Source organism: Nitrosospira sp. TNL300 (assembly GCF_055385915.1).
In genome coordinates this window covers 1,325,651-1,440,993 of record NZ_AP041005.1, presented here as the reverse complement: position 1 = coordinate 1,440,993, position 115,343 = coordinate 1,325,651, and the positions used below count along the sequence as shown (strand labels likewise).

At 53.4% G+C, this 115,343-nt stretch carries 105 protein-coding genes (2 of these 105 running past the window's edge); 42 read left to right on the top strand and 63 right to left on the bottom strand.

Annotated elements, in window-relative coordinates:
• The 3 genes from ACZ5BW_RS06565 to ACZ5BW_RS06555 all read left to right on the top strand — a co-directional run.
• Positions 1 to 425, top strand: the 3' end of a protein-coding gene (locus ACZ5BW_RS06565; RefSeq protein WP_464543463.1) for an amino acid permease. The gene continues 1,021 nt to the left of window position 1, outside the view; only the last 425 of its 1,446 coding nucleotides appear in the window; the start codon falls outside the window, past its left edge; it ends in the stop codon at positions 423 to 425.
• 15 nt (positions 426 to 440) lie between these two features.
• Complete coding sequence (locus tag ACZ5BW_RS06560) at positions 441 to 2,156, top strand: glycoside hydrolase family 13 protein (RefSeq protein ID WP_464543462.1); 1,716 nt, start codon at positions 441 to 443, stop codon at positions 2,154 to 2,156.
• A gap of 104 nt (positions 2,157 to 2,260) precedes the next feature.
• Positions 2,261 to 2,758 carry a hypothetical protein gene (locus ACZ5BW_RS06555; protein ID WP_464543461.1) on the top strand — a complete coding sequence of 166 codons (498 nt, stop codon included), beginning with the start codon at positions 2,261 to 2,263 and terminating at the stop codon, positions 2,756 to 2,758.
• A gap of 152 nt (positions 2,759 to 2,910) precedes the next feature.
• On the opposite strand, the gene ACZ5BW_RS06550 is transcribed toward ACZ5BW_RS06555, so the two are convergent.
• From ACZ5BW_RS06550 to ACZ5BW_RS06540, 3 genes are all read right to left on the bottom strand, one after another.
• Positions 2,911 to 3,585 (bottom strand): PEP-CTERM sorting domain-containing protein, encoded by a 675-nt coding sequence (locus ACZ5BW_RS06550; protein WP_464543460.1) that lies wholly within the window; start codon positions 3,583 to 3,585, stop codon positions 2,911 to 2,913.
• A gap of 398 nt (positions 3,586 to 3,983) precedes the next feature.
• The gene (locus ACZ5BW_RS06545) at positions 3,984 to 4,490 is read right to left on the bottom strand and encodes a hypothetical protein (RefSeq protein ID WP_464543458.1); all 507 of its coding nucleotides are present in this window, start codon (positions 4,488 to 4,490) and stop codon (positions 3,984 to 3,986) included.
• A gap of 114 nt (positions 4,491 to 4,604) precedes the next feature.
• Positions 4,605 to 4,757 (bottom strand): hypothetical protein, encoded by a 153-nt coding sequence (locus tag ACZ5BW_RS06540; RefSeq protein WP_464574205.1) that lies wholly within the window; start codon positions 4,755 to 4,757, stop codon positions 4,605 to 4,607.
• Between the two features lie 144 nt (positions 4,758 to 4,901).
• Between ACZ5BW_RS06540 and ACZ5BW_RS06535 the strand changes: the two genes are divergently transcribed.
• Complete coding sequence (locus ACZ5BW_RS06535) at positions 4,902 to 7,973, top strand: AAA family ATPase (RefSeq protein ID WP_464543456.1); 3,072 nt, start codon at positions 4,902 to 4,904, stop codon at positions 7,971 to 7,973.
• A 178-nt stretch (positions 7,974 to 8,151) separates the two neighbouring features.
• On the opposite strand, the gene yut is transcribed toward ACZ5BW_RS06535, so the two are convergent.
• The 9 genes from yut to ACZ5BW_RS06490 all read right to left on the bottom strand — a co-directional run bounded on the left by yut (position 8,152) and on the right by ACZ5BW_RS06490 (position 15,844).
• Positions 8,152 to 9,117, bottom strand: a complete 966-nt coding sequence (yut, locus tag ACZ5BW_RS06530; RefSeq protein ID WP_464543455.1) for an urea transporter — start codon at positions 9,115 to 9,117, stop codon at positions 8,152 to 8,154.
• A gap of 75 nt (positions 9,118 to 9,192) precedes the next feature.
• Positions 9,193 to 9,834: an urease accessory protein UreG gene (gene ureG, locus ACZ5BW_RS06525; protein WP_464543454.1), complete on the bottom strand. Its 642-nt coding sequence runs from the start codon at positions 9,832 to 9,834 to the stop codon at positions 9,193 to 9,195.
• Between the two features lie 20 nt (positions 9,835 to 9,854).
• Complete coding sequence (locus ACZ5BW_RS06520) at positions 9,855 to 10,535, bottom strand: urease accessory protein UreF (protein WP_464543452.1); 681 nt, start codon at positions 10,533 to 10,535, stop codon at positions 9,855 to 9,857.
• A complete protein-coding gene (ureE, locus tag ACZ5BW_RS06515) occupies positions 10,532 to 11,065 on the bottom strand; it encodes an urease accessory protein UreE (RefSeq protein WP_464543451.1) in 534 nt (177 codons plus the stop codon). Before ureE ends, ACZ5BW_RS06520 begins: the two co-directional genes overlap by 4 nt.
• 9 nt (positions 11,066 to 11,074) lie before the next feature.
• The gene (gene ureC / locus ACZ5BW_RS06510; protein WP_464543450.1) at positions 11,075 to 12,781 is read right to left on the bottom strand and encodes an urease subunit alpha; all 1,707 of its coding nucleotides are present in this window, start codon (positions 12,779 to 12,781) and stop codon (positions 11,075 to 11,077) included.
• 35 nt (positions 12,782 to 12,816) lie between these two features.
• A complete protein-coding gene (locus ACZ5BW_RS06505) occupies positions 12,817 to 13,125 on the bottom strand; it encodes an urease subunit beta (protein WP_464543666.1) in 309 nt (102 codons plus the stop codon).
• Positions 13,126 to 13,160: 35 nt separating this feature from the next.
• The gene (gene ureA, locus ACZ5BW_RS06500) at positions 13,161 to 13,463 is read right to left on the bottom strand and encodes an urease subunit gamma (protein WP_011380583.1); all 303 of its coding nucleotides are present in this window, start codon (positions 13,461 to 13,463) and stop codon (positions 13,161 to 13,163) included.
• Positions 13,464 to 13,563: 100 nt separating this feature from the next.
• Positions 13,564 to 14,526 carry an urease accessory protein UreD gene (locus ACZ5BW_RS06495; protein ID WP_464543449.1) on the bottom strand — a complete coding sequence of 321 codons (963 nt, stop codon included), beginning with the start codon at positions 14,524 to 14,526 and terminating at the stop codon, positions 13,564 to 13,566.
• 103 nt (positions 14,527 to 14,629) lie between these two features.
• The gene (locus ACZ5BW_RS06490; protein WP_464574204.1) at positions 14,630 to 15,844 is read right to left on the bottom strand and encodes a hypothetical protein; all 1,215 of its coding nucleotides are present in this window, start codon (positions 15,842 to 15,844) and stop codon (positions 14,630 to 14,632) included.
• Between the two features lie 391 nt (positions 15,845 to 16,235).
• Here ACZ5BW_RS06490 and ACZ5BW_RS06485 point away from each other — a divergent pair, with 391 nt between their 5' ends.
• From ACZ5BW_RS06485 to ACZ5BW_RS06475, 3 genes are all read left to right on the top strand, one after another.
• A complete protein-coding gene (locus ACZ5BW_RS06485) occupies positions 16,236 to 18,326 on the top strand; it encodes a sensor histidine kinase (protein ID WP_464543447.1) in 2,091 nt (696 codons plus the stop codon).
• Positions 18,323 to 18,958 carry a response regulator gene (locus tag ACZ5BW_RS06480; RefSeq protein ID WP_464543446.1) on the top strand — a complete coding sequence of 212 codons (636 nt, stop codon included), beginning with the start codon at positions 18,323 to 18,325 and terminating at the stop codon, positions 18,956 to 18,958. Before ACZ5BW_RS06485 ends, ACZ5BW_RS06480 begins: the two co-directional genes overlap by 4 nt.
• A 699-nt stretch (positions 18,959 to 19,657) precedes the next feature.
• On the top strand, positions 19,658 to 21,715 hold the full coding sequence (locus ACZ5BW_RS06475; protein ID WP_464543445.1) for a TonB-dependent receptor: 2,058 nt from the start codon (positions 19,658 to 19,660) through the stop codon (positions 21,713 to 21,715).
• Positions 21,716 to 21,845: 130 nt separating this feature from the next.
• Here ACZ5BW_RS06475 and nikR read toward each other — a convergent pair whose 3' ends face one another.
• Together nikR and ACZ5BW_RS06465 are read right to left on the bottom strand one after the other, a co-directional pair.
• Positions 21,846 to 22,307, bottom strand: coding sequence for a nickel-responsive transcriptional regulator NikR (gene nikR, locus ACZ5BW_RS06470; RefSeq protein ID WP_464543444.1), 462 nt, complete (start codon positions 22,305 to 22,307; stop codon positions 21,846 to 21,848).
• Positions 22,308 to 22,382: 75 nt separating this feature from the next.
• Positions 22,383 to 22,613, bottom strand: coding sequence for a hypothetical protein (locus tag ACZ5BW_RS06465; RefSeq protein ID WP_464543443.1), 231 nt, complete (start codon positions 22,611 to 22,613; stop codon positions 22,383 to 22,385).
• Between the two features lie 279 nt (positions 22,614 to 22,892).
• Here ACZ5BW_RS06465 and ACZ5BW_RS06460 point away from each other — a divergent pair, with 279 nt between their 5' ends.
• From ACZ5BW_RS06460 to ACZ5BW_RS06450, 3 genes are read left to right on the top strand one after another with little or no spacing between them, the layout of a single operon-like run.
• Positions 22,893 to 23,852 carry a metal ABC transporter substrate-binding protein gene (locus ACZ5BW_RS06460; protein ID WP_464574202.1) on the top strand — a complete coding sequence of 320 codons (960 nt, stop codon included), beginning with the start codon at positions 22,893 to 22,895 and terminating at the stop codon, positions 23,850 to 23,852.
• Positions 23,824 to 24,666, top strand: coding sequence for a metal ABC transporter ATP-binding protein (locus ACZ5BW_RS06455; protein WP_464543440.1), 843 nt, complete (start codon positions 23,824 to 23,826; stop codon positions 24,664 to 24,666). Before ACZ5BW_RS06460 ends, ACZ5BW_RS06455 begins: the two co-directional genes overlap by 29 nt.
• Entirely contained in the window at positions 24,647 to 25,564 is a 918-nt protein-coding gene (locus tag ACZ5BW_RS06450) for a metal ABC transporter permease (protein WP_464543439.1), read from the top strand. The genes ACZ5BW_RS06455 and ACZ5BW_RS06450 overlap by 20 nt, the downstream gene beginning before the upstream one ends.
• A gap of 59 nt (positions 25,565 to 25,623) precedes the next feature.
• On the opposite strand, the gene ftsB is transcribed toward ACZ5BW_RS06450, so the two are convergent.
• The 5 genes from ftsB to tadA form a co-directional block, all read right to left on the bottom strand.
• Positions 25,624 to 25,905 carry a cell division protein FtsB gene (gene ftsB, locus ACZ5BW_RS06445; RefSeq protein WP_464543438.1) on the bottom strand — a complete coding sequence of 94 codons (282 nt, stop codon included), beginning with the start codon at positions 25,903 to 25,905 and terminating at the stop codon, positions 25,624 to 25,626.
• Positions 25,906 to 25,971: 66 nt separating this feature from the next.
• A complete protein-coding gene (gene eno, locus ACZ5BW_RS06440; protein ID WP_464543437.1) occupies positions 25,972 to 27,255 on the bottom strand; it encodes a phosphopyruvate hydratase in 1,284 nt (427 codons plus the stop codon).
• A 148-nt stretch (positions 27,256 to 27,403) separates the two neighbouring features.
• Positions 27,404 to 29,110, bottom strand: a complete 1,707-nt coding sequence (locus ACZ5BW_RS06435) for a CTP synthase (RefSeq protein WP_464543436.1) — start codon at positions 29,108 to 29,110, stop codon at positions 27,404 to 27,406.
• Between the two features lie 233 nt (positions 29,111 to 29,343).
• Positions 29,344 to 29,823: a L,D-transpeptidase family protein gene (locus ACZ5BW_RS06430; protein WP_464543435.1), complete on the bottom strand. Its 480-nt coding sequence runs from the start codon at positions 29,821 to 29,823 to the stop codon at positions 29,344 to 29,346.
• Entirely contained in the window at positions 29,813 to 30,280 is a 468-nt protein-coding gene (tadA, locus tag ACZ5BW_RS06425) for a tRNA adenosine(34) deaminase TadA (RefSeq protein ID WP_464543665.1), read from the bottom strand. The genes ACZ5BW_RS06430 and tadA overlap by 11 nt, the downstream gene beginning before the upstream one ends.
• A gap of 286 nt (positions 30,281 to 30,566) precedes the next feature.
• Here tadA and ACZ5BW_RS06420 point away from each other — a divergent pair, with 286 nt between their 5' ends.
• From ACZ5BW_RS06420 to ccmB, 7 genes are all read left to right on the top strand, one after another.
• Positions 30,567 to 30,887 (top strand): hypothetical protein, encoded by a 321-nt coding sequence (locus ACZ5BW_RS06420; protein WP_464543434.1) that lies wholly within the window; start codon positions 30,567 to 30,569, stop codon positions 30,885 to 30,887.
• A gap of 124 nt (positions 30,888 to 31,011) precedes the next feature.
• Positions 31,012 to 31,953: a DUF5996 family protein gene (locus tag ACZ5BW_RS06415; protein ID WP_464543433.1), complete on the top strand. Its 942-nt coding sequence runs from the start codon at positions 31,012 to 31,014 to the stop codon at positions 31,951 to 31,953.
• Between the two features lie 147 nt (positions 31,954 to 32,100).
• A complete protein-coding gene (locus ACZ5BW_RS06410; protein WP_464543432.1) occupies positions 32,101 to 32,571 on the top strand; it encodes a hypothetical protein in 471 nt (156 codons plus the stop codon).
• A complete protein-coding gene (locus ACZ5BW_RS06405; RefSeq protein WP_464543431.1) occupies positions 32,568 to 35,222 on the top strand; it encodes a M64 family metallopeptidase in 2,655 nt (884 codons plus the stop codon). Before ACZ5BW_RS06410 ends, ACZ5BW_RS06405 begins: the two co-directional genes overlap by 4 nt.
• A 188-nt stretch (positions 35,223 to 35,410) precedes the next feature.
• On the top strand, positions 35,411 to 35,875 hold the full coding sequence (locus ACZ5BW_RS06400) for a VOC family protein (protein WP_464543430.1): 465 nt from the start codon (positions 35,411 to 35,413) through the stop codon (positions 35,873 to 35,875).
• A gap of 113 nt (positions 35,876 to 35,988) precedes the next feature.
• Positions 35,989 to 36,609, top strand: a complete 621-nt coding sequence (gene ccmA, locus ACZ5BW_RS06395) for a cytochrome c biogenesis heme-transporting ATPase CcmA (protein WP_464543429.1) — start codon at positions 35,989 to 35,991, stop codon at positions 36,607 to 36,609.
• 1 nt (position 36,610) lies between these two features.
• The gene (gene ccmB / locus ACZ5BW_RS06390; protein WP_464543428.1) at positions 36,611 to 37,270 is read left to right on the top strand and encodes a heme exporter protein CcmB; all 660 of its coding nucleotides are present in this window, start codon (positions 36,611 to 36,613) and stop codon (positions 37,268 to 37,270) included.
• Positions 37,271 to 37,675: 405 nt separating this feature from the next.
• Here ccmB and ACZ5BW_RS06385 read toward each other — a convergent pair whose 3' ends face one another.
• Positions 37,676 to 38,080 (bottom strand): hypothetical protein, encoded by a 405-nt coding sequence (locus ACZ5BW_RS06385; RefSeq protein WP_464543426.1) that lies wholly within the window; start codon positions 38,078 to 38,080, stop codon positions 37,676 to 37,678.
• Positions 38,081 to 38,268: 188 nt separating this feature from the next.
• Positions 38,269 to 39,162: a 3-methyladenine DNA glycosylase 2 gene (locus ACZ5BW_RS06380; RefSeq protein ID WP_464543425.1), complete on the bottom strand. Its 894-nt coding sequence runs from the start codon at positions 39,160 to 39,162 to the stop codon at positions 38,269 to 38,271.
• Between the two features lie 409 nt (positions 39,163 to 39,571).
• Between ACZ5BW_RS06380 and ccmC the strand changes: the two genes are divergently transcribed.
• The 7 genes from ccmC (at position 39,572) to ccmI (ending at position 45,489) form a co-directional block, all read left to right on the top strand.
• Positions 39,572 to 40,312, top strand: a complete 741-nt coding sequence (gene ccmC / locus ACZ5BW_RS06375) for a heme ABC transporter permease CcmC (protein ID WP_464543664.1) — start codon at positions 39,572 to 39,574, stop codon at positions 40,310 to 40,312.
• Positions 40,309 to 40,506, top strand: coding sequence for a heme exporter protein CcmD (gene ccmD, locus ACZ5BW_RS06370; protein WP_074708549.1), 198 nt, complete (start codon positions 40,309 to 40,311; stop codon positions 40,504 to 40,506). Before ccmC ends, ccmD begins: the two co-directional genes overlap by 4 nt.
• On the top strand, positions 40,490 to 40,936 hold the full coding sequence (gene ccmE / locus ACZ5BW_RS06365) for a cytochrome c maturation protein CcmE (RefSeq protein ID WP_464543424.1): 447 nt from the start codon (positions 40,490 to 40,492) through the stop codon (positions 40,934 to 40,936). Before ccmD ends, ccmE begins: the two co-directional genes overlap by 17 nt.
• A gap of 96 nt (positions 40,937 to 41,032) precedes the next feature.
• Positions 41,033 to 43,072, top strand: a complete 2,040-nt coding sequence (locus tag ACZ5BW_RS06360) for a heme lyase CcmF/NrfE family subunit (protein WP_464543423.1) — start codon at positions 41,033 to 41,035, stop codon at positions 43,070 to 43,072.
• Positions 43,069 to 43,593, top strand: a complete 525-nt coding sequence (locus ACZ5BW_RS06355; RefSeq protein WP_011380552.1) for a DsbE family thiol:disulfide interchange protein — start codon at positions 43,069 to 43,071, stop codon at positions 43,591 to 43,593. The genes ACZ5BW_RS06360 and ACZ5BW_RS06355 overlap by 4 nt, the downstream gene beginning before the upstream one ends.
• Positions 43,590 to 44,171, top strand: a complete 582-nt coding sequence (locus ACZ5BW_RS06350; protein WP_464543422.1) for a cytochrome c-type biogenesis protein — start codon at positions 43,590 to 43,592, stop codon at positions 44,169 to 44,171. Before ACZ5BW_RS06355 ends, ACZ5BW_RS06350 begins: the two co-directional genes overlap by 4 nt.
• A 7-nt stretch (positions 44,172 to 44,178) precedes the next feature.
• Positions 44,179 to 45,489 (top strand): c-type cytochrome biogenesis protein CcmI, encoded by a 1,311-nt coding sequence (gene ccmI, locus ACZ5BW_RS06345; protein ID WP_464543421.1) that lies wholly within the window; start codon positions 44,179 to 44,181, stop codon positions 45,487 to 45,489.
• Between the two features lie 304 nt (positions 45,490 to 45,793).
• On the opposite strand, the gene ACZ5BW_RS06340 is transcribed toward ccmI, so the two are convergent.
• Positions 45,794 to 46,876: a COX15/CtaA family protein gene (locus ACZ5BW_RS06340; protein ID WP_464543420.1), complete on the bottom strand. Its 1,083-nt coding sequence runs from the start codon at positions 46,874 to 46,876 to the stop codon at positions 45,794 to 45,796.
• Positions 46,877 to 46,913: 37 nt separating this feature from the next.
• Positions 46,914 to 47,357, bottom strand: coding sequence for an SsrA-binding protein SmpB (smpB, locus tag ACZ5BW_RS06335; protein WP_464543419.1), 444 nt, complete (start codon positions 47,355 to 47,357; stop codon positions 46,914 to 46,916).
• A gap of 375 nt (positions 47,358 to 47,732) precedes the next feature.
• Here smpB and ACZ5BW_RS06330 point away from each other — a divergent pair, with 375 nt between their 5' ends.
• The 4 genes from ACZ5BW_RS06330 to guaA all read left to right on the top strand — a co-directional run bounded on the left by ACZ5BW_RS06330 (position 47,733) and on the right by guaA (position 51,868).
• Positions 47,733 to 48,170, top strand: a complete 438-nt coding sequence (locus ACZ5BW_RS06330) for a type II toxin-antitoxin system RatA family toxin (RefSeq protein WP_464543418.1) — start codon at positions 47,733 to 47,735, stop codon at positions 48,168 to 48,170.
• A gap of 24 nt (positions 48,171 to 48,194) precedes the next feature.
• Positions 48,195 to 48,485 carry an RnfH family protein gene (locus ACZ5BW_RS06325; protein WP_464543417.1) on the top strand — a complete coding sequence of 97 codons (291 nt, stop codon included), beginning with the start codon at positions 48,195 to 48,197 and terminating at the stop codon, positions 48,483 to 48,485.
• Positions 48,486 to 48,676: 191 nt separating this feature from the next.
• Complete coding sequence (guaB, locus tag ACZ5BW_RS06320) at positions 48,677 to 50,137, top strand: IMP dehydrogenase (protein ID WP_464543416.1); 1,461 nt, start codon at positions 48,677 to 48,679, stop codon at positions 50,135 to 50,137.
• Positions 50,138 to 50,305: 168 nt separating this feature from the next.
• Positions 50,306 to 51,868, top strand: coding sequence for a glutamine-hydrolyzing GMP synthase (guaA, locus tag ACZ5BW_RS06315; RefSeq protein WP_464543415.1), 1,563 nt, complete (start codon positions 50,306 to 50,308; stop codon positions 51,866 to 51,868).
• Between the two features lie 40 nt (positions 51,869 to 51,908).
• On the opposite strand, the gene ACZ5BW_RS06310 is transcribed toward guaA, so the two are convergent.
• The 8 genes from ACZ5BW_RS06310 to ACZ5BW_RS06275 form a co-directional block, all read right to left on the bottom strand.
• Positions 51,909 to 52,328, bottom strand: a complete 420-nt coding sequence (locus tag ACZ5BW_RS06310) for a CBS domain-containing protein (protein WP_464543414.1) — start codon at positions 52,326 to 52,328, stop codon at positions 51,909 to 51,911.
• 45 nt (positions 52,329 to 52,373) lie between these two features.
• Positions 52,374 to 52,523 (bottom strand): lmo0937 family membrane protein, encoded by a 150-nt coding sequence (locus ACZ5BW_RS06305; protein ID WP_107761494.1) that lies wholly within the window; start codon positions 52,521 to 52,523, stop codon positions 52,374 to 52,376.
• A 191-nt stretch (positions 52,524 to 52,714) separates the two neighbouring features.
• Positions 52,715 to 53,131 (bottom strand): hypothetical protein, encoded by a 417-nt coding sequence (locus ACZ5BW_RS06300; protein ID WP_464543413.1) that lies wholly within the window; start codon positions 53,129 to 53,131, stop codon positions 52,715 to 52,717.
• A gap of 72 nt (positions 53,132 to 53,203) precedes the next feature.
• On the bottom strand, positions 53,204 to 53,422 hold the full coding sequence (locus tag ACZ5BW_RS06295) for a CsbD family protein (RefSeq protein WP_464543412.1): 219 nt from the start codon (positions 53,420 to 53,422) through the stop codon (positions 53,204 to 53,206).
• A gap of 92 nt (positions 53,423 to 53,514) precedes the next feature.
• Positions 53,515 to 54,084 (bottom strand): BON domain-containing protein, encoded by a 570-nt coding sequence (locus ACZ5BW_RS06290; protein ID WP_464543411.1) that lies wholly within the window; start codon positions 54,082 to 54,084, stop codon positions 53,515 to 53,517.
• A 73-nt stretch (positions 54,085 to 54,157) separates the two neighbouring features.
• Positions 54,158 to 54,376 (bottom strand): CsbD family protein, encoded by a 219-nt coding sequence (locus ACZ5BW_RS06285; RefSeq protein WP_464543410.1) that lies wholly within the window; start codon positions 54,374 to 54,376, stop codon positions 54,158 to 54,160.
• Between the two features lie 73 nt (positions 54,377 to 54,449).
• A complete protein-coding gene (locus ACZ5BW_RS06280) occupies positions 54,450 to 55,049 on the bottom strand; it encodes a BON domain-containing protein (protein ID WP_464543409.1) in 600 nt (199 codons plus the stop codon).
• 488 nt (positions 55,050 to 55,537) lie between these two features.
• Complete coding sequence (locus ACZ5BW_RS06275; RefSeq protein WP_464543408.1) at positions 55,538 to 56,554, bottom strand: sulfate ABC transporter substrate-binding protein; 1,017 nt, start codon at positions 56,552 to 56,554, stop codon at positions 55,538 to 55,540.
• A 261-nt stretch (positions 56,555 to 56,815) separates the two neighbouring features.
• Here ACZ5BW_RS06275 and ACZ5BW_RS06270 point away from each other — a divergent pair, with 261 nt between their 5' ends.
• Positions 56,816 to 58,909: an ATP-binding response regulator gene (locus ACZ5BW_RS06270; RefSeq protein WP_464543407.1), complete on the top strand. Its 2,094-nt coding sequence runs from the start codon at positions 56,816 to 56,818 to the stop codon at positions 58,907 to 58,909.
• A gap of 358 nt (positions 58,910 to 59,267) precedes the next feature.
• Positions 59,268 to 60,074 (top strand): PEP-CTERM sorting domain-containing protein, encoded by an 807-nt coding sequence (locus ACZ5BW_RS06265; protein ID WP_464543406.1) that lies wholly within the window; start codon positions 59,268 to 59,270, stop codon positions 60,072 to 60,074.
• Positions 60,075 to 60,169: 95 nt separating this feature from the next.
• On the opposite strand, the gene ACZ5BW_RS06260 is transcribed toward ACZ5BW_RS06265, so the two are convergent.
• From ACZ5BW_RS06260 to ACZ5BW_RS06250, 3 genes are all read right to left on the bottom strand, one after another.
• On the bottom strand, positions 60,170 to 60,484 hold the full coding sequence (locus tag ACZ5BW_RS06260) for a DUF1840 domain-containing protein (protein WP_464543405.1): 315 nt from the start codon (positions 60,482 to 60,484) through the stop codon (positions 60,170 to 60,172).
• 46 nt (positions 60,485 to 60,530) lie between these two features.
• Positions 60,531 to 61,565 (bottom strand): SGNH/GDSL hydrolase family protein, encoded by a 1,035-nt coding sequence (locus ACZ5BW_RS06255; RefSeq protein ID WP_464543404.1) that lies wholly within the window; start codon positions 61,563 to 61,565, stop codon positions 60,531 to 60,533.
• A gap of 144 nt (positions 61,566 to 61,709) precedes the next feature.
• Positions 61,710 to 61,946 (bottom strand): ElaB/YgaM/YqjD family protein, encoded by a 237-nt coding sequence (locus ACZ5BW_RS06250; protein ID WP_464574200.1) that lies wholly within the window; start codon positions 61,944 to 61,946, stop codon positions 61,710 to 61,712.
• Between the two features lie 378 nt (positions 61,947 to 62,324).
• Between ACZ5BW_RS06250 and ACZ5BW_RS06245 the strand changes: the two genes are divergently transcribed.
• The 3 genes from ACZ5BW_RS06245 (at position 62,325) to ACZ5BW_RS06235 (ending at position 65,037) form a co-directional block, all read left to right on the top strand.
• Entirely contained in the window at positions 62,325 to 62,834 is a 510-nt protein-coding gene (locus ACZ5BW_RS06245; protein WP_464543402.1) for a cyclic nucleotide-binding domain-containing protein, read from the top strand.
• Between the two features lie 528 nt (positions 62,835 to 63,362).
• A protein-coding gene (locus ACZ5BW_RS06240) for an IS5 family transposase (RefSeq protein ID WP_464538886.1) occupies positions 63,363 to 64,120 on the top strand; the annotation gives its coding sequence in 2 pieces (ribosomal slippage) (positions 63,363 to 63,696 and positions 63,696 to 64,120; 759 coding nt in all).
• A complete protein-coding gene (locus ACZ5BW_RS06235) occupies positions 64,120 to 65,037 on the top strand; it encodes a PEP-CTERM sorting domain-containing protein (RefSeq protein WP_464543401.1) in 918 nt (305 codons plus the stop codon). The genes ACZ5BW_RS06240 and ACZ5BW_RS06235 overlap by 1 nt, the downstream gene beginning before the upstream one ends.
• A gap of 233 nt (positions 65,038 to 65,270) precedes the next feature.
• On the opposite strand, the gene ACZ5BW_RS06230 is transcribed toward ACZ5BW_RS06235, so the two are convergent.
• The gene (locus ACZ5BW_RS06230; RefSeq protein ID WP_464543400.1) at positions 65,271 to 73,973 is read right to left on the bottom strand and encodes a glycoside hydrolase family 94 protein; all 8,703 of its coding nucleotides are present in this window, start codon (positions 73,971 to 73,973) and stop codon (positions 65,271 to 65,273) included.
• Between the two features lie 689 nt (positions 73,974 to 74,662).
• Here ACZ5BW_RS06230 and ACZ5BW_RS06225 point away from each other — a divergent pair.
• The 5 genes from ACZ5BW_RS06225 (at position 74,663) to ACZ5BW_RS06205 (ending at position 80,443) form a co-directional block, all read left to right on the top strand.
• A complete protein-coding gene (locus ACZ5BW_RS06225; protein WP_464543399.1) occupies positions 74,663 to 75,385 on the top strand; it encodes a Crp/Fnr family transcriptional regulator in 723 nt (240 codons plus the stop codon).
• A gap of 214 nt (positions 75,386 to 75,599) precedes the next feature.
• A complete protein-coding gene (locus ACZ5BW_RS06220; RefSeq protein ID WP_464543398.1) occupies positions 75,600 to 77,591 on the top strand; it encodes an AsmA family protein in 1,992 nt (663 codons plus the stop codon).
• Between the two features lie 251 nt (positions 77,592 to 77,842).
• Entirely contained in the window at positions 77,843 to 78,763 is a 921-nt protein-coding gene (locus tag ACZ5BW_RS06215) for an SDR family oxidoreductase (protein ID WP_464574198.1), read from the top strand.
• Positions 78,764 to 78,874: 111 nt separating this feature from the next.
• The gene (locus tag ACZ5BW_RS06210) at positions 78,875 to 79,369 is read left to right on the top strand and encodes an SRPBCC family protein (RefSeq protein WP_464543396.1); all 495 of its coding nucleotides are present in this window, start codon (positions 78,875 to 78,877) and stop codon (positions 79,367 to 79,369) included.
• Positions 79,370 to 79,408: 39 nt separating this feature from the next.
• Entirely contained in the window at positions 79,409 to 80,443 is a 1,035-nt protein-coding gene (locus ACZ5BW_RS06205) for a methyltransferase (protein ID WP_464543395.1), read from the top strand.
• 21 nt (positions 80,444 to 80,464) lie between these two features.
• On the opposite strand, the gene ligD is transcribed toward ACZ5BW_RS06205, so the two are convergent.
• Positions 80,465 to 83,017, bottom strand: a complete 2,553-nt coding sequence (ligD, locus tag ACZ5BW_RS06200) for a DNA ligase D (RefSeq protein WP_464543394.1) — start codon at positions 83,015 to 83,017, stop codon at positions 80,465 to 80,467.
• A 15-nt stretch (positions 83,018 to 83,032) separates the two neighbouring features.
• Positions 83,033 to 83,947: a non-homologous end joining protein Ku gene (gene ku / locus ACZ5BW_RS06195; protein ID WP_464543393.1), complete on the bottom strand. Its 915-nt coding sequence runs from the start codon at positions 83,945 to 83,947 to the stop codon at positions 83,033 to 83,035.
• Positions 83,948 to 84,367: 420 nt separating this feature from the next.
• Between ku and ACZ5BW_RS06190 the strand changes: the two genes are divergently transcribed.
• Positions 84,368 to 84,595 (top strand): hypothetical protein, encoded by a 228-nt coding sequence (locus ACZ5BW_RS06190; protein WP_464543392.1) that lies wholly within the window; start codon positions 84,368 to 84,370, stop codon positions 84,593 to 84,595.
• A gap of 229 nt (positions 84,596 to 84,824) precedes the next feature.
• A complete protein-coding gene (locus tag ACZ5BW_RS06185; protein ID WP_464543391.1) occupies positions 84,825 to 86,588 on the top strand; it encodes an ABC transporter ATP-binding protein in 1,764 nt (587 codons plus the stop codon).
• Positions 86,589 to 86,813: 225 nt separating this feature from the next.
• On the opposite strand, the gene ACZ5BW_RS06180 is transcribed toward ACZ5BW_RS06185, so the two are convergent.
• The gene (locus tag ACZ5BW_RS06180; RefSeq protein ID WP_464543390.1) at positions 86,814 to 87,581 is read right to left on the bottom strand and encodes an FkbM family methyltransferase; all 768 of its coding nucleotides are present in this window, start codon (positions 87,579 to 87,581) and stop codon (positions 86,814 to 86,816) included.
• Positions 87,582 to 87,742: 161 nt separating this feature from the next.
• Here ACZ5BW_RS06180 and ACZ5BW_RS06175 point away from each other — a divergent pair.
• Positions 87,743 to 88,854 (top strand): IS3 family transposase gene (locus tag ACZ5BW_RS06175; RefSeq protein ID WP_464538878.1). Its coding sequence is split into 2 segments (ribosomal slippage): positions 87,743 to 87,998 and positions 87,998 to 88,854, totalling 1,113 coding nucleotides; the frame shifts between segments, so codons are not numbered across the junction.
• A 222-nt stretch (positions 88,855 to 89,076) separates the two neighbouring features.
• Here ACZ5BW_RS06175 and ACZ5BW_RS06170 read toward each other — a convergent pair.
• The 13 genes from ACZ5BW_RS06170 to ACZ5BW_RS06110 form a co-directional block, all read right to left on the bottom strand.
• A complete protein-coding gene (locus tag ACZ5BW_RS06170; RefSeq protein ID WP_464543389.1) occupies positions 89,077 to 90,054 on the bottom strand; it encodes a rhamnan synthesis F family protein in 978 nt (325 codons plus the stop codon).
• A 92-nt stretch (positions 90,055 to 90,146) separates the two neighbouring features.
• Positions 90,147 to 90,620 (bottom strand): YbhB/YbcL family Raf kinase inhibitor-like protein, encoded by a 474-nt coding sequence (locus ACZ5BW_RS06165; protein ID WP_464543388.1) that lies wholly within the window; start codon positions 90,618 to 90,620, stop codon positions 90,147 to 90,149.
• Positions 90,621 to 90,790: 170 nt separating this feature from the next.
• On the bottom strand, positions 90,791 to 91,303 hold the full coding sequence (locus ACZ5BW_RS06160; protein ID WP_464543387.1) for an Hsp20/alpha crystallin family protein: 513 nt from the start codon (positions 91,301 to 91,303) through the stop codon (positions 90,791 to 90,793).
• Between the two features lie 98 nt (positions 91,304 to 91,401).
• Positions 91,402 to 91,851, bottom strand: coding sequence for a CBS domain-containing protein (locus tag ACZ5BW_RS06155; protein ID WP_464543386.1), 450 nt, complete (start codon positions 91,849 to 91,851; stop codon positions 91,402 to 91,404).
• Positions 91,852 to 91,954: 103 nt separating this feature from the next.
• Positions 91,955 to 92,455: a BCAM0308 family protein gene (locus ACZ5BW_RS06150; protein WP_464543385.1), complete on the bottom strand. Its 501-nt coding sequence runs from the start codon at positions 92,453 to 92,455 to the stop codon at positions 91,955 to 91,957.
• 63 nt (positions 92,456 to 92,518) lie between these two features.
• Positions 92,519 to 92,968, bottom strand: coding sequence for an Hsp20/alpha crystallin family protein (locus ACZ5BW_RS06145; RefSeq protein ID WP_464543384.1), 450 nt, complete (start codon positions 92,966 to 92,968; stop codon positions 92,519 to 92,521).
• Between the two features lie 187 nt (positions 92,969 to 93,155).
• Complete coding sequence (locus ACZ5BW_RS06140; protein ID WP_464543383.1) at positions 93,156 to 93,419, bottom strand: hypothetical protein; 264 nt, start codon at positions 93,417 to 93,419, stop codon at positions 93,156 to 93,158.
• A 259-nt stretch (positions 93,420 to 93,678) separates the two neighbouring features.
• Positions 93,679 to 94,470: a Kazal-type serine protease inhibitor family protein gene (locus ACZ5BW_RS06135; protein ID WP_464543382.1), complete on the bottom strand. Its 792-nt coding sequence runs from the start codon at positions 94,468 to 94,470 to the stop codon at positions 93,679 to 93,681.
• A 149-nt stretch (positions 94,471 to 94,619) separates the two neighbouring features.
• The gene (locus ACZ5BW_RS06130) at positions 94,620 to 97,607 is read right to left on the bottom strand and encodes a beta strand repeat-containing protein (RefSeq protein ID WP_464543381.1); all 2,988 of its coding nucleotides are present in this window, start codon (positions 97,605 to 97,607) and stop codon (positions 94,620 to 94,622) included.
• Between the two features lie 419 nt (positions 97,608 to 98,026).
• A complete protein-coding gene (locus tag ACZ5BW_RS06125; RefSeq protein WP_464543380.1) occupies positions 98,027 to 99,097 on the bottom strand; it encodes a hypothetical protein in 1,071 nt (356 codons plus the stop codon).
• A 96-nt stretch (positions 99,098 to 99,193) separates the two neighbouring features.
• The gene (locus ACZ5BW_RS06120) at positions 99,194 to 100,576 is read right to left on the bottom strand and encodes an erythromycin esterase family protein (protein ID WP_464543379.1); all 1,383 of its coding nucleotides are present in this window, start codon (positions 100,574 to 100,576) and stop codon (positions 99,194 to 99,196) included.
• A 68-nt stretch (positions 100,577 to 100,644) separates the two neighbouring features.
• Positions 100,645 to 101,334: a phosphoribosyltransferase gene (locus ACZ5BW_RS06115; RefSeq protein ID WP_464543378.1), complete on the bottom strand. Its 690-nt coding sequence runs from the start codon at positions 101,332 to 101,334 to the stop codon at positions 100,645 to 100,647.
• A gap of 26 nt (positions 101,335 to 101,360) precedes the next feature.
• Entirely contained in the window at positions 101,361 to 102,026 is a 666-nt protein-coding gene (locus ACZ5BW_RS06110; protein ID WP_464543377.1) for a dienelactone hydrolase family protein, read from the bottom strand.
• Between the two features lie 275 nt (positions 102,027 to 102,301).
• Here ACZ5BW_RS06110 and ACZ5BW_RS06105 point away from each other — a divergent pair, with 275 nt between their 5' ends.
• A complete protein-coding gene (locus tag ACZ5BW_RS06105) occupies positions 102,302 to 103,858 on the top strand; it encodes a LodA/GoxA family CTQ-dependent oxidase (protein ID WP_464543376.1) in 1,557 nt (518 codons plus the stop codon).
• A 68-nt stretch (positions 103,859 to 103,926) separates the two neighbouring features.
• Here the strand turns inward: ACZ5BW_RS06105 and ACZ5BW_RS06100 are convergent, their stop codons facing one another.
• From ACZ5BW_RS06100 to ACZ5BW_RS06045, 12 genes are all read right to left on the bottom strand, one after another.
• Complete coding sequence (locus tag ACZ5BW_RS06100; protein ID WP_464543375.1) at positions 103,927 to 105,288, bottom strand: sigma 54-interacting transcriptional regulator; 1,362 nt, start codon at positions 105,286 to 105,288, stop codon at positions 103,927 to 103,929.
• A 14-nt stretch (positions 105,289 to 105,302) separates the two neighbouring features.
• Positions 105,303 to 105,848 (bottom strand): dihydrolipoamide acyltransferase, encoded by a 546-nt coding sequence (locus tag ACZ5BW_RS06095; protein ID WP_464543374.1) that lies wholly within the window; start codon positions 105,846 to 105,848, stop codon positions 105,303 to 105,305.
• The gene (locus ACZ5BW_RS06090; protein ID WP_464543373.1) at positions 105,845 to 107,347 is read right to left on the bottom strand and encodes a HAMP domain-containing sensor histidine kinase; all 1,503 of its coding nucleotides are present in this window, start codon (positions 107,345 to 107,347) and stop codon (positions 105,845 to 105,847) included. The genes ACZ5BW_RS06095 and ACZ5BW_RS06090 overlap by 4 nt, the downstream gene beginning before the upstream one ends.
• Before the next feature lie 200 nt (positions 107,348 to 107,547).
• Positions 107,548 to 107,973, bottom strand: a complete 426-nt coding sequence (locus ACZ5BW_RS06085) for a hypothetical protein (protein WP_464543372.1) — start codon at positions 107,971 to 107,973, stop codon at positions 107,548 to 107,550.
• A 121-nt stretch (positions 107,974 to 108,094) separates the two neighbouring features.
• Positions 108,095 to 108,460 (bottom strand): arsenate reductase family protein, encoded by a 366-nt coding sequence (locus ACZ5BW_RS06080; RefSeq protein WP_464543371.1) that lies wholly within the window; start codon positions 108,458 to 108,460, stop codon positions 108,095 to 108,097.
• 107 nt (positions 108,461 to 108,567) lie between these two features.
• The gene (locus tag ACZ5BW_RS06075; RefSeq protein ID WP_464543370.1) at positions 108,568 to 110,328 is read right to left on the bottom strand and encodes a cation:proton antiporter domain-containing protein; all 1,761 of its coding nucleotides are present in this window, start codon (positions 110,326 to 110,328) and stop codon (positions 108,568 to 108,570) included.
• A 378-nt stretch (positions 110,329 to 110,706) separates the two neighbouring features.
• A complete protein-coding gene (gene ald, locus ACZ5BW_RS06070; protein ID WP_464543369.1) occupies positions 110,707 to 111,828 on the bottom strand; it encodes an alanine dehydrogenase in 1,122 nt (373 codons plus the stop codon).
• Positions 111,829 to 112,232: 404 nt separating this feature from the next.
• On the bottom strand, positions 112,233 to 112,625 hold the full coding sequence (locus ACZ5BW_RS06065) for a hypothetical protein (RefSeq protein ID WP_464543368.1): 393 nt from the start codon (positions 112,623 to 112,625) through the stop codon (positions 112,233 to 112,235).
• Complete coding sequence (locus ACZ5BW_RS06060) at positions 112,622 to 113,017, bottom strand: dienelactone hydrolase family protein (protein ID WP_464543367.1); 396 nt, start codon at positions 113,015 to 113,017, stop codon at positions 112,622 to 112,624. The genes ACZ5BW_RS06065 and ACZ5BW_RS06060 overlap by 4 nt, the downstream gene beginning before the upstream one ends.
• Before the next feature lie 48 nt (positions 113,018 to 113,065).
• On the bottom strand, positions 113,066 to 114,445 hold the full coding sequence (locus tag ACZ5BW_RS06055; protein ID WP_464543366.1) for an NAD(P)(+) transhydrogenase (Re/Si-specific) subunit beta: 1,380 nt from the start codon (positions 114,443 to 114,445) through the stop codon (positions 113,066 to 113,068).
• Positions 114,446 to 114,448: 3 nt separating this feature from the next.
• Entirely contained in the window at positions 114,449 to 114,754 is a 306-nt protein-coding gene (locus ACZ5BW_RS06050) for an NAD(P) transhydrogenase subunit alpha part 2 (RefSeq protein WP_011380496.1), read from the bottom strand.
• A gap of 105 nt (positions 114,755 to 114,859) precedes the next feature.
• Positions 114,860 to 115,343: the end of a Re/Si-specific NAD(P)(+) transhydrogenase subunit alpha gene (locus ACZ5BW_RS06045; RefSeq protein WP_464543365.1), read on the bottom strand. Its footprint extends 644 nt past the window's final position; the window shows 484 of its 1,128 coding nt (coding positions 645-1,128); the start codon falls outside the window, past its right edge; its stop codon occupies positions 114,860 to 114,862.

Below are 115,343 nucleotides of genomic sequence, written 5' to 3'. Positions count from 1 at the left end.
CCCGCGTCCTCTTCACCATGTCTCATGACGGATTGATGCCCGGCATTTTTTCTCATGTACACGAACGCTTTCACACCCCCCATATTGTCACCCTGGTCACCGGAACGGCTGTCGCGCTGTTCGCTGCCATGTTCCCGGTAGGCATGCTGGCCGATATTTCCAATTCCGGGACACTCTTCGCTTTCTTCATGGTTGCTCTGGGCGTGATGGTCCTGCGACGCCGTGCACCCGATCTCCATCGGCCTTTCAAGACCCCTATGCTGTGGATGGTGGGTCCCTTAGCGATGGGTGGCTGCGGTCTGCTGTTCGTGAGCCTGGGGTGGGAGACAATCAGGCTATTCCTTGCATGGGCAGGTATCGGCCTGATTATCTATTTCGCTTATGCCCGCAAGCATAGCCACCTTGGAAAACAGCAGTCAAATTAATGCTTTCAGATTAAAATGACCAGCATGCGTTTCAAGCCCGCTACCACAATTTCCGGTCCACCCGCCAATTCCATGAGTCGCCCTGCCCTTGACAATTTGAATGCCGAAGGCGAATGGTGGAAGAAAACCACCGTTTACCATGTCTATGTGCGTTCTTTTTACGACTCCAATGGCGATGGAATCGGAGATATCCAGGGCCTCATCGAAAAACTGGATTATCTGGATGATCTCGGATATGAAACAATCTGGGTGTCGCCCTTCACACAAAGCCCACAAAAAGACTACGGCTACGACACCAGCGATTACCTCTCCATCTCTCCCGAATATGGCGATATGCCGCTCTTTGAGAAACTGGTTGAAGAGGTGCACCGCCGCAACATGAAACTGGTATTCGACCTGGTGCTGAATCACACTTCGAGCGAGCATTCCTGGTTCACCGAATCCGCAAGCTCGCACGACAACCCTAAAGCCGACTGGTACGTCTGGAAAGATGGGAAAGGCAGAAAGGGTTTGAGGCCCCCGAATAACTGGCGCGCCATGGCGGGTAACAAAGCCTGGACTTACCACCCGCAACGGAAGCAATTCTATTACACCGCTTTCCTCCCTTTTCAGCCCGACCTGAACTACCACAATCCGGAAGTCAAACAGGCGATGTTCGACGTCATCAGATTCTGGCTGAACAAAGGGGTGGATGGATTTCGTCTCGATATCATCAGCGCGATCTACGAGGACTCCGAGTTGCGCAGCAACCCTCCCAGTCCCCGTTTGACCCCATCGGATAAATCGCTGTCCATCTTTTTCCAGAACCTGAAAAACAATTTTCTCCACGAAAAGAGCTTTGAATTCGCTATCGAGTTGCGGCGCGTTGTGGATGAGTTCGATAATCCCAAAAGGGTGCTTATCGGGGAATCGCATGGAGATGAAGCGCTGATCCATCGCTTCTGTCAAAACGACGGACAGCATGGGTTGCACGCTGTTTTCCTTTTCAAGGCCATTTCCACACCTTTCAAGGCGGAAAAATACCGTGAAATGCTGATGACATTCGAGAAGCATTTTCCCGAACCGCTGATACCTACTCTCGTCTTTGCCAACCACGACCGTAACCGTGTCATCAGCCGCCTGGGAGGGAGTATAGAAAAGGCAAAACTGCTGGCGCTGTTCCAGTTTACCTGCCGGGGGATTCCCTTCACCTATTTCGGTGATGAGATTGGCATACCTCGGGTAAGAATTCCCCTGAAAGACGGAAAAGATGCGATTGCCATCCAGCATAAATGGGTACCGCAGTTTTTGGTGGATCGCAGCAGTGAGATTCTCAATCGCGACGAGTGCCGTACTCCGATGCTATGGAATGAAAGGGCCAGGGCAGGCTTTTGTGAGAGCTCAGCAGAGCCATGGTTGCCGGTAGCAGACAGCTTCAGGGAAATAAATGTGGAAAAACAGATTTCGGAACCGCATTCCCTTCTCAATTTTTACAGGAAAATCATCCGACTCCGCAACAGGACACCAAGCTTGCATGCCGGAAGCCTCGAAATCCTGCACGACCTCTGCGACCGGAAAATTCTCGCTTACCGCCGGATATTCAATGAAGAGAAGCACACGGTGCTCCTCAACATGTCCCGCCAGCAGGTTAAAGCTCCCTTGAATAAACCAGTGTTGCTTTCCACGCATCCGCAAAGCCCCGTGCATCAATTACAACCTTTCGAAGGACGCATCATCAACGAATCGCATTGACAACACGCAGGAATCTTTCTTTCTCGCTGAGAAGGATGCGGACGAGTCCTGTCGATTCCATTTGAATGATTATTTTCAATATCTACCAGGAAGGAGTATGACTTGTGGTAACTTTTCAAGCTTTAACGCGCAACATCATTTCTGCAATCCTGCCTGCAATCCTCATGCTGCCGGCAGTGCTGCTGGCCGATGCAACCAGCAGGCCCCTCAAGGCAAGTGTCGAGACTCACGAACAACCGGGATTCAGGGCGGATTGTCCTTCCAAATTCGGCGGTACTACTACGGGTACCGGCAAAAGTACTCACATGGGCAAGGTTTCGCTCAAGGCCGATGATTGCATTACTCCGATGGAGGATCATTTTATTTTTGAAGGCGCATTCACCCTGACAGCGGCAAACGGCGATACCGTTACCGGCCTCTATAAAGGTGCATTTGTACCGGCCGATGATCAATCCAGGTACAACCTGACGGATGCGAAATTTGAAATAAGCGGCGGAACGGGGCGTTTTCGCGGGGCAAAGGGAATTGCGGAATTGAAAGGAGATCAGGATATCGCGACCGGCAAAGGAAAAATTGAAGTTGAGGGAACGATTTCATACTGAACCGGGATAACGGTGAAGGAGGAATCCTGCCCAAGTTCCCGGCGGCGGATGAATACTTACCATATGTCCCGAGATTCAGAAAATCCTCGCTGCCCCTCGTCGAAGGTTTTGGAATATAAAAAAACCCGCGTAGTGCGGGTTTCTTCGCTACTTCACGCTGATTGTTTTTGTTTTCGGCGTGCCATAAAGCCCATCAGGCCAAGGCCTGCCAGGAACATTGCATATGTTTCAGGTTCCGGGACTACTCCAGCCACAGGGGTCTGGGTCAGGGAAAACGTATAAGAATTCCCCGCGCCAGGGTCGAAAATGCTCAGATTGAAATATCCAGATTCTGTTGTTGCCCCTGCTGCTAAATTCCCAGTGAAATTTAAGCTTTGTGAGCCCGTCGGCTCGAAGGGAACAGGCTGACTAAAAGAGGGTGAATCCAACGTAAATTCAGGAGAGAATTCTGGCCCAATATCCTCGTTAGATGCGTCAAAGCTAGTAAACACAATCCCGTTAGCAGGGGCATTCTCTGGTCCTGCTAACTGCAAATGAAGGCCAGTAAATGGTGTATTTGTCCCATTTTTTATATCCTCCACTACGTTATAGGAGGAAAAACCGTTATCGGAGTATCCTACCGTAAACGTGTATGTTATGGCGCCAGCATTAGCAAATGTTGAAGAAAAATCAATTAGTTCAAAACTATCATCTATACTATTGAAAGAAAATGACCCAAGACCTGGGCCACTTGCCGTGACATCGGTAATGACAGGAGCAGCAGTTACGGTGGCAACTGATCCTCCAAAAATCATAGCAGTGATTAGAGATTTTGTTGTTACATTCATTATCTTCCTCCTAAAAATTAAACTTCCCTTCTTCTCTTGTTACTTACGCCGATCGTTAAATGCTAAAGCCTATTCGTCGACGTCCGAATGGCATCTTAGATAATCTGCATATATATTGAGAAAAGCAGGCGATGAGGCCACTTACAGCTCCTCGTTCTGTCGCTGTTCTCTCATGCACAAAATTTGTCGGTACAGCCTGAAATCGGACTGATTAATCCGCAAATCTTTTGCGTTCTGCTCGCTACTCCTGGCTTTAACGTATGGCGGAATCAACAAAATGAACGCCTATCCCGCCATGGTTGAGCTCATTGTCCGACCGATTATTTTCCTGGTTTTAATTTACGGCAATCATCAGACAGGATAATGATTGCCGGGATTTCTATCTTCTCCGCAACTTATTATTGAGAGACTTTGACCATCCTGCTGCGCAAGGAGGGGGGGACATCTTCTAAAAGAACAATGCGAGTTGTATTTTCTACTGCTTCACCGTGCCTTGGAGACTGCAATTTGACATCTATTTCATTTGTATCCAGTTTCCACATGGCTCCCGTTGCAGGATCAACGATGAGCCAGCCGATAACTCCTCCAAATACCAGATTGCCTGCCACATACCAGCCATTAACTTTTGTATCCACGGTAATGTTTTGTTCTGCAAAACCTTCTTTTTTGATGTTTACCGAGTACTTTTTACCGCTGAAATAACCCTTTTTCTTCTCGAGGGGCAAGGAGGTAGGCGTTTTGCCCTCGAATATTTTGGTGCCGGATTCATCCACAATCACGACAGTCGCCCGGTCAGGTGCGCTTCGAACATTCAGGGTTTCATGAGCACTGTTCCCCATGATGGTGGCGCAACCAGCCAGTACAGTCGAAGCGAATAAAACCGGTATTCCTTTCCACATCTTCATATTTCCCTCTTCTTCCTAACAATTGGTAAAATGTAATGCTTGAGCATGAGTTTGAGAATGTCATCCCATCCCGATAGAAAAGCAGGCAACATTCTCGGCTCTGCTCTGAGGCAGTTATTGATTATGGATAACAAGACAAGCAACGCTGCAACCTGCAGCAGACGTATCGAACTCGTCTGACGCAAGGTGAAAAGACAGCTTCTCCAGCTGATCCTCTTCCGAGGACCCGCTCACGCCGAACATGTCTATCAGATTTGCTTTCTTCATCACCGCTTCTCTTGATTATCCGAACTAGGATCGTGGAATTGAAAGGAAAAATCATAAAAATTCGGTTAAATATCGGTTAAATATTGCTCAGCTTATTTTTCTCAACCTCCTCCATAAGGCTTAAGATGTGCCAGGAGCAATGGAATGCAGACAACTTCCCTGGAATTCCATCCTTTCAGGCTGGATAAGACCAACGCGATCCTATGGCGCAACGATCAGGTAGTGCCGTTACGTCCGAAAAATTTCGCCATGTTGTGTTATCTGGCGGAGCGGACCGGCACCCTGGTGACCAAGGATGAGTTGCTTGACGCGGTATGGCAGCGCCGCTTCGTTGGAGAAGCAGTGCTGAAAGTATGTATCAACGAAGTGCGCCGGGCTCTCGGGGACAATGTTTCCGCTCCACGCTACCTTTTAACCGTCCCCAGGTGGGGCTATCGTTTCATTGCACCGGTTACTGAAGTCAAGTCGCAAGAGAAAGCGGAAGAAGTAATCTGCGCTGTTTTCCCCAAAAACCAGCGATCTGACAAGGCCACATACTGGATAGATCGCGCGTCTCCACAAGCTCGTTTGCTGGCAATCTGGCAGAAATCACTGGAGGGTTCGCGCCAGGTCGTTTTTGTCACCGGGGAAAGTGGAATCGGCAAGAGCACGCTGATCGAGATATTTCTCTCCGCAATATCCAATCAAAACCCGGGAGTCTTGCGCATGCGTTGCATAGAGCGCTTTGGCCAGGGTGAAGCTCTGCTCCCGATGATCGAGGCAATTGAAAAACGTTGCAATGCACCAGAGGGAAGAAAACTGGTTGAACTGTTATATCGTCACGCACCGGTTTGGCTTGCGCAATTGCCGTCCGTGCTTCGACCTGAGGAGCGTGTGGCGCTCCAGCAGGAGATTTTTGGCGCAAGCCGGGAACGCATGGTGCGGGAAGGTTGTGAACTGCTGGAAACCTTGAGCAAAGCACCCCTGATTCTCGTGCTTGAGGATCTCCATTGGAGTGATCATGCGACTCTTGATTTTTTAAGCTTGCTTGCGCAGCGCCATGTGACGGCATACCTGATGGTGCTCGCCACCTATCGCCCCGTCGATGCAAGCCAGCAGGTGCACCCGGTTACAGAAGTCCATCGGGATTTGCAGTTGAGGGGATTCTGTTCTGAAGTCGCCCTTGAACCGTTTTCCCGCAATGAAGTCAAGCATTACCTCACTCGACGTTCTCCAGGCATAAACATTCCCGATTCGATCAGCCAGTCACTTTTCATAAGAACCGGTGGACATCCCTTGTTCATATCCAATCTGATCGAATATTTGATAGACCAGCATCAATGGTCACCGTTATCACAGCAGATCGTGATCGATACAGCGCTGCCGGAAACGATTCGCCGCGTCATCGAACGTGAAATCGAACGGCTCAGTCCTGATGAACAGCGGGTGCTGACCGTGGCAAGTGTGGCGGGAATGCGGTTTAGTGTGAACCTGCTTTGCAATGTTCTGGGTATGGAAATCGCTGAAGCAGACCGTTGCTGTAACGGCCTGGCTAGACGAGGCCAGATATTGGTGTTCGATGGAATGGAGCAAAGCGCGAAAGGAGTTGTCGGAGGCTACTATGCATTCCGCCATGCCTTGTACCTCGAAGTCTTTTACCAACGGCTTTCTCCCTCTGAAACGATACGAATGCACCTTCGCATTGGAGAATGCCTTGAAGAAGCATACGGCGAGCAAAACGTGGAGCATGCAGGGGAACTTGCCCTGCACTTTGAAAACGGATGGGATTGGCTTCGCGCCATCCGCTATCTCGTGCAGGCCGCTGACAACAGCACCAGGCGCTTTGCCAATCGGCAGGCGCATGACTATCTGGTGCGCGCCGTTCGGATGATAGAACGCTTGCCTGATGAGCAACAGGCGAAAACAAGCATAAGCCTCCTCAAGCAATCAGCGGCTGTAAGGCGCTCAATGGGGGATATGGCGGGAGCAAAAACTGATCTGGAGAAAATGCTGGCGGTTGCCAAGGCTCTGGGAGACGGCCGGGAACAGGCTGTGGGACTCCTCGAATTAAGCCGCGTCCTTGTTTTGTTGAACCGTCTTGAATGTCTCGAGTTCGCGGAGCAGGCGGTCTCTGCTTCCACAGCGCTTGAAGACAAGGTTTTTCATTCAATTGTCAAGGGCATGTGGGGTGGCCTGAATCTGTTGCTCCGGCCATGGCGGGAGGATTATTCTGCCGCCTGTCACGAGTCTATGGATGTGGTGCGCGCAACGGGAAACCCCCTGGCTCTTCACTCGCGTTTGACTCAGCATATTTACGTTGAACTGCTCGCCTCGAATTACCAGGCTGCTGCGACGACAGCAGTCGAAGCTCTGGCGCTATCACGCGTAATGGGAGATGGCTACATGTTCATCGCGGGCCATTATTACTATGGCCTGACGCTGCTGCATAAGGGTGAATGGGGCAGATTGCGCGAGACCGCAGAGCAAAGCAGGCGCGCATTCGAAGGGCATGACGCTGGCTTGCTGCTTCGGTTGCATCGTCACATCCTGATGGGATGGTTGCATGTGGTAAGTGGTGATTTTTCGCGTGCTAAAGCGTATTGCGAGGAAGCGCTGTCAGAAGGCGTTGGTGCCTGGGCTGACTTTGTTTCGGTTCATTGTTCCGCAATCCTGGGAAAGGCCTTGTACGGACTGAAAGATTATGCTGGGGCCATTCGATGCTTCGACGCTTTTTTTCAGGCGGAAAAGAACAATGCTCTCCCGATATTCTCCAATTATTTCTTCCCTGCCTGCTTTGGAGTGGGAGAAACATGGCTTGCGCTGGGAAAATTGGATAAGGCGCGTCGCTATGCGCAGCGCTTATATGATCTTTCCAGTCGTCCGTCTGAACGCACCTATCTTGCACTCAGCCATCGCCTGTTTGCCGAGATTGCGATAGTGGAAGAGAGCTGGGACGAAGCGCATTCGCATATCACGGAGGCGCTCGAAATCGTGGAAAATGCGGAAATTCCCCTTGCCGCCTGGAGAGTGTACGCGACTGGAGAAAAACTGCATTATCGGCGGGATGACGTGAAAAGGATGGGTTACTACCGATCAAAAAAACAGGATGAAATCGATCAACTTCTCAACTCTCTTCAACCATCGGATCCTTTACGGAAACATTTGCTGAATCTTGCTGGAACCGATGGATCAGATTCTCTTTCATCGGTCAGATACAGCCCGCTCCAGGGAACCTAAGGTCCCTCACGGCCTCCGGCTTCCCATGTTCACAGCAAACCGATTGCCAATGGGCAATGGGCAATGGCGACAATCCGAGTCAATTCGGAACAGCAACGGCAGAAGCGGGCAAAAGTTTATTTTTCCGGACTATCAACTCCGGACTGTCAACTATAAGCGGGCCGACACTCTCCTCCGCTCACTCTTCTTCAGCATCCGGGTCGATCCAGTATTTCGACATTCCCGCGGCGAACAGGAACATCCACATGACCAGAACAAACGGAAACGTGAGAGTCGGCAGGCCTATGGGGGTAAGGAAGCTGGCAAGGCCTGCCTGGCATACAACCGTCATCACACCCGCCAGCACCGCGAGAGCGGCACTTTTCCCGCTGGGCTTGAGAAATACCCAGCCAATGGCCATCATCGTCAAAACCGGATTGAATGCGTACAGGCCCATTTCGATCGCATTCGGGTTTGCGTTCAGAAGGGTCGGGAAGATGATCCCGACGAAGGCGCCGCTTATTGCCATGAGGGCACCGCGCAGGGAAACAATGGCGATGCCAGCCAGAAACAGAATGCCGACTGTCACGCTGTCCGCGAACATGACTTCGCCCACTCCCTTGAACAGCGCGACGGGCCAGTTTTCGACGGACAGGCCGTCCGCGCCCGGAACAGCAGCAGGAATACCGGCAGCCGGCAAAACGGGACTGCGGGTGAAGCTTTCAAAACCATAGACCGCGACCAGGAACATCCACGAGGTCAGGACAAACGGGGCGGTCGAGGCTGGAACCTGGTAGGGGCGAAGGATTCGCATGAGAGCGGCCAGCACGACGCTCGATAATATCGATGCGAGGATGACGTACAACCATAACTGCGGAGAATGCTCCAGAAACAGGAACAGACAGGGGCCTACCAGCGTCCCATTGAAACCATACAGGCCGGCGTCGATATCCTTTTTCGAGAATCCCAGCAGATGGGCAGTCACCGTACTCGTGACTACTCCTGCGGTTGCCGCTGCCCCGGCAACCACTCCGCCGATGAAGAGAGCTATCAGGAAAATAAGGCCTGTCAAGGCGTTGCAGCAAAAAAATACCTGTCCAACACCTCTCAGAATCACCTGCAGGGGCTGTGGGAACGCGCTGTCGACACGGGATGCCCAAGTCATGATATGTGAAACCCTTGCAAAACTCTGGATGAAAGATGCAGTAACGCGCTTTTGCCGAGCCGCCGTAAGAGGGAATCAGGCGCGGTGCTGCTGCGACCGGACCTCATCCAGCAACCCCTGTTTCACGATGAAGTCGATTACCTGATCCACCCCCTCTCCCGTATGCAGATTGGTAAACACGAAAGGGCGGTCTCCGCGCATTCTCCTGGCGTCACGCGCCATGATCTCCAGATTTGCGCCGACATGAGGAGCGAGATCGATCTTGTTGATGATGAGCAATGCAGCGCGGGTAATGCCGGGGCCGCCCTTGCGCGGCACTTTTTCGCCTCCGGCCACGTCGATGACATAGATCGTGAGATCGGAGAGCTCGGGACTGAAAGTGGAAGCGAGATTATCACCACCTGATTCGATGAGAATAAGATCGAGTTCCGGGAAGTCGGCAGTCATGCGCGCTACGGCCTCGAGGTTGATGGAAGCATCCTCCCTGATGGCTGTATGGGGGCATCCGCCCGTTTCTACCCCCATCAGGCGCTCTGGAGGCAGCGCATCGGCGCGCAGGAGGATTTCCATGTCTTCCTTGGTATAGATGTCATTGGTGATGACAGCCATTTCATAATGATCGCGCATTCTCTTGCTGAGCGCTTCGCATAAGGCGGTTTTTCCGGAACCCACGGGACCGCCGATTCCGACACGAAGAGGATTAGGTTGTTCGTTCATTTTTCTGTTCCCATCAAGAACTATGATCGGTAGATGCGGCTGTATTGCACCTCGTGCTGCATCGACAGCAGCGACAAACCGGGTGACCAGCTGGATAATTCATCGTCCGCCAGCTCACGACTGCGGTGTGAGGCGGTCTCGATAGCGCCATGGAGCGACAGGAGCAGGCGCTGTCCGGAAAGCTGGCCGAGCGGAACGGACTTGACGCATACCAGCACCTGATTTTCGACCATGGAAAACAGCATCCCCAGCAAGGCATCGTCGTGCGTCACAGCCAGTGCTTCTGCTGCGCAGGCAAATGCGGTAGGAAGCGGTATCTCCGGCTGGCTCTCCAGTATCGCGCGCAGCGAAGAGTCCCCGATCTTGAGATCAGCAACGAGCTTTGCCAGCGAATAACCCATTTGAATCGTTTCCGCACGGAACTCCGCAGTATCGCGTGAAGCAATGAAACGTTCGGTCCAGTCAGCCACCTCGATTCCGTCCCTCGCCGAAAATGCCTTCAGCAAGCGCCACAGGATCGGCAATTCGAAGTCTGCAACGATACCGATCGCCTCGAGGATCCACTCGCGTGCGGAAGCCTCGTCCCGAACCAGACCTTGCTCGATGGCCGATTCCAGTCCCTGGGAATATGTATAAGCTCCGATCGGAAGCGAAGGGCTGGCGAGTTGCAGCAGGGACAGCAGAGCGCGGTATTCCTTCATCGCTGGGAAGGAGTATCGGAGGGACGATGGATCTTCTGGTGCACAGGGATCGGAGCGAGAGGACCATGAGCATGCCCATGGCCCGACTCCCCATGCTGGTGGTGCCCTCCGCTGCTATAGGCCCCCGCCTCCGGCTCGAACTGCGCGTCTTCCTCGACGACTGTCGCCCCGAGCCCCTCCAGCATTTCCTTCAGCACCTTATCCCGGGCAATGCGCAGAAATCCTTCACCCACTTGAGTCTGGGTATGGCGATTGCCCAGATGGAAGGCGCAGCGAAGCAGGTCATGCGGGTTCGTGCACGTGATACAGTAGGTGGCTTCCCGTGCGGCCACGATCTGGACCACGCGCCCGTCATCACCGGTGAGCAAATCGTTGTTCCGTAGCACTGTACCCCGCGGCGTGAAAATGGCCACTTCCTCTCCTGAGGCAAGCGTGGTGCGCAGACGGCTGTTCTCGCGCAACTCGTACGGTAACACGAGCTGCGCGGAAATCTTGTCCGCGGTGCTTATCCTGGTGTTCAAGGTGAGCATGTGTGACCCCTAAAAAAGGAAATACCGTTGCGCCATGGGCAGAACATCCTCCGCCCCGCAAGTCAGCAGTTGTCCATCAGCACGCACTTCGTAGGTTTCCGGATCGACTTCCATTTTAGGTGTCGCCGAGTTATGGATCATGTCCTTCTTGCGCAGGTTGCGCGTGTCTTTGACTCCGATCAGGTTCTTGTCCAGCTTCAGTTGATCGACCAGGCCTGCAGCCAGCGCTGCCTGTGAGACAAAGGTAAAGCACGAGGTCTTGATACCGCCGCCATATCCTCCGAACATGTAACGGTAATGGACAGGTTGCGGGGTGGGAATGGAGGCGTTCGGATCGCCCATTAAAGATGCCGCAATCATTCCACCTTTCAGAATCACTGATGGCTTGACACCGAAGAAAGCAGGCCGCCACAACACCAGGTCTGCATATTTGCCCACCTCTACTGAACCAAGGACATGCGAGATGCCATGTGTGATCGCCGGATTGATAGTGTATTTGGCGATGTAGCGTTTGACGCGGAAATTATCATTCTTCGATGTATCTTCCTGCAAAGTCCCGCGTTGTATTTTCATCTTGTGCGCGGTTTGCCAAGTACGCAGAACCACCTCTCCAACCCGCCCCATCGCCTGTGAATCAGAGGACATCATGGAGATTGCGCCCATATCCTGCAGTATATCCTCCGCAGCTATGGTCTCCTTACGAATGCGCGACTCAGCAAACGCGAGATCTTCCGGGATGTTGGCATGGAGGTGATGGCATACCATAAGCATGTCGAGGTGTTCGTCCAGGGTGTTGATCGTATAGGGCCGGGTAGGATTGGTGGATGAGGGCAATACGTTTTCCTGGCCCACCACGGCGATGATGTCGGGCGCGTGCCCGCCTCCAGCCCCTTCCGTGTGGAAAGTGTGTATGGTCCGGTCCTTCATGGCAGCAATGGTATTTTCCAGATACCCACCCTCATTGATGGTATCGGTATGAATTGCAACCTGGACGTCATACTTGTCCGCCACGTTCAGGCAGTTGTCGATGGCTGCATAGGTCGAGCCCCAGTCTTCATGCAGCTTCATGCCGCATGCGCCAGCAAGAACCTGCTCCTCGAGCGGGGTCGGAAGACTTACATTCCCCTTGCCATAAAAACCGGTATTCATCACCAGGCCGTCCGACGCCCGCAGCATTGAATGGATGTGCCATGGACCGGGCGTGCAGGTCGTAGCTGCTGTTCCCGCCGCCGGGCCAGTGCCTCCTCCCAGCATCGTAGTGATGCCATTCATCATCGCATCTTCCGCCTGCTGCGGTGAAATGAAGTGGATATGGGCATCGATTCCGCCCGCAGTCAGAATCATATTCTCACCGGCTATGATTTCCGTCGCCGCACCGATCGACATCGTGACATTTGGCTGGATGTCGGGATTGCCTGCTTTGCCGATCTCGGCGATCTTCCCATCCTTTAAACCAACGTCAGCCTTGACGATACCCCAGTAGTCGACGATTACCGCGTTGGTGATGACCGTATCCATCACCTGATCGTGATTGTGCTGCGACTGCCCCATGCCGTCACGTATCACCTTGCCGCCCCCGAATTTCACTTCCTCGCCATAAGTGGTGAAATCCTTCTCGATTTCGATCATCAATTCCGTGTCGGCCAGGCGAATACGGTCCCCGGTGGTGGGGCCTATCAATTCGGCGTAAGTCTGGCGGGAAACCTTTAAACTCATTCTTTAGCTCCTTTCTTGTTCGATCCGGAGGGTCTCTATTTAAGCTTGCCCATCACTTTCTGATTGAACCCATACACAGTCCGATTGCCGGCCAGCTCCACCAGTTCGACCGTCCGTTCCTGCCCTGGCTCGAAGCGCACCGCTGTGCCGGCCATGATGTTCAAGCGCATGCCGTAAGCCGCTTCGCGATCGAACTTCATCGCGGAATTCACCTCGTAAAAATGAAAATGGGAACCGATTTGAATCGGGCGGTCTCCCCCATTTGCAACCTTCAACGTTGTCGTTCTTCTGCCGGCATTGAGCTCGATCTCGCCAGGTTGTACAAACACTTCACCTGGCACCATAGGTGTTCTTGCCATCATTGATCTCCCATATTCTTTCAGACAATCGGATTATGGACGGTCACGAGCTTGGTGCCATCCGGAAAAGTCGCCTCAACCTGAATATCGGGAATCATTTCCGGCACGCCTTCCATCACATCGGCACGTGTTAGAACCTTGCGGCCCTCTGACATCAGTTCCGCCACCGTATTGCCGTCGCGCGCGCCCTCCAGGATCGCACAGGTAATCAGGGCAACCGCTTCGGGATAATTGAGCCGCAGACCTCGCGCCTTGCGTCGTTCCGCGAGCAATCCAGCAGTGAATATCTGGAGTTTGTCTTTCTCTCTCGGTGTCAGATCCATTATGTCTCCTCAATAAAAAATCCAGTCCGTTGCCCCAAAATGAATTTGGCGATCCTTCTTTCAAATCCTTTTCCCAAAAATCTTACGGGATAAGACGACATCAAGTATTCCAGCTGCGCGGCACGATCGCAGGCCTACCGAGCATGGCCGGACGAACAGTACGCCAGACGGAAAGCATCACATGTCTCGCCACTTCGCTCGAATCCCCCAGAAAACGTGCTACCAACAGCGATTTGAATTGGGAAATACCCACCTGGCCCGATTCTCCGCCGATGCGCACCGCCTCTTCCCGTACAAGATCGATCGTCTGCGCTGGAAGGGGCTTGCCACTCATGATAAAAGTGGCGCAAACGGTACGGCCGGCAAGCGCAAGTCTCCCATTCATCGCCCTGCTTCCGCCCGCCAGGCGGAGCTGCTCAAACCACGCCAGCTTCCCTTCGCGGCGGATACTCGTGCGCTGCCTCACCTCGCCGCTATCGAACGATTCCCCGAATGCCGTACGGCCAAAGCATAAAATCTCGCAGCCCATGTAAACCGAATCCTTCTCCAGCACGACCTGATGGTCGAGCATGACTTTTGCATTATTGAAAAAAATCGTTTCCTGCGGCATCCACTCCAGCGCGCCGCCCGCTTCCACATGCAGATGAACGTCCTGGCGCGCAGTACGACCGGTGGACTTGTACCATTTTGTCGCGCCAGGAGAGGTGATCTGGCCATGAGCAGACGGACCGGCATGCACTCGTATTTCCAGCTCATCCCCTGCGACCACGCCCCCCGGCGGATGCATGACAACAGCCTGGCATACCCCATGCCCCTCGGGATAAAGAGGTTTTTGCACCACCAGGGGGCCATGATGATCCCGCTCCACCATGCGCGTGGTTCCGGAATTCTCCGCAAACTTCAGCCACAGACGCGCCCTCGATGCGGAATCGGGAGCCTGATTCATCTTCAGATCCAGCGGGTTGTCAGGAGCGGATAGCCGGTGGAGGGCAGCGATACTGGCAGGCGAAGATATCGAATCCTCGTCACATGCGCCCGGATGCGTTTTTGCACCTGATTTCAAAGCTGGGCTCCCGGAATAATCCAAACGGGTCTCCTCCCCCTTACCTCAAGCCTCATCCTGGAAAAACCGAATACAGCCGATTGCCTGAACCAACCTGCAATGCCTACATTTGCAACTGGAACGACAGCTTGAACACATCGACCTTCTCCCCACTTGCGTCAGGCGCATAATTCAGCCGTTTAGTGAAAAGATCGCCGTGCTGGTAGTATGCGGAGATTCGAGCGTTGAAACCGTCGATGATATAGTTGACGCCCGCCTCGATCTCTTCCCGATTGCTGCTGTTGTTTGGCTGAACACTCGTAAATCGGCCATACGGTTGAAACTGCCCGATCCCGATCCTCATGGGCAAAAGATAAAGTCCGGTAATAGTCCATGATTTGCCATCGAACATACAGAAACAGTCCGGATCACGAAATGCTGCGGGCGAATAATTGGCATAAAACTGTTTGTATTCGCCATTTGCGGTAAGGACGCCCATGTTTCGCGGTAGCACTTTTTCAAAAAGTGCATCACCGACCAGCCCCAGGAAATCACTTCGGTGAGCAAAGGAGCCGGCGCCATTCTTCTGATACGAAGCGCCAAAAGCAAGCGCGAGAATATCCCCTGCCTTGCCAAAATATGTGCTGCTGGTATAGTAACCTGGATTCTTTTCTGGATTCAGGAAGTTATAAGTGAAGCGGCCGGCCCATAACACGTCGTCGCCCTGGTTGGGGCCGGCGCTACGGGACGACTGGACTCCGCGGTAGACACCGACGGCATATCCCAGGGTACCCCTGATGAAGCCCGGTTCAAGGCTTCCCCAGAATGTACCTCCATCGTCGCGTCCATAGCGCCCAGCTCCACCGCTGCCGAATTTGGTGCTGAAATCCTGGGAAAAAAACGGTGTCTTGAAAGCGTCATGTGTTGATTGAAAAAAAGGACCGCTCAGTTCGCCCCGTTCGGTCGGCACCAGCATACGGCCACCCCAGATGTTGAAATAACGGTTGAGCTCAAATTTCCCAATCGCATCGAGTATGTTGTACGACATCTTCGGATTATCGCTGGGATGGGTGTTGTTGCAGAAAAAACATTCCGTATTGACTTCGAACTTGAGGTACTGATGTATCTGCCCATTCAAGTAGAAACGAGCATTATCGATGCTGAAATCGCCGCTCCTGAGATTACCCGTGGCGGGATTTTCCACCCATAGGCCGGTTCCGCGGAACCCCATTCCAAGTGTCACCCATCTGGTTTCATCGATTGCATACTTTGGCCCTTTTGGAAGCGTGACTTCTGCTGCCTGCGCCAACGAGGATAGAAACAGGAAATCTGTAATCAATACCGATGCTGCAAGCAATACCCCACAAGCAAGAATGAAAAACTTCCGTTGCTTGCGGGGGGTTTTGCCCGAGCACTCCCTGACGGACGCCGATTCATCGCTCCGTACCCTGTCTGTTCTTTCCTTCAAGTTCCCCATTACCAAAAATTTCTTTTTATGATCTTCACTCGATAAGAATCGAGTTGCACAATCATGCGCGAATTTTTAGTATTGATCATTAGAAAATATCCACAGTTCTCCAATTTCGTGTATGAAGATTTCCTGATATTTATTACAGCCCGAAGCTGGCTGCAAGCGCAGCAGTGCGGGCAGGCTTCGAAGCAGATCAGGACTGACGAGAGGTGAGAGAGGAAAAAACTCGATTTGATAAGCCAGGACATATAGAAAAAACATGAGGATCGGCCTTTTCACGAATTTTTATCTCGCCTCCATCCTGTTCGTGCTCACCGTCCTCATACTTCTTTCTTCTCGGGCGTTAAACACGCTGGATGACGTTACCGAGGCAGAGCGCCAGAAGCACCGGTCGCTACAACTGGCAAATGAGCTGTTTCGAAGTTCCGAGGATTTGACCAGGATGGCTCGCACCTACGCGGTAACGGGTGATCCCGCCTACGAACACAATTTTTTTGCAATACTCGACATCCGGAATGGCATACGACCGCGCCCCCGGGATTACCCGATCGCCTATGCGCATCTGGAAAATGCCGATGCCACGGGTGCAAAGGGAAATAAGGGAAATGCGATTTCCCTCATGGAACTGATGCGCCGCGAAGGTTTCAGTGAACGGGAACTCAATCTGCTGCGGCAGTCCCAGGAAAGCTCGGACAACCTCGTCAACCTGGAAAAACAGGCATTCGCTGCCGTGAAAGGGCTGTGCGAAGATCAGCAGGGGAATTTCAATGTGCCATGTCCTCCCCGGCGCAATTTTGCAATCGATCTCTTGTTCGGCAAGCGTTATGAGGCTGAGAAAATCAGAATCATGGCGCCCATCAACCAGTTCATGCTCGAACTGGACACGCGCACCCGTGCCACGCTCAGCAATCTGCAGCTCAGGTTCGAGCAGCAAATCCTGCTGATACTGGTCGTACTATGCATTGCGCTGTTCTTTGCGGCTCTTGCAACTTTTTATACACGCCGCAATATTCTGCGCCCGCTCGATTCTCTCAGGTGCCAGGTAAGCGGCATTGCGCAAGGCAATTATTCAACCCGTTGTGATATTTCCACCCACAACGAAATCGCCGAGCTGGGGACGGGCTTCAATTCCATGGCAGAAGCCATTGAACACGAGGTTACCAAGCTCAGACAAGTCGAGGGATCGCTGCGCGAGCGTCTGAAGGAAATAAACTGCTTTTATTCGATCAGGCGAGGTATGGAATCCTCATCGGTGAAGGAAGTATGCAGCACAATCTCGACTGAACTCATCACGGCAATGCAGTTTCCGCATCTTGCCAGCGTCAAGATCGAACTGGATGGCAAGGAATTTATATCCGATCCATGCCCCGGAAGTCACAAGCATGAATTGCAGAAGGAGATCACAGTCTACGGTGAGGGACGCGGCTGGATAAAACTGTTTTATCGCGAGGACCGTTTTTTTCTGCTGCCGGAGGAACAGAATCTGATCAACGTGATCGGGGATGACCTGGGACGCTGGCTGGAGCATCAGCAGTCCGAGGCACGGGTTCTGGTAGAGCAGGAACTTCGGGTGCGCGACGCAGCAATACGAGAGTTTGCTGCTCACCTCGAGCGGATGCGGGAGGAAGATCGCAAATATATTGCCCGCGAGATCCATGATGAGCTTGGTCAGCTTCTGGCAGCGCTGCACCTGGAAATCTCGCTGCTGAAGAACGCGAAAGATCATGGCAACGAACGACTGGAAACCATCAGGCGCAATATGGCCGAACTTGTCGAGAGAGCGAACCAGAGTGTACGCGATGTGGCGCAACATTTGCGTCCCGCTTCGCCCGGATTGGGAATCGAGTCGACTCTTGCAAAACTGACCAGCGAATTCAGGAAACATACCGGCATAAGTTGTGAGTTGCGAATGACCCAGGAACCGGTGAATCTGGATGAAGACCAAATCGTTGCGATATTCCGTATTGTCCAGGAATCGCTGACGAATGTGACGCGGCATTCGGGCGCAAGACGTGTGGAGATCCGGGTATCCCGGAGAGAAGGCAATGTCATTGTTGAAGTTTGCGACAATGGCAGAGGATTTGACCTTGAGAGTGCAAAAAGAAAGAAGTCGTTTGGATTGGTCGGAATGCGCGAACGGGCAGCAGGACTTGCGGGCGATATCAATATCACAAGTGTGCCGGGTCAGGGAACTTCTGTTTGCGTATCCATCCCGATGAGGCGAAACGAGCGCTTGAATGATTGCACTGCCTCTGACATTGCACGCGCAGTCCTTTGTGACTCCATGGCTGGGGAGAGCCTCGAGCCAGGTGCAGATATCTTTCCAAAGTTTTCAGGAGAGCGTGCTTGATCATTAAGACTTTTCTGGCGGACGACCATCGGCTTTTCCGCGACGGACTGAGGCGCATTCTTGCCGAAACAGCCGATATCGTGGTTGTGGGTGAAGCTACCGATGGGCTTGATGCTTTGAAAAAAATGCGTCTGGGGGGATGGGATGTCGCCTTGCTTGACGTCAGCATGCCCGAAATGAGCGGGCTCGAAGTGCTCAAACGGATCATGGACGAGGATCCGAAGCATCGCGTACTGATGCTCAGCACATATCATGAGGACGAGTACGCCATTCGTGCGATACGCGCCGGCACTTCCGCCTATCTGACAAAAAACAGTCCGACTGACCTGCTGATATCGGTAATCCGCCGGCTGGCACACGGGGGAAGATACATAGATCCGAAACTGGCCGAGAAACTTCTGTTCGGCCTGGGCCCCTCCTCCACCATGCCACGCCACTCCACCCTTTCCAATCGCGAGTTTGACGTCCTCAAGCTCATCGCAGTTGGAATATCCTTGACCGAAATCTCCCAGAAACTGAAACTGAGCGCAAAAACGATCAGTACTTACCGTGCTCGCGTCCTCGAAAAAATGGGCATGCAGAACAACGCGCAACTGATCCGCTACGTGGCGGAGCATAAGCTGCTCGAATAGGAATTCATGCAGATCAATCCGCCTTCATGCAGTGGCCGGGTACGGGTTCCCGAAATCTCTTCGGCACTCGCCTGAGGCTCCCACCATCAGCAGTGCCTATGAAGCCTTACCATCAATCCATTTGTGATGATGTAGGGAAATCCTGACAGAGGTCTCACTTATTTCCTACTGACCATTTCGGCATTCCCCGACAGACATACGCATTATTTGCATGTACTTTTAGCCGGACAGCAGGTTTCCCTGATTTTTATCTGGAGGTATTACAAATTTGCAATATTTCCTACCATTTTCTTTATGGCGGCTTGAACTCCATTAATAAGGAAATCAAGCAAAAAACCTGGGTAGGTGTCCAAATCCAGAGCGATATTCTCAAATAATAATGAAAACAGAAAATATTGGGCAATTCCTGCTTATAAGAAATGAAATGTGTCTCTGAACAGAATATCGCGAATATCCTGGCGTAACACCGGGATATCAACCCTGCCTATCCTCGTACCATTGCTGTTTTTTTCCCCGAGCGGAATCAACGTTTATGCGCAAGAAGTTCCAGATGCATCGGTAAAACTCAACATGCCGCCTGAGCGCGTTGATCCAGTAGAGAAACAGGATTCATCTGCTACCGTTCAACTCGCCGATACCGTCTCGCAGGATGCCGTGCATCCGGGTAAACCGCGCAACAACCAGACAACTGCGGAACCTGTGGTCAAACTCAAGGAAGTGGTGGTATTAGGCAAAGGGCGCGGGACCAGCCTTGTTGGCGAAACTCAATCTGCCTCTCAAGGATTCATTGGTCAGGCTCAGATTAAGAATCGTGCACTGTCACGCGTCGCCGAAGTAGTAGAGTTCATTCCCGGCATGATTGCCACTCAGCATAGCGGCGATGGAAAAGCCAACCAATATTTTCTGCGTGGATTCAACCTCGATCATGGTACCGATTTCGCCACATTTATTGACGGGGTACCAATCAATCTGCCCAGCCATGCTCATGGTCAAGGTTACATGGATCTCAATGGCTTGATCCCGGAATTGATAGATAATGTTCAATATGGAAAGGGACCCTATTATGCAGATCAGGGAGATTTTTCCGCGGCTGGCCATGCCAAGATTACTACCTTCAACTCGCTTCCCCAAGGTTTTGCCAAGTTCACCGGCGGTTCTTTCGGCTTTTACCGAGGGGTGGCGGCAAATTCAAATAGGATAGGAGGTGGCGATGTGCTCTACGCCATCGACGTGAATACGTATAACGGTCCTTGGGTGGTGCCTGAACATGCTCTCAAATTCAACGGCATGCTCAAGTACAGTGTCGACAAAGGTAACTGGGGCGCAAGCATCGGACTTCATGCGTATCACGCAAAATGGCGCCCGACCAATCAGATTCCGCTATTTGCGGTAAATGAAGGTCTTATTAATCGCTTTGGGAACATAGATCCCACCGACAATGGCGAAACCGGACGCTATACGCTTCATGGTAAGTGGTGGCAAAAAGAAAAGAACTATCGTCGAGAGGCTTCATTTTATCTGGTCAAGTACAGTCTCAATCTCACGTCCGATTTCAGCGGCTTCATCAATTCGGTCGCCGACAACATAGTGCTTCCTGGCGGAATAATTCCCAGTGACCAAGTGAATCAAACGGATTCCCGCATCTATTTTGGCGGCAGAGCGCAGCAAAGCTGGCTAAGCAACATAGCTGGTTTCGACATGGAGAATACGCTTGGTATTCAGGTCCGCAATGATTTGAACCGTGTATTGCTGAACAATTCCAATCGGGGAGTCGTTTATCACAATGTAAGCAGGGATCAGGTCACAGAAACCAGTATCGGTTTGTATCTGCAAAATCAGACATTCTGGTTGCCCAAACTCAGGACTATTGTGGGTCTACGTGGCGACATCTTCAATTTCAATGTACATGCCTATACCGTTCCCCAAAATTCCGGCAACAAGACGGATGGGCTAGTGAGCCCCAAACTCAGCATTATTCTAGGACCTTGGCATAACAGCGAGATTTACTTTAATGTCGGTGAAGGTTACCATTCCAACGATGCCCGGGGCGTCACCGCGACTGTAAATACCAATCAAATCGGCAACAATAATTTTGCGCCTCAATTGGCCGCCAACGGACTTGTGCGCGCGAAAGGCGCGGAGGTGGGTTTCCGTACTGAAGCTATCGAAGGTTTAAAGTCTACTCTGGCAATCTGGTATTTGCATTCTGCGTCGGAACTTGTATTTAGCGGAGACGCTGGCACCACGGAAACGAGTGGCGCCAGTACCCGCTATGGTATTGAGTGGGCCAATTTTTACAGACCCTCCAAATGGCTGATCCTCGACGCCGATTTCTCATTTACTCATGCACGCTACGATCAGGCTCAACTGAATCAAGCTAGCGATCCTGCAAATCAGGCGTATGGATTTCACATCCCCAATGCCGTGGGACGCACTATAAGCGCAGGCGCCACCTTGAATCTGCCGCATAACCTGTTTGCCACGCTTCGTTTGCGCCATTTCGGCAATGTATCGGTGGATACCAACAATCCTGTCAAACCCTACAGCACAACGATCGTCAATCTCTCAACCGGATATGAGTTGGCCAGAAGATTCAAAATCCAACTCGATGTATTGAATCTGCTCAATGCTAAAAACTTCGATATCGCATACTACTACGGATACCAAACGAGCCCATTGGCCATGGCGAGGGATGGCCTTGTCTTCCACCCGATTGAATCGCGCATGTATCGTGTCAATCTGACATATCAGTTTTAAAAGTTATGAAAGAGACGAGTTGATCTTGCGTGTTTTGCTCGATCCGGTGACTAATCGTTCTGGCTCCCATCAAGCAATACCCTTCTATCTCAATCAATGAGCCCTGAGCCTAGCCCAACAACTCATCCCGTCAGGTAAGAGGACTGCTATGAACATGCGGCTCGGATTCATGAAAATCGTGCTCCTGCACGATTTCTATTGGTAGAAGATGCAACTTGCCATGCCGCACTCCGGGTGTAGCGGTAACGAGATTGGCAAAATTTTTCACACTCCTGATCGTACCCCTCAGAATGGTCACTTCCAGGCAATTATCATGATCCATATGCACGTGCATGGTGGACAGGGTAAGGTTGTGATGATTATGCAGTGTTGAAGTAACACAGCGCGCCAGCTCGCGTTCGTGGTGATTATAAATATAGCTGAGCGTTGCAATACAGTATCCATCAGCATGTTCTTCCTGCCGCGTGGTTTCGATCATGTTCCGTATCAAATCGCGAACAGCTTCGGATCGGTTGAAGTAACCCAGCTTGTGCATTGCGGATTCGAATTGCTTGGCAAGCTGATCATTCAGTGAGATGGTAAGACGTTCCATTGCCTGGGCTCCAGATATTCAGTAGTTCGATAGTTCTTCAGCAGTATGCTGATCTTTAAAAATTTCCGACCAGATTCATTCGGAAAGAGCGGCTTTCGATAGGATGGAAGTGCTTGGCGGCAATACCGCATCGGGACTCACCGGATTTTTCCAGCCAGTGAACACTGTTTTAGTAATAGAGACCAACACTGTTTTCAGCACATGGTCTTTACTCGTGACCGACAATACCCAGCGCTGCTTTGTGCTTAGCAGGCCATTGTCCCACTCGAAATGCCCGGTTTCCTTATGGGGAAGCTCGAGCCGCAACAGAAAAATGGTAAGAAATATTGCAGATTTGTAATACCCTCAGACGAAAGCCAGGGAAACCGCCATTCGGTTAAAAATACGTGCGGATAACGCGCATGTCTGTCAGGGGATGTGGAAATAACCCGTAGGAATAAATGAAGTCTTTGTCAGGATTTCCCTACATCACCGGAACTGGATTGATGATAGCCTCTACAGGCACATTCAAGGATGGTCGATTTCCGGCAGAAGCGGAAATATCCATCGCCATTTGCCATTTCCCCTTGACAGAAAAAAACGGCCGTGCAGCTTCGTCAGATCGCCCTCCCATTTCTACTGCTTCTGTTGGCACAACCGTTATCTGCTCATTCCGGAGATGCGACCAAAAGGCTCTTCATTGTAACCACCGTGGCTCCCATCACGAATATTGTCCGGAATGTGAGCGGCGATTATGCAAATGTGACTGGAATCGTTCCCGATGGGACCGATTCTCATACCTTCGAGCCGGTTCCCCGGGATGCAAAGCTACTGGAAACAGCCGATATCATTATTGCCAATGGCCTCGATCTCGAGTTGCCCACCCTGAAGCTGGCGGAAAAGATAACGAAAGGAAGAGTACGGATTCTCGAGCTCGGAAATCGTATCTTGCGCAAGGAAGACTGGCAGTATGATTTTAGCTTTCCCCGCGAGCGTGGCCATCCCAATCCTCACCTCTGGCCCAACATCGCGCTGGCGATGCGTTATGTTGAGGTCGTGCGGGATGAACTCATTGCGCTCGATCCCATGCACAAGGAAGGATACATTGCAAATGCATCGGTGTATCTGGGCAAGCTGCGTAAACTGGATAAGGCAATCTTCGATTGCGTAAAGACTATTCCGGAGAAAAATCGCAAGCTCGTGACTTACCATGATTCTTTCGCGTATTTCGCTCCCCGTTATGGGATGAAAATCATTGCAGCGGTTCAGCCCTCCGATTTTTCGGAACCCGGACCGCGAGAGGTAATCCGCATCATAAAGCAGATCAGGAACGAGAACGTGCCCGCTATTTTTGGCTCTGAAGTTTTCCCCAGCAAGATCATGGAACAGATCGCCCGCGAGACGGGCGTCAAGTTCATAGATCAGCTTTCCGATGATGCGCTGCCTCCGCCTCCGGAAAACTCTTTCATCGGCATGATGGCGAACAACATGACGATAATGACGACAGCGCTCGACGGGAATCCGGGTTGCATGACAGATGTCGACACGAGCAATATCAAGTACTGAGTCGCATATACATCCCGCAATCAGTCTCAGCGATGTGACGGCTGGCTACGGACGTCATATCGTCTTCAAACGCCTGTCGTTGAAAATTGACAGAGGTCAATTCGCTGGAATAGTAGGCCCAACCGCATGCGGCAAAACGACGCTGCTTAAAACCATTCTGGGCACACAATCGCCCCTTTCCGGCACCGTGCTCCTGGGGGGGCAGGCATTGAACGACATTCCGCGCGGCATCATCGGCTATGTGCCACAATTGGAAAGCGTGGATTGGCGTTTTCCCGTTACCGTGGAAGAGGTCATCCTGATGGGCTTCTATACCGGAAAGCGGATATGGCCATGGCCAAGCAGGGAAGAGCGGGAGCGTGTCCATGATCTGGCACACAGGCTGGGCATTTACCGCTGCCTGCGGCAGCAGATATCAAATACCTCCGGAGGGCAGCGGCAGCGCGCATTTCTCGCCCGTGCACTGGTCAACAACCCGGCGCTGCTGGTGCTGGATGAGCCTACCTCAGGGGTCGATATCAAGGCTCAACATGAAGTGCTCCATCTGCTGGGTGATATCAATAGCGAAGGTATTACCATTTTGCTCACCACGCATGACCTTAACGCCGTTGCTTCACACCTGCCCTGGGTAATATGTTTCAGGAACGGCTTGATAGCACAGGGAAGGCCTCACGACATCTTTACCAATGACATTCTGACCAGGACATACGGTGGCGATATCACCATAGTGAGGCATGAAGACTATTTCCTGATTGCCACTGGCACACCCATTCACTTTTCAGATGGCGACCCCAGTGATCGAATTTCTTCTTGAGCCGCTGGAGTATGAATTTTTCTGGCATGGCCTGCTGGCAACACTGATGGTGGGGGCTTCCTGCGGCTTGATTGGAGCCCTGGTGATACTGCGCGGGATGAGCTACGTAGGTCACGGACTATCACACGCGGCGTTCGGCGGAGCAGTGGTTGGATTCATATTGAATCTCAATTTTTATGCCGGTGCCGGGGCGATGGGCTTGCTTGCATTGCTATTGATCAACCGGATTAGCAGGAGCGGCACGATCAAGCTGGATGCAGCTATCGGCATAGTCACGAATGCCATGTTCGCGCTGGGTGTTGCCATTATCAGCCAGGTGCGAGCCTTCAGCCAGAGTTTCGAAGCAGCTCTGTTCGGAAATATCCTTGGAATCACCGAAGGGGACCTGCTGCTCATCGGGTTCGTTGCTCTATCCACCTTGACAACAATGTTTTTGATGTATAGGCCGCTGCTCTTCTCTACGTTCGATCAGGAAGCAGCACAAGTGTTCGGCATCAGGACAGCCAGAGTTCAACTGGTATTCTCGCTGCTCCTCACGCTAACCATCATTGCCTCCATGAACATTGTTGGTGTCACCATGATCGCTGCCACACTCATCACTCCCGCAGCCACAGCCCGCCTCATGACTGACTGCTTCAGCCGCATGCTGATCTATGCATTGATCATCGGTGGGATAACCGGTGTCGCGGGTATGTATCTGAGCTACATTTTCAACACGGCGTCGGGGGCAACCATTGTTTTATTTGGAGCTTCGTTATACTGTCTGGGGTGGCTTACCAACTTCCTTCATGACAGATATATTCTGCAAAACCATCTTGATGGAAAATCCGATTTCGTTCAAACGGCACAGCATCAGGCACAGCATCAAAGCGTTGAACGAAACGAGGCTGGACTTTAAGTCAGATTTGGATCAATGGGCTTGTCACAGAAAATGGCTGAACCTTTGCTCACAAAATCCTAATCATTCTTATCGTTCACCGTACGGAAGAAAATCTCACCCTCCTTGATCATGCCGAGTTCATTGCGCGCGCGCTCTTCGACAGCATCATACCCCTGCTTGAGGTCCCGCACTTCCGCATCCAGTGTGGAATTGCGAGTTTTGAGTTTTTCGTTGGTTTCAGACTGAGTTGCAAGCTGCTGATCGACCTCCCATACTTTCAGCCAACTACCCTTACCCAGCCATAGGGGATATTGCAGCAGAACAATCAATGCCACGAGTATAAGAGTCAATACTTTCACTTCGGCTTCTCCCAGGATTCCTCGTTATGAGGAACTCCTGACCTGTCCGCTCGGATTTGAAAAGGCTTATTTCAGCTGGTAGAAGGCGTCGCGACCGGGATAACTGGCGGTGTCGCCCAGATCTTCCTCGATGCGCAGGAGTTGGTTGTATTTTGCAAGGCGGTCGGAACGGGAAAGCGAGCCAGTCTTGATCTGCAATGCATTGCTCGCCACAGCGATGTCCGCGATCGTGGTATCTTCGGTTTCCCCCGAACGGTGCGAGACCACTGCTGTGTAGCCGGCACGCTTTGCACTTTCAATCGCATAAAGAGCTTCGGTAAGCGTCCCGATCTGATTGAGCTTGATCAATATGGAATTTGCGATGCCCTGGGAGACACCTTCTTTCAGAATGCCCGCGTTTGTAACAAAAATATCATCGCCCACCAGTTGCACGGATTTCCCAAGCCTGCTGGTCAGCAGCTTCCAGCCATCCCAGTCATGTTCGCTCATCCCGTCTTCAATGCTGATAATGGGATACTTATCGATCCAGGTGGCAAGATAATCGGCAAACTGGGTTGAATCGAGCACCAGGCCATCCGACTCCAGATGGTATTTGCCGTCACGGTAAAACTCCGAAGCAGCGCAATCCAGGCCAATGGCGACATCCGGCCCCGGAAGATAGCCCGCGTTCTCGATCGCTTCCACGATCAGTTGCAATGCCGCTTCATTATTGGGCAGATCAGGTGCAAAGCCGCCTTCGTCACCCACCGCCGTATGCATGCCTCTCTTGTCGAGCAAGCCTTTCAAGGTATGAAATATTTCCGCGCCGCAACGCAGGGCTTCGCGAAAACTCTGGGCGCCCAGAGGAATGATTACGAACTCCTGCATGTCAATATTGTTATTGGCATGGGCGCCGCCATTGATGACGTTCATCATGGGAACAGGCATGGCCATCGGTCCCGCGCCGCCGACATACCGGTACAGCGGCAGTCCGCATTCTTCCGCCGCCGCCTTGGCTACTGCGAGCGATACGGAAAGAATTGCGTTGGCGCCAAGCCTTGATTTGTTGCCGCTGCCATCGAGATCGATCAGCGTGCGATCGATAAAAGCTTGGTCCATTGCATCCAGCCCCATGATTGCTTCTGAAATTTCGGTGTTCACATTTTCCACCGCTTTCAGTACGCCTTTACCGAAATAGCGCTGAGTGTCCTCATCGCGCAATTCGACAGCCTCCCGGGTGCCAACCGATGCGCCGGAAGGAACAGCCGCCCGACCCAATACTCCGGATTCAAGCAAAACATCCGCTTCCACGGTTGGATTCCCGCGCGAGTCAAGAATTTCGCGGGCGATGACATCTACAATTGCACTCATGCTATTTTTCCCTGATCATTTATCTGTAAGTTATTAAAAAACGGTTCTGCTACTTTCCGAGGGCTACCGGGGATCTGCTTGAGGACTAGAGGCTGAAACGGCCTTAAACGGTCTTAAACGGTCTTGAAAGGCGCCTCCAACAATACAGTTATTGGATATAGGCGCCCATTGTGGTGCGTTCAGGTTTATCGGCCGGTACCACCCCTTCGCTGGAAAGGCTCTTGTCCGCGGACACAGCCGCTGCTTCGATGAATGCCGCAAAGAGAGGGTGTCCGGTCCGGGGGGTCGAGGTGAACTCGGGGTGAAACTGGGAGGCAACAAACCATGGATGCTCGGTTTGCGGCAATTCGACCATTTCGCACAATCCCTCTCCGGCCGATACTGCGCTGATACTCAGGCCTGCCTGTTCCAGACGGGAGATGTACTGATTATTAACCTCGTAACGATGCCGATGCCTTTCGATAATTTTGTCGGACCCGTAAATTTTACGGGCAAGAGACCCCTCTTTGAGCAAACACTCCTGACCACCCAGACGCATGGTCCCTCCGAGATCGGAAGCCGTAGTCCGGGTTTCCAATTGCCCCTCGCGCGTGCGCCATTCCGTGGTAAGCGCAATGACCGGATATGGTGTTTCAGGATGAAACTCGGTACTGTGCGCGCCTTGCATGCCAGCCTTGTTACGCGCATATTCGATGACAGCCAACTGCATGCCAAGGCAGATGCCAAGGTAGGGAATGCGGTTGGTGCGTGCGAAATGGATGGCCATGATCTTGCCCTCTACCCCGCGTTTTCCAAAACCACCAGGCACCAGGATAGCATCCATGCCTTCCAGGCACCCGATCCCATCCTTTTCGATGCTCTCCGAATCCACATAATGAATGTTGATTTGGCTGCGAGTGTGAATTCCCGCGTGAATCAATGCTTCCGACAGAGACTTGTAGGACTCTGTCAGATCGACATATTTTCCAACCAGCGCGATTTCTATCGTCCGCTCGGGATGCTCCAGCGCATGAACCAGTTTTTTCCAGATGCGCAGATCCGCTGCCTTGGCGAGCAGGTTCAGTTTGTGGCAGACGATTTCATCCAGCATCTGGTCGTGCAGCAGCGAGGGGATTTTATAGATGCTGTCCACATCCAGCGCCAGGATCACCGCCTCTTCCCGAACGTTGGTGAATAGCGCAATCTTGCGCCGTTCATCCCCAGGCAATGCACGATCGGCACGGCACAACAACACATCCGGCTGAATGCCGATTTCGCGCAACTCCTTTACCGAGTGCTGCGTTGGCTTGGTTTTCAGTTCTCCCGCTGAGGCAATGTAGGGCAGCAATGTGAGGTGAATGAAACAGGTATCTTCGCGCGGAAGTTGAACCGCCATTTGCCGGATAGCTTCCAGAAATGGAAGGGATTCGATATCGCCTACGGTTCCACCGATTTCAACGATGGCTACCTGAGCGTCCCCGGCCCCCACCCTGATGTAATGCTTGATTTCGTCCGTAATATGCGGAATGACTTGCACGGTACCGCCCAGATAGTCGCCGCGCCGCTCCTTCTTTATCACGCTCTCATAAATCTGACCCGTGGTAAAGTTGTTGCGCCGGTTCATCTTGCCACTGATGAAGCGCTCGTAGTGCCCGAGGTCGAGGTCCGTTTCCGCGCCATCCTCGGTGACGAAGACCTCGCCATGCTGAAAGGGACTCATGGTGCCCGGATCGACGTTGATATAAGGATCCAGCTTGAGCAGGGTAACTTTGATGCCGCGGGTTTCGAGAATGGCTGCGAGAGAAGCGGCGGCGATACCTTTCCCCAGAGAAGAAACCACTCCTCCGGTCACGAACACGTACTTTGTCTTTGTCATTGGACGCCGATCATAAATACGCCCTTTGCCCCAACCAGCGACGCACCTCTTCTGGTCGATTCGACTCGTCATAAGGAAGCAGCCCACAACATGTACTTTGCGCGTACTTTGTCATGGACGAATATGATACCGGAAAAGACACCCGGGCTCAAATTGGGCTGGCGTAGCAAGCTGTGTTTATATGGATGCCAAAATCGCTGCCCTTGAAGCGTACAGTGAAAAAAACCGTTGTACTACGCGTTCCTGATATCCACCTCCGTTCCCGCCTCCACCAGGTCGAACAGTTCCAGCAAATCCTGATTCTGCATGCGAATGCAGCCGATGGAGCCCGGTTTGCCCATCTCCACGCTATCGGGAGTGCCATGAATGTAGATATACCTGCGCATGGTGTCCACCTTTCCCAGGCGATTGAAGCCGGGCTCACAACCGGAAAGCCATAAAATGCGGGTCAGTATCCAGTCGCGGCGGGGGAAATTCGCGGCAAATTCTGGCGTATAAATTTCGCCGGTGGGACGACGTTTCACGAATACCGTGTTGACCGGTTGTCCGGTCCCGATCTTGGCGCGAATGATATGCCTGCCTAATGGCGTACAAAAGCTGCCGTTTTCCTGCCCCACCCCGTTTTTCGCCGAGGAGATACGGTAACGCCTGACGACATCATTTTTATCATGTAAATCAAGTGTTTGAGAAGGAATACCAACCTCAATTCTCATCAATCTCTTCCCTGTTTGTTGTTCTTGCCTCACGTCGCTTCGCAAAGAATTGCTTCAGTTTGTATCCCCCCTCCTCCGCTAGCACCCCTCTCGTCACCTGCAAGTGATGGTTGAGCCGAAGCTCAGCGGAGAGATTAATCACGCTTCCACATGCACCCGTCTTCGGATCCGCCGCGCCATACACCAGCCGGGCGATACGTGCATGAAAAACCGCCCCCATGCACATGGTGCAGGGCTCCAGAGTCACGTAAAGCGTACAGTCCGCCAGACGGTAATTGCCGAGATAACGACCTGCATCCCGCAAGGCCATCACCTCTGCATGCGCTGTGGGGTCTGATGTCGAGATGGGGCAATTATAACCGCGCCCAATGATTATTCCATTCCTGACCATGACCGCCCCAACCGGCACCTCGCCCGCTTTTTCCGCCTGAGCAGCAAGCTCCAATGCAGCATGCATGAAGCCAGCATCTGACCTATTCAAATCCAACTTTCTCATCCAATTGAGCTTGAGTCGATATTGTATATCGCCCACCTGTCACTACAGAAAGCTTGTCCGATCCGGTCAAATCCCTCACTTTCAGGTAACGAATTTATTGATCTGAGTTTCTCCATGATTTCTTGTGTCGCAGGAGGTCTTTCAAGCTTTCTTGCTATTTGAAACAACATGAACTAGAAAAAATTGTAAGGCCAGTAGACTTCCGCAAGCGAAGCTTTCAATCAAACCATTTCAGGGAGAATTGGAAATGCCCGAATCCGCGCAGGAAAAATTGAAGTCTCTCGAACCACTGAAGGGCGATGACCGGCAGCGTATGGGCCGTCTGTTTGAAGAGATTACAGGGAAAGTGCAAGAGATGAGTGCAATAATGAATCGCCTGCATGGCACCCCCGTTCGCTGGTCGAGTTTTCGGATCTCTTCGTCAGCAGGTGCGGATACGGGTGCGGATACGGAGGGACCGGGCATAATTACCGTTGTGTGCAATGAGGAAACCGGCGAATGCGGATGCTACGATCACGAAGCCGGAACATGCGGTCCATGCCCTGAGCTTCCTTCGGATTTCCCCTGATCTGAACGAGAAATTCTATCCACCCCGCTCGATCTGGTTCCGACAATAACATGCCAGATGAATGGAATGGCAAGCAGGCGCTGAATTATGCGATTTCTCCATTTTCCCACGTCTTCGTATACCTATGACAAATAAACATATAGCGGATATCGAGACTGGCTGGCCGAAACTGCCTCCCCTGGAAGCCTGGCAGGACACTTGCACCACGCTTAATATGTGGGCGCAAGTAGTCGGGAAGGTGCGGCTCATGCTCTCGCCGGATATCAATCACTGCTGGGGCTCCACGCTTTATGTCACCGTCCGTGGCCTCACCACTTCGCCCATTCCTTACGGGATATTTACTTTCGCCATCGACTTCGATTTTATCGCGCACACGCTTCATATCACCACATCAAAGGGTGCCGATCGCACCTTCGCGCTGGAGCCCATGTCGGTTGCTGATTTCTATCACAAGACCATGCAGGCGCTTCGAGAACTCGGGATCGAGGTAAAAATCCTTGCCAGGCCGGTGGAGGTGGAAGTGGCTATTCCTTTCGAGAAGGATGACCGGCATGCGAGCTATGATAAAGACGCGGTTTCCCTCTTCTGGCGCGCCCTGGTACAGGTGGACTGTGTCTTGAAGGATTTCCGCGCCCGCTTCATAGGCAAAGTGAGCCCGGTGCATTTTTTCTGGGGGGCGTTCGATCTCGCGGTAACCCGCTTTTCGGGACGAACCGCGCCGAAGCATCCGGGGGGTGCACCCAACGTTGCCGCCCGTGTAATGGAAGAAGCGTATTCACATGAGGTATCGAGTGCGGGCTTCTGGCCGGGGACGGGCTTGGGAGAGGCTGCCTTTTATGCTTATGCCTACCCCAGCCCTGCGGGTTTCAACGAGTACAAGGTTCAGCCGGAGGCAGCTTATTTTCATGACAAGCTCGGCGAATTCATCCTGCCGTACGAGGCCGTTCGAACAACCGGGAACCCTGCACAGACACTGCTCTCGTTTCTTCAAACCACTTATGAAGCAGCTGCCACTCTCGCACACTGGGATAGGGACGCGCTCGAACGTAGGACCGTGAAAGCTTGAGATGATCTCAGCGAACTTGTCAGGCAAGCAGGAATGGGCAGGGTGCAGGCAAATGTGAACAGGAGCAGGCATCAGGATTAGAGCCAGCGAACCGAGTTCAACGCATCATCCCCCGCGAGCTATATCGTCCTACCCACAGGAGAAAGCATGCCAAATTCGGATCAATCCCGACGGCTCGACCCCAATCTGCGCAGAACGCTGAGGCTCACATTCCGGATTGCAGATGGAGCGGTTCACCTTATCTCGTACGAGCGCCTTCCCATGATTTGTCCGCCTTCGGTGGGGGAAGCGCCTCAGGCCAGGAAAAATGGTGGTTTCTGGATGGAACTCCGGGACAGGAACGACCAAGTCCTGTTTCACCGGCTTATCCATTCACCGCTCGTCGGCTCCGTTGAGGTGCATTCACCCGATGGCAAGATTGAACGAAAATTTGGGAAGGTCAAGGAGAGTATTTTTGAAGTGCTTCTTCCGGATAATCCCGCTGCCGAATCCATTGCCCTGATGGGTGAGTCACTGGATGTTTCTGCTCTTTCCGCTACAGGCGCGCAGCAGCGTGCCACCTCAACCGAGTTGGCCCGGTTTGAAATACCGAGGGGAGAGAAAGGGGGCATGCAATGAGTGCGAGTGACGGGTATGTCGTGGGCACCACAAAGATCATTGATCACGGGTCCGATAGTGTGCGATGGAACCTGGTCATTCTGGGTGATGGATACCGTGCGACCGAGCTGGCGCAGTACCATACAGACGTACAGAATTTTGTCACGGCCCTGCGCACTACCCCGCCCCTGGACGAACTCTTCTGCGGAATCAATGTGCACCGCGTCGATGTGGTGTCGAATGAAAGCGGCGCAGATGATCCTGGATGCGCCGGGGGAACTCCAACCGCAGCCAATACCTACTTTGACGCGACATTTTGCAGCATCTTTGCCGGAACACCGCTCGATCGCCTGCTCACCGTGGATACCGCGCTCGCGTTGTCTGTTGCGTCCGCCCAGGTCCCGCTCAGGCATCAGGTGCTTTGCATAGTCAATTCGAGCAAGTATGGGGGATCAGGCGGAACCATTGCCACGTGCTCCACCCATGCCCAGGCAGCGCAGATAGCGATCCACGAAATGGGGCACAGCGCTTTTGGACTGGCCGATGAGTATGGGGGGAATGGCGCAGGTACGCCGGCGGGAGAACCCTCTCAGCCGAATGTAACGCGCGACACGAACCGGACCACCAACAAGTGGCGCGACCTCATCGCGGCCAGCACTCCCATGCCTTCGCAATGCGACCCTGGTTGTGCGGCATCCGCCTGCATTCCACCCGCGATGCCTCCCGCGCCTGGTGCGGTAGGCACCTATGAAGGCGCGATTTACTCGGACTGCGACACCTATCGCCCTCTGCCAAGCTGTTATATGCGGGATTATGCGCCCTTCTGCCCCGTCTGCGCAGGCGTAATACGGCAAACGCTGCAACCGTTTCTTCCCCCTGAATCGATTACCCTGACCACTCCGAGTATAAATTTCCTGAATGTTCCCGCCGGGATGGGCGGGGTCGGCGTAACGACATACCGGGCAATCATATGGGAAGTAGTGTCCTGCCGAAGCCTCACATTTGAGATTACCGCAGGCCCTACCGGCGGATTCGGTACACCGAACGGCACCTCCATTGCGGTGGCGAGCGACCCGATTCTGCCGGTCGCCTACGCGCGGCTGTGGCTGTCCTACACCTCCACGAATCCAGGCGATATTGCGAGCGGTAACGTTACCGTGCGCTGCGTCCAGACCGGGGAAAGCTGGGTAATCAACATCGCTGCCAACACGATTGCCCGTCCGCGCTCCGCGGTGGCGCTTGTGCTCGACCGCTCCGGCAGCATGAATGAGGATGCCGGCGATGGCATTCCCAAGGTGCAGAAACTGCGTGAAGCCGCCAATGTTTTTATCAGTGTCATGCAACCGGCGGACGGTATCGGCCTGGTCCGCTTCAACGAAGCGGCACAGCGTCTGATGGAAATCCAGGAGGCCGGTGCTACTCCGGGCGGTGCGGGGCGAACCATCGCCATTGGACATATTGCGGGAAGCGATATCGATCCCGCTGGCGCCACTTCCATCGGTGACGGTGTCGTGAATGGAAAGCAGATGCTGGATGATGCGCAGGCGGCGGCAGCCACGCCTTATGACATTACCGCCATGGTAGTGCTCACCGACGGAATGTGGAACCGTCCCCCGCCTCTTGCCGACGTCACGGGCAGCATCACGGCAAATACCTACGCGGTTGGCCTGGGGCTGCCCTCCAATATCAGCATTCCCGCACTGACGACACTATGTCAGGGGCATAACGGGTATCTTCTGGTGACCGGCGCACTTTCAAGCGACCAGCCCATGCGGCTCAGCAAGTATTTCCTGCAAATTCTCGCAGGCGTATCGAATGCCCAGATCACCGCCGATCCGCGGGGTATTCTCAGCAGGGAATCGGAGCATCGTGTCCCGGTTTCGATCTGTGAAGCGGACTATGGAATGGACCTGATCGTATTGAGCCCTTTCCCGCGAGCGATCGATTTTCAGCTTGAGGCGCCGGACGGTTCCAGTATTACGCCGGCTTCACCGCCGGGGACAACCAATTCACAATTCATCCTGAGCCCGTATGCATCTTATTACCGGTGCGCGTTGCCGGTGCTTCCGGCCCAGGCTTCCGGAAGCCATGCCGGGCAATGGCATGCAATACTGAAGTTACAGGGCGGAACATCGGTATCTGCTGCGCAGCACGCGGCGCTGTCTTATGAGTTTGTCGCACACATCTATTCCAGCTTGACCTTCACGGCGTACGTCAAGCAAGCGAGTTTCGAGGTGGATGCCATTATTCACCTGATCGCTGCACTGTACGAATATGATGCGCCGCTTCAGGGAAATGCAAGTGTCTGGGCCGAGATAGTGCAACCGGATGGAGCTTCTGAGCTTATCCCACTCAGCCGCGATCCACAGGGGCAATTTACCGCTGCCTATCCACTCAAGGTGCAGGGCGTCTTCCACATCCGGGTGCGTACACGCGGTGAAACAGCACGGGGAACACCTTTTGAACGGGAACGCACGCTTACTGCGGTTGCGACCCCAGGTGGCGATGTATGGAATCCGAATGAACCAAAAGCCAACGATTTCTGCAACCTGCTGCACTGCCTTCAGGAGAAAGACGTGATCAGCGACGAACTCATACACAGGCTGAAGGAACAGGGAATCGATCTGCCGACGCTGTTGAAATGCCTGGATGAACGGTGTGGCCGGGGATAAAGGGATAAAACCCCAATAATGTCGAAGGAGGAATCGGTCGGGAGTCCTGACCTTGAGCCTTTCACCCGCCCACTTTCCACTCTTTCCCATTCGCGGGCAGTTGGAAGCTCATCGGGAAGCTCACGGTTTCCCACCCTAAATCATCCTGGCCTCTTCAGGAGTTCATCAATCAACCAAAGGAACCGCACATGATCGTTAAACCCATACCCGATGGCTACCACAGCATAACTCCCTACCTCATCATCGATGGAGCAGCCGAGGCAATCGCATTCTACAAACGCGCTTTCAGCGCAATGGAATTGTTCAGGATGGATATGCCGGATGGAAAAGTCGGCCATGCGGAGATTCAGATCGGTGATTCACGCATCATGATGGCGGATGACTGCGGTGAAGAAAGCCCTTTCCGTAATCCGCAATCATCCGGCAGTTCTGCCGTCGGCCTGCATTTATATGTGAACGATGTGGATGCGGTGTTTGCCCAGGCCATGGAGGAAGGAGCAAGGATCATCAAGCCGCTGGAAGACCAGTTTTACGGCGACCGGTCAGGCGCACTGCAAGACCCTTTCGGGCATATCTGGTTCATCGCAACGCACAAGGAAGACCTGTCGCTGGAGCAGATCAGGCAGCGCGCCGAGGTAAAGTTCAAGCAATAAGTACTTTTGGTGCCCCACGCGCTGCCAGGCTCACCCATAGAAACTGGAAGATCAATCCAAAGGCCCTCGGCCTTATCGTTACGCTATAATGCTGACTTTTTTGGCGAGCGATAATGCCCACGCTGCAAGGAATTGACCTGACATGCATCCGCGGTGACCGCAAGCTGTTTAGTGGCGTCAATTTTTTGCTCGAATCCGGGGAGTTGATGCAGGTTCAGGGCCCGAACGGCAGTGGTAAAACGAGTCTTCTGCGTATGTTGTGCGGATTGGCTTCGCCGGCCGAGGGCGAAATCCGCTGGGACGGCACCCAGATTCGCTCTCTTGGCGGAGACTATTTTGGCGCAATGACCTACCTCGGCCATTTAGGCGGGGTAAAAGACGATCTGACTGCCATCGAGAATTTGCGCATCTCCAGCGCGCTCGGGGGGGTTGACCTCGATGAACGCAAGGCCCATGCTGCCTTGCAGCATATGGGATTGGGTGGACGCGAACTGTTGCCTGCCAAGGTATTGTCCCAGGGACAGCGCCGCCGGGTGACGCTGGCGCGCCTGCTGGTATGCGGTACCGTGCTCTGGATACTGGATGAGCCCTTGACCGCACTCGATACGAGCGCAGTCAAACTGGTACAAGGTTTGATAGAGCGGCACCTGGAACACGGCGGCATGATCGTGATGACGACCCATCAGGAAATCGAAATAGCCGGCGCCGCCATCCAGCGGCTGCAGCTCACCTGACATGTTTTTCTGGATCATCCGGCGCGATCTTCTGCTCGCGGCAAGGCGCCGCTCGGATGTCCTGACGACGCTGTTTTTTTTCATCATCGTCGTTAGTCTTTTCCCGCTTGGAGTGGGACCAGAGATGAACATGCTCCGCGTCATGGCCCCCGGCGTGGTCTGGGTGGCTGCCCTGCTGGCCTCGATGTTGTCACTGGGGCGCATGTTTTCCAGCGACTACCTGGATGGCACATTGGAGCAGATGCTGCTTTCGCCCCAGTCGCTGCCCCTGCTCGTATTGGGCAAGGCACTGGCGCATTGGCTCGTGACCGGCGTCCCGCTTGTACTGATGGCGCCGGTATTGGGCATTCAGTACGATTTGACAGGTGATGCGCTTCTTGTGCTGACCGCTTCCCTGCTGCTCGGAACACCCGTGCTGAGCCTGATCGGCGCGATCGGCGCAGCGCTTACTCTGGGCCTGCGCGGCGGGGGCGTACTGGTCTCCCTGCTGGTGTTGCCGCTGTACATTCCCGTACTGATTTTCGGTGCGGGTGCGGTGGAGGCCAGCACCGCCGGGTTAGGTGCGGGAGCGCACATGTCGTTGCTGGGCGCTTTCCTGCTGGCATCTCTCGTATTGGCACCGTGGAGTACCGCGGTATCGCTGCGCATCTCCCTGGAATAAAGAAGGTCAAAGAATTCCCCCGCACGCTGGCGTCACGCATCGGCGAATAAATGCGGAACTCAGAGCATTCCTCGTTTAGTTGGATATCGATGGAGACGTGCTGCCTCCGACTGGAAAGAGGCCATGAATCAATTCGCCGTTCTCTTTGAAGATCGTTTCAGGCCGATGCGACAAAATGAGATCGACTTTTCCACGCGCACGCTCGTGCCCTATACAAAGGACAAAGGGGCTGCGAGCGTCGCCGTGGAAAAGTCTATGAGGGCTTCACACCCAAAATTCTGACGCTCCTGTGACGGCTATTCATGACCTGCCCGAGAGCAACCGACGCCATCAACACGCCATTTTAGCGGCTCAAGCCTTAGTCAATCAGACTTAAAACGTCCGCAAACGCAATCCACGACAAACTTAATATCTTGGTACAGATGAGCGCTCCCTTCCCGAGGGGGCGTTCAATCCAGAGGCAGAGCCCGCTCCTCGTGGCTCGCCAGAGCTTCCTAGCCCGGGAACGCCCTGCTCACGCATAGGTGAGTTCTGCTCCAAGCCAGGCAGCGCTCTACTCATGCCAGACATTTCGCTGCCAGCCTGGCCTGAAGCAGCGCCAGTAGTAGCGGGACCAGCCTGGCCTGCAATGCCACCAATGCCAGCACCCCCTCCTGCTGCACCGCCTTCTACACCGCCTGCTACACCGCCTGCACCTGCTGCTGCACCGCCTGCTACACCTTGTGCATACGCCGCACCTGTTATTCCCAATACCAAGCCCGCAATGAGCATTGATCGCGCCATCTTTGTCAAGAGAATAGTGTTTTTCATGTCGTCATACCTCATGCTAACCCAGCGAATTTGCTGTAGGGAAATGATAAGCAGCGCTGTAAATCATTCCGTGCGTTAAGCCACGTATAGCTAAACGAACTTGACAAATTGCTGGTTTTGAAGTCCAGTTGTGGAAGGCCGATAAAGCTGCAAAAAAGATTAGCATTCTTTTTCTGATCAAGTTCTCATCAGGCAATCGTAGTCTGGGCTGACCAGAGGTGGGCGCCGACCAGGGCCCGCCAGGGTGAAAACTGTGCGAGCCAGGCCTTCGTATTCTCCTCGCTGATTTTGTCCTGCGCACCGAGCAAGGTTTGCAGGCCTCGCCGAACCGCTGCATCGCCATGCAGCGAGCCGTCGAGCCAGCCGAAGCCGCGCAACAGTCCATAATTCACCGTCCAGGGACCGATGCCGCGGACTGCTTCCAGTTTTTCGCGAATGACATCGACCGGAAGCGTTTCAACCCATGCATCCAGTGGAAGCTCGTTGTCAGCCACGAGGGCGGAGAGTGTAAGCAAGGTTCTGGTTTTGGTTGTCGAAAAACCCGCTTGCCGCAACGTCTCTTCGGGCAATTCGAGAATCTGGCGCGCGTCCGGGTAGCAGAGCAGATCACAGGAGTGACGGATATTCGCTGCGACGATCAATTTCCGGCGCACGGAAACGGCAGCGCTGACGCTGATTTGCTGGCCGGTGACTGCCCAGGTCAGGGCCTCGAACGGCGTAGCAGTAACCGGGACACGCATGCCCGGCTGTTGCGCGATCAGGAGGCCCAATTGCGGGTGATCGCGATACTGTTCCTCGAAGATCTCGACCCCCTGGGTCAGACCCAGCATGCGCCGGACCATACGCTCGAAGACGGGCTGGCAATCCTCGGCCACTTTGCCATCGATGACCAGTGAAGCCTTCGCCAATCCCGACTCGAAGTTGATGGACAGGTACGCCGGGGCTTCGCACCAGATCATGGCTTTTTGCAAGCAGGTATTGCTGACTCGCTCTGCGATCTCTTGCCGGTCGCGCCGATGAAAGGCCAGGATATCGCCGGGACGAAAGGTCGCAGGCAAGGGAATGGAACAGGAAAGTTGCATGATCGCTTTCGGATCTCCGGAACAGAAAGAAGTGTCTGCGGGATTATTCGGCTAAATGAAATGATTATGGTGCCAGAATACCTTGCGCGAAATCCTGTTTTCCTGCTTTTGCACGTATTTTTTCATGTATATCGGCTGTAGCCGATCCACACTCCCCCGCTCTTCCCCGCAGCATTCACCTCCCGGCTACATACAGTCAGGCGATAGCCTTTTAACAGTTTTTAACAAACCAATTCTGAATTTGAGGTTTTTAGGTTAAAATTTGGAGTTACGCGCACGGGGCGTAAGGAGGATGGGTAGATGGGTTGCAACGGCGCCGACAGGTGTCCTGTGGGATTGCCCGATACGGAGCAATCTATCCAAGCCTCATCAATGCCTCAATTATGGAATCTGTTATCTACTTTGCTACATGGCGATAAACTGGTTTAAATATTCCTCCCCGGCAAGCTTCTATTTCCTCGCCGGCAAAATGATTCCCCTGTTTTCCATTGCCGCAATTGTATTGGGTGCGGTGGGACTTTATATCGGCTTTTTCGTGGCTCCCACCGATTTTCAGCAGGGTGAAGCCTATCGTATCATTTTCATCCATGTTCCTGCGGCCTGGCTATCCATGTTTCTCTACGTCATCATGGCGCTATGGTCAGGTATCGGTCTTGCATTCAATACTCGCCTTTCCGCCATGGTGGCAACCGCCATTGCACCCACTGGCGCAATGTTCACCTTTATTGCGCTGTGGACCGGCGCCTTGTGGGGCAAGCCCATGTGGGGCACCTGGTGGGTATGGGATGCGCGCCTTACCTCTGAACTGATTCTTCTGTTCCTCTATATTGGCTTCATGTCTTTGCAGGCAGCCATAGACGATCCGCGCCGTGCCGACAAAGCGGGAGCAGTGATTGCTCTGGTAGGCGTGGTGAACGTCCCTATCATCTATTTTTCCGTGAAGTGGTGGAATACATTGCATCAAGGCGCCTCCGTCAGTCTCACGCAGTCGCCGAAGATGGCCACCACCATGCTTACAGGGATGCTGATTATGTCAATCGCGTGTTGGATGTATGCCATCGCGGTGATATTGATACGCACGCGCGCCATTATCCTGGAACGTGAACGTCATACCGCGTGGGTGGGTCAGTTGCAGGAGGCAGCGCAATGAGCTGGAACAGCCTGTCTGAATTTCTGGATATGGGTGGGTACGGGTTCTACGTATGGGGGTCCTACCTCGTTACCCTGATCTGCATTGCAGGGGAAATCGTTCTGGTTTCCAACCGCAGGCGAACTTTGCTCAGGCATCTCAGTCTGATTCATCAGTCAACAAAACAAGAGAAGGGAAATGAAACCACGTCATAAAAAATTGGCAATCATCGCTTCGAGCGTGACCGCGTTGGGTGTTGCTTCGGTGCTGGTTTTAAACGCATTTCAGAGCAACCTGGTATTTTTCTTCAGCCCTACCCAGGTCGCCAATAATGAGGCGCCCGTTGGCAAGAGCTTCCGTATCGGCGGGCTCGTGGAAGAAGGCAGCGTCAAACGCCAGGCCGACGGCGTGACGGTCAATTTCCAGGTGACGGATACCGCAAAGGTTATTCCAGTCGTATATACCGGCATCCTCCCCGACCTGTTCAAGGAAGGCAAAGGTGTGGTAGCCCAGGGCAAGCTGGCTTCGGATGGCGTTTTCCGGGCGGACGAAGTACTCGCGAAGCACGATGAAAATTATATGCCGCCGGAAGCCGCGGGCGCGCTTGATCAAGCCGACAAGGCGCGCAAGACAGTGATGCAGTAGCAAACAGTTTCAGCCCCGAGCCCTTCCAGAATCGAAAGGGCTCTGCCATTCCTGTTCGTATCTATTCATATTTTTCCATAACCCACAGCCTCAGCCATGATTCCAGAACTCGGTAACTTCGCCCTGATCCTCGCCTTGCTGCTGGCACTCATACAAGGCACCCTGCCCATCATCGGCGCCGCGCGCGGCATCCCTTCCTGGATCGCCCTGGCGCGGCCGGTGGTTCAGGGGCAGTTTGTGTTTGTAGCCATTGCCTTCTTCTGCCTGGCCTACTCATTCGTAAACAGCGATTTTTCGGTAGTCAACGTTGCGCAGAATTCGAATTCGAAGCTGCCGCTGCAATACCGCTTTGCCGCCACCTGGGGCTCGCACGAAGGTTCCCTGCTGCTCTGGACGTTCATGCTGGCATGCTGGTCGATCGCTGTAAGCGTATTCAGCAAGCATTTGCCGAATGAAATGGTGGCGCGCGTGCTGGGTGTCATGGGCCTGGTCAGCGTGGGTTTCCTGATATTCATGCTTTTTACTTCCAATCCTTTCGACCGGATGCTGCCGGGGGCGATGGAAGGAAGCGACCTCAACCCGTTGCTGCAGGACCCTGGCATGGTTTGCCATCCGCCCATGCTCTACATGGGTTATGTCGGCTTCTCCGTCGCGTTTGCATTCGCCATTTCCGCCCTGCTGAGCGGCCAGATGGACGCGACCTGGGCACGTTGGTCGCGGCCGTGGACGACAGTTGCCTGGATGTTCCTCACCATCGGCATCATGATGGGAAGCTGGTGGGCCTATTATGAACTGGGCTGGGGCGGATGGTGGTTCTGGGACCCGGTTGAAAATGCCTCTTTCATGCCCTGGCTGGTGGGGACTGCTCTGGTTCATTCCCTTGCAGTGACGGAAAAGCGCGGCAGCTTCAAGAGCTGGACCGTACTGCTGGCAATCTGTGCGTTTTCCCTGAGCCTGCTCGGCACGTTCCTGGTTCGCTCAGGCGTGCTGACCTCCGTTCACGCTTTTGCAACCGACCCAACGCGCGGTATATTCATCCTGGCCTTCCTGGTGACCATCACTGGAGGCTCCCTGCTGCTGTTTGCCTGGCGGGCGCCGAAAATCGGATTGGGTGGAAAGTTCGAACTGGTTTCACGCGAATCCATGCTGCTCGCCAACAACTTGTTGATGATGGTTGCAGCGGGAAGCATCCTGCTGGGCACGCTCTATCCCCTGTTCATGGATGCGCTTGAACTCGGCAAGATTTCGGTCGGCCCCCCCTACTTCGAAGCGGTATTCGTCCCGTTGATGACCCCTGCCGTCTTTCTGATCGGCCTTGGCCCCCTTGCGCGCTGGAAGCAGGCAAGCCTGCCTGAACTTGCGGTACGCCTGCGCTGGGCATTCGGGGTAAGCGTAGTTACTGCTCTCGTAATGCCCTTTGTCATGGGCGAATGGAAGCTAATGGTGAGCTTCAGTTTGCTGATGGCTTTCTGGGTCATTACGAGCGTGATCGTCAACGTAATTCATCGCCTCCGAAGCACCGGCAAGCAGGGATTGTTTGCCAAGCTGGCCGCGCAATCGCGCAGCTACTATGGCATGCACGCTGCCCACCTTGGCATTGCCTTCTTTATTATCGGTGTGGCGCTCGTGGGTGGTTATGAAACGGAAAAAGATGTGCGCATGGAAATTGGCGACACGGTCGAGGTAGGAGGCTATACCTTCCGCTTCAACGGTGTGAAAAAAGCGCCGGGACCAAACTACATGTCCGACATCGGCAATGTCGATGTATTGCGCGATGGAAAGAAAATCAATGTGCTGGAACCCGAAAAACGAACCTATAATGCATCCGGGATGCCGATGACCGAAGCGGCAATCGATGCTGGTATTCTGCGCGATCTGTATGTTGCCCTGGGTGAACCCCTGGAAAACGGAGCATGGGTCGTGCGTGTTTATCATAAGCCCTTCGTGGACTGGATATGGTTCGGCTGTATGTTGATGGCATTCGGAGGCTTCCTTGCCGTCACTGACAGGCGTTACCGGCTGTCCTCACGCAAACAGCGTGAGACTGTCGAGGCCGAGGAAAGGAAGGCTGCTAAAGCCAGCAAGGCCGGCAGGAAAGCCACCGCGCCCATGATTGCCAGGAGCAAAAAGGCATGACGCGTTTCCTGTTGCCGCTCGCTGTTTTCGTCGTACTGGTGGGTTTTCTGCTCGTCGGCCTGGGCCTCAATCCGCGTCAGGTCCCCTCTCCCCTGGTGGGGAAACCAGCTCCCGAATTCCAGTTGCAACAACTGCACGAACCGGAAAAAACGCTGACCTCGAAGGAAAACCTGGGCAAGGTATGGCTATTGAATGTGTGGGCCTCGTGGTGCGTCTCCTGCCGACAGGAACATCCAGTATTGGTGGAACTCTCGAAGTCGGGAATTGTCCCTGTCTACGGACTCAATTACAAGGACCAGCGAGACGACGCGTTAAGATGGCTTCAACAGTTCGGTGACCCCTACGCGGTCAGCGCGGTTGATCCTGAAGGTCGGACCGGCATAGAGTTCGGCGTCTACGGTGTGCCGGAGACTTATGTCATCGACAAGAATGGAGTGATCCGCTACAAGCAGATCGGTCCCGTAACAGTGGAAGCACTGCAGAATAAAATTCTGCCTCTGGTGAGAGAATTACAAGGATGAGATTGAAACTTTTATCCCGGTCGTCTTTGGCGGCTTATGGCAGCCGTATAGGCAGCCCCACAGGCAACCCCAGAAGCGCCCTGGAAGGCATGAGGACAAATGAAGGCGGTTTCGCGCTGCTAAAAACGGCGCTGCTGCTCTGTCTGTTGCTTCTCGCTCCGTTTACAGGGGCAAAGGAAGCTGCTCCTGTTGCCGAAGACCCGGAAATAGAGAGACGCATGGTTGCGCTATCCGAAGACCTGCGATGTCTGGTCTGTCAGAATGAGACGATAGCCGCTTCTCGTGCCGATTTTGCCAACGACTTGCGGCGCGAAATCCGCGAACAGATGCAAGCCGACAAGAGTGACAAGGAAATTGTCGACTTTCTGGTGGCGCGCTACGGCGATTTCGTGCTTTATCGTCCACCGATGAAAAGTACTACTTTGTTCCTATGGTTCGGTCCTTTCATCTTCCTTTTGGCCGGCGCAGTCTTCCTGGTATTTTATCTCAAGCGCCGCCGCAAACACATCGAAGAACCCGCCCTATCCGAACAGCAACTCAAGCAGGCGGAAGCTCTGCTGAAGGAAGGCAAGGGGTAATAAGCGCATGACTTCATTCTGGATTGTGGCCGGCATATTTATTGTCGGCGCCCTGCTGTTCGTGTTGCCAACGTTGTGGAGCAAGAAGGATCGCGACGCCGGCGTCGAACGGGATGCTACCAATATCGACGTTTATCGGGATCAGTTGGCAGAGCTCGATAGTGATCTGCGCAGCGACATCCTGACGCGGGAACAATACGAGCAAAGCAAGCGCGAGCTGCAGCAAAGAATGCTGCAGGATATTCCCGAAGACGGCAGTACGACGACCCCGGTAATGGGTGGAAGACACAACGTGGCAACCATGACTGTCACCGCGCTCGCCCTGCCTGTCCTCGCGGTTTCCCTTTACCTGGCGATAGGCAACACCAAGGCACTGCTGCCGCAGCCCGCTGCGGAACATCCATCGATGTCGGCTGGGGAAGAGCAAGGAGGCCACCCCGATTTTTCCTCGGTGATGGAAAATCTCATTGCGAAGCTTGAGGACAATCCTGACAACGTCGAAGGATGGCTTATGCTTGGCCGGACCTACGCCATGATGCAGCGGTTCAACGAGGCGAAGGAAGCTTATGAAAAGGCGCTTGCCCTGGCGCCCGAGGACTCCGCCATTATTACCGATTACGCCGATATTGTGGCGATGACGAATAATGGCAGCCTGGTCGGAAAACCGACGGAACTGATCAAAAAGGCGTTGAGCCTGGATCCCGATAATCCCAAGGCGCTGGCTCTGGCAGGTACAGCCGAATTCGAGGAGAAGAGATACAAGGAGGCTGCCAGATATTGGGAAAAACTGGCAGCACTGATTCCGCCATCAGAGGCTGAGCTGGTGCAATCCGTTAATGACAGCATCGCAGAAGCAAAATCGCTGGCCGCAGGAAAAGGCAGCCTGGTGGCTAGAGCGCCAGACCAGCCGGGTACTCAGACACCTCCTCCTGCAAACAAACAGGGATCAGCCTCGGGCGCGGGAGGCGCTACCTCCGGTACGCTTTCCGGCAAAGTAACGCTGAGCCCTGCCCTCGCAAGCAAGGCATCTCCTGGTGACAGCCTGTATATTTTTGCCCGCGCCAAAGTGGGACCAAAGGCCCCGCTTGCGACCTTGCGCCTGCAAGTCAAGGATCTGCCGGCAAACTTTTCGCTGAACGACTCCATGGCGAGATCGGGCGTGCAGTTATCCACTTTCCCCGCTGAAGTGGTAGTAGGTGCCAGAATCTCGAAATCAGGGTCTCCCATGCCACAAAGCGGCGACCTGCAAGGTTTCAGCCAGGGAGTGATGATCGGCACCAGCGGGATCAGCGTCGTTATCGATCAGCAGCTGCCCTAGTAGTAGCTAGTAGTCAGCACTAACTACCCTAGACAGCATATCTATCTCTGGAGTATGCCCCTTGGGGGTGCAAAGGTTTTGCCTTTGCGCCCCCTTCTTTCTCTGGAAACCTCCCTTGAGATGATTCCCGGATAAACAGTACGAACGTCATATCGACTGAAGCCCGGTATCAAGTGGCCCGGTATCAAGTGACGTTCAAAGCACCATTGTTGGCATGGGTGAATTCCGGTTCGCTGGATTCGAGTCAGACCCGGAATGACGAGATTCATAGTATTTTCTGGCCGGATCAATAAGAGTTGAAATCTCAACTACTGACGTATTGACGCCGTAGCTCATGATTTACCCAAAGGGCAGCGGTCAATAGCAGTAGTGCGCCTGCCTGATGCGCTGCCGCGAGGGTTAGAGGAACAACCAGCAGCAGCGTGGAAATCCCCAGGGTTATCTGCACTGCCAGCATGATCAACAGCAGGCTGCATGCAAGACGAGCCGAGCCGGAAAGTGGCACTGCTCTGGATTTGAGCCAGAAAATCGGAACAAGAATTGCCAGCGTCCATGCAATCAGGCGATGGTCGAATTGCACAGTGATCATGTTATCGAAGAAATTCCGGTACCAGGGTTCCAGCATGAACAGTTCCGGGGGGATAAAATGGCCATCCATGAGTGGAAAAGTATTGTAAGCCAGCCCTGCCCGAATGCCTGCCACGAAACCTCCCGACAAAACCATTATGAATATCAGGATAGACAGCGTGGTCGAGAAATTGAGCAAACCGCGTACTCGGCCGTTTGCAAGCGTACCGCGACCAGGATTGAGCAGATCGAGCGCTACCCAGAACATTGCGGCATAAATCGCAAAAGCGAGGCCCAAGTGCGCGGTCAGGCGATACTGGCTGACGTGGGGGTTATCCACCAATCCGCTCTTTACCATGTACCACCCCATCCCCCCCTGCAAGGCGCCCAGCAGGAAAATTCCTGACAACTTCAGACCCAGCGGCCGATCGACTGCCTTTTTTGCCAGAAAATACAGGAATGGTATGAAAAATGCCAACCCGATGACGCGGCCCAATAAGCGGTGGAAATATTCCCACCAGAAGATTGTCTTGAACTCTTCCAGGCTCATGCCAAGATTCACCTTTTTATACTGAGGCGTCTGGTGATATTTCTCGAAGAGCTCATCCCAGTCATTCTGACTGAGTGGGGGAACCGTGCCGACAAGGGGCTGCCATTCGACGATGGAAAGCCCTGAATCGGTAAGGCGGGTTACGCCGCCTACAACCACCATGGCGAATACCAGAGCGCAGCAAACGAGCAACCAGATAGCGATAGGTTTTTGCACAGCAAACTCTTGATCGGTTCTTTGTGGAATTGTTGATGTTTGGACAAACTGCATGGCTAGGAATTTTATCTAAGGTTATAAAATATCGAGGTTATTTTGCGCGCATCAACCGCTGCTTGTCGCGCTCCCACTCTTTCTGTTTCTCGGATTCGCGCTTGTCATGCTGCTTCTTGCCCTTTGCAAGTCCGATTTCGAGCTTGATTTTCCCTGATTTATAATGCATATCCAGTGGAACCAGGGTGTACCCTGCCCGCTCCACTTTGCCGATAAGCCGTTTGATTTCCTCAGCATGCAACAACAGCTTGCGCGTACGAACGGGGTCAGGCTGGATGTGAGTGGAAGCTGCCAGCAACGGACTGATATGACAGCCGATGAGAAACAGTTCACCGCTCCGGATAATGACATATGCTTCCTTCAGCTGTGCCCGTCCCGCGCGAATCGCCTTCACTTCCCATCCTTCCAGAACCGCCCCCGCTTCATGTTTCTCTTCGATAAAATAGTCATGAAAAGCTTTCTTATTCTGGACGATGCTCATTCAGGGATTCTCAAGACAAGGTGTTCGCTGCTCATAAAGAGCGCAAAGGGTGCAAAGGGCGCAAGGATAAAGGGATACGATATAAGGGGATACGATGTTCAAGGAATCTCTGGATAAGTCTTCGAGGGAAGAAAAAGGGTGAGTTCAACGCGGGTTTCGTGTATTTTAACAGCTTTCGCCCTGAATTCGGCAGATGGACAAGCCGGAGTACTGGGCTGCTCAGACCGCAGTTCAGGCTCCCGGCAGGTTCATAGGCTGGAAACCCTCAGGTAATTAAAACAATGCATATGTACCAATTTTACAAGTCAAAAAACGAGCAGTCCGCCAGCAAGTTGAGGTTCCATACTGTCTCGCTGAAGCGGGGCAATTCATTGCATGGCTGACATCGAAAAATCGGTTCTGATTGGTTATTCCGCAAGCCGCATGTTCGAACTGGTGGATGCGGTGGAGGATTATCCGAAATTTTTACCCTGGTGCGGGGGATCTTCCGTTGTGCATCAAAGCGAGATGGTCACCCATGCTACCATCATGATCGATTATCATCATATCAAGCACAGTTTTACGACCGAGAACGTACGCAAGCCGCCAGAGCTGATTACAATGACATTATTGAACGGACCGTTTCAGAACCTCGACGGGCACTGGCGCTTCATTCCCTTGGCGGAAAATGCATGCAAGATTGAGTTTCGCCTGCACTACACGTTCTCGCACATATTTCTGGAAAAACTGGTAGGCCCTGTTTTCTTCGTCATTGCCAACAGCTTCGTGGAAGCATTCATCGAGCGCGCAGAAGAAGTTTATGGGAATTCCTGATCGGGTATTGACGTCGGGAAGTCTATGGAAGTTCCTGGTCTGAATATTGACATCGAAGTGGTGTATGCATTGCCGGAGAAACAGATTGTACGGCAGATGAATTTGCCGGAGGGCACCACTGCGGAACAAGCCGTAAAACTGTCCGGCATCCTCTCACAGTTTCCCGAGATTGATCTCCTGAAAAACAGGCTCGGTATATATGGCAAGCTGGTCCCGCGAGCCACGGTTCTGTGCAATCGCGACCGGGTAGAAATTTATCGTCCTCTGAGGATTGATCCCAAGGAAAACCGCAGGAAGCGTGCAAAAAGCCGGTGATTGTGCATCAACCCCGGAACGAAAATAAAAATCAGGCTTATAAATGGAGGTGCGCCGTGAACAATTGCGGCAAGGGGTCTACGGCAAACAGATAGGAAAGCTTCGAATCGTTCCTGCGCTTCGTCTTCGTATGGATGATTCCCCATAGCATCCATGTTCGCTATAATGCCGCTTTGTGAAGGATCACTATCATGCGACTGGTTGAGAAAGCTCTAACCTTTGACGATGTCCTGCTGCTTCCCGCCCACTCCGTCGTTTTACCGCGCAACGTCAATCTGACAACGCGACTCACGCGCGAAATCTCCCTCAATATTCCTCTTGTATCAGCCGCCATGGATACCGTTACCGAAGCGCGGCTCGCGATCGCACTCGCCCAGGAAGGGGGAATCGGCATCATACACAAGAATATGCCGGCAGAATCCCAGGCCGCCCAGGTTTCCAACGTCAAGCGCTTCGAAAGCGGCGTGGTAAAAGATCCCATTACCATTCCACCTGACATGACTGTGCGGGAAGTGCTCAACCTGATCCACAAATTCAGGATTTCAGGCTTACCGGTGGTGGAAGGTTCGAAAGTGGTGGGGATTGTGACAAACCGCGATCTTCGCTTCGAAACCAACCTGGATCAGCCGATCAGGAATATCATGACCTTGAAGGAGCGGCTGGTAACGGTGAATGAAGGCGCCAGCCGCGAAGAAGCAATGGCCCTGTTGCACAAATACCGGCTGGAGCGCGTGCTCGTCGTGAATAACGACTTCGAGCTGCGCGGACTGATCACCGTGAAAGATATCATCAAGACATCCGAACACCCCAACGCCTGCAAGGACGAGCAGGGCAGACTGCGTGTTGGCGCTGCGATAGGGGTTGGCGAAGGCAGTGAAGAGCGCGCCGAGGCGCTGGTCGATGCAGGTGTGGACGTGATTGTCGTGGACACTGCGCATGGACACTCGCAGAGCGTGCTTGAACGGGTACAGTGGGTAAAGAAACGGTTCCCCAAAATCCAGGTTATTGGCGGCAATGTAGGTACTGCCGCCGCCGCCAAGGCTCTGGTGGATCACGGCGCCGATGCGGTAAAGGTGGGCATCGGTCCGGGTTCGATATGCACCACTCGCGTTGTGGCGGGAGTGGGAATACCTCAGATTACGGCCATCAAGAACGTTTCTGCGGAACTGACGGGCAGCGGCGTGCCGCTGATCTCCGATGGCGGCATCCGCTATTCGGGGGACATTGTAAAGGCGCTGGCCGCCGGGGCGAGCTCAATCATGCTGGGAGGATTGTTCGCCGGTACGGAAGAATCACCGGGAGAAATCGAACTCTTCCAGGGGCGCTCATACAAGACCTACCGTGGAATGGGTTCACTTTCAGCGATGCAACAGGGTTCAAGCGACCGCTATTTCCAGCAGCCCGAGCAGGACTCCAGGAAGCTCGTGCCGGAAGGCGTGGAGGGCCGCGTTCCCTTCAAGGGAAGCGTCATTGCGGTCATCCATCAGTTGATTGGCGGCGTACGCTCGGGTATGGGCTATCTGGGCTGCGAAACTATCGATGACATGCATGCCAAGGCGGAGTTTATCGAGATTACTGCCGCTGGGATTCGTGAATCACACGTCCACAACGTGCAGATTACCAAAGAGGCCCCGAACTACCATATCGATTAGCCGGAAATGGCGTGGCATGACAACAGTATATTGTCTCAACCTGCTGTTGCACCTTACGGTCTGTCCCGCTACTTTTCTCCCCTCTTCACTGACAGCGATATTCTTTTTATTTTAGACGGATTTCCGCTCTCTCGAACGCTCGGATGAACGGGTCCGAGAGCTTTGCTCATGCATCAAAAAATACTCATCCTTGACTTTGGTTCCCAATATACGCAGTTGATTGCCCGCCGTGTGCGGGAAAGCAACGTCTACTGCGAAATTCATCCTTTTGACGTAAGCCCTGAATTCATCAGCAATTTTGCTCCGGCAGGCATTATCCTTTCCGGGGGACCGGCCTCTGTCGCCGAGGATGAAACGCCGCGTGCTCAACAAATCGTCTTTGAACTGGGAGTGCCGGTAATGGGCATCTGCTATGGCATGCAAACCATGGCAGCGCAGTTGGGTGGTTCAGTTGAAAACTCGAAAGTGCGTGAATTCGGTTATGCCGAATTGCAGGTAAAAGACCTTGCGGGCCTGCTTCAGGATATCCATGATCGTACTGATGCATCGGGCCAAAAGCTTCTGGATGTATGGATGAGCCATGGCGACAGCGTGAACATTCTTCCTCCCGGTTTCCAGGTCATGGCAAGCAACCCTGCCACTCCCCTGGCTGCCATAGCGGATGGAGCGCGCAGGTTCTACGGAATGCAATTCCATCCGGAGGTCACTCATACCCCGCAGGGCAAAGCCATTATAGACAGGTTTGTCCATGAAATTTGCGGACTCGCTTATGACTGGAACATGCCCGACTATCTGGAGGAAGCGGTTGGCAGAATCCGTTCCGAAGTGGGGCCGGACGAGGTTATTCTGGGACTGTCCGGCGGCGTGGATTCTTCCGTTGCAGCGGCCCTCATTCATCGTGCTATCGGCAAGCAGCTTACCTGTGTTTTCGTGGACAACGGCCTGCTGCGCCTGAATGAAGCCGAACAGGTAATGGACACCTTCAGCCAAAATCTCGGTGTAAAAGTCATTCATGTCGATGCCAGCGAAGAATTTCTAGGCCATTTGCAAGGTATCACGGATCCAGAGGCGAAGCGTCGCATTATCGGACGCGAATTCGTCGAGGTATTCCAGCGGGAAGCGGCAAAAATCGCGAATGCGCGCTGGCTTGCCCAAGGCACGATTTATCCGGACGTCATCGAATCCGCCGGCGCCGGAACAAAAAAGGCAAACACGATCAAATCCCACCACAATGTCGGCGGCCTGCCGAAAACATTGCATCTGAAGCTTCTGGAGCCGTTACGGGAATTGTTCAAGGATGAAGCACGCGAGCTTGGACTGGCACTGGGCCTGCCGCACGATATGGTCTTTCGGCACCCTTTTCCTGGACCCGGGCTTGGAGTGCGCATTCTCGGTGAAGTCAAGCGCGAGTACGCCTTGCTATTGCGACGTGCCGATGCAATCTTTATCGAGGAATTACGCAATGCGGGCTGGTATGAAAAAACTTCTCAGGCGTTTGCGGTCTTTCTGCCGGTGAAATCGGTGGGGGTCATGGGTGACGGCCGCACCTATGATTTTGTCGTAGCGCTGCGCGCCGTTCAGACCGAGGATTTCATGACAGCGCGCTGGGCCGAACTTCCCTACGCCCTGCTCGCGAGAATATCCAACCGCATCGTTAACGAAGTACGTGGAATAAACCGCGTGGTTTACGACATCTCCGGAAAGCCGCCGGCCACGATAGAGTGGGAGTGAAAGCACCCGGAAGAAACCCGAATGCTTTTCCTGAATAAACTCAGGGCGGATTGGAAATTTCGGTAAGCGCATCCGCAACCGGTCCGATATCGGAGGCATCCACTGCAAAATCCCCGAGAGAGACGATTCCTACCAGTCGTTGTTCGGCGTTCACGACCGGCAGGCGGCGGATCTGGTTGTCGCTCATGATCTCGGCTGCTTCCTCTATCGAATCACCCTCATGAGCCCATATCACATCTTCGGACATGATTTCACTGACCGGAGTGCTTGGCCCCCTGCCCTCTGCCACCGCTCTGACGGCGATGTCGCGATCAGTGATGACACCCAGCAACTGCTCTTCATCTCCCACGGGCAAAAGCCCGAAGTCGCCGTCGCGCATTTCCTGGGCCGCCTCCTCGATGGTTGCGTCCGGGCTGATGGTCTGCACATCCGAACTCATCACTTCGCTTATCCTTTGCATGTCATTCTCCTCATCGACTCGCCTGTGCGTCACGGCCGCAAATAATCAAAGCGGTTTGCGGCCGCTGATTACGCGAAGCAGAATCACCACGATGGCTATTACCAGAAGAAGGTGTATGAAGCCGCCCATCGTATAGGAACTGACCAATCCCAGTAGCCACAGGATGATCAAAACAACAGCGATTGTGTAAAGCATGATAGCCTCCTTTTCATTATCATGAAGTTAGCAGCAAGCGCATCACTCGGGTCTTGCCCGCGCTTCATGACGCTTGCTCTACTTGCCAGGGGTATATTCCTCAAGTCCGCTATTCTGAGTATTGTGCTGATGGAAAACCTCTCGCAAGCGGAACCTCTTCAGAGATTCCTAATCCTCCCCTAATCCTCCCCCTAGTCCTCTCTCTTGGCATCCGCTATCGCAGCTGCTTGCGCAGCTTTTGCTTCTTCTAGACATACATCCTTTACATTGCCTGACAGGTCATCACATCGCTCTTTCGCCACCCGATAGTCAGCTTTCGCTCTTGCAACCTTCACTTCATACTGGCTTTCTCTCGAAGGCCTGTACTTATCTTCCAGTTGGGCCTTTGCAACTTCTTCCCGGCCCTTTGCTTCCGCCTCGCATATATCCTCGGCATTGCCATCGAAGGAATCACAGCGCGCCTTGTCTGCCTTGTATTCCCGCTCGATGCGCTCCTTGTCGGCCACATATACTTCGTATACATCGGACGGCAGCCGCTGTTGCTGCGCTGTCACAACAGAGCTGACTGAGAAGCCGAGTGCGATAAGAATGACATTTGATTTACGCATGATTCCCTCGCTTTGATGGTTTGACTTTGTGGTTCGGATAGAGAAACAGTTCTCCCTTCCCCGCTTTTCCCTTTAATAGGATCGATGATGTGTGTCCTGCCGTTTTTCCCATTCATCGATCTGTTTCTCGGCTTCTTCTTTCGTGACCCCGTATGATTTCTGGATCTGGCCGGAGAGTTGATCCTTCCGTCCGGCGATCTGATCGATATGATCATCGGTGAGCTTGCCCCACTGCTCTTTCACTTTACCCTTGAATTGCTTCCAGTTGCCTTCCACTTGATCCCAGTTCATTTTTGGCTCCTTTATTAAGTCTGATCCAGTTTGAAAAACTCTTAAGTATCCGTGCTCATTGATACCGATCTACTGACGATAATCTACAATTCCTATCGCTTAATACTTATTTTATTGGCGACATTCTTGACACCTTCAACACCACGCGCAACCTCGACAGCGCGATTCATCTGCGCTTTGTCGTTTGCATACCCGCTGAGTTGAACTTTCCCTTCGTGCGTTTCCACCGCGATGTCAGTACTGTTCTTGATGCTGTCATCACCCGCCAGTGCAGCCTTGACCTTAGTGCTGATAATACTGTCATCTATCTTCTCGCCGACCGAGGCCTCACCCCCCTTTACCATCATTTTGTTGTCAACGTTTTTTACCCCGTTGATACCCTTTGTAATCGCAACGGCCTTGTCAATCTGCTTCTGGCTATCCACATATCCGCTGAGCTGGACCACCCCTTTGCGCGTCTCCACCTTGATGTCCAGTCCCTTGACGTAATCGTCCGCCAGAAGCGCCGTTTTTACTTTAGTGGTAATCGCGGTATCGTCGATCTCGGTGCCTATCGTCGTTTTCGCCTCCGACTTAGGTTCTCCGAAGGCAGGTTGCTGGGTCATCAGGGCAAAACTGACTGAGAAGCCGAGCGCGGCAAGAATGACATTTGATTTACGCATGATTCCCTCGTTTTGATGGTTTTATTTTTACCTACGTGGGCAAACAAGCCTCCTATCCGCCCCACTTTTCCCTTTAACAGGAACGATGATGTGTGTCCTGCCGTTTTTCCCATTCATCGATCTGTTTCTCGGCTTCTTCCTTCGTGATCCCGTATGTTTCCTGGATCTGACCGGAGAGTTGATCCTTCCGCCCAGCGATCTGGTCGATATGATCATCAGTGAGCTTGCCCCACTGCTCTTTCACTTTACCCTTGAATTGCTTCCAGTTGCCTTCTACTTGATCCCAGTTCATTTTTCGCTCCTTTCTGGTCTGATTCAGTTAAAAATCCTGAAATTGGCGCCTGCGGTGCAGACGCTCCTGATTCCTATTCCTTGATGCTCATTTTATTGATGACATTCTTGACACCTTCAACACCACGTGCGATCTCGACAGCGCGATCCATCTGGGCTTGATCGTTCGCATGACCGCTAAGCTGAACCTCCCCCTCCTGGGTTTCTACTGCGATATCAGTACTGTTCTTGATACTGTCATCCCCTGTCAGCCCAGCCTTGACCTTCGTAGTGATGATAGTGTCATCGATCTTTTCGCCAACCGAGGCTTCGCCCCCTTTTACCATCATTTCATTGTCAACATTTTTAACGCCCTTGATACCCTTCGCAATTGCAACGGCCTTATCAATCTGCTCCTGGCTATCCACATATCCGCTGAGCTGGACTTCCCCTTTGCGAGTCTCCACCTTGATATCCAGTCCCTTGACGTAATCGTCCCCCAGAAGCGCGGTTTTTACTTTAGTGGTAATCGCAGTATCGTCAATTTCGGTGCCAATCGTCGTTGGAGCCGTTTGAGCCTCCGACTTCGGCTCCCCAGGAGCAGGTGCTTTCTCTTCCTTCTTTCCGCAACCCGCGATAGCAAGCGCACCAATGAGCGTAATAGTCAGAACAAGCGATTTATTTTGAATACTCATGCCGTTTTTCTCCCGAGTAGATTTGAATTAAGGGTCGCCAATGACTCGCAGCTAAGGCCAATTCATGCCCTGCTCCACACCGGCTTCGTTTCTGATCCTGCGATTCAATCATCCCGCGCTATCGCTTATAGCTCAGTGCGCTGGCGCACATAAATTGGAAAAAGTCAATTAGCCGTATTTCGAAGAGTGCCGTAAGCCTCTGGTGCAAAAAGTATAGTTGCGCAAAAGCCTGCTCTTGCTCGCAGCCGCCTTCCCGCTCAAAGGGAACTGAGGAGGCTGAGGGTGGCTGAGAGTGACTGAAGCAAAAAGCAGTCAGCAGCAAAGAAAAAGGCGAGAAACCCGGAAAGAATTTTTATTTCGATGAAACTGCGGGTTTGAAAGAGAGAGAAAACTGCAGCCGGAAAGATAGCAGGAATTTATAGAAGATTGTAGTAAGCATGAATGTCAGTTTTCTGGAAAACTGCCACATTGCCAAGGCGGCTGCAATCTCAGTGAAGCGCGCTTGAATGCGTTTGAATTCGATCGAAAATGCCATCGTCCGCAAAATGGATGTTTAGGGCCTCCTTCCAGCCGCCAAACACGTCATCGACAGTAAACAATTCGAGGGATGGAAATTGCATCGAATACCTGGCGGCTATCCTCTCATCACGCGGGCGATAATAGTGTCTGGCTGCTATTTCCTGTGCCTTCAGTGTGTAGAGATAATCGATGTAAGCCCTGGTCACTTCACGCGTTCCATTCCGTGAAGCAACATCACTTACTATGCTCACAGCGGGTTCGGCCAGGATAGAGAGGGAGGGGGTAACAATCTCAAACTTGTCTCCGCCGTGCTCTTTGACGATCAGGTGGGCTTCATTTTCCCAAATCAGCAGCACATCCCCTCTGCCGCGTTCGACGAAAGTCGTTACTGAACTACGCGTTCCAGTTCCTAGAGTCTTTACGTTGCCAAATATTTTTTTTATGAATTCAATCGCTGTTACGTCACTTCCTCCATGCTGCTTGAGCGCATACCCCCAGGCAGCCAGGTAACTCCAGCGCGCATCCCCCGAAGTCTTTGGATTGGAAGTTACAATCTCGATACCCGGGTTCGCGAGATCATTCCAATCCCGCACCTTCTTCGGGTTGCCATTGCGCACCAGAAAGACAATGGTTGAGGTATATGGTGACTTTTGTGGTAAGGGTTTTTGCCAGTCAGGTAACGAAAATTTACTGGCTTTTTGCAGTGTCTCCGGATCATAGGATAGAGCAAGTGACGTGACATCAAGTCCATCTACATTCGCCCGGAGAGGTATACCCGGCTTGCTTTCTGCATGCCGGATCGTAACCTCCACACCTGTTCGCGTTTTCCAGTGCTTGATAAACGCCTTGTTGAAATCATCAAACATTTTGTGACTTGCATCGGAACTGTAGCTCGCAGACATGCTACGCAGCGCGGCAACTGCTGCGCTGAAGCTGAGCAGAATTGCCAGAACCGCAAAAACCAGCCGGAAGCGATATGAACGCATCTTTTTTCCTCCTATGTATTGATACCGGGAAATTTACCATCGGTTTATTTCAACAGCATTGCATAGAAGAAATGAAGAAATAGAGCGGGTTGCCGTTCTTTTAGAAAAGCGGGAAGGAAACCGTTTGCTGTATATCACCCTCGGCTCGGTACAGGAGCCTGTAAATAAATCGCGCTCGGGAGTCCGGACGTATAAAATTAAAACAGGCAATTGATGCGATAGGTAACGATAATTGGCGGGCAATTGCAGCGAGATGCATTCATGAATATCAGAAACTTTATCAGTTTTTCCAATGTTACCCTTGCACTGCTGCTTGCGGCGATCGGTGCGCTCGTCTTTCATTCGATGAGTATTCGTGAAGAGATCAATATCGCCGAGCGTCACCGATTCCAGGCGCTTCTGCTTGGGGATGAGCTGCTTCACACCTCCAATGACCTCACACGCATGGCGCGTACCTATGTTGTCACGGGAGACCCCATCTACAAACGTTATTTCAACGAGATACTCGAGATTCGCGATGGCCGGCATCCGCGACCGTTGAACTATTCCCCGACATACTGGGACCTCATGATGGCAGGCAAGACTTCCGTCGTCAGGCAAAACGGCGCTGTCCCGCTACTGGAGAAGTTTCAGCAAGGAGGCCTGAACAATGAGGAATATGCCTTGCTGAAAGAATCGCTGGAACGCTCCAACAACCTGGTCAAACTCGAGCGGCGCGCCTTTGCCGCAATGGAAGGCTTATACGCCGATGGTGACGGCAATTTTACCGTGCGCGGCGAGCCCGATCGTGATCTGGCGATAAAGCTCCTGTTCAGTGAACAGTATATTGCGGAAAAAGCCGCCATCATGAAGCCGATCCAGACATTCATTGATTTATTCAGTGAACGGATGCAAACCCAATCAAATCTCGGCGTGGCGCGGCTCGAACGCCAGATCATCTTCGAGATGGCGCTTATCTTTGTCGCCCTGGTGGCCACGATGGGCATCATTTTTTATACCCGGTTCAACATACTACGGCCGTTGGCCGATCTCGGCCGACAGGTCGCGGGAGTCAGCCGGGGCATTCTTCCCAACCGCTATGGGGAAGAGACGAGTAATGAGGTCGCCAAGCTCGGCGAAGCATTAGCTCTGGCAGATGCGGAAAAGCAGCAACTTCTCGAGAATGAACGAATCGCCCGAAATGAAGCTGAGCGCGCAAGTCGCCTCAAGGACGAGTTTCTCGCAACCCTTTCCCATGAATTGAGAACTCCGTTAAATGCAATCCTGGGATGGTCCCAACTCATCCTGAGCGGAAACCTTAAAAAAGAGAACATCCACATGGGACTGGAAACGATCGAGCGAAATGCACGTGCCCAGAACAAGCTGATTGAAGACCTCCTCGAGATGAGCAGCATCATATCCGGAAAAGTCAGACTGGATATGCGTCAGCAGGATATCGCCAACCTGGTCGAGACATCGGTCGAATCAGTAAGGCCGACAGCGCAGGCCAAAGGGGTCATTCTGCAAAAAACGTTGGGCAAAAAAGTCGGTTCCATCATTGGAGATTCCAACCGACTCCAGCAGATACTCTGGAATCTGCTCTCCAATTCGATAAAATTTACGCCCAAGGGCGGGAAAATAGAAGTTACAGTAGAACAGCGGGACTTGTTCCTCGAAATCAGGATAAGCGACTCCGGGCTGGGAATCACTCCCGAATTCATGCCCTATGTCTTTGACCGCTTCCGGCAGGGAGATGCTTCGCTTACGCGGCAGTACGGCGGACTCGGTCTTGGTCTCGCCATTGTGAAGCAACTGGTGGAACTTCACGGTGGAACGGTGCATGCAGAAAGTCAAGGTGAGGGACAAGGATCATCCTTTATCATCAAACTGCCGGTCGCTCCTCCTGTTCCCGAGACAAAAAGTGAACCGCTCCCGTCGCAGAAATGCATCGAACCGCAGTCGTTGTTCAAGGGATTGAAAGTGCTGGTTATCGATGATGAACTGGATGCGCGCGAACTCATCAGGCGGATTCTGGCGCAGCAGGAAGCAAGCGTGATTACGGCTGCGCGTGCGGCAGATGGCCTGGAACTCTTGAAGACCGAGAAGCCGGATATTGTTATCAGTGATATCAGCATGCCCGAAAAAAACGGGTATCAGTTCATCACCGAGGTGAGAAGCCTTTCGGCAGAAAATGGAGGGACAACTCCCGCTATCGCCCTCACGGCATTCGCCCATCCGGAGGACAGAGCCAAAATGATGAGCGCAGGCTACCAGAAACACCTGCCCAAGCCTGTGGATTCCGTTGCATTGATTACGGCCATCGATAACCTCGTCGGATCAAAAAAGCTGACCCATACCAGCACTAGCGCTACCTGACCAGCCGTATCTTCAGGCGCCGCAACAATATCATTCTGTCATCCCGGCACCCAGGATTCTCCTCCACAACGACCTCCATCCACAACGCATCTTTCAGTTCTCAGGTTCTCGGCGCCCTCTCCCTATTTATTCACGTCATATCTTACTAGAGCATTGCTTCTTTCGGTCCAGCCCGCGCTCCCCGCAGCATTCCGGCAGGAATGCTGCGACAAATTGCCGCATGCGACAATATGTCACATTGATTTATCGGTATGAATAATAAATACTCCCCAACATCGGCACATAAGCATCAATATGCCGATATCTTAAAAATACGGAAAAACACATACCTTCAATAGACAATCAACGAGGGAGCAATATGAAAAAAGCATTCAGGTATCTGCCCGCTGTCACCGCCACTGTCACCGCCATCATCTCGCTGCCCGCGATGGCGCATGTGGGTTATACGGACCGCAATTTCGGTACTTTCGACAACACTTATAGCACAGCAAGGTTGTCCGATCAGGCGGTTACAGGCAATTACGGCTGGATCGATGGGACCGACTCAGACAATGGCGATAGCCACAAACTGCGTCCCTACCGTTTTACCCTTGCTGAGGAAACGAACGTGACACTCACATTCGAACAGGCAACTTCCCAGGTGAGTGACCATCTGGGCAACGTCTTGACTTCCCAGCTGGGCCTGAAACCTGGTTTCTCTCTCTATGAGGGCCTGGCGCACCTGGCCCCCGTGAAGGCCGATTATGATTCTGCCGAAATATCGGTTGCCAATCGTGACCCCGGTACAGAGGGATCATTCAAAGCTCTGGCGGATTGGTCGATCGGTAACGACCCGGGCGAGTTGAACGGAACCCCCATCCCCGCAAGCCTGAGTTTCTTCAAGTATATCGGTCATGCCTATGATGGTACTGGCTTCGGCTCCGACGGTACGCCCGACGGCAAGGTTTCGCATACATTCATGAATCTCAAGCCCGGCGACTACTCTGTGTTCGTCGGCGGCACGGACTATTTTGCCCAGGAAGGCAGCAATCCCGACCTCTCAACAAAGTACGGCGTTACAGCAACGCTAGTGGCAGGCGTGGTCCCCGAACCCGAAGTTTATGCAATGTTGTTGGCGGGCCTTGGGTTGATGGGTGCAATGGTGCGCCGAAGAAGCATGCATTAATCTCCGCTGCTGAATATTGCCGTCCTGATCGGGGCGGCTCCACGCAACGCCGCTGCTTCCGCCGCGCCTGTCCAGTTTCGACATTCAATCAAAATCTAGGTTTTATCCCACATCACATCGCAGTGCTTCCGGGCTGCTGCGGAGAGCAGTTCAATCAGCGGTAATGCGCGATACTTCAGGCTGACACTCTGGTCATCCGCCTGTTCGGCATTGTCTTGCGACTTCTGTGCCTCGTCCGCTCTTTCCGCCTCGACAGCATGCCTCAGGCGGTCGAGCGCTGCAGGCACTTCATCTGCTACCATCGCACTGGGCACGGTCCCGCTATGCCCCATCATCTTCAGCAACTGTTTTGCAATGTCACCGAACATGATGATGTCAGCATGGGCAGAAGTCTTGAATGTCACCAGCATAGGGATGGAAATAGCGGGGAAGTCGTTACAGGTAATATCGTCACCTCTACCACCTCGACATGTGGGCTTGCAGCTGTCGCCGCCCTGACATGGTTTTTTGTCTCCTGCTTACTGCCGAGGCAAGCACCAGCAGGCCAAGCATGAACATAAAGATTGCCGCTGGCTCCGGTATCGCAGAGGCGAAGCCTGCCGCCAGAATGGCATGAGCGTTAGTGGTGGGATGAAAATCATCCCAGAAGAGACGTACCTCGGGATTGTCGCATGTAATCCCCAGTAGAGTGAAACACGGATTGGTCACATCGGTGAGCCCGTAATTGGCCGGATTCTGTGCGACATCATTCAATAACGCGAATGTGTCGAAGCTGTGGATGCTTACCCCTGGAAGAGTTCCGTCGAGACTTCCAAGCTGGCTCGCCAATTCCGTATTGAACACAACGGAATAGTCGTGCGCCTGCGAGACTTCACCTTCCCTCCTCGCGAAAGGCGTAAGACCGAGATCAGGCAGGTTTGGCACAAGAAAATTCCGCGCTCCCGCCGCTGCAAGCACGTTCACGTAACTTCCTATGTTTCGGGCGGCCTGGACGGGAGAGTCGTGGATAAGATAATCATTGCTCCCGCCCCAAACGAAGTACAAGGCGTTCGGATCTGCTGCTCCGCGGGCATTACTCATGTAGAGATTCACCTCCTGCTGCATGCCCGGCAGGTTCAATATGCCTGTTGGATCAGCATCATTACCGACGTTGTGATTACCCGACGTAGCGCCGGCGACGGCATAGCCTTGAAAATTAGCCGTATTTACTCCGGCGGGAAAGAGGTTTTTCGCCAGATACTCTGAGGCGACGGGCCCATTGGAGAAGCGGCCCCCATCATATGACGCCTCAAGTTGTGATGGCAGGCAGGGATGCAAAGGATCGCAATGCCCGCCCAGATTCTTGTAAAGACTGGTGACGGCGGAAGGATTGTCTCCTGCATCGGACAGGCTGTCCCCGAATACGATAAGACTGCTGAAAGGGGTGGCAGCACTGGCGCTTCCCCCAGACAGCAATACGACAAGCGCGACAACTGTTGTTGATATTTTCATTGCCAGTCCTCCTTCGCACAGAGATCGTTTTTTTAAGGGGCATCAAATGTCTTCCGCGGACAGCAGGATGATTTTCAAGACCGGCTTCTCCTTGCGAATATCATCGATCCTTTTCCCTCACCCCGCTTCTCCATCTCAATCGGGCTAATCGCGCGGGCTTATCAAATATCCGACCAGAATACCCACCGCAATCGCCAGCCCGACCGTCTGCCATGCATTCTCATGTACGTATTCATCAGTAGCACGTGCGGCGACTCTGGATTTATCCACCACCACATCCTCAAAATTGCGTAAATATTCCTTGGCCACACTCAGGTTCTGGTTAAGCTTGTCCCGCAGCACTTGCGCCTTTCCTTCGCCCTCGTTGCTTACGAACTTCATTAATTCCTCTGTATCAGCAATAACCGAACGGAAATCTTTGATGAGTTTTTCTTTGCTTCCCCTGGTGGTTCTACCCATTACATCCTCCTGTAAAAGTAACTATATTGAATTCAAACCCAACCTTTCCTTATCTCGTACACGAGCATAACTGATTTTTTCTTTTTTCAAAGCGAATGTCTGTCTGGCACCGCACATACGCCTGTGTAAATTAACAGGTAATCTCTTCCAAAGAATAAAGGAAAATTTTTTATCGCACCGGCGAATAGTGAGGAACACATGTCACACATTCTTACTCCCCCACAAAGCACTCCCCCGCACAACCTTTCTCACAAGCAAAATCTTTTGTTAGGGGCTCTCCCCCAAAAGGATTATGAGCGTTTGCAACCTTCCCTTGAACTTGTCGCACTATCACAGGGCTGGTCGGTCTATGAAAACGGGGGCGAACTGGACCTGGTGTATTTCCCTATCAGCAGCGTCATCTCCCTGCTTACTGTTTCCGATAAAGGAGAGACAGTAAAAATTGCCGCTATCGGCAAGGAGGGAGTATTCGGTATTTCCATGCTGATGGGGAGAAAGATCGCGCCGACTCAGGCCCTGGTGGCAACCGCGGGCTACGCCTATCGTCTCAGTGCCGCGAGCCTGAGAAGCGAGTTTGAGTTGGGAAGCCCTCTGCGTTATCTGCTCCAGCGCTATACCCACGCCTTGACGAGCGGGTTTATCCCCTCCCCCATGCCTGGAGCGCATCCGTCAGCAAGACGAGGCACACCAACGAAAGCGCCTCCTACCCCGGCTGGGGTTTCCCCACACATATTTACACATTCCACTCCTGGCGAGCCCCCTTGTCGGCTTCCGTCTCGTTCCGCCCACGCTCCTGGTCATTCCCTATAACCTGGGTTTGAGCAAGATTGGCGCTTCTGTGAAGGAAACTCCTCCTCGCTCAATCCGGCTTATCGCCTGATCATCTATACGAGGAGCAAAGCGTGGCATAAATCGACAATAACATTGCTGAGCGGGGGAGAAAGTGAGTAAGGGAGAAAGTAAGGGAGAAAGTGAGTGAGCATTGGTCCCACCATTAAAGAAGGGGTGATTTGTCATGAAAACGACCTGCGGTTCCAAGGTGCGGATCTTGGTCCTTGCCGTCTCGCTGAGCGCAAGTGCAGGCTTTCTTTCCCCTGCCTTCGGGCAGGATGCCTCGTACCTTATCGACCTGAATACGAAAGAATGGACCAAATTGGAAGCTTTGGGGGATTCCACTTACGCATCGGCCATCAATGATTCCGGACGGGTGGTCGGTACGGCTAGCACAAGTCCTCCTTCTATTCCTGTTCAATTTTTTATTCCTAGGCTCAGGACCTATTAATTTTGGGATTCACGGAAGTGAGCGGATGTGATTCACTTATGTCAGGAGGAGTTGCCATGAGTGATCTTTTTATGCTGTCAGAGAAACAATTCAACCGCATAAAGCCTTATTTTCCCTTGTCCCATGGGGTGGCGCGTGTGGATGATTTGCGGGTGCTCAGCGGGATTATTTACGTGATAAAGAACGGCCTGCAATGGAAGGACGCTCCCAAAAGCTACGGCCCGCACAAGACGCTCTACAATCGCTTCATGCGCTGGAGCAGGATGGGTATATTCAACCGCATTTTTGCGGAACTGGCTGGCAAAGAGGAAACGCCCGATCGGCTAATGATTGACGCCACACATCTGAAGGCGCACCGTACGGCAGCCAGCCTTTTAAAAAAGGGGATGTTCCCCGCCGTATCGGTCGCACCAAGGGCGGCTTGAATTCAAAACTCCATGCCGTGTGCGACAGCATGGGCAAGCCTGTTGTCCTGCTGCTCTCCGAAGGGCAGATGAGCGATTACAAGGGTGCGGCCCTGTTGTTGCCTGTTCTACCCAAGGCAAAAGAGTTGCTGGGGGATCGCGGCTATGATGCTGACTGGTTCAGGGCAGCCCTCAGAGAAAAGGGTATTACGCCCTGCATTCCCCCGAAGAAGAACCGTAAAACCCAGATCGAATACGACAGGGAACTCTACAAGCAACGCCACAAGGTAGAAAATATGTTCGCCAGGCTCAAGGACTGGCGACGCATCGCCATGCGTTATGACCGTTGCGCCCACACCTTCTTCTCCGCCATCTGTATCGCCGCTACCGTCATCTTCTATCTCAATTAATGAGTCCTGAGCCTAGTTTTACCAGGTTTATTACTGGCCCCAATGGAGTCGGCATTACCGAGCTGAGCTTGAATCCCAGCGATATCAACAATGCCGGACAGGTAGTGGGAGGTCTTCAGGAACCTCCAGACGTACCCCTTTTTTTCCATGCGTATATCACTGGACCTAATGGGGAGGGAAGGACTTCGATAGAGTCTTTAGCTAAAGATGGATCTGACTTCACTAGAGCTTACGGTATCAATGATGCCGGGCGGGTGGCAGGGGGATCATGGACAGGCGAAAATGGCGGTTCGGAGCATGCTTTCATAACCGGTCCAAATGGTGCAGGCACAATAGATCTAGGTCTTTTCGGCGGAACTTCCAGTAGGGCCATCGACATTAATAATACCGGCCAGGTAGCGGTCGAGGCAGAGATGGCCGATTATTCGACGCACGCTTTCATCACCGGTCCGAATGGCATGGGCATGACTGACCTCGGTACTCTTGGTGGAGCCAGCAGTTTTGTTTCCGGAATCAATGACAGCGGGCAGGTAGTGGGACGTTCTGAAACTGCCGCAGGTTCCGAACATGCTTTCATCACCGGGCCGAATGGCCAGGGTATGATCGACCTTGGTACTCTCGGCGGAAGCTTCAGTGACGCGATGGATATCAATAAAGCCGGACAGGTAGTGGGAAGTTCTGAAACCGCAACAGGTTCCGAGCATGCTTTTGTCACCGGCCCGCATGGAACCGGCATGATGGATTTAAACGCGCTGGTGCATTTGCCTGAAGGCGTTATCCTCACCACCGCAACCGGGATCAATAACGTCGGCCAGGTTGTTGCGATCGCCATGGTCCCGGAACCCTCATCCTACGCCCTGATGCTCGCGGGTCTGGCTCTCGTCGGGATGGTGATTCGACGCATGGGGGCTGTTTAAAGAACAGTAGTTCGGGTAGCAACAATGTAGCAAAAGGAAATCCTTGTGTAGTAAGGTAAGCTCCTCCAGCAACACGCCAAGCCTTGCCTGCCCCTATAGCAGCCGCGACGAGCCCTTCCCGGTAAAATCAGAAATCCTCAATGCCTAACTAGCTTGGCCGGCTGGTAAAAGTGGATTTACCCCTCATCTTATGAATCCAAAGGCGACTCAGTTCGGATTCAACAGTTCCGGATTCATTGTTTGAGCGTATCGCGAGAACGGCTCACCCGCACTTCTACATTGTGGGGTACCCTGTCATCGACAAGGCTGAGAGTCAGCTCACGCTGCTCGGCACCGTCTACGATAACGACCTCCTTATCCGGATCGATAGCTACCTGATTAACAATGATCGGATAGACGGTTTCCCCATAGCGGTATTTCACCGTAAAACTGGCCCAGTCTTCTGGCAGGCAGGGGTTGAAATGAAGTTTCGCCCCTTCCCTGGTAAGACCCAACAGTGTTTCCAGCATCAGGCGGTACAACCAGCCTGCGGAACCTGTGTACCACGACCACCCACCTCGGCCCGTATGGGGAGCCACCGCATAAACATCGGCTGAGACGACATAGGGCTCGGTCTTGTAGACCGATACAGCCTGTGAGGACCGCCCGTGGTTTACTGGATTGATCATGGAAAGCAGTTCCCATGCCCGCTTGTGATCCCGCAGGACTGCAAAGGCCATTGTTGCCCATATCGCCGCGTGCGTATATTGCCCCCCGTTCTCCCGCACGCCCGGCACGTAGCCCTTGATATAGCCTGGATTAAGGTCGGATTGATCGAAAGGAGGATCGAGAAGCTGAATCAGGCGAGCATCCCGCCGGACAAGCTGTTCATCCACCGCTTGCATCGCCTGCCGCTGGCGCTCAGGAGAGCCTCTGTCAGATAAAACCGACCAGCTTTGCGCGATCGAGTCGATGCGGCATTCGGTATTGCTGGAAGAACCCAGTGGAGAACCATCGTCGAAATAGGCGCGGAGATACCACTTTCCATCCCAGCCATGCTGTTCAATATTCTTGCCCAGCTTGTCTGCTTCCTTCCTGCATCGTTCGGCAAAGGCCGCATCACCATGCCCGGCAGCAAGATCGGAAAATTTAATGAGAATGTCATACAGGAAAAAAGCGAGCCAGATGCTTTCGCCCCGGCCATGGAAACCGACGAGATTCATCCCATCGTTCCAGTCACCCGTACCCATCAAAGGAAGTCCATGTTCGCCAAACCGCAATCCATGCACGATTGCACGGACACAATGGTCATACAAACTGGACACCTGAGCGGAATGAGCAGGCAGATCGTAGTATGATTCCTCGTCTGAAGCGACAGGCCGGTCTTCGAGAAAAGATACTGTTTCGTTCAGCACTCCGGTATCCCCGGTCGTCACGACATAGTGACAAGCGACCAGGGGCAGCCAGAGGTAATCATCCGAGCAGCGGCTCCTGATACCGCGTCCCACGGGGGGATGCCACCAGTGCTGAACATCCCCTTCGATAAACTGGCGGCCCGCAGCTCGCAACAGGTGCTCACGCACCAGAGCGGGTTCGACGTGAACCAGTGCCATCACATCCTGCAATTGATCGCGGAATCCGAAAGCGCCACCGGATTGGTAGTATCCGCTGCGCCCCCACAGGCGGCAGGCAATTACCTGATACACCAGCCAGCCATTGACCATCACGTTGACGGATGGATCGGAGGTTTCCACCTGCACGCCCCCGAGCGTTCGGTCCCAGTAGCGGCGCACCTTTTCAAGTTCATCATGTGCAACCTGTAGTCCGCGCATCCTTTGGACGGTTTCCAGCGCATCTTCACGGTGAAGCCCCGCGCCCAGGCGAAAAACAACCTCTCGCGTCGCGCCCGCGGGCAAATCAAAAGGAACACGGATAGCGCCGCAGGGATCCAGTCCTGCTCCTACCCGGCCCGAAAGATCCTGAGCAGCCATACCTGCGGGATTTCGCATTCGTCCATTTCGGCCGATAAATTCCGTCCGGTCGCCAGTCACACTTTGCGTTCTGTCATCGACATCGAAAAATGCCACGCGGCTTGAAAACTCGTTATTGTAGGGGTTGCGCGCAAGCAGCACCCCGCTTGCAGGATCGATCTCCGTGACCACATGCATTCGCGTCTTCTCGGGAAGGTCCCCCAACACCCACTCCACGTACCCTGTTGCGGAAAGTCTCCGGGGCCGTCCGGAATCATTGCGAATCCGCAATACAACGAATTTGATCGGAATGTCACGAGCAACATAAACCCACAGTTCGGAAAAAACACCCTTTCCTGCATGCTCGAATACGCTGTAGCCGAATCCGTGGCGGGTAACGTAGGAGGCGGCTCCAGGACTCGGAAGAGGAGCAGGCGACCAGAAATCCCCACTTTCTTCGTCTCGCAGATAGTAGGCCTCTCCACTGGAATCGCAGACCGGGTCGTTATGCCACGGAGTCAGCCGGTATTCATGGGCATTCTCACACCAGGTATAAACGTTTCCGCTTTCGGAGATAACCGTACCGAAATGCGGATTCGCCAGAATATTTGACCATGGAACTGGTGTTCTCCGATCCTGCCCAACAGCGATGACGTATTCGCGCGCATCGGAAGCAAAACCGCCAAAACCGTTATCAAACAATAGATTCCGCTGCGGCAATGCCCCGGTTTCTTCGGCGTTGGAGCGCTGCACCGGTTTCAGGGGGTGTGGCCGCAGCGGAAGGTCGGCCGGAAGGCGGTTCGTCAACTGTTCGACCAGTTTCCCATTCGTGTCGAAAATAATCACGCGCGCCACCGCCTGCATCAGGATCCGGTCTTCCGGAGCAATCTGCTCCCCACGGCGGATGAAAATACCGCCTGGCCGATCGAGCACATGGGCTTCCGCACTGCCAGCCAGAAGCCCCATGATGTGATCATGCAGTTGCTGGCGGTAACTTGAATGATCCTCGTTCCAGATGACCAGATCGACCGCCACCCCTTTCACGCGCCAATAGGCATGTGCCTGCACCAGTTGGCGTACCAGGTCGATATTGGCCATATCGTTGATCTGCAGCAACACAATAGGCAGGTCACCGGAGATGGCATAACCCCATAAACCCGATTGTCCCTGCCGGTTCTTGCTCAGCAGTGCCTCGTCGGCGCGCAGATAAGGACTTGCATACAGGATGGAACCCGCCATGCGCCCAAACAGCTGTGCATCAGCTTCAGTTGCATTGAGTTGGCGCAGGACAACGAGGCTATGAGTCCAGGCGAGATCGAAAACGCGGTTTTTCAGATGCTGGTCCTGGTATTTTTCTACCAGATGCATGACCGCGTGACGTGAATCTCCCGCGCCCGTGACAATATCCACGATTGCCGACTCCCCCGGCTCGAGCATCATCCGCTTGCGGATGGCAACGACCGGGTCGAGCACTGAACCCGAACTGCCGGACAGCGGTCCCGCTTCCATCATTGCCACCGGCGCAGACACATCGTTTCCCCGCCCAATGAATGCCATGCGATCAGTCTCGTAGGAAACCGCTTCAGGAGTGGCCCCATCTGCCGTCATCAAGTGGAACATCCATGGCACCGGGTCACTTTGGGAACGAGGACGCCTGCTGCATAAAATGGCGTGCCGGTCCGCTAATATTTCCGTTTGCACGAAGAGATTGCTGAAGGCGGGCGCCTGAGCATCGGCCATCGCGGGCGCCAGCACGACCTCAGCATAAGACGTGACCTCGATTTCCCGCCGCGTCCAGGCGCGATTGGTGATACGAATCCGCCGCAGCTCGATATCATCCTCGGGCGATACGGTAATCTCGGTATGAGTATCGAAATCCAGATCCCGCCGGCGGAACTCGACCCGTCCTTCGGAAAAAACCACTCCGTAACGCTTTGGCTCTTTCAGCACGGGCTGATAGGTATTCGACCAGAACTCGCCGCTCGCAACGTCGCGCAAATAACAGAAAGTCCCCCAGTAGTCGCAGGTTCCATCTTCCCGCCAGCGCGTAATGGCCAGATCCTTCCAGCGGCTGCTCCCCGCTCCGCTGTTGGTCACCATGACATGATACCGGCCATTGGAGAGAAGCTGCACCTCCGGAATCGGCGTGTTGGCGGTTGAAAGCAGCCGGATCGGCATTTCCGGAAGCTCCTTGATCACCCGTACATCGGGGAGCTCGGCGATGGGGGAACGTATGACAGTAGCTTTGGGAATTCTCTCCTGCAGCAGGAGCATGGTTGCCTGGAATATGGGTTCGGAATCGAACCGCCGCTGCATGGGCCGGTCAAGCAGCAGGTATGCGAGCGAAAGAAAACTCATTCCCTGATGGTGAGCCATGAATGAGCGCACGATCGCGGACGTCTCGCCCCGGCGCAGTCGCGAGGGCGTATAATCCAGCGCTTCGTAAAAGCCGAATTTTCCCATCATATCCAGAGCAGCCAGCTCCTCCAGATTACGGCAGGCGGCTTCCGGTGCAACCATCAATGCCAGAGCGGATGCATAAGGTGCAATGACCAGGTCTTCTCCCAGGCCGCGCTTGATGCCCAGGCCGGGCACACCGAACGCCCGATACTGATAATTGAACTGAACGTCTACAGCGTTGTAGCCGGATTCCGAAATACCCCAGGGCACCCCCCGCTCCCGCCCATAGGCAATCTGCCTGTTGACAGCTGCCTTGCAGGTCTGGTCAAGAAGCGTGTTTTCAAAGGTGGGCATTACCAGTAGCGGCATGAGGTATTCGAACATCGAGCCGCTCCAGGAGAGCAAAGCGGTCTCTCCATTGTAAGCTGTAAGCATCCGTCCCAGCGCAAACCAGCTTTCCTGCGGCAACTCGCCTTGTGCAATGGCGACAAAATTGGTAAACCGCGCCTCTGATGCCAACAGATCATAGTAGCTGGCGTCCCGTCGCTGCTCACCCACGTTGTACCCGATCGCAAGCTGCCGCTGCGCGGGGTTGAACAGGAAGCCATACTCCATTTTCGCCATTTCTCCCGCCTGAAAGACCAGGCGTTCGAGAACAGCCAGATGTTCACGCGCTGCTTCCCCACCCTGGTTTGCAAGTTGTCGCAAGGAGGGGATCTCCGTGGCTGCATCGGAGTTCTCCAGTGCGGCAGAGGGTATGAGGCTGCCAAGTTCAGCAAGAGCGCGCTCACATTGCCGATTTAATGCCATTGCCCATTCATGCGCTTCCTGCCCGGCTGAAGCACGGCGCGCTTTCTCGATCTCATGCACGATTTCCCTGGAAAGTGCAGCCAGTCGATCCAGTTCGACATGCAGGCTGAAAGGAGTATGCGGAGAGCTTTCCCTTACGAGCGCCAGCGCCTTCCCGAACCCGGATAAAGGAGCACTGGCAGCCTCGGAACCAGGAGTTCTCTCGAGAATCTGCAGAGTATCGGCAAGAGCCGGAAATAACTCTTCATGGACGACCAGCCTATCCGCTATTGCCATCAGCGCGGCACGCAATGTCAATAGGTGACCTGCAAGATTACCGCTGTCCACGCTCGATACGTAACGCGTCAAGGGAGTTCTTGTCTGCGTATCGTACCAATTGTAAAAATGGCCGGCATGCCGTTCCAGGGTTTCCATCGATTCAAGCGTGTTTTCGGTCCTCTCGATGAGCTGCAATGGGCCAATGTAGCCGAAGTCATAGGCAGTCACATTTGCGAGCAGCGCCAATCCCATGTTGGTTGGCGATGTCCTGTGCGCGACAGTCGCCACCGGGTGCTCCTGAAAATTATCAGGCGGCAGCCAGTTATTCTCAGGACCGACGAAAGTTTCGAAGAAATACCACGTGCGGCGCGAAGTCTGACGTAAAAAGTGGAGTTGCCCCTTGCTTAACTCCGTGCTGCGCAGCGGAAGAGGCTGGCTTATCCACCAGGCAATAAATGGCGCTGCCGCCCACAAAAGCAGTATGGGCAAGGCCGGAATCAGCGCCACGGGAGCAACCACTATCATTCCCGCGCCTGCTGCTACCGCGGTCGCCGGCGCTATCCACATCGCCCTGAAGGAAGTGCCGAGGCCGCCCCATCTATTCGTCGAATCATATTCGTGTTCCGCAAGATGGGAAGGAGTCCATTCAAGAAGCCGGCGGTGTGTGAGGAAGAGTCGCACATGGGTGCGCAGTATCGCATCGAGGCTGAAATAAGCCTCGTACGGGAGACAGGCCAGCCCAAACAGGTTTTGCGCGAAATGCCGTCCGGCAGTGCGTATCGTAGTGACGATGTGAGAGCGTAGAGGCACTTCGGCCTGTCTCTTCAGCAGATCGGAGGTCATGGTAATAGCGCTCGGGATAACGACCGTGCCGACCACAACCAGTGTCCAGAACCATGCATTGTCGAGCGCCAGCCAGCCCACCAGTAGAAGCAGCAGCAGGGCTACCGGTACAAGACTGCGCCGGAGGTTATCCATCAGCTTCCATCTCGACAGGATGGAAAGCGGGTTTGGCTGATAACTTCCGCCGGGGCCGGGAACCCGGGCGAGCAACCAGCTCGCCAGTTGCCAATCCCCCCGTATCCACCGGTGACGGCGGCTTACGTCCGCGCTGTAACGCGATGGGAATTTCTCATACAGCTGTACATCGCTCAACAGGCCGGCGCGAGCGTAGCAGCCTTCCAGGAGATCATGGCTTAAAATCCTGTTCTCGGGAAAACGCCGGCAGACCGATTGCTCGAACGCATCCACGTCGTAGATCCCTTTTCCGACAAAGGAGCCTTCGTAGAATAAATCCTGGTATACGTCAGAAACAACCCGGGTATATGGATCGATGCCTGCTTCACCACCAAACAGCCATGCATACCGGGACCGGTTGGTGCTCGATAATGTCACCGCCACCCGGGGCTGCAGAATGCCGTAGCCTTCCGTTACCACAGCCTTCCCGCCGGTCCCCTTGAGGCGTGGCCGGTTCAAGGGATGCACCATCGCTCCGACAAACTGGTGGGCGATCTCCCGGGGTAATTGGGTATCGGTATCGAGGGTGATGACGTACTTGATATTGGCAAGCAAATCCGTATTGCCCACCACGATGGAAAATGCTTCCCTTCCTTCGCCACGCAAGAGCGTATTCAAGTCCGCCAGTTTTCCGCGCTTGCGCTCATGACCCATCCACACCCCCTCTTGCGGATTCCAGCGGCGAGGGCGATGGAACAAAAAAAACCGGGTTTCCTGTTTCTGCGCTGACGCTTCCGGGGCACCATTCGTACCACCGATCATGTCACCTGCAATATGGCTCCCATACTTCCGGTTGAGATCCTCGATGCCCGTGCGGGCGATTCTCAATAAGGAGTCATCTTCGGGAAGCGTTTCCTGATTCGCATCCATGAAGTCGGTGAGCAAACCGAAATAGACATTCTCGTCCTGATTTGCCAAGAACCGGACTTCAAGCGCTTCCACCAGGGCCGCGACTTCCGATTCCCGCGACAACATGGTTGGAACCACGACCAGCGTTTGAAATGTGGAGGGAATGCCGTTGGAGAAATCCATTCGCGGCAGCAGATGAGGTTTCACCAGAAAAGGACTCGCCCAGTTGACCAGTGCCACAGCCAGCTGACTCATCGCAAACAGCGCGAGTACGCCAACAAGACCTGATAGCCACCCACTTGCACCATCCTCGAGCGCTTCAGCCAGCAGGGCGCCCGTCAGACCCAGCGTGACTAATGCGATACTGCTGAGATACCAGAAAAGCGGGTATTTGCGGGTTGCGCGCCAGAATTGTTCACGCAGCGACCAGTGGACCTTTATCGCTTCCTCAAGATCAGCGAGGCCATCGTCCGTCAGGTAAAATCCGACATGCTCCCTAACGTTCTCCTCGACGGTACTTGTCGTTGCCTCACGGGCCAGGCGAAGCGCTGTCCGGGCCACGTCAACTTCCGACAGAGGGCTTGCCTTGGCCAATCGCTCCACCGCATGCCGGTAGTGGTCGCGGCTGGCGAAATCCATTTCCGCATAGATTCCGCCTGGATCTTCCCGGAGGGTCTGTTCCACAACACTGGTGGTTTCGACGAATTCGCGCCAGTCTATGGCGCCCAGCGTCCGCAAGCTGTTGATACTGTTCGAGATGGAAACCTGATCGGCAGCCTGCTGCTGGTTTCCCAATTGCACCAGCTGGTCGATCGTCTGGTTTGATTCGGCCAGTCGCTGCTCGATCCAGGTCAACGGAAACGCCAGAGCTGGTCCCTGTCCCTGCAATCGGCGCACCAGCTCCGAAATGAACGGGGTTGTCATGGGGGGGTTCGATCGCGCCATATCTGCAATGACGAGAACAAGACTTTTCGGGTCTTTTGCTGCCACCCGGATGATTTCATCGGCCCAGGTATCAGCGAGATTGCGGTCTGTTCGGCCCGCTGCCACATGCACGCCGACACGCCGGAGATTTTCGATCAGCGATAGCCGCAGCATGATCGGTATCGCCCATAGTTCGCCCAGTTGCAGATTGACGACCGACTGGTACGCGGTTACGAAGCGTCTGAGGCTCTCTGTATCCACTCTCCCGTCCCCGTGCGATATGGCTTGCAATGCTATATCGTATACACGGGGGAGATTGGCGGATGTTCCCTTGGCAAGGAGAGGTAATTCGCGGCTATAGCTTTTGGGAAGGTGACGCTTGGCAGTGCGGATCTGATCCTCGATGAGGTAAAAGTTGTCGTAGAGCCACTCCCCTGCCGGAGTGAGCAGCTTATCCGCCATGACTGCCTCGGTCAGCACACGGCAGATATTGAATAGCGTCGCCTCATTCTCATCCAGCCTGGCCAGTAACTGATCGGTCCCGCGCGCCGACGATAACTCGTGTGAAGCCGCAAGTATGCCCCCGTAAAGCTCCATCTGATCCGCACCGAACAGTTCGGACCGCAGGGGAAGTTCTTCACTCAGTGGAATACGCGGTTTTCCGATATTGCGAAGCCGCGCGGTAACCGAACTCAAAAGTTCAGAAACAGGGGTGCCTTTAGCGTTCAATTGGGATATTCTCCAGGCTGTGTCCGGTCAGCAGCGAAATTAAAATCGCCTGCCCTTCAGATAGAAGGGCTGCGCCACATGACATTCTGCTCCCGTCCTGTTCTTTGGGTACCGGAAGTTCATGCCCCAGAGCTCCTGGAGTTGGCAGCGCTTTCCGGAACCCGCATGGTTAAAAGAAAAGCGAAAGAGCGATTCTGGAAGTATTGCCTGACACCTTCTCTATCGGGTGTCTTCACAGGGCCTGTTACCTCACTGGGGTGGGCCGCATGAAATTATTACCGGGATTTCACAGGGAACATCGTTACAATTTCCAATCCCAAGTCCTCTTGCAATTCTCTCTGGATATCGGGTCGATGTATAAAGAAACCGGCTTGAACGATGCAAACGTCTTTCCGACGCAGATCACAACCATCTTTGCAGGCATTTTTTTCAAGCAGGAAAATGATAAACGAATAGCTCATCCGTAGTATGTACGCTAGCGCACAATATGGCAACCGGTAAGATGGAATACTCAAAACCTCGCCGCGCACATCGGGATCTCCTGGAAAGAAATGCTATCATAGGTCTGAACGGGTATCTTGCAGCCGGCAAACTTGTGAAATCCTTTTAATGCATTCACATTTCTTTCAGTATACCCAGGCCACGCCCGACTTCATGAGACTTTCTCTCTTCTACTAGCCTACTAGCGGATGCAAAGTCCCCCGCCACAGTTCAACCAAAACCACCTTCTAGCCGCTCTGCCCCCGGCTGAACTCGAACGTCTGAAATCCCATCTGGAACTGATTCATATGCCACTTGGCGATGTGCTGTGCGAATCCGGTGGGCGCCTCTCCCATGTCTATTTTCCTACGTCGGCCATCATTTCTCTGCACTATATTCTGGAAAATGGTTCATCGTCAGAAGTTGCTGGCGTAGGGAATGAGGGTATGTTGGGCATTTCGTTGTTCATGGGCGGTGAGAACACGCCTACCTGGGCAACGGTTCAGACGGCTGGCTACTGTTACCGCCTGAAGGGCGCTCTCCTGCTGCAGGAGTTCAATCAGGGAGGCCCGCTGCAGCGCGTATTGCTGCGCTATACCCAGGCGCTCATTACACAGATCTCCCAGACCGCTGTATGCAATCGACATCACACGATCGAACAGCAGTTGTGCCGCTGGTTGCTGCTGACGCTCGATCGATTGAACTCCCAGGAACTGGTCATGACTCAGGAACTCATTGCCAGTATGCTGGGCGTGCGCCGTGAGGGCATTACCGAGGCTGCTGGCAAGTTGCAACACGCCGAAATCATCCGCTACCGTCGAGGACATATTACCGTCCTCAACCGCGTAGGGCTGCAGGAACATGTCTGCGAATGCTATGACGTCGTCAAGAAGGAGTTTGATCGCCTCTTTCGTGACGTGCGAAAGCCCTAACTGTCGGCCTTTTCTCCCCCTTCGCCCCTGAGTTCTGCATCCCCCTACCGCATTTATCTCAGTTTATTTCAGTTCAGGCGGCACCCAAATCCGCACTCGGTTGCAGGTACTCGCTGCAGCCCTCCCAGTGTGCGCTGACGTACCGAACCGTGGTATGGGCAGAAGTATCATGAATCTGTCTTCTTCTGCTGCAGAACCAGGAACTCGTCTTCCCATGAAAGTCCGTACCAGACAAATACTATCGGTCTCCGGCGTTGCATTGCTGCTGCTTGTCATAGCATTCGTCCTATGGTTCGACTGGAATATGCTAAAACCCTATATCGAACGGCAGGTTACGGAGAAGACAGGCCGTGAATTTACAATTCGCGGCGATCTCGATGTAAACCTTTCGCTCAATCCCCTCGTCAGCGTTGAAGGACTCTCGCTTGCAAATGCCGAGTGGGGAACCGAACAACCCATGGTTGCCGTGGATAAGGTTGCTGTGCGAATCAGTCTATGGGACCTCCTGTCCGGCGACATCGTGTTGCCCGAGCTATCCATCACGCGGCCCCGGGTACTCCTGGAAAAAAGTATGGATGGGAAGCGAAATTGGGACCTGAAAAAAGAAGAAAAAAAGATGGAACTGCCTCAAATTGGCCAATTCACTTTGGATCAGGGAAAAGTCCTCTTCCGTGATCCGAAGACCAAGACAGATATAGCAGCCGATGTATTCACGGATTCAGCGATGGATGCCAGAGAACTGCCCCTTCATGTGGCAGCGGAAGGTAAATTTACCGACCTGAAATTCACAATGAGAGCCCAAGGTGGCAAGATAATGTCACTTGCGGATAAGGCTGTTCCCTATCCGATCAAAGCAAGTGCCGAGGTCGGAACAACGCGCGCAAGTGCAGACGGGACGATCAAAGGGCTGGCCGAGATGGCGGAAGTGGACTTGAAGCTGGATTTACACGGAGAGGATTTATCGGCGCTCTACCCGGTAACCGGCATCGTCATTTTCCCCTCGCCGCCATACCATATTTCCGGGAGAGTATTGCACCATGACACCGAGTGGTCCATGAAGGGACTTTCCGGAAAAGTGGGCAACAGCGATCTTGGCGGCAACATCCTGTTCGAAATGGGTGGCGAACGTCCCCTGCTTCGCGGCGACTTGGTATCGAAAGTTCTCGACCTGGGTGATCTTCAGGGTTTTATTGGGGCGCGGCGAGGCCCCCAACCACAGGATACGCCCGCGGAAAAGAAGGAAAAAAAGGAATCAATAAAGGAACAGCGGCATCGTCTTCTACCGGACCAGGAGTTCCGGGTGGATCGCCTGAAAGCAATGGACGCCGACGTAAAGTTCAGTGGAGAATCGATCCGCAACAAGGAACTGCCGGTGGAGCATCTCGTAAGTCGCCTGAAAATCGACGATGGGTTGTTGACGCTGGATCCTGTCAACTTTGCTGTTGCCGGCGGGAATATCGTTTCCAATATCAAGATAAATGCGCGCAAGGAGGTGCCTGACGGCGAAGTCAAAATTGAAGTCAAGCGCCTGCAACTGCCGAAGCTCTTTCCCAAGCTCGAAATCACGAAGAGCAGCACGGGTCTGATCGGCGGTGCAATGGATATCAAAAGTCACGGCAAGTCCGTCGGTGCATTGCTGGGTTCGGCCGATGGTGATTTTGGGCTGATCATGTCTGGCGGTCAGATCAGCAAGCTGTTGCTGGAAGTGATCGGACTTGATGGGGGCCAGATCATCAAGCTCCTGTTTGCCGGAGACAAAAACGTGCCGGTAAGGTGCGGGGTAATCGACTTTGATATCAAGAAAGGCATCATGAGCAGCAAAGCTTTCGTTATTGACACCACCGATACCAAAATTGTCGGTGAAGGACAGATAAGCCTAGCTGAAGAAACGATTGACATGAAACTATCTCCCCAAGCCAAAGATGTCAGCATCCTGAGCCTTCGCACCCCTATTCACATAGAAGGCACCTTCAAGGATCCCACAATCCTTCCCGACAAGATACTGGCCATACGCGCGGGGGCAGCGGTCTTACTGGGAGTTCTTGCGACACCTTTAGCAGCACTCATCCCGACCATTGAAACCGGACTGGCCGAGGACGCCAATTGCAGGGCGTTGATCGCTTCAGTGGAAACGCCAGCGAAGCGCGCGGCTGGAGTCAAAGATAAGAAAGGCGAGGATCATTCCAAAGCGTCCAGGTCAAAGTAATACCAGGGAATATTTCTGATATGGCTGCCTCCCCTGCTTATCTTGCTTGCTCGCCTCCCACTCAGGGAGCGCACTTTCGGTCTTGGTGTGCAAGCGAACGGAGTAAAAATTACAACTGTAGAAAATTGACTATTTTCTGCGAAATGATAGGCAATGGTAAGAAAGCGCTTCAATGACCTGGTCTTGTCTCCTACTCATTAACCAGATTATCGAAAAGAACCGCAAATCTTCCAACAATTGGGGAAGACAATATGCCCGGATACGGGCTTAACCAGATCAGCGAGAGAGCCATGACCAATGATACCGAGAAGGACGAGAAAAAAGGCAATGACATTCCAAAGCAGCATCAACCACGCCAACCCGGGCTGCAAACTGAAATGCACCCTCAACCTGATTCCAGCATGGCCGAGTATCATGGAAGCGGTAAACTGGAGTCAAAAGTTGCGATCATTACCGGGGGGGATAGTGGCATTGGACGATCTATTGCCATTGCTTTCGCAAAGGAGGGAGCAGATATTGCAATCGCATATCTCGAAGAGCATGAGGACGCTCGACATACTAAAGAAGAAATCGAGAAATGTGGAAGAAAATGCATTTTAGTAGCGGGTGATGTGGGGGACGAAAAATTCTGTGCTGAGGTAGTGAAAAAAACGCTTTCCACCTTTCATCATGTCGAGATACTCGTGAATAACTCCGCCGAGCAGCATGTTCAGGAAAGCATTCTCGATATCGATAAGGCGCAACTCGAGAAAACCTTCGGCACGAACATATTTTCCATGTTCCATATGGTGAAAGCCGTGCTTCCGCACCTGAAAAAAGGAGCACGCATCATCAATACCACCTCTGTCACCGCCTACAAGGGAAGTCCCCATCTGGTTGATTACTCCGCCACCAAGGGTGCCATTGTCGCGTTTACCCGCTCCCTGTCGCTCCAGTTGATCGAGCAGGGAATACACGTAAATGCGGTTGCGCCCGGTCCCATATGGACTCCGTTGATACCTGCCACTTTTCCTCCGGATAAAGTCGACGATTTTGGAAAGAACGTTCCGATGAAACGCCCTGGACAGCCTGATGAAGTCGCCCCCTGTTATGTCTTTCTGGCCTCTCAGGACTGCTCCTACATGTCCGGACAGGTGCTGCATCCTAATGGCGGCAATATCGTAAACGGCTAGAAAATAACTGCGAAACGTGGGAAGTTTCTCCTGATATGATAGGCGTCGCAGGAATAGTACTATTCAACAGGATATATAAATTCCGTCTCGAGATGGAAGGAAGGAGCCGAGATGTTCAATTTAGGGTCGATGTTCAACCTGGGCCCCTCCGAGCCAGTAGTGGGCAAGGCGAGCATTCTTCTTGAATGTCCGGCCAGACAGGCGTTCAAATTTATTGGTGAAAATCTCTTTTTGAACTACCCCAGATGGTCACCGGAGGTGAAAGAACTCGAGCAACTCACCGGTGGTCCGGTCTGCCTCGGAACTATCGCGCGGCAGGTGCGAGTTGACCAGGGACATCGTTCGGAATCAAAGTTCAGGATTACGATTTATGAGCCCGATCGCCGTCTGGCATTCGCAGGCATCTCCGACCCCTTTCGCTGCATCTACGAGTTGCAGGACGAGCATCATCCAGGCTCAGCCAAGCTTTTTTTTAAGTTCGAATTACTCGAGATCCAGATGGTAATGCGCCCATTTGAACCAATGATCAGGACCGCGGTGCAGAGCGGCGCGGAACGAACAGTACAAAATATAAAGCGCCTGGTAGAAAGCGAACCAGTCGCGTGAGCTAACGTGTCTCCATCATTCCCGCCCGAGGAATCCGCAATGGTCCAAAATTCCATGAACACACCCAAGCAGATAGAAGACGACCGGCCCCTCTGGGATGTCGTGCTTGGAGTCTATGGCTACCCTGCATTACTGCTGGCGCACAAGCTGAAAATATTTCCCCTGCTCGCCGACGGGCCGCTGCCGCTCACCGCAATCTGCGACAAGTTGAATATCAAGGCGCGGCCCGCTGAAGCCATTTTAACCACTGCAACCGCAGCCGGTTTCTTATCCTTTCAGAATGGCCGCTACTCCCTCACGCCAATTGCGGAGCACTATCTGCTGGAAACCAGTCCAAACTATTTCGGCTATTTCTGGGATCTGATGATCGACGACGATCAGGTACACTCCTTTGCCAGCCTGAAAAAAGCAATTCTTTCGGATAGTCCCCAGGTTTATGGAGGGGCAGGCATATATCATCAATCTCCCGAGGAGCAGGCGGAGCAAGTACGCAGGTTTAGCCGCGGCATGTACAGTTTCAGTATTACCTCGGCCCTCTACTGGCCAGGTATCCTTGATCTGTCCAACCACCAGACAATGCTCGATATCGGAGGAAGCTCAGGCGCTCATTCAATTGGAGCCGTATCAAAATGGCCGCAGTTGCAGGCCATCGTTTTTGATTTCCCGCTTGTCTGCGAGATCGCCCAGGAATTCATCGCCCGCCATGGTCTGCAGGATCGTATCCGGACACAGGAAGGAAACATGTGGAGCGACACGTTGCCTGCAGCCGATCTTCACTTTTATTCCACGGTCTACAATGACTGGCCTCCGGAAAAATGTAATTTCCTCACCGCTAAAAGCTTCAACAGTCTTCCTTCCGGAGGCCGCATCATCATCCATGGCATGCTTTACAACGATGAAAAGACTGGACCGTTTGCGGCCGGGGCCTTCAGCATGCTGATGATGGGATGGACGGAAGGCAGATCATATTCTGGCAGGGAGCTTTCAACAATGCTGACGGACGCGGGATTTCAGGACATCGAAGTGCATCCTGCCTTCGGTTACTACAGCCTGGTTACAGGAGTGAAGCCCTGAGATCTGTCCTGATAGCGCCCTTCATGCCTTGGATGAAGGGTTGAATTCCAGCTTTTTCATGGCAGGAACTATCGACTGATTCATCTCTGCGTAGTCGGCCCAGGGGTCATTACCCTTATCCAGGCGTTCATGAATATTGGAGGCGGACCAGCGCGCACTGCTTTTCAGCGAGGAGAGTTCTTCCCATGCCAATGGTACAGAAACGCCCAATCCGGGCCGTGCGCGTACTGACCAGGCAGATACGGTGGTGGCTCCGAACCCATTGCGCAGGTAATCGATGAAGATCTTTCCCACCCGGTTGCGCGGGCCGCTTTTTGCGGCGAAACGTGTCGGAATGGTTTTGGCCAGATGCTGTACGATGGCTTGGGAGAAACCTTTCACCGTATCCCAATCGTGCAGCCTCCTGATCGGCACGATGATGTGCAAGCCTTTACCCCCGCTCGTTTTCAGGAAAGATTTCAACCCCAGTTCCTTGAGAAAGACATTGACGAGCTGTGCTGCCTCCTGGATGAGTGGCCATTCGACTCCGCTGCCGGGATCCAGATCGAACGTGATTCTGTCAGGCTTGCCAATGGCATTCCTGGTGGCGTTCCACGTATGGAACTCGATCACGTTCATTTGCGCTGCGGAAAGAAGGCCTTCAGCGGTTGAGATTTCGAGCAGCGGAGGGTGGTCAGGGTCGAGCGACGGATCAAGCTGCTCGACCCCCGGCATGTTCTCTTTCTCCCAATGCTTCTGAAAAAAGAGCTCGCGCGATACACCTTCGGGGGCGCGCACGAGCGAGACCGGGCGCTGTGCGAGGTGGGGCAACATCAAAGGCGCTACCAGTGAGTAGTAGCGTATGAGATCGATCTTTGTAAACCCGGTGGAGGGATCGATGACGCGGTCCGGGTTCGTCACTTTCAGGGATTTTGGAATGGCGCTTGCAGACGCGGATTTCGCGACAGGATGCACGGGCTTCTCGCGAACAATGACGTCCGCCTTTTTGTCCGATCTCAAACCGTGGAATACCGAGTGGCGAATGTGACCTCCTCGCGTCCATTCACCGAAGGAGACTTCTGCGATCAGCCGGGGCTCGACCCAGTGCGCGTTTTTATCGATGCCACTCGCTTTCACAAAGGGGCAATCTTCCGAAGCAATCCTGTCCAGCTTTGACTTGAGGTCCTGCAGCGTCTTATCGCTGAATCCCGCGCCCACATTTCCCGCATATCTGAGTTTTCGGTCTTCATCATAAAAGCCGAGCAGCAAAGATCCGATACCCTTTCGCGTACCTTTAGGATCTGTATACCCGCCGATAACGAATTCCTGGCGGTTTTTACATTTGAGCTTTATCCAGTCCTGAGAGCGGCGCGAGACATAAACGGAGGTTTTGCGTTTGCCGATCACGCCCTCCAGTCCAAGCTGGCAAGCGGAATCGAGAATTTCTGCTGGAGAGGCATTGAAAACATCGCTGAAGCGTATTTCGTCAGGAATGGGTGCCTCAAACAGCTTTTGCAGTAACGTGCGGCGTTCGACAAGGGAAGCATCCCGCAAATCGTACCCATCATAGAAGGGCACATCGAAGAGGTAATAAATGATGCGCTCGGTATGCGCACTGTCGAAGGCATTCTGCAACGACTGGAAATCGGGAAGGCCATTTGCGTCCAGCACCGCAATTTCCCCATCGAGCCACCCCGACTTCAATCTCATCTTCCCTATTGCTTTTACCAGATGCGGCAGCTTGCGGGACCAGTCGTTTCCGTTCCGCGTTATGAGGCGAACTTCTCCTCCCTCTATTCTGCTCAACATCCGGTACCCGTCGAACTTGATTTCGTAAATCCATTCTTCCGGATCGACAGGAGGTTCATCCACAAGCGTGGCGAGCTCCGGCGTTAAGGTGCGCGGAAGCTCGGCCTTGCGCGCATTGTCCGGCAAGGCCGTTTTCGTTCCCTTCCGCGATATCGAGCTGCCTTTGAATGATCCGCTTTCCAACGTTGCGGGAGCTTTGGAAGGCTCTGGCAGGTCGAGTTCGGCCACACTGTCCGGCATTTCGTCCACCACGCTGTACTCCCGCGACGAACGGACATATTCATCTTTTTCTTTTATCAACAGCCAGGGTTCCTGCTTTTTGTTTTCCTCCTTTCTCATGCGCACCAGGGCCCAGTGCCCTTTCAGCTTGAACCCGCGCAGCTCGAATTTCAGCTTGCCGTCACGATACCCCTTGTGGGGATCTTCGAGAGGAAGCCAGGTTCCCTTATCCCAAATAATGACTTTACCGGCGCCATACTGACCTGAGGGTATCTCGCCTTCAAAACTGTTATAGGAAACGGGATGGTCTTCGACGTGGACCGCCATGCGTTTGTCGTTAGGGTCGAAACTGGGGCCTTTGGGGACGGCCCAGCTCTTCATCGTTCCCTCCAGTTCCAGCCTGAAGTCGTAGTGCAGACGCGTTGCCCAGTGCTTCTGGACAACAAAGGACAAAACCTTGGCAGTGCTCTTGATGGCTGTCTTGCCGCTGGCAATCCCGCTCGGCTCGGGTGTTATCGAGAAATCACGTTTGGCACGGTAAGTTTTAAGCGAGTCCTCATTTCTCATTCTATGGAATCCGCCCTATACTGCCCGGCGCTTATGCGCGCCGCGGGCAGGTGCAGATGAGGCAGTCGTCGACCTGACGGGCTTTCTGGCAGGTCTCCGGTCACGGTCTTCGTTATCTGTGTGCTTCTTCAAGCTGCGCTGGAGCAATTCAGTGAGATCGAGTATTTGCGCGCCGCCACGCTGTAACTCGACTTCTTCCGGCTGAGCCACGGTCTGTATATCACCCGTTTCGACCTTCTCCTTCACGAGTTTCATGATTTCGTCCTTGAACGAATCATGAAATTCATCCGGGTCCCATTTGCCGCTCATATCCATCACCAACTGCTCAGCCATTTTCAATTCTTTATCGGTAATGCCGGCCTCCTTGGCGCCCTCGGCCGGAAAACTCAGGTTTTCCCAACTGCGGATTTCATTCCCCCACCGCAACAGATTAAGAACCAATGCGCGGCCGGACGGAATAAGAGCGGCAAGGTGCTGTTTTGTCTGGATAATCACTCGAGCAATGCCGACGCGCTCGGTCCTGGACAGGGTTTCACGCAAAAGCGCATAAACCTTTTCGCCTTTATTGGCGGGTGTGACATAGTAGGGACGCTCCAGATAGATGAAGGGAATATCGGCTGCCGGTACGAACATTTCGATCGCAATCGTCTGCGTGGCCTTGGGATAAGCGGAGGCAATCTCCTCCTGGCTCAAAACCACGTAATGATCATCCTCGTACTCGATTCCCTTGACGATATCTTCCTTATCGATCTCTTTCCCGGTCCTCTTGTTGATGCGTTTATAGCCGACGGGATCCATGCTGCGCTTGTCCAGCCAGTCGAAATTCAAACCCTGCTCTGCCGTTGCAGCATGAAGGGCTACGGGAATATGCACCAGTCCAAAACTGATGGCGCCCTTCCATAAAGCCCGGGTTGAAGCAGATGCAACCATGATTGATCGGAGAAGTGAACCCCTTTTCAGAGGCAAATATCCAAATATAGATCATGCTCTTCCCTCCTCCATTTGTATGTGCGATTGCGCACCCTGGAAAATACAAGCCTTTTCCACTCTGCCACTCTGATTTGTGTTCTTTCGAACGGAACTGCTGGTCTATGGATGAGATGATCGGAACTGGAGGCGAACCCCTGATCGCGGGGTGCGAAAAAGCTGTGTCGGGCAGCATATCGGCCTTCATGCCCTTTAACGCTCTTTAACGCTCTTTAACGCTCTTTAACGCTCTTTAACGCTCTTTAACGCTCTTTAACGCTTTTTAACGCTCTTTAACGCTTTTTATGCATTTAATTTAACATAATACATAATCTACATAATATCGACTGGAGCACAGCTTGTTTTCAGGAGCATCAGAGGAATATGGATTACTTCAATTTGCTACAGTGGCCTGCCATGGTGATCAATATTCTTTCGGTCTGGCTCCTGACCTACCAGACCAGGCGGATGCGTCATGCCGGTTTTCTGCTTTCTCTCATCAGCAATGTGTTATGGGTAATCTGGGGATGGCACATCGAAGCATTCGCGGTTCTCGGTCTCCAGCTTGCCCTGGCAACAATCAATATCCGCGGAGCTCGAAAGACCGACTGAATAATCCGGAACAAGCGCACAAGCACATCCTGTTCGCAATTCCGCCCGATCCGTTGCTTCAGAATACGTAACCCACTTTCACTGTCTGTCCTTTCCCCTGCAATAACCCTCCATCACACCCAGCTTTGGGGTCGAATTCCCCCATTGAATTCCTCGTTAATATAAGGGTTTTTTCAAGACCGTGTCCGTAATTTAGGTTATGATAACCTCGTAGTCTGTGGCCCAATTTATGCGAACTCTCTTTGCCTATTGCATGCTTTCCCCGAGGCGTACTGCATACGTCCTGGTTGCGCTTCTGGCGGCAGGCATTGCAGAAGGCTTGAGCCTCACTGCCCTCCTTCCACTCCTTTCGATCGCTGTCGGCGATTCCGCCAGTTCGGACATGGGTCGGCACATCGCCGAAGTTCTCCAGAACATCGGGATTTCTCCCACCATAGGCGCCATGCTGCTGATCATCGTGGGAGGAATGATCCTCAAAAGCCTCATATTATTGATGGCGAATAGGCAGGTCGGTTATGCGGTCGCCCATGTGGCAACCGTCCTCCGCCTCGAACTGATCGACGCGCTGCTTGCCAGCCGCTGGCAGTATTACCTGCGCCAGCCGATGGGTTCCCTGGCTAATTCCGTCGCCACCGAAGCCTACCGGGCAGCCAATGGCTTTGAGCACAGCGTTACTGTACTCGCGCTGGCCGTACAGGTTGTCGTCTACGGAACCGTGGCCATGTTTATTTCATGGGAGGCCACCCTTACTTCCATTCTGGCGGGCATCATCATGATGCAGGTGCTGCACCGGTTGATTCGTGCGACACGCAAGGCGGGAACCAGGCAGACTCACCTGCTGCGAAACCTGCTGACGTATCTTTCGGATGTGCTCGTTTCAGTAAAATCGCTCAAGGCCATGGCGAGAGACAATGTAGCCGAAGCGATCCTGCGCGACCAGACCCAGCAACTGGAAAAGGCTACCCGGCGGGAAATCATCGCGCGTGAAGCCCTGATGGCCCTGCAGGAGCCTATCCTCGCCACACTGATGGCAATCGGCCTTTATCTGGCCTTGGAAGTATGGGGGCTCTCGTTGCCCTCGGTGATGGTGATGGTCTTTCTTCTGACTCGGCTCCTCAGTTTGCTCAATAAAACGCAGAGGAAATACCAGAATCTGATGGCGCAGGAAAGCGCCTACTGGGCCTTGCGTACCGCTGTTGCAGAAGCGCGCGCCGCAGCGGAAAGAACATCAGGCACGCGCGAACCGACGCTTGAAAAAGGCATCAGCCTGCGCCACGTCAATTTCGATTACGACACCAAGCCGATTTTTCAGGACCTGAATCTCGAAATCCCGGTCAGGTCGTTCACCACCATAGCCGGACCGTCGGGAGTCGGCAAAAGCACCATGCTGGATCTCCTGTGCGGCCTGGCGGACCCCAAATCAGGCGAAATCCTGGTGGATGACGTGCCCATGCGTGACATCAATCCACGTGTCTGGCGCCGCATGATCGGATATGTCGCCCAGGAGAACGTCCTGCTGCATGACAGTATTCTCAATAATATTCTCGTCGGCGCCCCCGAACTGACTGAAGCGGATGCGGAAAGAGCCCTGCGCCAGGCTGGCGCATGGGAGTTCGTCAGTGGATTGCCGGATGGCCTCTATACCATCGTCGGTGAGCGTGGCGGCCTGTTATCCGGAGGGCAGCGCCAACGCATTGCGATTGCCCGGGCGCTGGCTCATCGGCCTCTCTTTCTGGTACTGGATGAACCGACGAGTGCACTCGATCCGGAAAGTGAACGACTTGTCTGTGAAACACTGCGAAACCTCACACAGGAACTCACGATTGTTGCCGTCTCCCACCAGCCAGCGCTGATCAGCGCAGCGGATGTGATTTTTGCGCTTTCCAAGGGAAAAGCGGAACGGATGCAGCCGGCGGAGGCAGCTCGTTACGCACCCGCGGGACGGGATACTTCCTCCCTGTCTCACAGGGAAGCGGCTTTCGTTTCGCGTTAAGCGATCAACGGCTGCTTACCTGAGTCTTCGTCTCCATCTGTCCCAATCTTTGTCCTCCCCTGTTCACCCTGAACCCTTCGTCTCCGTTCGCCCTGATCCCGAGTCTGTCGAAGGATCGAAGGCGCGAACAGTGCCCAGAACAAGCCCCTTACAGGCTCAGGACAGGCCCTCTGGCAGGCTCAGGACAAGTGAATCGACGAGTCGGCAAAGAGAAGTTGATCAATCCTATTTTGCGAACACGAAGCAGGTTTCACCCCAATTTCGGGTGGTTTTGAGTCTGACTTTCAAACCCGCCTGTTCCATCAGCGCTACCGCTTCCTGCTGCTCCTCGACTGTCCCCAGCTCGACGATGACGGACCTCAGTGCCGGATTCCTGAGCACATTCCCGGCGCCCCGGATGATGGCTATCTCGATGCCATCCACATCGATTTTGATGTAATTGGGATAGGGGAATCCCCATTTTGAACATAAGTCATCGAGTGTCACGCCGAACATGCCCTGAATATGCGCGGCGGGTTTTTTCATATTCTTCAAATCTTCTTTTCCGAACTGGGAACGGTTTCCGCCGCCTATGAATTTGGGAATATAAAGTTTCGAAAAGCCTTCCTCTCCGGAAACAGCCACGCAATAGGAGGTAATATTTTTCTCGAGCTTGTTGAGGTAAATGTTTTTATTCAATAAATAATAATTGGCGCATTGGGGCTCGAACGAATATACATGGATGTCCTTCCCGTATTTCTTTGCTGGATACAGGGAATACTGGCCGATATTCGCGCCCAGATCGAAGAAGCAGGAACCGGGTTCAAAACTGTCAAGCCAGTCCAGGGTATCAGGTTCTTTCATGGAATACGTTTTTGCCCGCTGGAGTGTCCGAAAGTTATCCACCCCGATACGTATGGGTTGACCCTTGACATTGACTTTCGTGTAGCCCCCCTTCAATCTGTACAGCGCTACCGCGCATCCGGATAAAACATCCATGAAAAATGAAGACATCTACGCCGACCGTAATTTGTTAGTAGAGATGAAAACAGAAAACAGGTGAAGGGCGAAGGATATCCGGTTTATGGTCCCTGACGTTTCCCCTGAAAATCGGTACAGGTTAAAACTGGAGGTAGGATTGCTTCCAAGGCCTCATGAGAGGCAAAGGAGAAGCGATGAAGAAGTCGAGATTCACAGAGGAGCAAATCATTTATGCGCTGCGACTGGCCGATAGCGGCACAGCGGTGGTCGATGTGTGCCGGCAGATCGGTGTGTCTGAGGCCACGTTCTACACGTGGAAGAAGAAGTACGCGGATTTGGGTGTGAGCGAGCTGCGCAGGCTCAAGCAGATCGAGGATGAGAATGTTCGGCTGCGACGTATCGTGGCGGACCTGACGCTGGACAAGCAGATTCTGCAGGAGGTGGTGCGAAAAAAGCTCTGAAGGCTGCCAAGCGGCGCGAGCTGGCAGCCTGGATGCAGGAGCGCTTCAAAATCAGTGTGCAGAGATCATGCCGCCTGGCGCAGCTAGCGCGTTCGGTTTGGTATGCCAGGAGCAGGGCGCGTGATCAAAGTGCGCTATGCCAGCGCATTCGCGATATCGCCATGAGCCGTCCCAGGTTCGGCTACCTGCGGGTGCTGGTGATGCTCAAGCGCGAAGGCTGGCAAGTGGGGAAGAAGCGTGTATATCGGCTCTATCGCCAGCAAGGCCTGCAACTGCGCATGAAGGTCAAGCGCCGCAAGCGCATTGCGCTGCTGCGCGGCAGGCCTCAGGCACCCACCGGCCCGAATCAGCATTGGAGCATGGATTTCGTCCACGACCAGATGCTCGATGGCCGGGCATTTCGCATCCTCACCGTCATTGATCAGTGGAGTCGCGAGAGTGTGTGCCTGGAGGCCAACTTCAGGCTGTCCGGGCGATGCGTGGGTCAAGCCCTGGACCGGCTTGCAGCACAGCGTGGATGGCCCAAAGCAATCACCGTGGACAACGGCACGGAGTTCACGTCCAAGGCCCTGGACGAGTGGGCATATCGCCGGGGGATCAAACTCGATTACACGCGGCCGGGCAAACCCACGGATAATGGGCTGATCGAATCCTTCAACGGCCGATTGCGCGATGAGTTCCTCAATGTCCACGAATTCGTTACATTGCACGATGCCCGTGAGAAACTGAAGGCTTGGCAGGACGATTACAATCACCACCGTCCCCATGGCTCACTCGGCCACCTGACCCCGAGCGAGTTCGTCAAAAAGAGGTCAGATCAAACCAACGAAGCGGTCCGCCTGTAGTTTTAAACCGTCCGGTTTTCGGGGATGACGTCATCCCGGAGCCCAGATATTTTTGCTGCAACTCCCTGGTGCGGATTATCAACAGGGTGAGCGGCTCCGCCTACAGGTTGCTCAATCATCACTTCAGCGAAAGCGGAAATCATATGCGATAGTTCTGGATTCCCTCTTTCGAGGCTTTCAAGGGAATGACGAAGGGGAACCGCCATCGAGCAAAATCACGTCTTATCCGCGGGGCGACATCCAGTCGTTGAGAATTTCTGTCTCGTAGGAAGAACCGGCTTCTGCGAGGATCGCTGAAACTTCCCCCAGACTCACACCCTTTCTTGTCAGCACACTTTTTTTGAGGAACGGGAATCGAAACTCGGTAATAAGCGGCTTCCGCAGATGAAAGGTCGACTCGACCCATTGCAGGGGTCTATGATTGTAATCAGTTTGAGCAAGAACCTGTTCCAGACTGTAGAGCGCTGAAAGACGAAAGCGACGGCTGAGAAAGCGGGAAAAACCGACTTCATATCTGCGAACAATGGCCGGCTTGAATTCCAGAACCTCGATTTCCGCGAAGAAACGAAGAAATTCATCGGAGGACACAGCTTTTTTCTTGCAGTAGAGGAAATAGGACTGCAGGTGGGGATAAAAACGAAAAGAATCCGTCATTCCCACGATATCAGCCTCGCTGCCTTCGAGTCTGGCAATGATATTGTCAATACTGAAAAGTGGGCCGAGAACGCTGTCGTTGGCTAACAGAAGGCCGCTGTGTTCGCGATATTCGGGATATTTTTCCAGCGCCGTTTTCCACCCATAGAAATCGTATCCCTTATTCTCACGGTTTATTATTGCGATACAGCATCGGGACAGCTTTTCCAGATCGCTTCCTGAAATCATGCTGCTCGAACTGATGAATACGATATCGAAGCCGGCCAGCATCAAAGCGTTGAGGTAGTAATACACGTTCTCCCTGACAACGCTATCTTTGTCGAAGCTGCAAAAAAGGCAAACAGGACGATCATAACGGGGAGATATAGCCTTTTCATACAACCTCACGAGCGGCTTTTCACCCTCCTTCTCCCGTTTAAGCAGATGAAAGGATAGGTCTCGCGCATACTTCAAGTCTTTGACTACGCCCTTCACCGCCCACTTTATGGGTAAAGCGCAATTGGGTTTGTGCCGCAATTCAGACAGCTCCTCAGATGGGACTTTCATGACCGACCCATGCATTGCGCGTTTATCTTCTTGAGTGTACAGAACCGCGCTGGATAAACCGGAGCGTAAAAAAGAAAAAAGACAGTAGCAGCCTATTGCTTCTGATACAGCCCCACGAGTTCCGATTGCGCGATGACATGTCCCTGCATCTCCTGCTCGAGGATTGCCTTGGTGGGATGTTTCAGATCGGGAAGCATGATATCCAGCGCGTAGAGTTTATGAAAGTATCGATGCTTGCCGACAGGGGGACAGGGCCCGCCATACCCTGTGCGCTGCCAGTCATTGAGTCCGCCGAGCGTTCCAATGGGAAGATCGGCTTCCGCCACTCCCTCAGGCAAACCTTGAGCCGCAGGAGGAATGTTATATAGCACCCAGTGCACCCAGGTCAGCTTGGGAGCGGCAGGATCGGGCGCATCCGGATCATCCACAATCAAAACCAGGCTTTTCGCATTTTCCGGTATATTTTCCCAGAACAGCTCGGGTGAAGTATCATGTCCCTGACAGGTATGACGAATAGGAATCTCTCCGTGATTAGCAAAGGATGAAGATATTATTGTCATAGACATGCGAGACTCCTCCTTCTTTGGTTTTCTTTCTTTCTGACTCAAGAGAATATCTGGCTCAGCCGCCATAGAGATCGAAGCTGCCAGCATAGCCGTCATTGCGCCTGCGAGCAGGCAGATAAGCGTAATCTTTGGTAGGGCGCGCCGGCGCTGAAAAGCAAAATGCCACCTTATCATGATATGGAAATGAGCCTGCCCTTTTCAATGTTCAGCTTGGGAAGACGAACGGTCAGCACGCCGTTCTTGTAGTCCGCTCCCGCTTTGTCTGCATCCACCTCCGCCGGCAACGGCAGGCTTCGTTGGAAAACGCCGTAGGCACGTTCCATGACATGATATCTGCTGTCATTTGTATCACGCTCAAAGTGTTTTTCCCCTCTCAGAGAAAGCATGTTGCCCTCTATGCTGATCTCAAAGTCTTTTTTTTCCATGCCAGGCACTTCTATCCGTACCACGATTTCCTTGTCCGTTTCTTCCATATCTCCTGCCAGAATACTCCAGTGAGGAAAAGCTGGCGTGCTGGCAGTAGATGCCTGCCTTTTGCCTTCCTCATCCTTGCGGTGTACAAAGTACGTAAGGGCATCGCTGCCATGGTGGACGAGTTCACGCCAGCCGTCTGAAATGTGATCCCATGTCCGGCTGAGTCTCCGGCTGATATTTTCACCTGCATTCTTCACGGAATCCATCATGATCGTGCTCCTTCCGATTATGGGAAAAGCCGGCAGTGACCAGGTGGTCGCAAACTCCGCTCGCGTATTCCCGGTCGCCCCTTGATCCTGCCGGTCTTTTAATGCCGTTGTCTTGCTTCCCTCTGTCGTTGATAACTTGTCAGCCGGGAAATCGCCAGCAGTTCTTCCGATAGCAGTTCCAGCAAGTCATCCAGTGTAAGAATTCCCACCAGGGCGCCATTCTCGCCCACTACCGGCAAGCGCCGTACCGTCTTGCTGCGCATGTATTGAATCGCCTCGAATACCCCCACGCTTTCTTTCACGGTAACGAGTTCCTGCTCCATGATGTCGCCCACGGTGATGACAGCAGCGTCCAACTCGGTTGCCATGATTTCCACCACCAGGTCGCGATCGGTGACAATTCCGACGGGAATATTGAGGCCGTCCCGCTCTTCGATAACGACCACATCGCCTACGTGGTGCTGACGCATGAGTTTGGCTGCCTCCACAATCGTCTCATCCCGTTTCACGATTACAGTATCACGGTTACAAATTTCACCCACAGACATCCTGTGCTCCACTTAGATCACATTCTCATTGTAGGGACGGTGAGGTATGTTGCAATTGGGAATACGTATCGGGTTTGTCCGAAATGCTGCCCCAAAGTTTTTTCTAACGCATCCAGTGTACGCGTAATAGATACTCGTCAGGGTTATAGTGAAATTCCAGATCGCCCTGATATGCGTCGTGTACAGCTTCGCCAATGCCTCTCGCCAAATGGATATCAGTGGTCGTCACCAGGGTTCCCCCGTCTTTTTCTTCAATGGCCATAATGCGATTGAACGGATGCTCGACCTTTTCACGCTTTTCCACATTGTGAACGATGTGCATGATTTCACTGTGATGCGCGGCATAGAAATCGCCACTCAGCGTAACGAAGCCGGCAGGGAAATCGTCCCGGATACGCTGGCAGGCAGCGCACATTTCCTGGTGAGCCCCTGCGGGCGCTTCGCCCCATTGCCAGCGCCCTTCATGGAATACGGCCCCGCAACTGGGACAGACGGTGGGTTCCGACAGTTTGTGCCGTGCCCTGTAAGGATCGTGGATACGCTCCTTGAAGAGCTTGTCGTGTCGGGAAATCTGGCGAAAGCCGACAAATGGAGGGTGCGTCATGGCGGAGCTCCTGTTAGGTGGAGCGGAACGATCAGTCTGATGACCCGAAGAGCACTGTCCGGATTATTTCACCTCGATCCGTTTGGCGGTTTTTCCTTCCTTCTTCGGTAACGTCAGTTCCAATGTACCGTTTTCATATTTTGCCTCGGCCCTGGTCTCATCCACTTCGCTTCCCAGCGTGAAACTCCTGTAGCTCGATCCCTGATGGCATTCCCGGCAAATCACCCTCTCACCTTCTTTTTCCTCTTTTTCCTGCTTTGTTTCGCAGCTGATGGATACGCGGTTACCCTCTACCTGAACCTTGACATCCTCCTTTTTTACTCCAGGTATCTCTGCACGAACCGTATAGGCGGTGTCATTTTCGGTAAGATCGATCTTGATCTGGGGTACGCTTTCCATATCCATTGAAAATGGACGCATTCCCCAATTCTTGAACCAGTCATCCAGATTGTAAAACGGGTCATAGCGCGCGATATCGCCAAAAGAGGGGGAGCGACGAGCAATATTTGCCATGATTTTCTCCTTTCGAATTAAATGAAGGTAAATTAAATGAGTGACCTTTTGACCTTTTCTATCCTTGCTGCCTCATTTCTGTCTCATTCGACCTTGCCGACCTTGCCGGCATTACGCATTACATGCCTTGAATCTTTTGCCTGAATCTCTGCGTCTCCTGCTGTCACAAATTCCTGCCCGAATAAGGCTAAGGCGCTCCATCCGATTCCGGATCCGGGTCCGACCAGTCCTGTGTTTCCCCATAACCATAGCGGGCGCCACCGCGCCGCTCGACCTGGTAATAACTTGCGGTAGAAATCACCTGGTGACCTTTCCTCCGTTCCTGCCTGTATGGTCCATAAGACCCGGTTGCTGCCGGGCTGTCGGTAATCGCTTCTTCTGTATTCCCGACCGGGTTTTCGATCCCACTCTTGTTGATCCTTGCATTGCCTCTGTCAGATGATGTGCTCAAGACTTTCCCTCTGGAACTGTTGATCGGTTGTGCGACCGTATCGCTGTGACTGTGCCACTGTGACATTGTGATTAAGCGGCTTAGCTCTTTCTAACGGCCGGACCTTTCGATTTTTAACACCTGATCGAGGAACCGCTCTGTACGTTGCCTAACATTCGGGTGACAAACCCTGGATAAGCTGTCCGGCAACCGGTAACAAGACCTGCTTATCCAGAGTAGTCATAAGGCTTCCAACGATTAACCCGTATTCCCGTTGCTGCTATTTTTTACTCTTGCAGATTCCCGGACAATCCGCGCCGCCCCGTGTGGGATCGCAATCATCCTTGGGATCATCCACACAGGTTTGGCCTTCAGGGCAGGGGATGCCGGCAATTCCGCCGCAGGCTTGCGGCCCGGACTTCTTGCACTCCCCTTCATGTTCGACGGAAACACCGGCAGCTGCTGCAGTGCATGAGTTGCTGTAAGTCTTGCCATCACACCCGCAAACAGGCTTGAAGATTTGCGGACAAATGGTGGGCTTGGGCTTGCATTGACCTTGCGCGTCCGGCATCTTGCATTTGGCCCCAAAGTCACAATACTGCTTTGCATCGGGACAACGTGTCCCCGCAATACCTCCACAGACCGTCCCCCCGCCCCCACCTTCAATAGGTTTGCACTGATCGGTGAGTTCCACATTGAGGAACGTTCCCGCCCTGGGACGAATGTCACGCAAGCGCTTGACGAAAGCTTTAAAGTCACCCGGCTTCGAATTGAAGCCTGCTTCCGCGCATGCGCTCAGTCCTCCCTCTATTTGAATGGGACCTCCCACTCTTGGACTATAAACAGCAAAAGTGTCCACCATCTCTTCGCTGATAGCCTTCCCCACCGTCTTTCGCACTGATATCACCGCCGCACTGTCCAGCGCCCCTCCCGTACTGCCAAGGTTGATGTTAACGGCACGGTTTGCAGTATCTCCGCTTCCGCCGCCGCCTTCACCTTGGGCTGCGAAAGTCGGCGTTATACCAAGCACGGCTGCTCCAATCAGAAAAACAACAAAGCCCAATTTACTCATTGCTTCCTCCATCAACAGGTAGTGTGGTTATATCATTTGCCCTTTCCCTTTTGATGAACTATCGCACCCGGAAGCCCATCCCGGTGCGATATCTATGCTTTGTATTTTTTATCCAGATCACGGTCAATTCGATAAGAGCGGCAAGAATGTCATCCCCGGGTATGATTCCTCCGCCGGCGCGCCATCATACCCATCAGACCCAGGCCGGCAAGAAACAAAGCGTATTGCTCCGGTTCGGGAACTGCGGTGACTTGTAGCGTGACGTCGTGCGCATGGTAAATGACAGCGAAGTTCACACCTGAACCGAACCCATGCTCGGTGACATGCGTGAATGTGGAATTTGCCAGTCGCTCATCGAAAGTAGCCACCACAAAGCTGTCGCCGACGACGGGCGCATACCCGAGGTTCCACACCCCGATATCGCCACCCAGCGTCACATCATCTGTCACTGTGAGTTGGTCAAAGCTGCTCAAGCTGGCCAATTCGAAGTTGACTACTCCGCTTGCTGCCTGATGCAGATCACCGTCTATAGTAAGATGACCGATACCATCCCCAGGATTGATTGCACCGCTATTGGATAAACCAGACGTTGGTGTGATAACTGTACCGTTGCCTTGTATAATTCCCGCGTTAACGAAACAATCCGCACCTCCACAAGAAGACTGGAAGCTTGCACCGGCGCTGATATTTACCGTTCCAGCGTTATTCATGGCGTGGGCTACATTAAACACACCCGCCTGCACATTCACCGTTCCCGTGTTATTGAACCCCACGCCTCCGCCAATGTTGGTAAGCGTGTTGGCCTGCTTGTTGTAAGTCCCGCTGTTGTTGAATGTCCCATTGCCCGTCATCTGATCATTAAAGGCGTTGGTGTCCGTATAGGTCCCGGTGTTGTTGAAGGTGCCGTTGTTGAAGAAGAGATCATTGGCCCCGTTGCCTGTATTGCCGCTCCAGGTGGTATTGCCGGCATTCACTGTGCGCCCACCTGAAATAACCTTGGCACCGTTGCCACTTAGCTCCAATGTGCTGTTAAAGGTCGTGGTGGCCCCACCAGTAATGGAACCACCCGTCCAGGTAGCAGCACCACCAATGGGTGTGCTGGTACCTGCCAATGCTCCGCCTGAAAGCAGAAATTTCGAAGTGTGGCTGCCTCCATTGAGATTAGCTGTGCCTCCACTTATCTCAAAGGTGCCGCCACCGCTGGTTGTTGCACCATTCAGGTTATGGGTACCAAAGTTGAGATCCAGCGTTGCACCATTAGCAATGGCAAAACTGCCGCTGTGAGTCCCACTCCCTTGCAGGCGCAAGGTCCCCGCATTGACATTCACCGTTCCCGTGTTATTGAACCCCACGCCTCCGCCAATGTTGGTAAGCGTGTTGGCCTGCTTGTTGTAAGTCCCGCTGTTGTTGAATGTCCCATTGCCCGTCATCTGATCATTAAAGGCATTGGTGTCCGTATAGGTCCCGGTGTTGTTGAAGGTGCCATTGTTGAAGAAGAGATCGTTGGCCCCGTTGCCTGTATTGTTGCTCCAGGTGGTATTGCCGGCATTCACTGTGCGCCCACCTGAAATAACCTTGGCACCGTTGCCACTTAGCTCCAATGTGCTGTTAAAGGTCGTGGTGGCCCCACCAGTAATGGAACCACCCGTCCAGGTAGCAGCACCACCAATGGGTGTGCTGGTACCTGCCAATGCTCCGCCTGAAAGCAGAAATTTCGAAGTGTGGCTGCCTCCATTGAGATTAGCTGTGCCTCCACTTATCTCAAAGGTGCCGCCACCGCTGGTTGTTGCACCATTCAGGTTATGGGTACCAAAGTTGAGATCCAGCGTTGCACCATTAGCAATGGCAAAACTGCCGCTGTGAGTCCCACTCCCTTGCAGGCGCAAGGTCCCCGCATTGACATTCACCGTTCCCGTGTTATTGAACCCCACGCCTCCGCCAATGTTGGTAAGCGTGTTGGCCTGCTTGTTGTAAGTCCCGCTGTTGTTGAATGTCCCATTGCCCGTCATCTGATCATTAAAGGCATTGGTGTCCGTATAGGTCCCGGTGTTGTTGAAGGTGCCATTGTTGAAGAAGAGATCGTTGGCCCCGTTGCCTGTATTGCCGCTCCAGGTGGTATTGCCGGCATTCACTGTGCGCCCACCTGAAATAACCTTGGCACCGTTGCCACTTAGCTCCAATGTGCTGTTAAAGGTCGTGGTGGCCCCACCAGTAATGGAACCACCCGTCCAGGTAGCAGCACCACCAATGGGTGTGCTGGTACCTGCCAATGCTCCGCCTGAAAGCAGAAATTTCGAAGTGTGGCTGCCTCCATTGAGATTAGCTGTGCCTCCACTTATCTCAAAGGTGCCGCCACCGCTGGTTGTTGCACCATTCAGGTTATGGGTACCAAAGTTGAGATCCAGCGTTGCACCATTAGCAATGGCAAAACTGCCGCTGTGAGTCCCACTCCCTTGCAGGCGCAAGGTCCCCGCATTGACATTCACCGTTCCCGTGTTATTGAACCCCACGCCTCCGCCAATGTTGGTAAGCGTGTTGGCCTGCTTGTTGTAAGTCCCGCTGTTGTTGAATGTCCCATTGCCCGTCATCTGATCATTAAAGGCATTGGTGTCCGTATAGGTCCCGGTGTTGTTGAAGGTGCCATTGTTGAAGAAGAGATCGTTGGCCCCGTTGCCTGTATTGTTGCTCCAGGTGGTATTGCCGGCATTCACTATGCGCCCACCTGAAATAACCTTGGCACCGTTGCCACTTAGCTCCAATGTGCTGTTAAAGGTCGTGGTGGCCCCACCAGTAATGGAACCACCCGTCCAGGTACTCAAACCGCTGAGCGTAAGGTTGCCTGTACCTCCAAGGGCGCCTCCTGATAAATCAAGACTCGTTATCGATGTGTTGGACGACAGAGTGGAGTTCCCGCTGTCGATAATTGCCTTATCACCGCTGCCCGGCACACCCGTGGGCGACCAGTTCGTATCGACTCCAAACTCTCCCGTGCCGCCAAACCATGTGCGATCGACAGCAAAAGCGGGCTGAATAACGCCGGATGCAGCCATTGCTGCTGCGATCGGCAGTATCTGAAAAACGTTGCGACCCACGGACTCAATTTTTATACCCTGATGATTATTCTTCGTAGTTTTCATTTTATGCCTCCTCCGAGTTCATTTGATTTTTATCTGTTCACGGCTTCTTTTTATCTACAAGGGCAACATTTTTAAAAATAGACTGCATTTTTCAAAAAGCAAGGAAATCGAGGCATTGAGTATGAATTCATATCGAAGATAACGGAGGCGGATTTCCGCGCAGCTGGAATCAGAGCGGCCCGTCAGATAGAAACTTCGCGAACGTCGCCAACTATTCGCAAACAGGAGAAAGGAGAAGACTTATTCGGTTCCCGACAGGATGAAGATGCCGAAATTCAAGGCAAAGCCGGTCCTATTCATGCATTGACCCCTTCCCGTGTTTCTCAGGCGGAATTTCGGTGATGGATTGTAGAGAAAGGACGGGTTGAGGCAGCAGGTATAGGTAGGAAAGCGTGATGGGGAATATGATTCAGGGAAGACTAGGGAATCGGAGATACAGGAAATACCCCTAAAAACACGCCAGGGACATTAATTCCAAAATCACCCTTGTAGAAATCTATCTCTTGAAAGCTAGGTTGGCATCCCATTTGGAGAAACGAGCCTTTTACCCCGACCACGAAAATGAGGGTATAGCCAGCGGGAAGATAGAATTGACTATTATCAAACAGTGTAGACTGGTCATTTAGATATCCATACTTAAAAGTCCCCGAAAAATCGAACGGGCCAGCTTCTGTGCAATAATCATATTGATCAGAAGTCTGACTGACTGTATTAGCAAGGTTACTGATAAGATAGCCTTCTGAATTTTGATGCAGATCGAAATTAGGCGGCGGAATGAAATACCTGAGGCTTGAGGAATAAGTGACGCATTCCTTGTTAGAAAAAAAGGGATCCCATCCCGAGTTTACATAATAGGTTCCATTTGGTTGCACAAATGTGACCACATTTACGTAAACATCTACGTTAGCGGTCCAGTGGAAATAGAAATCCCCAGTAAATTCAGCATAGCCAGGGATGCAGAATCGGGGCCCAGGATGGAATGGTGTATCACTGTACATATAAGCTTTTATAAAATTGTGATTACTAGCAGGGGGATCACTCTTTATGTCAATCTCAAAATCATCAGATCTTTGGCTGACGGGAGGATTTAAGACAATAGCGTCTGCTGCATCTAATGTAACCAGGAGTTGAGGTTTAGCAAAAGTTCCTAAATGGGAGAGTATTCCTTGGCTTTGGCGATTGAGTTGATCATATTGCTGGGCAATAATGCTAGATTGGTCGATGAACGACTGCTTCTTTTTGTTAAAGATTGCTCGCATTTCATTGGCATTGCGCTCACTACATTGCTCTATTTCAATTTGGTCGATTCCGGCTACTGCGAGCATTCGTTCACGAAGATTCTGACAATCAGCACTTACAGCTGAGAATTGTTCATGCTTCCTGTTTTTTTCGATAACTGATGGACGGGAATGTGCTGCATTTACCGCCTTGATAGCTGCATCCAATATATCTTTTTCAAGGGGAGAAACTTTTCCCATTTCATTTTTCATTTTCGAATCTCCATTCAGTAGATATGTGGCATATCCAGACTGGCAGTGCGCTTCGCTTCCTGCGCTGCCACCTTAAGAATTGAGAAACACGATCTCCTACAAGCCTGAAGGATAGGTCTCATCCACTTCGCCCGCCCGGGGGTGGACGAATGCGGGCAACGGTTGCAGCGCTTCCGTCTTGTCAATGTGGATGATGAAATCGAACTGGCGCGGGAGACAGGCATAGAAGTAATGGCTCATGCGCTCGGTTTCAGGCCGGTAGATCACGCCAATCGCACGCTGCAGCCGCTCCTCCCCCAAGAATCCCACAGCTTCGCCTCCAGCGGTGAGGTCGAAAAAGAAGCGTTTCTTTTCGAGTTGCGAAAAAATTTCTTCGTAACTGCCTGCAAGCGGTTCGCGGACAGTTTTCGTTTCGGCGGGTCCGTCCCAGTCGGTTGCTGCTGTCACTGTTCCCCGGCTGGTCGAAAACCCCACGCGCAGCGACTTGTCCCGATATTTCTCGGTAACGAGCTGGCCGATGTTGAATTCGCCGCGCCGCCCCATCTCGGTGGCCGCCGCATTGCCAAGATGAGAATTGTGGGCCCAGACAACAATGCGCGCTTCCCGCTTCAGTTGGTCTTCCAGATGGCTCGCGAGCTTTTCGAGCGTCTCGAACATATGCTGGTCTCTCAGGTTCCAGGTATTGGGTCTTCCCCTGAACATGGCGCGATAATATTCCTCCGCATTTTTTACCAGCTCAGCATTCTGCTGCGCCGAAAAATATTCGTTTCCGGCAAACGCGCCATCCTTTTCAACGTAAAGCCGCCCTTTTCGCTGAAGCTGCATGAGCTGTGCGATCACTTCCTGCTCGCACGAATCCCACCGCCCAGACGCAATGGCATAACCGTACGCCTGCGGATTTTCGATGAATTGGCCGAAGCAACCGTAGCGCGCCCGAGCGGCGAGAGCTTCTTCCGGATCGACCTTATCCAGATATGCCAGCACGGCCTGCATCGAGGTTGTCATGCTGTATAAATCGAGTCCATAAAACCCCACTGACCCCACCGGTGCCTGCTGCTCGCGCTTGTATTTCCCCGTCTCCTGGTTATAGTTGCGCAGCCATGTGATGAAAGCGAATACTTCGGTATTCCTCCACATCCACGTGGGAAACCGTTCGAAATTGGACAAGGCCGCATCCGCATCCTTGTCTTCCGACCGGCCCGCAACAAAGCGGTTGACCCGATAGGCATCCGGCCAGTCCGCCTCGACCGCAACAGCGTCGAATCCATCCTCGACAATGAGGTGTTGAGTAATTTCAGCACGCAGGCGATAAAATTCGGCTGTACCGTGGCTCGCTTCACCGATCAGGACAAACTTTTTTCCCTGCACATGCTCGCGTACCGCGCGTATCAACTCACGGCCAGCATCGTATTCCGCCACAGGGCGAGCGCCCTGCTCCAGCACATCGATCAAATGGTAATCAAAATCGATATCAGCCATAATGAAATCCTCCTGGACCCTCAGGCGAGGGAGTCCTGCAATTCCCTCAGTCTCCCTTGAATCCTCCCTTAAGCCGCTCCCTTTGGAGCTTCGGTTGTTCGCCGATGGGTTGTTTCCTGTCCCAGGAGCGCCAGTACCTCCTCATCCGGAGTCTGCATGAAATTGTCATACCATTGCCCTACCCCGAAAAAAGGTTCGGGTGTATACAGGCACACGAGATCGTCCGCCTCCTGGCGTATTTTTCGACATGCCGATGTTGTGCCGACGGGTACAGCCACAACGATTCTTGCAGCACCGGCGTCGCGTAAAGAAACAATAGCAACACGCATGGTCGCACCCGTAGCCAGGCCGTCATCGACGAGAATGATTGTTTTCCCCTGAATGTCCGGGGCAGGCATGCCTCTGCGATAAAGTTTGTTGCGCCGTTCCAGTTCAGTCCGCTCCCTGGTTATGGCAGCATCGATGGAAGCCTCATCGATATTCAGAAGCTTGATGATTTCCTTGTTGAGGACAAGAGTGCCTGTCCCTGCCATCGCTCCCATTGCCAGTTCCTCCTGGCCTGGCGCACCCAGTTTCCGTACAAGCCATACATCCAGCGGTACAGCCAGCATCTGCGCAATCTCGTAGGCAACCGGCACCCCACCGCGTGGAAGCGCCAGAACAAGCACGTCGGTTCTTCCCGCGTAGACCGACAACGCTTCCCCCAGCATCCTCCCTGCTTCGGCTCTGTCTGCGAAGTGATACTCGGCGCCCGACATGGCTTTATTGCCTGTCTATTACTTGTCTAGCAATGGCCCTGAAACCATTCGGCGGCAAGACCGGCAGCTGCCTCCAGCGTTCCCGGTTCTTCAAACAGGTGAGAGGCGTTCGGCACGATTTCCAGTTTCGATTCGGTATTGAGGCGGGCGAGCGCTTCCTTGTTGAGCTCCAGAACCTGCGGGTCGTTTTCCCCTACGATGAGAAGTACAGGCGCTACAACCTCCGGTAAATAAGCACCCGCGAGATCGGGACGTCCACCTCGTGAAACCACGGCCATGATATTTTCCGGACGCTGCGCCGCTGCAATCAGCGCTGCCCCAGCGCCGGTGCTCGCTCCAAACCAGCCTATTTTCAAATCTCTCGTCTGCGGCTCCTGCTGGAGCCAGGCAGCGATATCGATCAACCTGTCCGCCAGCATCGGGATATCGAACCGCAGATGCCGCGTGCGCATGTCAACAACTTCCTCCTCTTCAGTCAGGAGATCAGCAAGGAGAGTGGCGAAGTTATATGCGTTCAACATTTCGGCCACGTAACGATTGCGAATGCTGTGCCGGCTGCTGCCGCTGCCATGAGCAAAGGCGACAATGGCCCGCGCGTGGGGCGGCATCGTCAGATCGGCATTCAGCACGACCTCGCTTGCCGGGATGCGAACAGCCCGGGCTTCAGAAACATCATCATACAAGGAACTCATAGCGCATATCCCTAGTGATTAAACGCAGGTACTTAACAACAAAAGCAAAAGGAGCAATGCGACAAAATAACCCGTTATCTGGACAGTCTGTAGAACGCTGGCTTCCTTTTCCGTTCGTTGCCGAACATAGTCAACTCCCGGATATTTCACCAAACCAGCCTGAGAATTATGGAAAGCGGCAGCAACAAAGAAAGTATGGAAATATTTGTGGCAGCAGCTATGATTTGGAGTAACTGATATTCGCCGCACAATCAACGGAAAGGGAAGCGACTCGAATGAAAACGGTCTATCGCATTTATCCGGCAGTAGGAATTGCGCGCATAGGAAACAGCGAGAGCGCGTATTTTTTTGGTCCCGAATCTCCCGGAATCGTTCCCCCTGGACCCTATCGCGACAATTCCGGAAAAATAAAGCCGCAGGCAGCCCGATTCAGGATTTATAAATTCATCAGGGATGATTTCGGCAAGGAAACCATCGACAGCGAGATCGTTGCGAATGAAAAAACAACGATTACATGGAGTGTTCACCTTGTCAATCGAAAAGCAGCGGGGGGAAATTTTCCTCCGGGCGGTCCTGGAGGTTCGCCGCGGAATCCAGGATATGATCGAGCGGGACTAGTCGTGGATGCTACGTTGCGGTCAATCTCGGGAAAGAGCAAACCCGCTGTCCCCTTGAACGGAGAAATAGATTTCATAAGGAATGGCAACATCGAAGGCAGCGCAAAAATCGATCTCGGACGGCTGCTTACCGATGAAAACGGGCGGCTGATCATTATTGGCGGCCCAGGCAAGTCAGGCTCTCCCCTTGACAGGGGATTGAACAGTTTTGCCAACAATGATGGCTGGTACGATGGGGTTTCCGATGGTCCGGTGAATGCCGTGGTGGAGGTCGAGGGAGAAGCGCCCGTCACTGCCGAAGAAGGCGCCTGGGTTGTCGTCGCCCCGCCTTCCTATGCACCAGGCATCGAAAACGTAACCACCTGGTACGATCAGGCCGTCAATGTTGCCTCCAGAAATTTCTCTCCTCTCCTGATAAAAAATGTGCCTTCGTTCACTCGCCATATCTACCCGATACTGAAGCGCGTAGTCCTGATTCACTGGGTAGCCGAGGAGAGAAACCGGCATCACGGGGGTGCCGGCAATTTTCTGAATCCGGCTCGATTGAGCAGACTCGCGGACAAGACCGAGAATGGAAGGTCCGCGCGCGAGACGGTCTTAAGCTGGCTGACAAAACCCAACACGCGTGTCGATCCCAATACCCCGCCGCGCCAGACGCCACCCAGCATGCCTAAAGTGAACAGCGGACTGGATCCGGACAACCCCGAGCAAGGAGAATACACCGCACTCACGGAGTATCAGTACACCCTCATGGAGAGATGGGCGCAGGGTGATTTCGAAGCGGACTGGACGAGTGAACCAGCGCCGGTTGCTTTCGACGAATTGCCATTGAATCAGCAGCCGGACGCTTTGACCCGTGCTGCCCTGGAAGGATGTATCGGAGCGCCGTTCTTTCCGGGTATCGAGGTCACATATGTGATCGCGCAGGCAGCAACTTACCAGGCACCCTTTCGGATCAGGCAGACGCTTCCTCCGGGTTTTCTGACGGAACGGATGGCGTTACCCTGGCAGGCGGATTTTCTCGCTTGCGGAGAGCTGTGGTGGCCGGCTCAACGCCCTGTCGATGTCATCACCGCCTCCGGACTGCAGCCGTTCTCTCGCGGCATAGATGACTATGTTGATATGGTCCGGTGGTGGACCGAACTGGGCTTTATCGTGAAGAAAGGCGACCAATATGTCGAGGATGAGCGCAGATCCATCGCGGGTCAGACCTGATCCCGTCAGGAAGGGAAAAAGGAGGACGCCAGTAGAACTTGTACCGCTTAGTCCAGTTCCTCCTTTTCTCAGACCTGCGCCTGCTTGAAGACGGATGGATCGAGCTGGTATCGCTGCAGCAGCTTGTAGAACTCCGTGCGATTGCGCTTGGCGAGGCGTGCTGCCTGGGTGACGTTTCCTCCCGTGATTTTAAGTACGCGCACGAGATAATCCCGTTCAAAACTTCTGCGCGCATCCTCGAAAGACACGAGTTGCTCTTCTTCCCGGTGCATCGCATCGTAGACCAGCAACGGCGAGATAAGGGGTGCAGTACTCAAGGCAACGCATCTCTCGACGACATTCATGAGTTGGCGCACATTGCCGGGCCAGGATGCGGCAACCAGTGTTTCCATGGCTTCGGGAGAGAAACCATTGATATTTTTCTGGTATTTCTCTGAAAACGTGCTGAGAAAGTAATTTATCAGTAAGGGAATATCTTCGCGCCTCTGCGCCAGAACCGGGATGGTAAGTGACACTACGTCCAGCCTGTAATACAGATCTTCCCGAAATGTTCCAGCAGCGATTTCTGTTTTCAAATCGCGGTGAGTGGCCGAAATAATACGCACATCCACCGGGATCGATTGCGTCGATCCAACCGGTCGAACTTGCCTTTCCTGCAGAACACGCAACAGCTTGACCTGAAGCAAAACCGGCATATCGCCGATTTCGTCGAGGAAGAGAGTGCCTCCCTCAGCCAGCTGGAATAAACCCTTATGATCCCTGACAGCTCCGGTAAATGCCCCTTTGACATGCCCGAACAGCTCGGATTCCAGCAACTGTTCCGGAATGGCCGCGCAATTGATGGCGACAAACGGATGGTCAGACCGTTTGGATGCATCATGTATGGCATGCGCGAACAGCTCCTTGCCCACGCCGCTTTCTCCATAGATCAGCACGCTGGCGTCACCTTCCGCAACCAGTCCCGCCCGAGTGAGAATATCCTCCATGACAGCGCTCTGGGTGATGATATTCTTGCGCCACGATGCCTGCGACAGTTCTTTCTGCGATACGGCGCCCGGAACGAACTTGAGCGCCTGACTGATATTGGCCAGCAACGTCTTGCTGTCAAAAGGTTTGGCAAGATAACCGAATACCCCTCGCTGGACAGCCGTGACGGCATCGGGAATCGTTCCGTGCGCCGTGAGTATGATCACCGGCAAGGTTGGTAAGGTGCGATGGATTTGTTCAAATAATGCCATGCCATCCATGCCGCTCATCTGCATATCGCTGATGACAAGTTGCGGACGGGACACATCCAGATAGTTCAGGGCCGCCTCTGCGCTTGGGACGGCGTCCACTTTGTATCCCGCCGCCGTAAGGCGCATGGTCAGCAGCTCAAGCAGATCGGTGTCGTCGTCAACGATCAGAATTTTGGGTTTTGCATCGGACATGATTTTACGTTTCTTTACAATTCTTTAAGCAGATTCTTTTCCATGCTTTTTATGGCATCGATCTGACTCTGCAGGGTTTCTGCACGCTTCTGCTCATCTTTCAGTTTCTGCGAAAGTTCCTCGATGCTGTGGCTTAGCCGTTGTTGCTCTGCGAGCAAGCCGGCCAGCAGGTTTCTGAAACTCTGCAAATTATTTGCTGATTTCGAGTCTTTCGGCCATTCGTTGAGCAGATGCGTTGCAGAGGTAACGTCTCGAAAGGAAGTATTCGGCAGGATGAGGAGCAATACCAGACGGGCGCGGTTGGTGTCGCTTTTGTTCCGCATGAAGCTCTGTTTCGCCTTGTCGTATACCCGGCTCAACTCCGCCGGCGACTGCTTGCGGATGGAATCATAAAACTCCATCATATCATCCATCTGCCCGGTCACAACCAGTTCAGTCGGCGGCGGCTCGACAGCCCGCGGGCTTTCAACGCTTTCAATGGCTGCGCACGCGGCCAGAAACATCAACGCCGCTACCAGCGGAACCAGCCATAATCCTCCTATGCGCAGCACGCTCCTCATGCTGATCCCTCAGGGACATCGTGAACGGGGAGGGTAAGCCGGAAGTGGGCGCCGCGATTAGCCAGCGGCACAAGCTCGATGTTCCCGCCGTGCGCAAGCGCGTACTCCCGGGCGATCGACAATCCCAAGCCCGTTCCCCTTACGTGGCTGTCGAGCACTTTTCGTCCCTGATAGAACGGTTCGAATACTTTCTCCCGATCGACATCATCCACTCCGGGTCCGGCGTCCACTATATCCAGTTGCGCAATCCCCGCTGTCTCACTTGTCCAGATGCGGATGCATCCTCTCCTGGGTGAGAATTTCACGGCATTCGATAAAAGATTGTCCACGATCACTTTGACTTTTTGCGGTTCGCACTCCAGCATTACTTCCGGGCAAGACAAATCCATTCTCAGGCCTTTGTTCATAATGATGAGATTCTGATCGTGCAATACCGCATCCAGAATCTTCTTCAAACTCACCTCCTGTTTCACCAGCGCGGCTTTCTCGGTCTGGAGGGCGCTATAACTCAGCAAGTCCTCGATGCGCCGCTGCAACTGCAGGCTATTGCTGTGAAGGATGCTGGCAACACGTTGCTGCTCTTCCGTCAGCTTTCCAGCCACACCTTCCACGAGCAAATCCGCCCCTTCCCGTATGGCCGTCAGCGGGGTCTTGAGTTCGTGAGAAACATGCTGCAGAAACCGCGTCTTCTGCTCTTCGAGCTTTAGCAGGCGCTGCCTCATCCAGTCCAGTCTCTCGCCAAAATAAACCAGGTCCTGGGGACCATCCACCCGAATCGCCTTATGCAGCTTCCCCTGCCCCATGCTGCGAATGGCCTCTTCAATCTGGCGGATCGGGCGGGCGATCCGGAAGGAAAAAAAGAAGGCGAGCAATATGGCAAATGGAATCAGTGCAAGCAGTTGCCAGCCAACCGTAAAGCGCGCGGATCCTGCCATATCCTGCATTTCATCCACCTCGCGCTCTATGAGCGCGTATCCGAGCGAGAAAAAGAAGCGTGCGGAATCCCGCAGGTGACCGAAGTTGCCGATCAGTTTACGCAGCTCTTCCGGTGATTCCTTGACGGCAGAAACCCTTTCGAAAATGACAGCTTCCTCTGATTTCAACTGCACCAGCAATCGTCTCTGCTCGTCGCTGAGAGAAAGCTCGGCAAGGCCCGCAGCGATTTTCTCGAATCCGGCATGCCCGCGGAAATAACCCTCCAGCAGGGCAGTATCACCCAGAATGTGAGTCTGGCGCACCGCCCGCTCCATATTCGCGATTTCATCCGCAAGAGCGCGGCTGCTGTGCGCAATCTCCGCCGCCTGATATACAGCCTTCCGGCTCTGGTTCGCCAACCGATCAATGGAAAAAGCGCTATTGATGAGCGCAACGATCAGTGGCAAGCCGACCAGAGCAAAGCCCAGCAGAATGAGTTTGACAAAGGATTTGGGCTTACGCCGCAGTCTTACCCACGAACCGCTTGCGCTATCCTGTCTTCCGGCCTCCCCGGGGGCAATCATTTCTCTTCTTTGGTTCCTTTGAGGAATCGGAGCAATTTTATTTGCACTTGCCTCATACTGACCCTGCCACTCAGGCCTGGAAAACTCCATTGAGGCAGTTCAAACAATCGGAAGTGCCGGGATCCGGCAGCGCTGATGCAGGATGCTTACTGTTCTATCCAGTACGCTATCCAGTCCGGGCATGCGGCCTTTTCTGATTTCTATTTTTTCGTCCCGGACGAATTCGCTGCGGCACTGGAGGTGCCGGGAGCAAGATAAGGTTTGCAATAATGCTTGGAAGGAAACTCCTTGTTCCGTCGTGAATTCATGACAACGTCACCACCATTTCTTACACATTCCATGATCGATTTATCCAGGCTCGCGTAATGCTCGTCCGGGTCGGTATTTGCGGAAACCGGCGGCACTTTTTCCCTGATCTTGCGGCAGGCATCCAGCTCGTCCTGCACCGCAGGAGCATTCTTTGATGTAGGTGGCAACGGACACAACCGGCAGGGATTTCCAGGGCAAAGGCATCCGGAACATTCGGCTTCCGCAGCAGTAGCGGTAGCGGTAGCGATCGCTCCCGCCAGGGCAACGGGAATAAGGCAGGCAATTATCCTTAACGCTTTGATTAACCTGAAATTCATTATCGCTTTCCGTACATGGTTAGCATATCACAGATTGATTCGCGAGTTTCCCCGGCTCCAGGACAGCATCCCTTTCATGGGCGCACGACGTATCAATGGAGCTGGCTTTGAAGAGGATATGTTACAACAACTTCGTTACATTCTCCGGCGGACGGCACAGCACCGCCTGATTGCCCCTTACAACGATCGGACGCTGAATCAGATCCGGGTTCTCCACCATGATTTTCATCAATTCCTCATCGGATAACTGCCCCGACTGGTGCCGCTCGACAAGCTTGAGGTCGCGTGCGAGCGATTCCTCGCGACGCAATACCTCCATTACCGGAATACCAAGCTTGTCAATCAGTTCACGCAGCCGTTCAACGGTCAGCCGTGCGTCATAATAGTTGACTGCATCGAATTCTTCCCCGCTTTCTTTCAGCAGAGCGAGCGTAGCCCTGCATTTACTGCATGTCGGTTTCTGATAAATGATGATCTTGTCGGTCATTGAATTCTCCTTCCTATCTCCTTCCTATATCCCGAACCTCGACCGGGATCCGGTAATTCACCCTGCGAAACGATGAAAACGCATTCAAGTCAAACCTAAGTCAAACCCTAAGTCAAACCTTGAGGCCGCTTTATCTGTTCGTGTACCTCATGCTCGGCATCCATGTCGGCTTTGGGGAAGTTCGCCAGCACATGCCGGACCATGCTGAAAGCAAGTTCGTGTTCCCCGAGAAATACCATTCCTCCGCTTTCCTTTCTCAGTAGCGCTGCCTCTTCTTCGTTATGCGTACGCACAATAATCCCGACTGCTGGGTTAAGTATACGTGCAGTTTCGATCATTCGGCGAGCACGTAGTGTATCGGGAACCGCGATCACCAGCATCGCGGCCCGCGCGATATGCGCCTGGATAAGCACCGCGGGCTCCGCGGCGTCTCCAGCGACAGCGTGAATGCCGCGCTTGCGCAATCCTTCGACGGTCTCCCGATTTTGCTCGGCCACAACCAGGGGAATACCCTGTTTCGTGAGCGTCTCACCGATGTGCCCGCCTACGCGCCCATATCCCACCAGCACGACGTGGCTCGTAACATAACTTGATGTGACAGTGGTCGGCAACTCCGCCAGGGGATCGTCCGGGCGTTCAAGAATGCGGGCAACTCGGGAACGGGAACGTATCCATGCCTGCACCGGCTCAATCAGCTTGAATATCAGCGGATTCAGTGTGATCGAGATGAAGGCTCCTGCGAGTATAAGATTCTGCGCTTCAAGCGGCAGGAGTCCGAGCGACACTCCCAGCCCGGCAAGGATAAACGAGAATTCGCCGATCTGCGCAAGACTGGCTGATACAGTAAGCGCCGTATTCAGGGGATAACGAAAGGCGAGTACCAGCAGGAAGGCAGCGAGCGATTTGACAATGATAATGATGCCGAGTGTGGCGACAAGGTGAAGAGGCTGCTCTATCAGCACATCGGGATCGAACAGCATTCCCACGGAGACAAAAAACAAAACGGAGAACGCATCCCGGAGAGGCAGCGATTCATGAGCGGCGCGATGGCTGAGTTCTGATTCCCTCATGACCATGCCGGCAAAGAACGCGCCCAGCGCAAACGAAACGCCAAAGAGCATGGCTGAGCCATACGCAATGCCTATTGCAACAGCGATTACGCTGAGGATGAAGAGCTCGTGAGAGTTGGTGCTGGCGACATACCAAAGCAATCTGGGAAAAACACGCTTCCCCACGACGAGCATCAGCGCAATGAAAACGGCCACCTTGCCAAAGGTAAACAGCACTGTCGTCAGCAAATCCAGGCTGGATACACTTGTTGTGGAACCGCTCACGTCGCTGCGCAACCAGTCCGCAAGTGGGGGCAGCAATACAAGAACAAGAACCATCGCCACATCTTCAACGATCAGCCATCCCACCGCAATCGAACCATTGACCGATTTGAGCAAGCCCCGTTGCTCTAGGGCTCTCAGCAATACAACGGTGCTCGCGGTCGAAAGCGATACGCCATATACGATACTGACACCCGGATTCCAGCCCCAGGAAAGAGCAACAGCGGCGCCGAAGGCCGTAGCGACGCCAATCTGAACAAGGGCGCCAGGCAAAGCGATACGGCGCACCGCCAACAGATCCTTGAGCGAGAAATGCAATCCCACTCCGAACATCAGCAAAATGACACCGATTTCCGCCAGTTGGCCGGAAAGCTCCATATCAGCCACGAATCCCGGCGTGTTGGCACTCATGATGACGCCTGCGGTCAGATAGCCGACGAGTACCGGTAACTTCAGCCGGTTGGCAATCACCCCCATGAGCAACGCAAGACCGAAGCTCACGGCAATGGTGGTGATCAGGGTAAAACTATGAGGCATGGAATTTGCCGATGGAGATAGTGATCACGCCATGATAAACCTCTTTTCCTGCCGGGTTTATCAGGAATTCGCCTGAACAGGGTCAAGAACCGATACAGGAACGCGATCAGCGGTATGGATTCGGCGTGCGCCGACATGAAAAGACGATGGTTTATTTTATTATTATGGGCGCCTGAAAATGTCTGGACTGAATAATCCGGGTGTGCCGGGACCAAACTGACGAGAGCCTCTGCGTCGGGGCGCGCTTGACCAGCCAGGCAATCCCAATCCGACAAGCATCATGGCCCGGATCTCCGTCTCCGGTATCGGAGAAGCATCTCAGCCATTCATGGCTGCATGATCCATTCCATAAAATATTTGCGCAGGTTAGGGTTTTATTCAGACATTCTCCAGCGCCTGCAAGGGATCGACATATCGCATATCAAATTCCTGCGCAATAGCGGGATAAGTGATCGATCCACGATGCGTGTTCATTCCGTATTTCAATGCCGGATTTTTTTTGACCGCATCCAGGCCTTCATCCGCTAACTGTATGGTATAGATCGCCGTCTGGATATTAAGCGCGAAGGTGCTGGTACGAGGAACGGCGCTGGGCATGTTTGCGACACAATAATGTACCACCCCGTCGATCTCATAGGTTGGATTGCTGTGGGTAGTGGGTCGGCTTGTTTCAATGCATCCCCCCTGATCCACCGCCACATCGACGATGACTGATCCTCTTCGCATTTTCGGCAACATATCCGCCGTTACCAGCCAGGGGGTTCGTCCCCCTGGGATCAAAACCGCACCGATGACAAGATCGGCATTGTAGACCGCTTCCTCTATATTGTATTCATCGCTGAAGCGCGTCTGCAACTGCCCGCGATATATGTCATCCAGGTATTTCAGACGGTCGTGGCTCACATCCAGCACGGTGACCAGAGCGCCACATCCCGCAGCGACGCGGGCAGCATTCGTTCCCACGATGCCCGCACCGAGAATGGCGACGTTGGCCGCGGCCACACCAGGAACACCGCCCATCAACACGCCTCGCCCCCCTTGTGTTTTTTGCAGATAGGTCGCGCCGATTTGAGTAGCCATGCGTCCCGCCACCTCGCTCATGGGCGCCAGCAGCGGCAATTTCCCATCTGCGGTTTGCACTGTTTCGTAAGCCACAGCCGTAACGCCGCTCTCGAGCAAAGCCTCGACAAGAGGACGGTCCGAGGCCAGATGAAGATAAGTGAAAAGCATCATGTCCCGATGCAGATAACCGTACTCCGCAGGAGTCGGTTCCTTGACCTTGACCACGAGCTGAGCTGCCCACGCATCTTCCGCCCGGGGGACAACTGTAGCCCCTGCCAGGCGATATTCATCGTCCGAAAGAAAACTGCCTTCTCCCGCCCCGCTTTGCACAAGCACGCGGTGGCCACGCCGCGTCAATGCTTTGACGTTGCTTGGAGTCATGCCGACTCTGTTTTCATGGTCTTTCGTTTCTTTGGGCAATCCGATCAGCATAGGCATATATAACTGGGGTAACCAGGAAATGAGGAGAACATTTTTTTATTGTACGACTGAACCTCGGAAGGTTGGCAGAGATGGCGCATAAATGGCCGCAGCTGCCGGGAAGCGCCTCCCATCATTCTCGCAAGTATACAACCGACGTGAAATCACTCGAAAAAATATTCGGAGGGGCATTGCAACGGGTAGAACTAGCCCGGATATTTCACCGGATCACGGGATAATGGCGAGGTGTTTTGGGAGTAGATTTGCGTATCCCGCGCCAAGCCAATAGCCGGCCTATTGGCGCGAAGTGGGGGCGCAAAGATGCCGCAAAACACCCGTCAGTGCCCGTGAAGGCCATGGTATAAACCGGATTTCAGCCTTAGCTGATCAGATATCGTGTTCATACCGCTTTTCTACAATTCTCAGGCCGGTTTGGTGAAATATCCGGGCTGGGGAGAACCGAGCAATTGTTTGCGCAAGTGCTGAAGCACAGCCTTTCGCGTATCGACTCCACCTTTGAGAGCTGTCGGATAATCCAGCGTGAGGGTGGAATGCGCTTTTCCGGGCACGGTAACAGACCGAAAGCGCGGAACGGATGATCCCGGGGCAGATTGAAGTGAGGCCTCCAGCTGCCTGAATCGAGCTGCGGGACAACGCGCATCATCCTCGAAACGGAGTCCGAGCAACGACATCGTATCCCTGCGGCTGGAAGCGAAGGACAGCACTTCGGGTTCGATATCGAGCCCTTCGGGCTGACAGAGCGGCAAACTCGGCTGTGCGGTGACGGGCGCGAGGAGTGATGCTTCCAGCATCATGGCCAAAACGAATCGCCCGTGTAACACATGCCAATGGCGCCCACACCGGGACCCCCGCACTCGGCATGTATTTTTCGGCACAAGGCCCGAAGCGGTATGGTGATGGTGCTCGATTTACCGGTCGCAAGTGTGTTGAATTCCTTCCGTATGCATACGAAAGGCGCTTTCAGCAGGCCAAGCGCCACAGACTGGAGTGGCCTGCCGAACAGAAGTGGCATAACGACGTGAAATCCCCGATCTGCCAACCATTCCGCAAACTCGACAGTCTCTGAAGTGAGACCCGGCAGTTCGTGCAGGAGGATGACGCCGTACCCTCCACCTTTCCGGAAAATCGGGAATGTATGACCGTCCGCAGTGAACAGTTCTTCCGAAAAGCCCTTGATTGCGCTCACTGCGTCATTACATCCGGCATCATCCGGTGCTGCAGGCAATGTTCGACGTTATAGGGCCTTGACCATGTCTTCGACGACCTTCTTGGCGTCCCCGAATATCATCATGGTCTTGTCCATATAGAAGAGATCGTTGTCCAGGCCGGCATAACCGGCAGCCATGCTGCGTTTGACCACCATTACCGTACGCGCTTTATGCGCGTCCAGAATGGGCATGCCGTAGATCGGGCTGCCCGGCACATTTGCCGCCGGATTCACCACGTCGTTGGCGCCAAGCACAAGCACTACGTCGGTATTGGAAAAATCGCTGTTGATCTCATCCATCTCCAGCACCTGCTCATACGGTATCTCGGCTTCCGCCAGCAGCACGTTCATATGCCCCGGCATGCGACCCGCAACAGGATGGATGGCAAAACGCACATTTACGCCTTTCTTGTGCAGCACTTCCGCCAGTTCCTTCACCGCATGCTGCGCCCTGGCCACGGCCAGCCCGTAGCCCGGCACGATGATGACGCTATCAGCATTTCCCATGATGAAAGCGGCATCGTCCGCGCTGCCGCTGCGGTAGGTTTTCTGCGTCCCATCACCGGCTACGGCGGCTCCTCCCTCGCTGCCGAACCCGCCCAGTATGACGGAGAGGAATGGACGGTTCATCGCCTTGCACATGATATAGGACAGGATCGCGCCCGAACTGCCCACCAGCGATCCCGCGATGATCAACATGGGATTGCCAAGCGAGAATCCGATGCCCGCAGCCGCCCATCCCGAATAGGAATTGAGCATGGAAATGACAACAGGCATATCGGCACCGCCAATCGGAATGATGATGAGAAAGCCGAGCACAAACGCAATCGCGGTCATGGTGGCGAAGGCAGTCCAGTTCGTAGTGGCGCTGAAGAAAAACCACAAGCCGAATCCAACCATGATGATCGCCATGACCAGGTTGACCCTGTGCTGCCCGTTGAAGGTGATGGGTGCACCACTCATCCGGCCTGACAATTTGAGGAAGGCTATCACCGAACCCGACCAGGTCATGGCGCCGATGAATGTGCCGAGGAACAGTTCCAGCTTGCTGCCCATCGGCAATGTCTCGGGCAGGCCAAAGGAAGCGGGATTATTGACTGCGGCGATGGCGATGAATACCGCCGCCAGACCGACGAGGGAGTGCATGAACGCGACCAGTTCTGGCATCGCGGTCATCTGCACACGCCGGGCCACAACAGCACCAATGGCGCCTCCCAGTGCGATACAGACAATGATCAGCGCCCAGTTCCTGGTGATGGTAAGCGTGGTAATGACCGCGATTACCATTCCGATGATTCCGAACATATTCCCGCGCCGGGCGGAAAGCGGCGAGCTTAAACCTTTTAGCGCCAGGATGAAGAAAACCGAGGCGATAAGATACGCGAGAGCGACCGTATTTGCCGACATTGACTAGCTTCCTTTTTTATCTTTTTTTCTGAACATTTCCAGCATCCGCTGGGTAACAAGAAATCCGCCGAATACGTTGATCGCAGCCAGCGTTACCGCAGCAGCCCCCAGCCATACGCCCCAGTCGGTTTCCGCCGGCCCGGCCGCGAGCATGGCGCCGACGAGAATAATGCCGGAAATCGCGTTGGTCACCGACATCAATGGCGTGTGCAGGGCCGGAGTCACATTCCAGACCACGTGATAACCCACGAACACGGCCAGCACGAATACCGTGAGATTAATAATGGTTGGGTCAATTTCACCAATCATGATCGCTCCTTCTAATCTGTTAACTTTTTACCAGGACACGAACCAGGGAAGGAAAAGCAACGGTAAAAGCACAGGTGCTGCTTTTCAGTCCGGGTCTGTGTTCTTTCAGGTTTTTCCGATAACTTCCCCATTGGCGCACACCAGGGTTCCGGCGATGATTTCGTCTTCACGATTTATGTTGAGTTCGCCCGTCTTTGCATCGAGCATCAGGTTGAGGAAATTCATCAGATTGCGTGCATACAGAGCGCTGGAATCAGCAGCTACCAGTCCGGGCAGATTGGCAATGCCGACGAGATGCACGCCATGTTTCACGACGACCTTGTTCAATTCAGACAAAGGGCAGTTGCCACCGGCTTCAACCGCCAGATCGACAATGACGGAACCTGGTTTCATCGCCTCCACCGTTTCTTCCCGGATCAGCACGGGGGCCGGACGGCCAGGAATCAGCGCCGTCGTAATGATGATGTCGGCTGCAGCGGCGCGCTGGTGCACCAACTCGCCCTGGCGGCGTTTGTAATCCTCCGACATTTCGCGCGCGTATCCGCCTGCGGTTTCCGCTTGCGCCTTTTCCTCCTCGCTCAGCGGAACC

What these genes read in the sequence shown, in the direction of transcription:
- ACZ5BW_RS06520 (WP_464543452.1), bottom strand. Translation starts at nt 10,535, where the DNA reads ATGAAGGAATACCGCGCTCTGCTGTCCCTGCTGCAACTCGCCAGCCCT.
- ureA (WP_011380583.1), bottom strand. Translation starts at nt 13,463, where the DNA reads ATGGATCTGACACCGAGAGAGAAAGACAAACTCCAGATATTCACTGCT.
- ACZ5BW_RS06545 (WP_464543458.1), bottom strand. Translation starts at nt 4,490, where the DNA reads ATGAAGATGTGGAAAGGAATACCGGTTTTATTCGCTTCGACTGTACTG.
- ACZ5BW_RS06380 (WP_464543425.1), bottom strand. Translation starts at nt 39,162, where the DNA reads ATGCAACTTTCCTGTTCCATTCCCTTGCCTGCGACCTTTCGTCCCGGC.
- ACZ5BW_RS06130 (WP_464543381.1), bottom strand. Translation starts at nt 97,607, where the DNA reads ATGAAAACTACGAAGAATAATCATCAGGGTATAAAAATTGAGTCCGTG.
- ccmD (WP_074708549.1), top strand. Translation starts at nt 40,309, where the DNA reads ATGAGCTGGAACAGCCTGTCTGAATTTCTGGATATGGGTGGGTACGGG.
- ACZ5BW_RS06300 (WP_464543413.1), bottom strand. Translation starts at nt 53,131, where the DNA reads ATGCGTAAATCAAATGTCATTCTTATCGCACTCGGCTTCTCAGTCAGC.
- ACZ5BW_RS06160 (WP_464543387.1), bottom strand. Translation starts at nt 91,303, where the DNA reads ATGATGGATTCCGTGAAGAATGCAGGTGAAAATATCAGCCGGAGACTC.
- ACZ5BW_RS06355 (WP_011380552.1), top strand. Translation starts at nt 43,069, where the DNA reads ATGACGCGTTTCCTGTTGCCGCTCGCTGTTTTCGTCGTACTGGTGGGT.
- ACZ5BW_RS06085 (WP_464543372.1), bottom strand. Translation starts at nt 107,973, where the DNA reads ATGAATTTCAGGTTAATCAAAGCGTTAAGGATAATTGCCTGCCTTATT.
- ACZ5BW_RS06280 (WP_464543409.1), bottom strand. Translation starts at nt 55,049, where the DNA reads ATGAGTATTCAAAATAAATCGCTTGTTCTGACTATTACGCTCATTGGT.
- ACZ5BW_RS06260 (WP_464543405.1), bottom strand. Translation starts at nt 60,484, where the DNA reads ATGCTGGTGACATTCAAGACTTCTGCCCATGCTGACATCATCATGTTC.
- ACZ5BW_RS06115 (WP_464543378.1), bottom strand. Translation starts at nt 101,334, where the DNA reads ATGTCGGGCGCCGAGTATCACTTCGCAGACAGAGCCGAAGCAGGGAGG.
- ACZ5BW_RS06340 (WP_464543420.1), bottom strand. Translation starts at nt 46,876, where the DNA reads ATGCAGTTTGTCCAAACATCAACAATTCCACAAAGAACCGATCAAGAG.
- ACZ5BW_RS06290 (WP_464543411.1), bottom strand. Translation starts at nt 54,084, where the DNA reads ATGCGTAAATCAAATGTCATTCTTGCCGCGCTCGGCTTCTCAGTCAGT.
- ureG (WP_464543454.1), bottom strand. Translation starts at nt 9,834, where the DNA reads ATGAACGAACAACCTAATCCTCTTCGTGTCGGAATCGGCGGTCCCGTG.
- ACZ5BW_RS06075 (WP_464543370.1), bottom strand. Translation starts at nt 110,328, where the DNA reads ATGCCTCATAGTTTTACCCTGATCACCACCATTGCCGTGAGCTTCGGT.
- ACZ5BW_RS06170 (WP_464543389.1), bottom strand. Translation starts at nt 90,054, where the DNA reads ATGAAAGTCCCATCTGAGGAGCTGTCTGAATTGCGGCACAAACCCAAT.
- ACZ5BW_RS06155 (WP_464543386.1), bottom strand. Translation starts at nt 91,851, where the DNA reads ATGTCTGTGGGTGAAATTTGTAACCGTGATACTGTAATCGTGAAACGG.
- ACZ5BW_RS06135 (WP_464543382.1), bottom strand. Translation starts at nt 94,470, where the DNA reads ATGAGTAAATTGGGCTTTGTTGTTTTTCTGATTGGAGCAGCCGTGCTT.
- ACZ5BW_RS06205 (WP_464543395.1), top strand. Translation starts at nt 79,409, where the DNA reads ATGGTCCAAAATTCCATGAACACACCCAAGCAGATAGAAGACGACCGG.
- tadA (WP_464543665.1), bottom strand. Translation starts at nt 30,280, where the DNA reads ATGCATGCTGCATTGGAGCTTGCTGCTCAGGCGGAAAAAGCGGGCGAG.
- ACZ5BW_RS06090 (WP_464543373.1), bottom strand. Translation starts at nt 107,347, where the DNA reads ATGATTGCCCCCGGGGAGGCCGGAAGACAGGATAGCGCAAGCGGTTCG.
- ACZ5BW_RS06535 (WP_464543456.1), top strand. Translation starts at nt 4,902, where the DNA reads ATGCAGACAACTTCCCTGGAATTCCATCCTTTCAGGCTGGATAAGACC.
- ACZ5BW_RS06360 (WP_464543423.1), top strand. Translation starts at nt 41,033, where the DNA reads ATGATTCCAGAACTCGGTAACTTCGCCCTGATCCTCGCCTTGCTGCTG.
- ACZ5BW_RS06080 (WP_464543371.1), bottom strand. Translation starts at nt 108,460, where the DNA reads ATGACCGACAAGATCATCATTTATCAGAAACCGACATGCAGTAAATGC.
- ACZ5BW_RS06185 (WP_464543391.1), top strand. Translation starts at nt 84,825, where the DNA reads ATGCGAACTCTCTTTGCCTATTGCATGCTTTCCCCGAGGCGTACTGCA.
- ACZ5BW_RS06210 (WP_464543396.1), top strand. Translation starts at nt 78,875, where the DNA reads ATGTTCAATTTAGGGTCGATGTTCAACCTGGGCCCCTCCGAGCCAGTA.
- ACZ5BW_RS06270 (WP_464543407.1), top strand. Translation starts at nt 56,816, where the DNA reads ATGAATATCAGAAACTTTATCAGTTTTTCCAATGTTACCCTTGCACTG.
- ureE (WP_464543451.1), bottom strand. Translation starts at nt 11,065, where the DNA reads ATGCTCACCTTGAACACCAGGATAAGCACCGCGGACAAGATTTCCGCG.
- ku (WP_464543393.1), bottom strand. Translation starts at nt 83,947, where the DNA reads ATGGTTGCATCTGCTTCAACCCGGGCTTTATGGAAGGGCGCCATCAGT.
- ACZ5BW_RS06420 (WP_464543434.1), top strand. Translation starts at nt 30,567, where the DNA reads ATGCCCGAATCCGCGCAGGAAAAATTGAAGTCTCTCGAACCACTGAAG.
- yut (WP_464543455.1), bottom strand. Translation starts at nt 9,117, where the DNA reads ATGACTTGGGCATCCCGTGTCGACAGCGCGTTCCCACAGCCCCTGCAG.
- ACZ5BW_RS06190 (WP_464543392.1), top strand. Translation starts at nt 84,368, where the DNA reads ATGGATTACTTCAATTTGCTACAGTGGCCTGCCATGGTGATCAATATT.
- ACZ5BW_RS06455 (WP_464543440.1), top strand. Translation starts at nt 23,824, where the DNA reads ATGTCGACACGAGCAATATCAAGTACTGAGTCGCATATACATCCCGCA.
- ACZ5BW_RS06285 (WP_464543410.1), bottom strand. Translation starts at nt 54,376, where the DNA reads ATGAACTGGGATCAAGTAGAAGGCAACTGGAAGCAATTCAAGGGTAAA.
- ACZ5BW_RS06540 (WP_464574205.1), bottom strand. Translation starts at nt 4,757, where the DNA reads ATGAAGAAAGCAAATCTGATAGACATGTTCGGCGTGAGCGGGTCCTCG.
- ACZ5BW_RS06325 (WP_464543417.1), top strand. Translation starts at nt 48,195, where the DNA reads ATGGAAGTTCCTGGTCTGAATATTGACATCGAAGTGGTGTATGCATTG.
- ureC (WP_464543450.1), bottom strand. Translation starts at nt 12,781, where the DNA reads ATGAGTTTAAAGGTTTCCCGCCAGACTTACGCCGAATTGATAGGCCCC.
- ACZ5BW_RS06265 (WP_464543406.1), top strand. Translation starts at nt 59,268, where the DNA reads ATGAAAAAAGCATTCAGGTATCTGCCCGCTGTCACCGCCACTGTCACC.
- ligD (WP_464543394.1), bottom strand. Translation starts at nt 83,017, where the DNA reads ATGAGAAATGAGGACTCGCTTAAAACTTACCGTGCCAAACGTGATTTC.
- ACZ5BW_RS06165 (WP_464543388.1), bottom strand. Translation starts at nt 90,620, where the DNA reads ATGTCTATGACAATAATATCTTCATCCTTTGCTAATCACGGAGAGATT.
- ccmB (WP_464543428.1), top strand. Translation starts at nt 36,611, where the DNA reads ATGTTTTTCTGGATCATCCGGCGCGATCTTCTGCTCGCGGCAAGGCGC.
- guaA (WP_464543415.1), top strand. Translation starts at nt 50,306, where the DNA reads ATGCATCAAAAAATACTCATCCTTGACTTTGGTTCCCAATATACGCAG.
- ACZ5BW_RS06310 (WP_464543414.1), bottom strand. Translation starts at nt 52,328, where the DNA reads ATGCAAAGGATAAGCGAAGTGATGAGTTCGGATGTGCAGACCATCAGC.
- ACZ5BW_RS06385 (WP_464543426.1), bottom strand. Translation starts at nt 38,080, where the DNA reads ATGAAAAACACTATTCTCTTGACAAAGATGGCGCGATCAATGCTCATT.
- ACZ5BW_RS06120 (WP_464543379.1), bottom strand. Translation starts at nt 100,576, where the DNA reads ATGGCTGATATCGATTTTGATTACCATTTGATCGATGTGCTGGAGCAG.
- ACZ5BW_RS06485 (WP_464543447.1), top strand. Translation starts at nt 16,236, where the DNA reads ATGAGGATCGGCCTTTTCACGAATTTTTATCTCGCCTCCATCCTGTTC.
- ACZ5BW_RS06095 (WP_464543374.1), bottom strand. Translation starts at nt 105,848, where the DNA reads ATGAGGAGCGTGCTGCGCATAGGAGGATTATGGCTGGTTCCGCTGGTA.
- ACZ5BW_RS06275 (WP_464543408.1), bottom strand. Translation starts at nt 56,554, where the DNA reads ATGCGTTCATATCGCTTCCGGCTGGTTTTTGCGGTTCTGGCAATTCTG.
- ACZ5BW_RS06550 (WP_464543460.1), bottom strand. Translation starts at nt 3,585, where the DNA reads ATGAATGTAACAACAAAATCTCTAATCACTGCTATGATTTTTGGAGGA.
- eno (WP_464543437.1), bottom strand. Translation starts at nt 27,255, where the DNA reads ATGAGTGCAATTGTAGATGTCATCGCCCGCGAAATTCTTGACTCGCGC.
- ACZ5BW_RS06145 (WP_464543384.1), bottom strand. Translation starts at nt 92,968, where the DNA reads ATGGCAAATATTGCTCGTCGCTCCCCCTCTTTTGGCGATATCGCGCGC.
- ACZ5BW_RS06235 (WP_464543401.1), top strand. Translation starts at nt 64,120, where the DNA reads ATGAGTCCTGAGCCTAGTTTTACCAGGTTTATTACTGGCCCCAATGGA.
- ACZ5BW_RS06180 (WP_464543390.1), bottom strand. Translation starts at nt 87,581, where the DNA reads ATGTCTTCATTTTTCATGGATGTTTTATCCGGATGCGCGGTAGCGCTG.
- ACZ5BW_RS06250 (WP_464574200.1), bottom strand. Translation starts at nt 61,946, where the DNA reads ATGAAGTTCGTAAGCAACGAGGGCGAAGGAAAGGCGCAAGTGCTGCGG.
- ACZ5BW_RS06405 (WP_464543431.1), top strand. Translation starts at nt 32,568, where the DNA reads ATGAGTGCGAGTGACGGGTATGTCGTGGGCACCACAAAGATCATTGAT.
- ccmE (WP_464543424.1), top strand. Translation starts at nt 40,490, where the DNA reads ATGAAACCACGTCATAAAAAATTGGCAATCATCGCTTCGAGCGTGACC.
- ACZ5BW_RS06220 (WP_464543398.1), top strand. Translation starts at nt 75,600, where the DNA reads ATGAAAGTCCGTACCAGACAAATACTATCGGTCTCCGGCGTTGCATTG.
- ACZ5BW_RS06295 (WP_464543412.1), bottom strand. Translation starts at nt 53,422, where the DNA reads ATGAACTGGGATCAAGTGGAAGGCAACTGGAAGCAATTCAAGGGTAAA.
- ACZ5BW_RS06150 (WP_464543385.1), bottom strand. Translation starts at nt 92,455, where the DNA reads ATGACGCACCCTCCATTTGTCGGCTTTCGCCAGATTTCCCGACACGAC.
- ACZ5BW_RS06105 (WP_464543376.1), top strand. Translation starts at nt 102,302, where the DNA reads ATGAAAACGGTCTATCGCATTTATCCGGCAGTAGGAATTGCGCGCATA.
- ACZ5BW_RS06505 (WP_464543666.1), bottom strand. Translation starts at nt 13,125, where the DNA reads ATGGTGCCAGGTGAAGTGTTTGTACAACCTGGCGAGATCGAGCTCAAT.
- ACZ5BW_RS06400 (WP_464543430.1), top strand. Translation starts at nt 35,411, where the DNA reads ATGATCGTTAAACCCATACCCGATGGCTACCACAGCATAACTCCCTAC.
- ald (WP_464543369.1), bottom strand. Translation starts at nt 111,828, where the DNA reads ATGCCTATGCTGATCGGATTGCCCAAAGAAACGAAAGACCATGAAAAC.
- ACZ5BW_RS06435 (WP_464543436.1), bottom strand. Translation starts at nt 29,110, where the DNA reads ATGACAAAGACAAAGTACGTGTTCGTGACCGGAGGAGTGGTTTCTTCT.
- nikR (WP_464543444.1), bottom strand. Translation starts at nt 22,307, where the DNA reads ATGGAACGTCTTACCATCTCACTGAATGATCAGCTTGCCAAGCAATTC.
- ACZ5BW_RS06255 (WP_464543404.1), bottom strand. Translation starts at nt 61,565, where the DNA reads ATGAAAATATCAACAACAGTTGTCGCGCTTGTCGTATTGCTGTCTGGG.
- ACZ5BW_RS06410 (WP_464543432.1), top strand. Translation starts at nt 32,101, where the DNA reads ATGCCAAATTCGGATCAATCCCGACGGCTCGACCCCAATCTGCGCAGA.
- ccmI (WP_464543421.1), top strand. Translation starts at nt 44,179, where the DNA reads ATGACTTCATTCTGGATTGTGGCCGGCATATTTATTGTCGGCGCCCTG.
- ACZ5BW_RS06430 (WP_464543435.1), bottom strand. Translation starts at nt 29,823, where the DNA reads ATGAGAATTGAGGTTGGTATTCCTTCTCAAACACTTGATTTACATGAT.
- ACZ5BW_RS06055 (WP_464543366.1), bottom strand. Translation starts at nt 114,445, where the DNA reads ATGTCGGCAAATACGGTCGCTCTCGCGTATCTTATCGCCTCGGTTTTC.
- ACZ5BW_RS06560 (WP_464543462.1), top strand. Translation starts at nt 441, where the DNA reads ATGACCAGCATGCGTTTCAAGCCCGCTACCACAATTTCCGGTCCACCC.
- ACZ5BW_RS06110 (WP_464543377.1), bottom strand. Translation starts at nt 102,026, where the DNA reads ATGAGTTCCTTGTATGATGATGTTTCTGAAGCCCGGGCTGTTCGCATC.
- ACZ5BW_RS06050 (WP_011380496.1), bottom strand. Translation starts at nt 114,754, where the DNA reads ATGATTGGTGAAATTGACCCAACCATTATTAATCTCACGGTATTCGTG.
- ACZ5BW_RS06215 (WP_464574198.1), top strand. Translation starts at nt 77,843, where the DNA reads ATGCCCGGATACGGGCTTAACCAGATCAGCGAGAGAGCCATGACCAAT.
- ccmA (WP_464543429.1), top strand. Translation starts at nt 35,989, where the DNA reads ATGCCCACGCTGCAAGGAATTGACCTGACATGCATCCGCGGTGACCGC.
- ACZ5BW_RS06305 (WP_107761494.1), bottom strand. Translation starts at nt 52,523, where the DNA reads ATGCTTTACACAATCGCTGTTGTTTTGATCATCCTGTGGCTACTGGGA.
- ACZ5BW_RS06330 (WP_464543418.1), top strand. Translation starts at nt 47,733, where the DNA reads ATGGCTGACATCGAAAAATCGGTTCTGATTGGTTATTCCGCAAGCCGC.
- ccmC (WP_464543664.1), top strand. Translation starts at nt 39,572, where the DNA reads ATGGCGATAAACTGGTTTAAATATTCCTCCCCGGCAAGCTTCTATTTC.
- ACZ5BW_RS06100 (WP_464543375.1), bottom strand. Translation starts at nt 105,288, where the DNA reads ATGTCCGATGCAAAACCCAAAATTCTGATCGTTGACGACGACACCGAT.
- ACZ5BW_RS06065 (WP_464543368.1), bottom strand. Translation starts at nt 112,625, where the DNA reads ATGATGCTGGAAGCATCACTCCTCGCGCCCGTCACCGCACAGCCGAGT.
- smpB (WP_464543419.1), bottom strand. Translation starts at nt 47,357, where the DNA reads ATGAGCATCGTCCAGAATAAGAAAGCTTTTCATGACTATTTTATCGAA.
- ACZ5BW_RS06415 (WP_464543433.1), top strand. Translation starts at nt 31,012, where the DNA reads ATGACAAATAAACATATAGCGGATATCGAGACTGGCTGGCCGAAACTG.
- ACZ5BW_RS06350 (WP_464543422.1), top strand. Translation starts at nt 43,590, where the DNA reads ATGAGATTGAAACTTTTATCCCGGTCGTCTTTGGCGGCTTATGGCAGC.
- ACZ5BW_RS06225 (WP_464543399.1), top strand. Translation starts at nt 74,663, where the DNA reads ATGCAAAGTCCCCCGCCACAGTTCAACCAAAACCACCTTCTAGCCGCT.
- ACZ5BW_RS06125 (WP_464543380.1), bottom strand. Translation starts at nt 99,097, where the DNA reads ATGAAAAATGAAATGGGAAAAGTTTCTCCCCTTGAAAAAGATATATTG.
- guaB (WP_464543416.1), top strand. Translation starts at nt 48,677, where the DNA reads ATGCGACTGGTTGAGAAAGCTCTAACCTTTGACGATGTCCTGCTGCTT.